The 115,343-nt window shown below is 74.4% G+C and carries 106 protein-coding genes and 3 pseudogenes (2 of these 109 running past the window's edge); 69 read left to right on the forward strand and 40 right to left on the reverse strand.

What is annotated here, in order from left to right; translation table 11 throughout:
* Nucleotides 1–123, forward strand: the 3' portion of a protein-coding gene (locus ACRYM0_RS00275; RefSeq protein ID WP_432500937.1) for a DUF1059 domain-containing protein. 48 nt of this gene lie to the left of the window's left edge; only the last 123 of its 171 coding nucleotides appear in the window; its start codon lies off the left edge, out of view; its stop codon occupies nt 121–123.
* Between the two features lie 48 nt (nt 124–171).
* Here ACRYM0_RS00275 and ACRYM0_RS00280 read toward each other — a convergent pair whose 3' ends face one another.
* Nucleotides 172–636 carry a PPOX class F420-dependent oxidoreductase gene (locus ACRYM0_RS00280; protein ID WP_432500938.1) on the reverse strand — a complete coding sequence of 155 codons (465 nt, stop codon included), beginning with the start codon at nt 634–636 and terminating at the stop codon, nt 172–174.
* A 100-nt stretch (nt 637–736) separates the two neighbouring features.
* Here ACRYM0_RS00280 and ACRYM0_RS00285 point away from each other — a divergent pair, with 100 nt between their 5' ends.
* The 5 genes from ACRYM0_RS00285 (at nt 737) to cynS (ending at nt 5,452) form a co-directional block, all read left to right on the forward strand.
* Nucleotides 737–1,585, forward strand: a complete 849-nt coding sequence (locus ACRYM0_RS00285; protein WP_432500940.1) for an aldo/keto reductase — start codon at nt 737–739, stop codon at nt 1,583–1,585.
* Between the two features lie 80 nt (nt 1,586–1,665).
* Complete coding sequence (locus ACRYM0_RS00290; RefSeq protein ID WP_432500942.1) at nt 1,666–3,525, forward strand: ABC transporter ATP-binding protein; 1,860 nt, start codon at nt 1,666–1,668, stop codon at nt 3,523–3,525.
* A 10-nt stretch (nt 3,526–3,535) separates the two neighbouring features.
* Nucleotides 3,536–3,991: a hypothetical protein gene (locus ACRYM0_RS00295; RefSeq protein WP_432500945.1), complete on the forward strand. Its 456-nt coding sequence runs from the start codon at nt 3,536–3,538 to the stop codon at nt 3,989–3,991.
* Nucleotides 3,992–4,105: 114 nt separating this feature from the next.
* The gene (locus ACRYM0_RS00300) at nt 4,106–4,960 is read left to right on the forward strand and encodes a formate/nitrite transporter family protein (protein WP_432500947.1); all 855 of its coding nucleotides are present in this window, start codon (nt 4,106–4,108) and stop codon (nt 4,958–4,960) included.
* 33 nt (nt 4,961–4,993) lie between these two features.
* A complete protein-coding gene (cynS, locus tag ACRYM0_RS00305; RefSeq protein ID WP_432500949.1) occupies nt 4,994–5,452 on the forward strand; it encodes a cyanase in 459 nt (152 codons plus the stop codon).
* A gap of 9 nt (nt 5,453–5,461) precedes the next feature.
* Here the strand turns inward: cynS and ACRYM0_RS00310 are convergent, their stop codons facing one another.
* The 3 genes from ACRYM0_RS00310 to ACRYM0_RS00320 all read right to left on the reverse strand — a co-directional run bounded on the left by ACRYM0_RS00310 (nt 5,462) and on the right by ACRYM0_RS00320 (nt 7,343).
* Entirely contained in the window at nt 5,462–5,938 is a 477-nt protein-coding gene (locus ACRYM0_RS00310) for a MarR family winged helix-turn-helix transcriptional regulator (protein WP_432500951.1), read from the reverse strand.
* Nucleotides 5,931–7,034 (reverse strand): LLM class flavin-dependent oxidoreductase, encoded by a 1,104-nt coding sequence (locus ACRYM0_RS00315; protein ID WP_432500954.1) that lies wholly within the window; start codon nt 7,032–7,034, stop codon nt 5,931–5,933. Before ACRYM0_RS00315 ends, ACRYM0_RS00310 begins: the two co-directional genes overlap by 8 nt.
* An 84-nt stretch (nt 7,035–7,118) precedes the next feature.
* Nucleotides 7,119–7,343 (reverse strand): DUF5703 family protein, encoded by a 225-nt coding sequence (locus ACRYM0_RS00320; protein ID WP_432500955.1) that lies wholly within the window; start codon nt 7,341–7,343, stop codon nt 7,119–7,121.
* 90 nt (nt 7,344–7,433) lie between these two features.
* Between ACRYM0_RS00320 and ACRYM0_RS00325 the strand changes: the two genes are divergently transcribed.
* Complete coding sequence (locus tag ACRYM0_RS00325; protein WP_432500957.1) at nt 7,434–7,772, forward strand: primosomal protein; 339 nt, start codon at nt 7,434–7,436, stop codon at nt 7,770–7,772.
* A gap of 224 nt (nt 7,773–7,996) precedes the next feature.
* Entirely contained in the window at nt 7,997–8,839 is an 843-nt protein-coding gene (locus ACRYM0_RS00330) for an undecaprenyl-diphosphate phosphatase (protein WP_432501179.1), read from the forward strand.
* 55 nt (nt 8,840–8,894) lie between these two features.
* Here ACRYM0_RS00330 and ACRYM0_RS00335 read toward each other — a convergent pair whose 3' ends face one another.
* Entirely contained in the window at nt 8,895–9,911 is a 1,017-nt protein-coding gene (locus ACRYM0_RS00335; RefSeq protein WP_432500959.1) for a magnesium and cobalt transport protein CorA, read from the reverse strand.
* A gap of 85 nt (nt 9,912–9,996) precedes the next feature.
* Here ACRYM0_RS00335 and ACRYM0_RS00340 point away from each other — a divergent pair, with 85 nt between their 5' ends.
* From ACRYM0_RS00340 to ACRYM0_RS00360, 5 genes are read left to right on the forward strand one after another with little or no spacing between them, the layout of a single operon-like run.
* Nucleotides 9,997–10,725, forward strand: coding sequence for a histidine phosphatase family protein (locus tag ACRYM0_RS00340; RefSeq protein ID WP_432500961.1), 729 nt, complete (start codon nt 9,997–9,999; stop codon nt 10,723–10,725).
* Nucleotides 10,726–10,783: 58 nt separating this feature from the next.
* The gene (locus tag ACRYM0_RS00345) at nt 10,784–11,329 is read left to right on the forward strand and encodes a DUF3090 domain-containing protein (RefSeq protein WP_432500964.1); all 546 of its coding nucleotides are present in this window, start codon (nt 10,784–10,786) and stop codon (nt 11,327–11,329) included.
* On the forward strand, nt 11,299–12,234 hold the full coding sequence (locus ACRYM0_RS00350) for an SCO1664 family protein (RefSeq protein WP_432500966.1): 936 nt from the start codon (nt 11,299–11,301) through the stop codon (nt 12,232–12,234). Before ACRYM0_RS00345 ends, ACRYM0_RS00350 begins: the two co-directional genes overlap by 31 nt.
* Before the next feature lie 59 nt (nt 12,235–12,293).
* Entirely contained in the window at nt 12,294–13,595 is a 1,302-nt protein-coding gene (gene mshC / locus ACRYM0_RS00355) for a cysteine--1-D-myo-inosityl 2-amino-2-deoxy-alpha-D-glucopyranoside ligase (RefSeq protein ID WP_432500969.1), read from the forward strand.
* A complete protein-coding gene (locus tag ACRYM0_RS00360; RefSeq protein ID WP_432500971.1) occupies nt 13,595–13,927 on the forward strand; it encodes a hypothetical protein in 333 nt (110 codons plus the stop codon). The genes mshC and ACRYM0_RS00360 overlap by 1 nt, the downstream gene beginning before the upstream one ends.
* Before the next feature lie 34 nt (nt 13,928–13,961).
* Here the strand turns inward: ACRYM0_RS00360 and ACRYM0_RS00365 are convergent, their stop codons facing one another.
* The 5 genes from ACRYM0_RS00365 to ACRYM0_RS00385 all read right to left on the reverse strand — a co-directional run bounded on the left by ACRYM0_RS00365 (nt 13,962) and on the right by ACRYM0_RS00385 (nt 17,536).
* Nucleotides 13,962–14,729 (reverse strand): AIM24 family protein, encoded by a 768-nt coding sequence (locus tag ACRYM0_RS00365; RefSeq protein ID WP_432500974.1) that lies wholly within the window; start codon nt 14,727–14,729, stop codon nt 13,962–13,964.
* Nucleotides 14,726–15,394: an AIM24 family protein gene (locus ACRYM0_RS00370; protein WP_432500977.1), complete on the reverse strand. Its 669-nt coding sequence runs from the start codon at nt 15,392–15,394 to the stop codon at nt 14,726–14,728. The genes ACRYM0_RS00365 and ACRYM0_RS00370 overlap by 4 nt, the downstream gene beginning before the upstream one ends.
* The gene (locus tag ACRYM0_RS00375; RefSeq protein WP_432500979.1) at nt 15,394–16,023 is read right to left on the reverse strand and encodes an AIM24 family protein; all 630 of its coding nucleotides are present in this window, start codon (nt 16,021–16,023) and stop codon (nt 15,394–15,396) included. The genes ACRYM0_RS00370 and ACRYM0_RS00375 overlap by 1 nt, the downstream gene beginning before the upstream one ends.
* 97 nt (nt 16,024–16,120) lie before the next feature.
* Nucleotides 16,121–16,558, reverse strand: a complete 438-nt coding sequence (locus ACRYM0_RS00380; RefSeq protein ID WP_432500981.1) for a DUF805 domain-containing protein — start codon at nt 16,556–16,558, stop codon at nt 16,121–16,123.
* 87 nt (nt 16,559–16,645) lie between these two features.
* Nucleotides 16,646–17,536, reverse strand: coding sequence for a PAC2 family protein (locus ACRYM0_RS00385; protein WP_432500983.1), 891 nt, complete (start codon nt 17,534–17,536; stop codon nt 16,646–16,648).
* Between the two features lie 25 nt (nt 17,537–17,561).
* Between ACRYM0_RS00385 and ACRYM0_RS00390 the strand changes: the two genes are divergently transcribed.
* The 3 genes and pseudogenes from ACRYM0_RS00390 to ACRYM0_RS00400 all read left to right on the forward strand — a co-directional run.
* Nucleotides 17,562–18,329 carry an HAD family hydrolase gene (locus ACRYM0_RS00390; protein WP_432500986.1) on the forward strand — a complete coding sequence of 256 codons (768 nt, stop codon included), beginning with the start codon at nt 17,562–17,564 and terminating at the stop codon, nt 18,327–18,329.
* Nucleotides 18,330–18,515: 186 nt separating this feature from the next.
* Nucleotides 18,516–19,025: a putative immunity protein gene (locus ACRYM0_RS00395; protein WP_432500989.1), complete on the forward strand. Its 510-nt coding sequence runs from the start codon at nt 18,516–18,518 to the stop codon at nt 19,023–19,025.
* Nucleotides 19,026–19,487: 462 nt separating this feature from the next.
* Nucleotides 19,488–19,988, forward strand: a pseudogene (locus tag ACRYM0_RS00400) (transposase); the annotation flags it as partial.
* Between the two features lie 94 nt (nt 19,989–20,082).
* On the opposite strand, the gene arfA reads toward ACRYM0_RS00400, so the two are convergent.
* From arfA to ACRYM0_RS00420, 4 genes are all read right to left on the reverse strand, one after another.
* Entirely contained in the window at nt 20,083–21,597 is a 1,515-nt protein-coding gene (gene arfA, locus ACRYM0_RS00405) for an arabinosylfuranosidase ArfA (protein WP_432500992.1), read from the reverse strand.
* 73 nt (nt 21,598–21,670) lie between these two features.
* Nucleotides 21,671–22,585, reverse strand: a complete 915-nt coding sequence (locus ACRYM0_RS00410; RefSeq protein ID WP_432500994.1) for a carbohydrate ABC transporter permease — start codon at nt 22,583–22,585, stop codon at nt 21,671–21,673.
* Complete coding sequence (locus ACRYM0_RS00415; protein WP_432500996.1) at nt 22,582–23,505, reverse strand: carbohydrate ABC transporter permease; 924 nt, start codon at nt 23,503–23,505, stop codon at nt 22,582–22,584. Before ACRYM0_RS00415 ends, ACRYM0_RS00410 begins: the two co-directional genes overlap by 4 nt.
* Nucleotides 23,506–23,540: 35 nt before the next feature.
* Nucleotides 23,541–24,875 (reverse strand): extracellular solute-binding protein, encoded by a 1,335-nt coding sequence (locus tag ACRYM0_RS00420; RefSeq protein WP_432500998.1) that lies wholly within the window; start codon nt 24,873–24,875, stop codon nt 23,541–23,543.
* Between the two features lie 407 nt (nt 24,876–25,282).
* Here ACRYM0_RS00420 and ACRYM0_RS00425 point away from each other — a divergent pair, with 407 nt between their 5' ends.
* From ACRYM0_RS00425 to ACRYM0_RS00505, 17 genes and pseudogenes are all read left to right on the forward strand, one after another.
* On the forward strand, nt 25,283–26,032 hold the full coding sequence (locus ACRYM0_RS00425) for a FadR/GntR family transcriptional regulator (protein WP_432501000.1): 750 nt from the start codon (nt 25,283–25,285) through the stop codon (nt 26,030–26,032).
* A gap of 620 nt (nt 26,033–26,652) precedes the next feature.
* On the forward strand, nt 26,653–28,338 hold the full coding sequence (locus ACRYM0_RS00430) for a ribonuclease J (protein WP_432501002.1): 1,686 nt from the start codon (nt 26,653–26,655) through the stop codon (nt 28,336–28,338).
* 379 nt (nt 28,339–28,717) lie between these two features.
* Nucleotides 28,718–28,939 (forward strand): annotated as a pseudogene (locus tag ACRYM0_RS00435) (IS701 family transposase); the annotation flags it as partial.
* Between the two features lie 250 nt (nt 28,940–29,189).
* Complete coding sequence (locus ACRYM0_RS00440) at nt 29,190–30,266, forward strand: LacI family DNA-binding transcriptional regulator (protein WP_432501004.1); 1,077 nt, start codon at nt 29,190–29,192, stop codon at nt 30,264–30,266.
* Nucleotides 30,267–30,400: 134 nt separating this feature from the next.
* Nucleotides 30,401–31,654: an agmatinase gene (speB, locus tag ACRYM0_RS00445; RefSeq protein WP_432501006.1), complete on the forward strand. Its 1,254-nt coding sequence runs from the start codon at nt 30,401–30,403 to the stop codon at nt 31,652–31,654.
* Between the two features lie 53 nt (nt 31,655–31,707).
* Nucleotides 31,708–32,961 carry an agmatinase gene (gene speB / locus ACRYM0_RS00450; protein WP_432501008.1) on the forward strand — a complete coding sequence of 418 codons (1,254 nt, stop codon included), beginning with the start codon at nt 31,708–31,710 and terminating at the stop codon, nt 32,959–32,961.
* Nucleotides 32,962–33,046: 85 nt separating this feature from the next.
* On the forward strand, nt 33,047–34,639 hold the full coding sequence (locus ACRYM0_RS00455) for an ABC transporter substrate-binding protein (RefSeq protein WP_432501011.1): 1,593 nt from the start codon (nt 33,047–33,049) through the stop codon (nt 34,637–34,639).
* 181 nt (nt 34,640–34,820) lie between these two features.
* Nucleotides 34,821–36,275: an MDR family MFS transporter gene (locus ACRYM0_RS00460; RefSeq protein WP_432501014.1), complete on the forward strand. Its 1,455-nt coding sequence runs from the start codon at nt 34,821–34,823 to the stop codon at nt 36,273–36,275.
* Between the two features lie 14 nt (nt 36,276–36,289).
* Nucleotides 36,290–38,320, forward strand: a complete 2,031-nt coding sequence (locus tag ACRYM0_RS00465) for a dipeptide ABC transporter ATP-binding protein (protein ID WP_432501016.1) — start codon at nt 36,290–36,292, stop codon at nt 38,318–38,320.
* Nucleotides 38,320–39,264, forward strand: coding sequence for an ABC transporter permease (locus tag ACRYM0_RS00470; protein ID WP_432501019.1), 945 nt, complete (start codon nt 38,320–38,322; stop codon nt 39,262–39,264). Before ACRYM0_RS00465 ends, ACRYM0_RS00470 begins: the two co-directional genes overlap by 1 nt.
* 6 nt (nt 39,265–39,270) lie before the next feature.
* On the forward strand, nt 39,271–40,266 hold the full coding sequence (locus tag ACRYM0_RS00475) for an ABC transporter permease (RefSeq protein WP_432501022.1): 996 nt from the start codon (nt 39,271–39,273) through the stop codon (nt 40,264–40,266).
* Nucleotides 40,267–40,277: 11 nt separating this feature from the next.
* Nucleotides 40,278–41,885 (forward strand): ABC transporter substrate-binding protein, encoded by a 1,608-nt coding sequence (locus ACRYM0_RS00480; protein WP_432501024.1) that lies wholly within the window; start codon nt 40,278–40,280, stop codon nt 41,883–41,885.
* A complete protein-coding gene (locus ACRYM0_RS00485; RefSeq protein ID WP_432501027.1) occupies nt 41,882–42,838 on the forward strand; it encodes an ABC transporter permease in 957 nt (318 codons plus the stop codon). The genes ACRYM0_RS00480 and ACRYM0_RS00485 overlap by 4 nt, the downstream gene beginning before the upstream one ends.
* Nucleotides 42,839–42,862: 24 nt before the next feature.
* The gene (locus ACRYM0_RS00490; protein ID WP_432501029.1) at nt 42,863–43,705 is read left to right on the forward strand and encodes an ABC transporter permease; all 843 of its coding nucleotides are present in this window, start codon (nt 42,863–42,865) and stop codon (nt 43,703–43,705) included.
* Nucleotides 43,698–45,236: an ABC transporter ATP-binding protein gene (locus ACRYM0_RS00495; RefSeq protein WP_432501032.1), complete on the forward strand. Its 1,539-nt coding sequence runs from the start codon at nt 43,698–43,700 to the stop codon at nt 45,234–45,236. Before ACRYM0_RS00490 ends, ACRYM0_RS00495 begins: the two co-directional genes overlap by 8 nt.
* 303 nt (nt 45,237–45,539) lie before the next feature.
* On the forward strand, nt 45,540–47,726 hold the full coding sequence (locus ACRYM0_RS00500; protein ID WP_432501034.1) for a DUF3500 domain-containing protein: 2,187 nt from the start codon (nt 45,540–45,542) through the stop codon (nt 47,724–47,726).
* A 1-nt stretch (nt 47,727) separates the two neighbouring features.
* Nucleotides 47,728–49,086: a HupE/UreJ family protein gene (locus ACRYM0_RS00505; protein ID WP_432501036.1), complete on the forward strand. Its 1,359-nt coding sequence runs from the start codon at nt 47,728–47,730 to the stop codon at nt 49,084–49,086.
* Between the two features lie 244 nt (nt 49,087–49,330).
* Here ACRYM0_RS00505 and ACRYM0_RS00510 read toward each other — a convergent pair whose 3' ends face one another.
* Nucleotides 49,331–51,823, reverse strand: coding sequence for an amidase (locus tag ACRYM0_RS00510; RefSeq protein ID WP_432501037.1), 2,493 nt, complete (start codon nt 51,821–51,823; stop codon nt 49,331–49,333).
* A 154-nt stretch (nt 51,824–51,977) separates the two neighbouring features.
* Here ACRYM0_RS00510 and ACRYM0_RS00515 point away from each other — a divergent pair, with 154 nt between their 5' ends.
* The gene (locus ACRYM0_RS00515) at nt 51,978–52,211 is read left to right on the forward strand and encodes a hypothetical protein (RefSeq protein ID WP_432501039.1); all 234 of its coding nucleotides are present in this window, start codon (nt 51,978–51,980) and stop codon (nt 52,209–52,211) included.
* Between the two features lie 61 nt (nt 52,212–52,272).
* On the opposite strand, the gene ACRYM0_RS00520 is transcribed toward ACRYM0_RS00515, so the two are convergent.
* Together ACRYM0_RS00520 and ACRYM0_RS00525 are read right to left on the reverse strand one after the other, a co-directional pair.
* Entirely contained in the window at nt 52,273–53,235 is a 963-nt protein-coding gene (locus tag ACRYM0_RS00520; RefSeq protein ID WP_432501041.1) for a carbon-nitrogen hydrolase family protein, read from the reverse strand.
* A 94-nt stretch (nt 53,236–53,329) separates the two neighbouring features.
* Nucleotides 53,330–54,145: an IclR family transcriptional regulator gene (locus ACRYM0_RS00525; RefSeq protein WP_432501042.1), complete on the reverse strand. Its 816-nt coding sequence runs from the start codon at nt 54,143–54,145 to the stop codon at nt 53,330–53,332.
* Between the two features lie 223 nt (nt 54,146–54,368).
* On the opposite strand from ACRYM0_RS00525, the gene ACRYM0_RS00530 reads away from it, so the two are divergent.
* The 10 genes from ACRYM0_RS00530 (at nt 54,369) to ACRYM0_RS00575 (ending at nt 64,471) form a co-directional block, all read left to right on the forward strand.
* A complete protein-coding gene (locus ACRYM0_RS00530; protein WP_432501044.1) occupies nt 54,369–55,634 on the forward strand; it encodes an ABC transporter substrate-binding protein in 1,266 nt (421 codons plus the stop codon).
* Nucleotides 55,631–56,665, forward strand: coding sequence for a branched-chain amino acid ABC transporter permease (locus ACRYM0_RS00535; RefSeq protein ID WP_432501046.1), 1,035 nt, complete (start codon nt 55,631–55,633; stop codon nt 56,663–56,665). Before ACRYM0_RS00530 ends, ACRYM0_RS00535 begins: the two co-directional genes overlap by 4 nt.
* Nucleotides 56,662–57,717 (forward strand): branched-chain amino acid ABC transporter permease, encoded by a 1,056-nt coding sequence (locus tag ACRYM0_RS00540; protein WP_432501048.1) that lies wholly within the window; start codon nt 56,662–56,664, stop codon nt 57,715–57,717. Before ACRYM0_RS00535 ends, ACRYM0_RS00540 begins: the two co-directional genes overlap by 4 nt.
* Complete coding sequence (locus ACRYM0_RS00545; protein WP_432501050.1) at nt 57,714–58,445, forward strand: ABC transporter ATP-binding protein; 732 nt, start codon at nt 57,714–57,716, stop codon at nt 58,443–58,445. Before ACRYM0_RS00540 ends, ACRYM0_RS00545 begins: the two co-directional genes overlap by 4 nt.
* Entirely contained in the window at nt 58,435–59,136 is a 702-nt protein-coding gene (locus ACRYM0_RS00550) for an ABC transporter ATP-binding protein (RefSeq protein WP_432501053.1), read from the forward strand. The genes ACRYM0_RS00545 and ACRYM0_RS00550 overlap by 11 nt, the downstream gene beginning before the upstream one ends.
* A gap of 83 nt (nt 59,137–59,219) precedes the next feature.
* Nucleotides 59,220–59,948, forward strand: coding sequence for a cysteine hydrolase family protein (locus tag ACRYM0_RS00555; RefSeq protein WP_432501055.1), 729 nt, complete (start codon nt 59,220–59,222; stop codon nt 59,946–59,948).
* Nucleotides 59,945–60,877: a polysaccharide deacetylase family protein gene (locus ACRYM0_RS00560; protein ID WP_432501057.1), complete on the forward strand. Its 933-nt coding sequence runs from the start codon at nt 59,945–59,947 to the stop codon at nt 60,875–60,877. The genes ACRYM0_RS00555 and ACRYM0_RS00560 overlap by 4 nt, the downstream gene beginning before the upstream one ends.
* On the forward strand, nt 60,874–61,908 hold the full coding sequence (locus ACRYM0_RS00565; RefSeq protein ID WP_432501059.1) for a polysaccharide deacetylase family protein: 1,035 nt from the start codon (nt 60,874–60,876) through the stop codon (nt 61,906–61,908). The genes ACRYM0_RS00560 and ACRYM0_RS00565 overlap by 4 nt, the downstream gene beginning before the upstream one ends.
* Nucleotides 61,905–63,401, forward strand: coding sequence for an MFS transporter (locus ACRYM0_RS00570; protein ID WP_432501061.1), 1,497 nt, complete (start codon nt 61,905–61,907; stop codon nt 63,399–63,401). The genes ACRYM0_RS00565 and ACRYM0_RS00570 overlap by 4 nt, the downstream gene beginning before the upstream one ends.
* Nucleotides 63,398–64,471: an oxidoreductase gene (locus ACRYM0_RS00575; protein ID WP_432501063.1), complete on the forward strand. Its 1,074-nt coding sequence runs from the start codon at nt 63,398–63,400 to the stop codon at nt 64,469–64,471. The genes ACRYM0_RS00570 and ACRYM0_RS00575 overlap by 4 nt, the downstream gene beginning before the upstream one ends.
* Nucleotides 64,472–64,500: 29 nt before the next feature.
* On the opposite strand, the gene ACRYM0_RS00580 is transcribed toward ACRYM0_RS00575, so the two are convergent.
* Genes ACRYM0_RS00580 through ACRYM0_RS00590 form a run of 3 tightly spaced genes read right to left on the reverse strand, consistent with a single transcriptional unit; the run spans nt 64,501 to nt 67,870 of the window.
* Nucleotides 64,501–65,280 (reverse strand): LamB/YcsF family protein, encoded by a 780-nt coding sequence (locus ACRYM0_RS00580; protein WP_432501065.1) that lies wholly within the window; start codon nt 65,278–65,280, stop codon nt 64,501–64,503.
* A gap of 2 nt (nt 65,281–65,282) precedes the next feature.
* Complete coding sequence (locus tag ACRYM0_RS00585; protein ID WP_432501066.1) at nt 65,283–66,506, reverse strand: NRAMP family divalent metal transporter; 1,224 nt, start codon at nt 66,504–66,506, stop codon at nt 65,283–65,285.
* Nucleotides 66,503–67,870 carry a hypothetical protein gene (locus ACRYM0_RS00590; protein WP_432501068.1) on the reverse strand — a complete coding sequence of 456 codons (1,368 nt, stop codon included), beginning with the start codon at nt 67,868–67,870 and terminating at the stop codon, nt 66,503–66,505. The genes ACRYM0_RS00585 and ACRYM0_RS00590 overlap by 4 nt, the downstream gene beginning before the upstream one ends.
* A 104-nt stretch (nt 67,871–67,974) precedes the next feature.
* Between ACRYM0_RS00590 and ACRYM0_RS00595 the strand changes: the two genes are divergently transcribed.
* The 6 genes from ACRYM0_RS00595 (at nt 67,975) to ACRYM0_RS00620 (ending at nt 73,596) form a co-directional block, all read left to right on the forward strand.
* Nucleotides 67,975–68,703, forward strand: a complete 729-nt coding sequence (locus ACRYM0_RS00595) for a GntR family transcriptional regulator (protein ID WP_432501070.1) — start codon at nt 67,975–67,977, stop codon at nt 68,701–68,703.
* A gap of 85 nt (nt 68,704–68,788) precedes the next feature.
* Entirely contained in the window at nt 68,789–69,445 is a 657-nt protein-coding gene (locus ACRYM0_RS00600) for a 5-oxoprolinase subunit B family protein (RefSeq protein ID WP_432501072.1), read from the forward strand.
* Nucleotides 69,445–70,332, forward strand: coding sequence for a 5-oxoprolinase subunit C family protein (locus ACRYM0_RS00605; protein ID WP_432501074.1), 888 nt, complete (start codon nt 69,445–69,447; stop codon nt 70,330–70,332). Before ACRYM0_RS00600 ends, ACRYM0_RS00605 begins: the two co-directional genes overlap by 1 nt.
* Entirely contained in the window at nt 70,329–71,657 is a 1,329-nt protein-coding gene (locus ACRYM0_RS00610; RefSeq protein ID WP_432501076.1) for a carboxyl transferase domain-containing protein, read from the forward strand. The genes ACRYM0_RS00605 and ACRYM0_RS00610 overlap by 4 nt, the downstream gene beginning before the upstream one ends.
* On the forward strand, nt 71,654–71,845 hold the full coding sequence (locus ACRYM0_RS00615) for an acyl-CoA carboxylase epsilon subunit (RefSeq protein WP_432501078.1): 192 nt from the start codon (nt 71,654–71,656) through the stop codon (nt 71,843–71,845). Before ACRYM0_RS00610 ends, ACRYM0_RS00615 begins: the two co-directional genes overlap by 4 nt.
* Nucleotides 71,842–73,596, forward strand: coding sequence for an acetyl/propionyl/methylcrotonyl-CoA carboxylase subunit alpha (locus ACRYM0_RS00620; RefSeq protein ID WP_432501080.1), 1,755 nt, complete (start codon nt 71,842–71,844; stop codon nt 73,594–73,596). Before ACRYM0_RS00615 ends, ACRYM0_RS00620 begins: the two co-directional genes overlap by 4 nt.
* A 24-nt stretch (nt 73,597–73,620) precedes the next feature.
* On the opposite strand, the gene ACRYM0_RS00625 is transcribed toward ACRYM0_RS00620, so the two are convergent.
* From ACRYM0_RS00625 to ACRYM0_RS00640, 4 genes are all read right to left on the reverse strand, one after another.
* Entirely contained in the window at nt 73,621–74,427 is an 807-nt protein-coding gene (locus tag ACRYM0_RS00625; RefSeq protein ID WP_432501082.1) for a MoaF C-terminal domain-containing protein, read from the reverse strand.
* A complete protein-coding gene (locus tag ACRYM0_RS00630; RefSeq protein ID WP_432501084.1) occupies nt 74,424–76,136 on the reverse strand; it encodes an amidohydrolase in 1,713 nt (570 codons plus the stop codon). Before ACRYM0_RS00630 ends, ACRYM0_RS00625 begins: the two co-directional genes overlap by 4 nt.
* 312 nt (nt 76,137–76,448) lie before the next feature.
* A complete protein-coding gene (locus ACRYM0_RS00635) occupies nt 76,449–77,441 on the reverse strand; it encodes a hypothetical protein (protein WP_432501086.1) in 993 nt (330 codons plus the stop codon).
* A 115-nt stretch (nt 77,442–77,556) separates the two neighbouring features.
* Nucleotides 77,557–78,237, reverse strand: coding sequence for a nucleotidyltransferase family protein (locus ACRYM0_RS00640; protein ID WP_432501088.1), 681 nt, complete (start codon nt 78,235–78,237; stop codon nt 77,557–77,559).
* Nucleotides 78,238–78,419: 182 nt separating this feature from the next.
* On the opposite strand from ACRYM0_RS00640, the gene uraD reads away from it, so the two are divergent.
* Genes uraD through ACRYM0_RS00660 form a run of 4 tightly spaced genes read left to right on the forward strand, consistent with a single transcriptional unit; the run spans nt 78,420 to nt 80,633 of the window.
* Complete coding sequence (gene uraD / locus ACRYM0_RS00645) at nt 78,420–78,944, forward strand: 2-oxo-4-hydroxy-4-carboxy-5-ureidoimidazoline decarboxylase (RefSeq protein ID WP_432501090.1); 525 nt, start codon at nt 78,420–78,422, stop codon at nt 78,942–78,944.
* Nucleotides 78,941–79,258, forward strand: a complete 318-nt coding sequence (uraH, locus tag ACRYM0_RS00650; protein WP_432501092.1) for a hydroxyisourate hydrolase — start codon at nt 78,941–78,943, stop codon at nt 79,256–79,258. Before uraD ends, uraH begins: the two co-directional genes overlap by 4 nt.
* Before the next feature lie 2 nt (nt 79,259–79,260).
* Nucleotides 79,261–80,160 (forward strand): factor-independent urate hydroxylase, encoded by a 900-nt coding sequence (gene pucL / locus ACRYM0_RS00655; protein ID WP_432501095.1) that lies wholly within the window; start codon nt 79,261–79,263, stop codon nt 80,158–80,160.
* Nucleotides 80,151–80,633: a nucleoside deaminase gene (locus ACRYM0_RS00660; protein ID WP_432501097.1), complete on the forward strand. Its 483-nt coding sequence runs from the start codon at nt 80,151–80,153 to the stop codon at nt 80,631–80,633. The genes pucL and ACRYM0_RS00660 overlap by 10 nt, the downstream gene beginning before the upstream one ends.
* Here the strand turns inward: ACRYM0_RS00660 and ACRYM0_RS00665 are convergent.
* Nucleotides 80,627–82,156, reverse strand: a complete 1,530-nt coding sequence (locus ACRYM0_RS00665; protein WP_432501099.1) for a helix-turn-helix domain-containing protein — start codon at nt 82,154–82,156, stop codon at nt 80,627–80,629. The genes ACRYM0_RS00660 and ACRYM0_RS00665 overlap by 7 nt on opposite strands.
* Nucleotides 82,157–82,203: 47 nt before the next feature.
* On the opposite strand from ACRYM0_RS00665, the gene ACRYM0_RS00670 reads away from it, so the two are divergent.
* The 4 genes from ACRYM0_RS00670 to sufU are packed head-to-tail and all read left to right on the forward strand — an operon-like array spanning nt 82,204 to nt 87,549.
* Entirely contained in the window at nt 82,204–83,037 is an 834-nt protein-coding gene (locus ACRYM0_RS00670) for an FAD binding domain-containing protein (protein WP_432501101.1), read from the forward strand.
* Between the two features lie 36 nt (nt 83,038–83,073).
* The gene (locus ACRYM0_RS00675; protein WP_432501103.1) at nt 83,074–85,854 is read left to right on the forward strand and encodes a molybdopterin-dependent oxidoreductase; all 2,781 of its coding nucleotides are present in this window, start codon (nt 83,074–83,076) and stop codon (nt 85,852–85,854) included.
* The gene (locus ACRYM0_RS00680) at nt 85,847–87,013 is read left to right on the forward strand and encodes an XdhC family protein (RefSeq protein ID WP_432501105.1); all 1,167 of its coding nucleotides are present in this window, start codon (nt 85,847–85,849) and stop codon (nt 87,011–87,013) included. The genes ACRYM0_RS00675 and ACRYM0_RS00680 overlap by 8 nt, the downstream gene beginning before the upstream one ends.
* Nucleotides 87,010–87,549 (forward strand): Fe-S cluster assembly sulfur transfer protein SufU, encoded by a 540-nt coding sequence (sufU, locus tag ACRYM0_RS00685; protein WP_432501107.1) that lies wholly within the window; start codon nt 87,010–87,012, stop codon nt 87,547–87,549. The genes ACRYM0_RS00680 and sufU overlap by 4 nt, the downstream gene beginning before the upstream one ends.
* Before the next feature lie 7 nt (nt 87,550–87,556).
* Here sufU and ACRYM0_RS00690 read toward each other — a convergent pair whose 3' ends face one another.
* The 3 genes from ACRYM0_RS00690 to ACRYM0_RS00700 are packed head-to-tail and all read right to left on the reverse strand — an operon-like array spanning nt 87,557 to nt 90,863.
* Entirely contained in the window at nt 87,557–88,426 is an 870-nt protein-coding gene (locus ACRYM0_RS00690) for a MurR/RpiR family transcriptional regulator (protein WP_432501109.1), read from the reverse strand.
* A gap of 5 nt (nt 88,427–88,431) precedes the next feature.
* Nucleotides 88,432–89,682, reverse strand: a complete 1,251-nt coding sequence (locus tag ACRYM0_RS00695; protein ID WP_432501111.1) for an allantoate amidohydrolase — start codon at nt 89,680–89,682, stop codon at nt 88,432–88,434.
* The gene (locus ACRYM0_RS00700) at nt 89,679–90,863 is read right to left on the reverse strand and encodes a pyridoxal-phosphate-dependent aminotransferase family protein (protein ID WP_432501181.1); all 1,185 of its coding nucleotides are present in this window, start codon (nt 90,861–90,863) and stop codon (nt 89,679–89,681) included. Before ACRYM0_RS00700 ends, ACRYM0_RS00695 begins: the two co-directional genes overlap by 4 nt.
* Nucleotides 90,864–90,994: 131 nt before the next feature.
* Here ACRYM0_RS00700 and ACRYM0_RS00705 point away from each other — a divergent pair, with 131 nt between their 5' ends.
* Together ACRYM0_RS00705 and ACRYM0_RS00710 are read left to right on the forward strand one after the other, a co-directional pair.
* The gene (locus ACRYM0_RS00705; RefSeq protein WP_432501113.1) at nt 90,995–92,047 is read left to right on the forward strand and encodes an acetamidase/formamidase family protein; all 1,053 of its coding nucleotides are present in this window, start codon (nt 90,995–90,997) and stop codon (nt 92,045–92,047) included.
* Nucleotides 92,044–93,627 carry an AtzH-like domain-containing protein gene (locus ACRYM0_RS00710; RefSeq protein ID WP_432501115.1) on the forward strand — a complete coding sequence of 528 codons (1,584 nt, stop codon included), beginning with the start codon at nt 92,044–92,046 and terminating at the stop codon, nt 93,625–93,627. Before ACRYM0_RS00705 ends, ACRYM0_RS00710 begins: the two co-directional genes overlap by 4 nt.
* Nucleotides 93,628–93,666: 39 nt before the next feature.
* On the opposite strand, the gene ACRYM0_RS00715 is transcribed toward ACRYM0_RS00710, so the two are convergent.
* Nucleotides 93,667–95,058, reverse strand: a complete 1,392-nt coding sequence (locus ACRYM0_RS00715) for a nucleobase:cation symporter-2 family protein (protein ID WP_432501117.1) — start codon at nt 95,056–95,058, stop codon at nt 93,667–93,669.
* A gap of 289 nt (nt 95,059–95,347) precedes the next feature.
* Between ACRYM0_RS00715 and ACRYM0_RS00720 the strand changes: the two genes are divergently transcribed.
* Complete coding sequence (locus tag ACRYM0_RS00720) at nt 95,348–96,040, forward strand: DUF1275 family protein (RefSeq protein WP_432501183.1); 693 nt, start codon at nt 95,348–95,350, stop codon at nt 96,038–96,040.
* Here ACRYM0_RS00720 and ACRYM0_RS00725 read toward each other — a convergent pair whose 3' ends face one another.
* From ACRYM0_RS00725 to ACRYM0_RS00755, 7 genes and pseudogenes are all read right to left on the reverse strand, one after another.
* A complete protein-coding gene (locus ACRYM0_RS00725) occupies nt 96,041–96,415 on the reverse strand; it encodes a universal stress protein (protein ID WP_432501119.1) in 375 nt (124 codons plus the stop codon).
* Nucleotides 96,412–96,660: pseudogene (locus tag ACRYM0_RS00730) on the reverse strand (tripartite tricarboxylate transporter permease); the annotation flags it as partial. The gene ACRYM0_RS00725 and the pseudogene ACRYM0_RS00730, both read right to left, overlap by 4 nt.
* A gap of 196 nt (nt 96,661–96,856) precedes the next feature.
* Entirely contained in the window at nt 96,857–97,630 is a 774-nt protein-coding gene (locus ACRYM0_RS00735; protein WP_432501121.1) for an SDR family NAD(P)-dependent oxidoreductase, read from the reverse strand.
* 7 nt (nt 97,631–97,637) lie between these two features.
* Nucleotides 97,638–98,993: an MFS transporter gene (locus ACRYM0_RS00740; RefSeq protein ID WP_432501123.1), complete on the reverse strand. Its 1,356-nt coding sequence runs from the start codon at nt 98,991–98,993 to the stop codon at nt 97,638–97,640.
* Between the two features lie 50 nt (nt 98,994–99,043).
* Nucleotides 99,044–100,363 carry a histidinol dehydrogenase gene (gene hisD, locus ACRYM0_RS00745; protein WP_432501126.1) on the reverse strand — a complete coding sequence of 440 codons (1,320 nt, stop codon included), beginning with the start codon at nt 100,361–100,363 and terminating at the stop codon, nt 99,044–99,046.
* A 194-nt stretch (nt 100,364–100,557) separates the two neighbouring features.
* Nucleotides 100,558–101,595: a LacI family DNA-binding transcriptional regulator gene (locus ACRYM0_RS00750; RefSeq protein ID WP_432501128.1), complete on the reverse strand. Its 1,038-nt coding sequence runs from the start codon at nt 101,593–101,595 to the stop codon at nt 100,558–100,560.
* Between the two features lie 56 nt (nt 101,596–101,651).
* Nucleotides 101,652–102,764, reverse strand: coding sequence for an alcohol dehydrogenase catalytic domain-containing protein (locus tag ACRYM0_RS00755; protein ID WP_432501185.1), 1,113 nt, complete (start codon nt 102,762–102,764; stop codon nt 101,652–101,654).
* A gap of 904 nt (nt 102,765–103,668) precedes the next feature.
* Between ACRYM0_RS00755 and ACRYM0_RS00760 the strand changes: the two genes are divergently transcribed.
* Nucleotides 103,669–103,884, forward strand: a complete 216-nt coding sequence (locus ACRYM0_RS00760; RefSeq protein ID WP_432501130.1) for a hypothetical protein — start codon at nt 103,669–103,671, stop codon at nt 103,882–103,884.
* 47 nt (nt 103,885–103,931) lie between these two features.
* Here the strand turns inward: ACRYM0_RS00760 and ACRYM0_RS00765 are convergent, their stop codons facing one another.
* The gene (locus ACRYM0_RS00765) at nt 103,932–104,600 is read right to left on the reverse strand and encodes a hypothetical protein (RefSeq protein WP_432501132.1); all 669 of its coding nucleotides are present in this window, start codon (nt 104,598–104,600) and stop codon (nt 103,932–103,934) included.
* Nucleotides 104,601–104,892: 292 nt separating this feature from the next.
* Nucleotides 104,893–105,828, reverse strand: a complete 936-nt coding sequence (locus ACRYM0_RS00770) for a RecB family exonuclease (protein ID WP_432501134.1) — start codon at nt 105,826–105,828, stop codon at nt 104,893–104,895.
* Nucleotides 105,829–105,978: 150 nt separating this feature from the next.
* On the opposite strand from ACRYM0_RS00770, the gene ACRYM0_RS00775 reads away from it, so the two are divergent.
* The 3 genes from ACRYM0_RS00775 to ACRYM0_RS00785 are packed head-to-tail and all read left to right on the forward strand — an operon-like array spanning nt 105,979 to nt 109,068.
* Complete coding sequence (locus ACRYM0_RS00775) at nt 105,979–107,121, forward strand: site-2 protease family protein (protein ID WP_432501137.1); 1,143 nt, start codon at nt 105,979–105,981, stop codon at nt 107,119–107,121.
* 42 nt (nt 107,122–107,163) lie between these two features.
* Complete coding sequence (locus tag ACRYM0_RS00780) at nt 107,164–108,336, forward strand: tRNA (adenine-N1)-methyltransferase (RefSeq protein WP_432501139.1); 1,173 nt, start codon at nt 107,164–107,166, stop codon at nt 108,334–108,336.
* A gap of 9 nt (nt 108,337–108,345) precedes the next feature.
* Nucleotides 108,346–109,068, forward strand: a complete 723-nt coding sequence (locus tag ACRYM0_RS00785) for a metal-dependent hydrolase (RefSeq protein WP_432501141.1) — start codon at nt 108,346–108,348, stop codon at nt 109,066–109,068.
* Here the strand turns inward: ACRYM0_RS00785 and ACRYM0_RS00790 are convergent.
* Nucleotides 108,967–110,169, reverse strand: coding sequence for a YhjD/YihY/BrkB family envelope integrity protein (locus ACRYM0_RS00790; RefSeq protein ID WP_432501143.1), 1,203 nt, complete (start codon nt 110,167–110,169; stop codon nt 108,967–108,969). The genes ACRYM0_RS00785 and ACRYM0_RS00790 overlap by 102 nt on opposite strands.
* Before the next feature lie 216 nt (nt 110,170–110,385).
* Between ACRYM0_RS00790 and arc the strand changes: the two genes are divergently transcribed.
* Nucleotides 110,386–112,068 (forward strand): proteasome ATPase, encoded by a 1,683-nt coding sequence (arc, locus tag ACRYM0_RS00795; RefSeq protein ID WP_432501145.1) that lies wholly within the window; start codon nt 110,386–110,388, stop codon nt 112,066–112,068.
* 73 nt (nt 112,069–112,141) lie between these two features.
* On the opposite strand, the gene ACRYM0_RS00800 is transcribed toward arc, so the two are convergent.
* Entirely contained in the window at nt 112,142–112,717 is a 576-nt protein-coding gene (locus ACRYM0_RS00800; RefSeq protein ID WP_432501148.1) for an NUDIX domain-containing protein, read from the reverse strand.
* A 175-nt stretch (nt 112,718–112,892) separates the two neighbouring features.
* Between ACRYM0_RS00800 and ACRYM0_RS00805 the strand changes: the two genes are divergently transcribed.
* The 3 genes in view from ACRYM0_RS00805 to ACRYM0_RS00815 are tightly spaced (each overlapping or abutting the next) and all read left to right on the forward strand, a layout consistent with a single transcriptional unit that may run on beyond the window.
* Nucleotides 112,893–114,287 (forward strand): efflux RND transporter periplasmic adaptor subunit, encoded by a 1,395-nt coding sequence (locus ACRYM0_RS00805; RefSeq protein ID WP_432501150.1) that lies wholly within the window; start codon nt 112,893–112,895, stop codon nt 114,285–114,287.
* Nucleotides 114,284–115,075 carry an ABC transporter ATP-binding protein gene (locus tag ACRYM0_RS00810; protein WP_432501153.1) on the forward strand — a complete coding sequence of 264 codons (792 nt, stop codon included), beginning with the start codon at nt 114,284–114,286 and terminating at the stop codon, nt 115,073–115,075. The genes ACRYM0_RS00805 and ACRYM0_RS00810 overlap by 4 nt, the downstream gene beginning before the upstream one ends.
* On the forward strand, nt 115,072–115,343 hold the 5' end (the start) of the coding sequence (locus tag ACRYM0_RS00815; RefSeq protein ID WP_432501155.1) for an ABC transporter permease. The gene runs 925 nt beyond the window's last position; the window shows 272 of its 1,197 coding nt (coding positions 1–272); its start codon is at nt 115,072–115,074; its stop codon lies beyond the right edge, outside the window. Before ACRYM0_RS00810 ends, ACRYM0_RS00815 begins: the two co-directional genes overlap by 4 nt.

The following is a 115,343-nucleotide window of genomic DNA, read 5'->3' on the forward strand; positions in this document are numbered from 1 at the left end:
TTCGTCGGCCGGGACCGCGAGGACGTCCTCGCGCAGGTCGGCGAGCACGCCCGCCGGGACCACGGCCTGCAACCCGACGAGGACCTGGTGCGGGCGGTGGAGGAGCGGCTGCGCGACGCGTGACCCCCGCGCGCGCCGCGCGCCGCGCGCCGCTGCGGGATGCCGGGGCGCTCAGCCGCTCAGGCGCGCCGGGAAGCCGCCGGTGGCGATCGGGCCCCAGCGCTGCGGCGTGATGCGCAGCAGGCACTTGCCCTGCCGCTGCATCGCCGCGCGGTACTCGTCCCAGTCGGGGTGCTCGCCGGAGATGCTGCGGAAGTACTCCACCAGCGGCTCCAGCGCCTCGGGCAGGTCCAGGACCTCCGCGCTGCCGTCCACCTGCACCCACGCCCCGCCGAAGTCGTCGGAGAGCACCAGCACCGCGGCGCGCGGGTCGCGGCGGGCGTTGACGACCTTGGCGCGCTCGGGGTAGGTGGAGACCACGATGCGCCCGGCGGCGTCCACCCCGGCGGTGACCGGGGACATCTGCGCGGAACCGTCGGCGCGGTGCGTCAGCAGGACGACGTGGTGACGGGCGCGGACGAAGTCCAGCAGGCCCTCGCGGTCGACGCGGGTGGTGGTGGCGACGGTGGGGCTCACGGGCGCCCACGCTACCGCCGCCCGCCGCGGCCCGGCCCGCCGGCGGGCCCCCCGGACCGAGCCCGGGCCGGTGCGCGGGGCACGCCCTAGGGTGGCCGGCATGGCACCTGCTGTTCCCCCGATCACCCTCAACAACGGCGTGAGCGTCCCGCAGCTCGGCTTCGGCGTCTGGCAGGTCGGTGACGACGAGGTCGTCCCGGCGGTCGAGACCGCCCTGGAAGCGGGCTACCGGCACGTCGACACCGCCGCGATCTACGGCAACGAGGCCGGTGTGGGCCGCGCGCTGGCGCAGTCCGGCATCGCCCGCGACGAGCTGTTCGTCACCACCAAGCTGTGGAACGCCGAGCAGGGCTACGACTCGACCCTGCGCGCCTTCGACGCGAGCCTGGAGCGGCTCGGCCTGGACAGGGTCGACCTCTACCTCATCCACTGGCCCGTGCCGCAGGCCGACGCCTACGTCGACACCTGGAAGGCGTTCGAGAAGATCTACGCCGACGGCCGCGCCCGCGCGATCGGTGTCTCCAACTTCGAACCGCACCACCTGCGCCGGCTGCTGGACGAGACGAGCGTGGTCCCGGCCGTCAACCAGGTCGAGCTGCACCCGTTCCTCCAGCAGGCCGAGCTGCGCGCCGCCGACGCGCAGCACGGCATCGTCACCGAGGCCTACAGCCCGCTGTCCTCCGGCAAGGGCGTCATCGACGACCCGGTCGTCACCGCGCTGGCGCGGGCGCACGGCAAGACCCCCGCCCAGGTGGTGCTGCGCTGGCACGTGCAGCTGGGCAACCTGGTGATCCCCAAGTCGGTCACGCCGCAGCGCATCCGCGAGAACATCGACGTCTTCGACTTCGAGCTCTCCGACGCCGACGTCGCGCAGATCACCGGCCTGGACCGCCCCGACGGCCGCGTCGGCTCCCACCCGGACCAGATGAACGTCGGCGCCCCCGCCTGAGGCCCCGCCCCGCCGCACCCGCCGCACCGGGGCCCCCGTTGCGGCGGGTGCGTGTCGGCGCCGTCACCTAGCCTGCCGGGGTGTCGATGGAGTCGGCCGCGTGGCACTCGCTGTGGCGGGCCACCAGCGCGGAGCAGCAGCAGCGGCCCGTCTCGCGCACCACGGTGCGCCGCGTGCTGGCCCTGGCCCGCGAGCGGCGCGCGCGCCTGGCGGTGTTCGTCGTCGGCAGCGTCCTGACGGCCGTGCTCGCGGTGGCCTCCCCGGTGCTGGCCGGGCGCGCCGTGGAGGCCGTCACCGACGGCGAGCGCCGCACCGTGGTGGTGCTGGCGCTGCTCATCGCGCTCGTCGCCCTGGCCGAGGCGGGCCTGGGGCTGTGGGTGCGCTGGCTGTCGGCCACGCTGGGCGAGGACCTCATCCTCGACCTGCGCACCCGCGTGTTCGACCACGTCCAGCGCATGCCCGTGGCGTTCTTCAACCGCACCCGCACCGGAGCCCTGGTCAGCCGCCTCAACAGCGACGTGCTCGGCGCCCAGCGGGCGTTCTCCGGCACCCTGTCCGGCGTCGTGGGCAACGCCGTGGCGGTGGTGCTCACCGCCGCGGTGATGATGACCACCTCCTGGCGCGTGACGGTGCTGGCCCTGCTGCTGCTGCCGGTGTTCCTCGTGCCCGCGCGGCGCATGGGCCGGCGCCTGGCGGCCCTCTCGCGCGACGCCGCCCAGCTGAACGCCGCCATGACGAACCAGTCCACCGAGCGCTTCTCCGCCCCCGGCGCCACCCTGGTGAAGCTGTTCGGCCGCCCGCAGGAGGAGTCCGCGGCCTTCGCCGCGGCCGCCCGCAGGGTGCGCGACATCGGCGTGCGCACCGCCGTGCTCAACGCGGTGTTCATCACCGCCCTGACGCTCGCCTCGGCGCTCGCGCTGGCCCTGGTCTACGGCGTCGGCGGCACCATCGCCATCGGCGGGGCCCTGGACGCCGGCAGCATCGTCACCCTGGCGCTGCTGCTGACCCGGCTGTACGCCCCGCTGACCGCCCTGGCCGGCGCCCGGGTGGACGTCATGAGCGCCCTGGTCAGCTTCGAGCGGGTCTTCGAGGTCCTGGACCTGGTCCCGCTGGTGCGCGACCCCGAGCACCCCCGCCCGCTGCCGGCCGGGCCGCTGACCGTGGAGTTCGACCACGTCGACTTCGCCTACCCGGCCGCCTCGGAGGTCTCCCTGGCCTCTCTGGAGGACGTGGCCGTGCTGGACGCGCGCGGCGGCGTGCCCGTGCTGCACGACGTCTCCTTCCGCATCGAGCCCGGCCAGGTCGTGGCCCTGGTCGGCTCCTCCGGGGCGGGCAAGTCCACCGTGGCGCAGCTGCTGGCGCGCCTGTACGACGTCTCCGGCGGGGCGGTGCGCCTGGCCGGCGTGGACGTGCGCGAGACGAGCGCGGCCTCGATCCGCCAGGCGGTGGGCGTGGTCACCCAGGACGGGCACCTGTTCCACGAGTCGCTGCGGGCCAACCTGCAGCTGGCCCGCCCCGGCGCCGGCGACCCCGAGCTGCTGGCCGCGCTGGAGCGCGCCCGCCTCGGCGAGCTCGTCGCCTCGCTGCCGGAGGGCCTGGACACCGTGGTCGGCGAGCGCGGCTACCGCTTCTCCGGCGGTGAGCGCCAGCGCCTGACCATCGCCCGGCTGCTGCTGGCCCAGCCGCGCGTGGTCGTCCTGGACGAGGCCACCGCCTCCCTGGACTCCGCCTCCGAGGCCGCGGTGCAGGCCGCGCTGGACGAGGCGCTCGCCGGGCGCACCGCCCTGGTCATCGCCCACCGCCTGTCCACGGTGCGCGGCGCCGACCAGATCCTCGTCCTGGAGCACGGCCGCGTCGTCGAGCGCGGCACCCACGCCGAGCTGATCGCCCTGCGCGGGCGCTACGCCCACCTGCACGACACCCAGTTCGCGGGGGCGTGAACCCCGCCCCGTGGAGCCGCTGACCGCCCTGCTGGCCGGCGCCGCGCTGCACGCCGGTTTCCAGGCGGTGGTGACCGTCGTGGTCCACCCGGCGCTCGCGGCCACCGCCGCGCACGAGTGGCCGCGCGTGCACGCCGCCCACTCGCGGCGCACCACGCCCGTCGTGGCTCTGGTGTACCTGGTCGTGCTGGGGACCTGGGCCTGGGTGCTGGCCGCGCGGCCGCTGACCGGCTGGCTCGTGCTCGCCGGTGCCGGCAGCGCCCTGGCCGGGGCGGTCACCGCGCTGGTCGCCGGCCCCACCCACGCGCGCCTGGGCCGGGAAGGCCCGCGCCCTGCGCTGCTGCGGCGGCTGCGGCGCGCCGACGCGGTGCGCCTGGCCGGTGCGGTCCTGGCCCTGGCCGGCGCCACCGGTGCGGTCTTCGACCGACCCCTCACAGCCCGCCCGGGCGCCGTGAGCGAGATGTGACGCGTCCGACACGCCGGGCTGACCGCCGGGAAACACGCACGTCCCACGCTGGGGGCCCGAGCCCACCCCCGCGGACCGCTCGTCCGCGGCCCGTCGACCCCCGGAGCGCGCGCCGTGTCCTACGTGAGCCCCCCCGACTTCGTCACGAAGATGATCGACGCCGGGCAGTCCAAGGTCTTGATGTCGACGCGCGACACCCTCGTGCGCGCCTACATGGCCGGCGCGATCCTCGCCCTGGCGGCCGCGTTCGCCGTCACCGTCACCGTGCAGACCGGCGACGCGCTCGTCGGTGCGCTGCTGTTCCCGGTCGGTTTCTGCATCCTCTACCTGCTCGGCTTCGACCTGCTGACCGGCGTGTTCACGCTCGTGCCGCTGGCCCTCATCGACCGCCGCCCGGGAGTCACGTGGCGCTCGATGCTGCGCAACTGGGGCCTGGTCTTCACCGGCAACCTCGCCGGTGCGCTGACCGTCGCGCTGATGATGTCGATCGTGGTGACGTTCGGCTTCTCCGTGGAGCCGAACGAGGTCGGCCAGCGCCTGGGCGAGATCGGCGAGGCCCGCACCCTGGGCTACGCCGAGCACGGCGCCGCCGGGATGCTCACGCTGTTCGTGCGCGGCCTGCTGTGCAACTGGATGGTCTCCACCGGTGTCGTCGGCGCGCTGATGTCCACCAGCGTGTCCGGGAAGGTCATCGCCATGTGGATGCCCATCATCGTGTTCTTCTACATGGGTTTCGAGCACTCGGTCGTCAACATGTTCCTGTTCCCCAGCGGCCTGCTGCTGGGCGGGTCCTTCTCCCTGGGCGACTACCTGGTGTGGAACGAGATCCCCACCGTCGCGGGCAACCTGGTGGGCGGGCTGACGTTCGTGGGCCTGGCCCTGTACACCACCCACGCCCGCACCGGTCGCCCGCGCACCGTGCCGGTCCAGGTCGGTGTGCGCGACGAGGTCCCCGCCACCGCGCGCTGACGCCCCCCGCCCGACCCGACGACGGAGGACCCCTTGACCGCTTCGACCCCCGTGGTGACCAAGGCCGAGGCCGCCGCTGCCGTGCGCGCGGCGCGAGTGCGCACCGGCCTGAGCTGGGCCGAGATCGCCGAGCGGCTCGGCACCCCGCCGGTGTGGACGACCGCCGCGCTGCTGGGGCAGCACCCGCTCAGCGCGGAGCAGGCGCGGCTGGCCGGTGAGCTGCTCGGCCTGGACGAGCCGGTGCTCACCGCCCTGCGGGACCAGCCGTACCGCGGTTCGGACCCCGCGCTGGCCTCCGACCCGACGATCTACCGCTTCCACGAAGCGCTGTCCGTGTACGGCCCGGCGCTGAAGGAGCTCATCCACGAGGAGTTCGGCGACGGCATCATGAGCGCCATCAACTTCAAGGTCGACGTCGCCCGCCGGCCGGACCCGGACGGGGACCGCGTCGTGGTGACGTTCGACGGGAAGTTCCTCGACTACCGCTGGTGAGCTGCGCGCTCACGCGTCCGGGGGCAGGGCCCGCGCCGCCAGGCGGGCCAGCTCGCCCAGCTCGCCGGTGTCCACGTGGCCCAGGTGGCGGGCGATGGACGCGGCGTGCCGGCCGCCGATCTCCCGCTGCCGCTGCGCCCCGTCCTCGGTCAGGGCCACGACGACGCCGCGCCGGTCGGCGGGGTCGGCCTCGCGGGCCAGCAGCCCCCGGCGCTCGAGCCGGTCCACGAGACGGCTCAGCGACGGCTGCGGCAGGTACACCTGCTCGCTGAGCTCGCCCAGGCGGGCGCGGCCGGTGGGGCAGCGCGTCAGCGTGTGCAGCACGTCGTACTCGCGCAGGCTCAGCCCGCCCCACACGTCGTCGTCGGCGAACCGGCGCACCAGGGTGGCCTGCAGCCGGAACACTGCCTCCCACGCCTCGACCGCGGCCCGGGTGCGCCCCGGGCCGCGCCCGGCGACGGGGGCGCCGTCCGGTTGCTCAGGCACCGACGGCCGCGGCCGCGGCGGCGTCGCGGGCGGCCACCCGGCTGGCGTGGGTGGGCGGGTCGCTGGGCACGTGCGCGGGCCGGCGCGCCTCGAACTCGCGGCGCAGCACCGGCACGACCTGCTCGCCGAGCATGTCGATCTGCCGCAGCACGGTCGCCAGGGGCAGGCCGGCGTGGTCGATGAGGAACAGCTGGCGCTGGTAGTCGCCGAAGAACTCCTGGAACGTCAGGGTCTTCTCCACGACCTGCTCGGGGGTGCCCACGGTCAGCGGGGTCTGGGCGGTGAAGTCCTCCAGGGAGGGCCCGTGCCCGTAGACGGGGGCGTTGTCGAAGTAGGGGCGGAACTCGCGCACCGCGTCCTGGCTGTTCCTCGCCATGTACACCTGCCCGCCCAGGCCGACGATCGCCTGCTCCGGTGCGCCGTGCCCGTAGTGGGCGTAGCGCTGCCGGTACAGCTCGATGAGCCGGGCGTAGTGCTCCTTCGGCCAGAAGATGTTGTTGGCGAAGTAGCCGTCGCCGAAGTACGCGGCGATCTCGGCGACCTCGGGGGTGCGGATGGAGCCGTGCCAGACGAACGGCGGCACCCCGTCCAGCGGTCGGGGTGTGGAGGTGAAGGACTGCAGCGGCGTGCGGAAGCGCCCCTCCCACGTCACCACGTCCTCGTCCCACAGGCGGCGCAGCAGCTGGTAGTTCTCCACGGTCAGCTCGACGCTCTTGCTGATGTCCTGCCCGAACCAGGGGTAGACCGGGGCGGTGTTGCCGCGGCCGAGCATGAGGTCGCTGCGCCCGCCGGACAGGTGCTGCAGCATCGCGTAGTCCTCGGCGATCTTCACCGGGTCGTTCGTGGTGATCAGCGTGGTGGACGTCGACAGGGTGATGCGGCTGGTGCGCCCGGCCAGGTAGCCCAGCAGCGTCGTGGGCGAGGACGGCACGAAGGGGCGGTTGTGGTGCTCGCCGGTGGCGAAGACGTCCAGGCCCGCCTGCTCGGCGTGCTCGGCGATGGTCGTCATCGCGCGGATGCGCTCGGCCTCGGTGGGGGTCCGGCCCGTGGTGGGGTCGGGGGTGACGTCGCCGACGCTGAAGATCCCGAACTGCATGGTCGCCGCTCCTCGTGTGGTTCATGCGTTTGCATGTACCTGGCGCAACGGTCGAGCGCGCGGGCTTGTTCCCCCGGGCGCGGCTCAGCCGGTGCGGGCGACGCGGATGATCCTCCGGCGCAGCCACACGCGCCGCGCGCCCCCGAGGTACAGGCGCACCCGGGCCAGCTCCCAGTGCCCGTACTCGGCCTGCTCGGTCAGCAGCTGGCGCGCCTGGGCGCTGCTGGTCTCCCGGGGCAGGGTGAGGACCCGGTACTCGTACTGCTCGCCGCCCGGGCGGCGCCCGGCGGTCCTGGTGTCAGCGGCCATCACCACCATTGTCCACCCCCGCCGCCCCGTGCGCGCGATCTTCCCGCCGCGCCCGCGTCACGGGCCGGTCCTCTCCGCTACGGTCGGCACATGACGCCCGATCCGCGCGCCGCCCTCGCGCGTCTCGTCGAAGCCCTGGAGAACCACCTCGCCGCCGCCGCCGACCGGCGCGGGGAGGCCGACCCCGCGGTGGCCCACGCCTACCAGCGCGTCGCCGACGCCTTCGAGGTGTACGAGGAGACGATCTACGACGCCTACGACGAGGTCACGCCCTTCGTCCTCTACGACGACGTCGAGGACGAGCGCGAGGACGGCGACGACTCGGACGACGAGGACGACGACGAGGACGACCTCGACGAGGACGACGACTCGGACGAGGACGACGACCCGGACGAGGACGACGGCGGGGCGCCCGGCAGCCGCCGCTGAGCGCCGCACCCGGCGGCCGGGCCCCCGTGTGAGGGTTCGGTGATCACGGCCAGCGGCTGTCGTGGCGCCGCCGTGCGCCGCGCCGGGTGCGAGCGCGCCGCTGGGTAGTGTCCGGGCGTGCTCACAGCCCGCCCCACCCCCACCGCACCCGTGCGCCCGTCCCGGCGGCCCGCGACCGGCCCGCGCACCCCCCGGACCCACCGTGCGGGAGCCGCCGCGTGAGCATGGGTCCGCTCGAGGGGGCCCTGCTCGGTCTCGTGCAGGGCCTGACGGAGTTCCTCCCGATCTCCTCCAGCGCCCACCTGGCGATCGTCGGCACCCTCATCGGCGCGGACGACCCGGGCGCGGCGTTCACCGCCATCAGCCAGCTGGGCACCGAGGCGGCCGTCGTCCTGTACTTCCGCCGCGACATCGCCCGCATCGTCAGCCGCTGGGCGCTGTCGCTGGCCGGACGGGTGCCGCGCTCGGACCCGGACGCGCGCATGGGCTGGCTGGTCATCCTCGGCTCGATCCCCATCGGCGTGCTGGGCCTGCTCTTCCAGGACCAGATCGAGACGGTGCTGCGCGGTTTCGTCCTGATCGGCACCACCCTGTGGGTGTTCGCCCTGCTGCTGCTGGCGGCCGACCGCTTCGGCCGCAAGGAGCGCACCCTGGACCGCCTCACCTGGAAGCACGGCCTGCTGTTCGGCCTGGCGCAGGCGCTGGCGCTGATCCCCGGCGTCTCGCGCTCGGGAGGCACCATCACGATGGGCCTGCTGCTGGGCTACACCCGCGAGGCCGCGGCCCGCTACTCCTTCCTGCTGGCCATCCCCGCCGTGGTGGCCTCCGGCTTCTTCCAGCTCTTCGACGAGCTCAGCGCGGGGGCGGCCCTGGCGTGGGGGCCGACGGTGCTGGCCACCGTCGTCGCGTTCGCCGTCGGCTACGCCGTCATCGCCTGGCTCATGCGCTTCATCTCCACGCACAGCTACACCGTGTTCGTCGTCTACCGCACCGCGCTGGCGGTCGTGGTGTACGCGCTGGTCGCCGCGGGCACCCTGCCGGCCTGGAACGACATCGCCGCCGGCTGAGCCGTCCCGCGCGCCCCGGCCGGCGGGGCGCGCGGGACGAGGCGCGACGCCGGTCCTACAGCCAGCCGGAGCGCTTGAACGCGCGGTACATCCCCAGGCAGATCCCCAGCATCAGCAGCAGGCAGGTCGGGTACCCCCACCGCCAGTCCAGCTCCGGCATGTGCTCGAAGTTCATGCCGTACACGCCCGCGACGAGCGTGGGCACCGCGAACATCGCCGCGACCGCCGAGATCTTGCGCATGTCGTCGTTCTGCCGCACCGACACCTGAGCCAGGTGCGCGTTGAGCACGTCCGTGAGCAGGCGGTCGTAGCCCTCCACGTGCTCCACCGTGCGCACCAGGCCGTCGAGCACGTCGCGCAGCTCCAGCAGCGCCTGCTCACCACCGTCCGTGCCGTCGACCCCGCCGAGCCCCTCGACGCCGTCGAGGCCGGTGCCGCCGCCACCGGCCAGCAGCTGCTTCATCGGCGTCACCAGCGGCGCCACCGCCCGCCGCACCTCCAGCACCTCCCGCTTGAGGTTGTAGATGCGCTCGGCGTCGGAGCTGCGCTCGGGGGAGAAGACCTGCTCCTCCATCTGCGCCACGTCGCGCTCCAGCTCCAGGTCGATGGCCTCGTACTCGTCGACGAGCCGCTCCAGCACCGCGTGCAGCACCGCGTGCGGCCCCCGCCGCAGCCGCTCCGGGTCCGCCTGCAGCGCCTCGCGCACCGCCGCCAGCGACCGCGACCGGCCGCGGCGCACGCTGACCACGAACCGGTCGTCGACGAACAGCATCACCTCGGCCGTCTCCACCGCCGACCGCTCGTCGAAGTACGACAGCGCCTTCAGCACCACGAACAGCGTGTCGCCGTAGCGCTCCACCTTGGGTCGCTGGTGGCCCTCGACGGCGTCCTCCACCGCCAGCGGGTGCAGGCCGAGCGCCTCGGCCACCCGCGCGAGCTCGTCCTCACCCGGGTTCTCCAGCCCGAGCCAGAGGAACCCCTCCACCTGCCCGCGGCAGTGCTGCAGCGCCCCGGAGAGGTCCTGCACCTCCCCGCGCCGGCCGTCCGCGTAGGTCGCCACGTCCACGATCACGGCGCCATCGTGCCGCCCGCGCCGCACCGGCGCTCGCGGGGCGGCGCTCGCGGGTCGCGGGGGAGCAGCGCCTACGCTGACGCCCGTGCCGACCCTGCTGCTCGTCCGCCACGGCCGCACCACCGCCAACACCGCCGGTGTGCTGGCCGGCTGGACGCCGGGGGTGCGGCTGGACGAGCACGGGGAGCAGCAGGCCGCCGCGCTGGCCGCGCGCCTGGCGCCGCTGCCGCTGGCCGCGGTCGTCACCTCCCCGTTGGAGCGCTGCCGGCAGACCGCCGAGGCGCTGGGCGCCGTGCCCGGGCCCGACGGGCAGCGCCCGGCCGCGGTGGTCGAGGACCGGCTGGGGGAGGTGCGCTACGGCGACTGGACCGGGCGCGAGCTGAAGTCCCTGGCCAAGGAACCCCTGTGGAAGACCGTGCAGGCCCACCCCTCGGCGGCCGTCTTCCCCGGCGCCGACGGCGAGGGCCTGGCGGCCATGCAGCACCGGGCGGTCGCCGCGGTGCGCGAGCACGACGCCCGGGTGGCCGCCGAGCACGGCGAGGACGCCGTGTGGGTCGCCGTCACCCACGGCGACGTCATCAAGGCCCTGCTGGCCGACGCCCTGGGCATGCACCTGGACCTGTTCCAGCGCCTGACCGCCGACCCCTGCTCGGTCTCGGTGGTGCGCTACGCCCCGCTGCGCCCCTTCGTGTTGCGCACCAACGACTCCGGCGGCGACCTGGCCGGCTTCGCCCCGCGCCGCCGCGGGCGCCGGCGCGCGGCGCGCACCGCGCCCTCCTCCGACGCCGTCGTCGGCGGCGGCGCCGGCGCCTGAGACGCACCCGGGCGGGTTCCCGGCGGGCACCCGCGCCGCGCGGCGCTAGGGTCGAACCATGCCGGTCTTCGACTACGACCCGCCGGAGCGGTTCGTCGCAGGAACCGTCGGCGAACCCGGTGCCCGCACCTTCTTCCTGCAGGCGCGCGCCGGCGCGCGACTGACGTCGGTGGCGCTGGAGAAGGCGCAGGTGGCCGCGCTGGCCGAGCGGGTGGGTGAGCTGCTGGACGAGATCGTGCGCCGCTCCGGCGGCCAGGCGCCCGTACCGGCCCTGCCCCCCTCCGGCAGCGAGGACACCGCCCCGCTGGACCTGCCCATCGAGGAGGAGTTCCGCGTCGGCACGATGAGCCTGGCGTGGGACTCCGAGCGGCAGGTCGTCGTCATCGAGTGCTTCGAGGTCGACGACGAGGACGTCGAGGCGCCGCTGGAGCCGGACCCCGCCCGCAACCTGCTGCGCGTCTCCCTCGACGGCGCCGGCGCGCGCGCCTTCTCCCAGCGCGCCACCGCCCTGGTGGCCGCCGGCCGCCCGCCGTGCCCGTTCTGCGCCGGCCCCCTGGACCCCGGGGGCCACGTGTGCCCGCGCGCGAACGGCTACCGGCGCTGAGCGCCTCCGCGCACGGCCCCGGACCCGGCGCGTTCGCCGGCGTCGCCGAGGGCGAGGCGCTGGCGCGGCTGGCCACCGGCGAGCTGCACGTGCGCGGGCGCATGGCCGACGCCTCCAACGCCACCCTGTACTCGGTGGTCGCCGACGGCGCGGGTGAGCTGGCGTGCGTGTACAAGCCGGTGGCCGGCGAGCGCCCCCTGTGGGACTTCCCCGACGACACCCTCGCCCGCCGCGAGGTCGCCTCCTACGCGGTCTCCGCCGTCACCGGCTGGGACGTCGTGCCGCCCACGGTCTTCCGCGACGGCCCGCTGGGTCCGGGCAGCGTGCAGCTGTGGCTGCAGGCCCCGCCCGGGGCGGACGGGACCGACGACGAGCCCGGCGACGCCGAAGCCCGCGACGACGCCGACGTGGTCGTGCTGCCCGAGCCGGGCGCCGGCCTGATCGACATCACCGCCCCCCGCGAGCTCGCACCGGGCTGGCTGCCGGTGCTGCACGCCGAGGACCACACCGGGCGCCCGGTGGTCCTCGCGCACGCCGACGACCCGCGCCTGCGGCGCATCACCGTGCTGGACGCCGTCCTGAACAACGCCGACCGCAAGGGCGGGCACGTGCTGCCCGGCTGGCACGGCGCCGTCCACGGGGTGGACCACGGCCTGACCTTCCACACCGAGCCGAAGCTGCGCACCGTGCTGTGGGGCTGGAGCGGCGAGCACCTGCTGGCCGCCGAGCGCGAGGTGCTCGGACGGCTGCGGGCCGACCTGCACGCCCGGCTGGGCGAGGTCCTGTCCGACCTGCTCAGCGTGGAGGAGGTCGTGGCGACCCTCGAACGCGTCGAGCGCCTGCTGTCCACCGACCGGCTGCCCCGCCCGCGCGGGCAGCGCACCATCCCCTGGCCGCCGTTCTGACCCCCGCCCGCACCGCCCCCTGCCGTCCGGCCCCGCGGCGGCGCAGGTAGGTTCGGCGGGTGCGCTCCTGGCCGGCCCCCGACCCCTCCACCCTGCCCGGCACCGCCCCCGGTGCCGCCGCGCTGCCGGGCCGCGGCCCACGGGTGCACCTGCACGACTCCAGCACCGGCCGCCTCCAGCCCGCCGGCCCGGCGCAGGGCACCGCGACGCTGTACGTGTGCGGCATCACCCCGTACGACGCCACCCACCTCGGCCACGCCAACACCTACGTCGCCTTCGACCTGCTGCAGCGCGCCTGGCGCGACGCCGGCCTGGACGTCACCTACGTGCAGAACGTCACCGACGTCGACGACCCGCTGCTGGAGCGCGCGGCGGCCACCGGCGTGGACTGGGCCGAGCTGGCCGCCTCCCAGGTGGAGCTGTTCCGCCAGGACATGAGCGCCCTGTCGGTGATCCCGCCGCAGCAGTACCTCGGCGTGGTCGAGGCCGTGGACCTCGTCTCGGCGGCCGTGCGCGACCTGCTCGCCGCCGGAGCCGCCTACCGCGTGCCTGGCACCGGCGGCGCACCCGACGGCGACGTCTACTTCCCCGTCGCGGCCGACCCCGCCTTCGGGGAGGTCTCCCACCTGGACCGGGCCACCATGCTGGCGCTGTCCGCCGAGCGCGGGGGAGACCCCGACCGCCCCGGCAAGCGCGACCCCCTGGACCCGCTGCTGTGGCGGGTGCAGCGCTCCGGCGAACCGGGCTGGGACGCCGGCGAGCTCGGCCGCGGCCGCCCCGGCTGGCACGTGGAGTGCACCGCCATCGCCCTGGCCCACCTGGGCACCCCCGTGGACGTGCAGGCCGGCGGCAGCGACCTGCTCTTCCCCCACCACGAGATGGGCGCCTCCCACGCCCACGTGCTGCGCCCGCACGCGACGCCCTTCGCCCACCTGTACGCGCACTCCGGCATGGTCGCCCTCGACGGCGAGAAGATGAGCAAGTCCAAGGGCAACCTCGAGCTCGTCTCCCGCCTGCGCGCCGCGGGGGAGGACCCGGCCGCGGTGCGCCTGGCGATCGTTGCCCACCACTGGCGCAGCGACTGGGAGTGGACCGGCGCCGTCCTGCAGCAGGCCCGCGAGCGCCTGGCCCGGTGGTCCAGCGCCGTGGCCCTGCCCGCCGGACCCGACGCCGCACCCGTGCTGGCGCAGGTGCGCGAGCGCCTCGCCGACGACCTGGACGCCCCCGGCGCCGTGGCCGCCGTGGACGCCTGGGCCGACGCGGCGCTCGCGGGCACCGGGGCGCACGCCGGGGCCGACGCGGGCGCACCGGGACTGGTGCGCCGCGCGGTCACCGCGCTGCTGGGTGTGCGGCTGCCCTGATGCCGCGCCACGACCGCGAGGAGGTGGCGCGCCGCGCCGGGCACGCCACCTGGCGCGAAGCCGTCGAGGCCACCGCGCACCTGAGCCAGCAGGAGGCCGGCCGGGTGCTCGGCGTCAGCCACCCGACGGTGCGCGCCTGGCGCGCGGAGCTGGGCCTGGGCGTGGCCGTCGCCCGCCCCTCCGCCGAGCAGCTGAAGGCGGCGTTCCGGGCCGACGCGGGCGACGCGCGGCACGGCTCGGCCAACGGCTACCGCAACCTCGGCTGCCGCTGCCCGGCGTGCACGTCGGCGTGGACGGAGTACCAGCGCGCCCGCCGCACCGGCCCGGCCTGATCGACTCCTCGATCCGCCGGGCGGCGCGCGAGCGTCAGCCCTGCTGGCGCTGGGCGATCTCCTGCTGCACCACCGAGCCGAGCCGCTGCAGCTGCCCGGTGCCCAGCTGGCGCACCTCGCCCTCCAGCCGCTGGAGCACGTGCGGGTCCTCCAGGACGCGCTCGGAGCTCTGCAGCAGCACCGTGCCGGCGCCGGTGAAGTCGTACTGGCGCTCCTCGCCGGAACGGGTGCCGAACAGCGCCCCGCGCGCGGCGCCCAGGAAGTGCCCCATCCACCCGGCGTCGAAGTGCTGCGCGGGCGCGGGGCAGTCGGCCCACCCCACCAGCGCCTCGGGGTCCACCCGCACCGGCGGCTCGACGAAGATCACCGGCCCGGAGGAGCTGGCGAGGAACTTCCCCGTGCCCAGCAGGGTGAGGAACCCCGGGATGATCGACTCCTTCAGCTCCAGCCCGGCGTCGAAGGCCAGCAGGTTCGCCGCCCGCACGGTGAGGTTGCCCTCGTCGAGGTCGTAGGAGTTGATGTCGTAGCCGCGGTCTCCGAGGATCACGTGCCCCTGCCCGTTGGCGACGACCCAGTCGCGGCTGTACAGCGGCGAGGAGAACCGCTCGGCCACCATCGAGCCCAGCGACGTCGCCGTCAGCGGCTCGAAGCGGATCGTGCCGCCCCCGGCGGGGTAGTAGGCGATCATGCGGCCGGTCTGCACGAACAGCGGCCCCGTCAGGCGCACGCAGTACGCGTACGCGTTGCCCGGCAGGTTGTCGTGCTCCGGCAGGGTGGTCGGGTCCAGCGGTTCGACGCTCACAGCTTCTCCTCCGACGCCTGCACGTGCACGGTGCCCTCGCCGGACACCTTCAGCTGCACCGCTTCCCCCGAACCGCGGCCCACCGCGTCGCGCCAGGACACCGCGGCGGCCACCTCCACCCGCAGGTCGCCCACGTGCGCGACGTACGCCTGCGGGTCCACCACGACCTGCCGGCCACCGGTGACCGGCAGCGCGAACGTGCCGCCGTGCGAGAGCACCGCGACCGACCCGCGCCCGGACAGCTGCGTGGTGAACATCCCCTGCCCGGTGACGGCGCCGCGCACCGCTCCGCGCAACCCGCCCTGCTGCCCCAGGAACACCACCGAGCTGGACAGCGACGCGTCGTGCGCCAGCAGCCGGTCGGCCTCCACCGACAGCGGCTGGGAACCGTCCAGGTCGAGGACGGTGACGTGGTGGCCGCGGAAGCCGTAGTGCACCGTGCCCGAGCCCTCGGCGACCATCAGCGCCACCGCCTCGCCCTGCATCCCGCGGGCCAGCGCCGAGGCGACCCCGCCGCCGTAGGCTCCGCCGCCCGGGCCGCCGGACACGGGGGAGAAGGTGACCCGCCCGGTGGTGGCGAGCATCGCCCCGCGCCGGGCCAGGACCTCCCGGCCGGGCGCGACCTGCGCCAGCACCACCTTGGAGGTGACCGTGGTGAACGTCATCAGCGCTCCTCCGGCTGGATGAACACGGTGCCCCGCCCCTCGAAGCGCAGCGAGAACGCCTCCCCGGAGGACTCCCCGACCAGGTCGCGCCACGACACGTCCGTGACGAACGACTGCGAGACGTCCCCCAGGCAGCCGATGTACGCGTCCGGGTCCACCACCAGCGGTGCGCCCGGGCCGACCCGCAGCGCGATCGGCGGCCCGCCCAGCGAGATCAGCGCCACCCGTCCGTGCCCGGTGACGCTGGTGGTGAACAGCCCCTGCCCGCTGGAGGCGCCCTGCAGGCCGGTGAACACCACGTCGGTGCGCAGCCCCTCCGACAGGCACAGCAGGCTCTCGGACTCGGCCTTGAGCACCTCGCCGGCCAGGTCCAGCAGCAGCACGTGGCCGGCGTCGACGGCGAAGTGCACCCTGCCGCGGCCGCTGACGTCCATCAGCGGCAGGGACTCACCGGTCACCCGCTGCTTGAACGCCGCCCGCAGGCCGCCGCCACCGCCGGAGCCGGCGTGCTTGAAGGTCACCTCGCCCTCGTAGGCCACCATCGAGCCGGTCCGCGCGCGCACCGCGCTGCCCTTGTCGCCGTCCAGGTCCACCTCCAGGACCCGCGGCGTCCGCAGCCGCCAGCTCACCCGCTCGCCCCCTCCGGCCCGGTGCCCGGGGCCGCGTGCCCCGGGCTGCGGGTCCCATCATGGCCCGCAGGTGATCAGCGTGTCAGGGGGATCGGGTTCAGGCCGCCCACCCGGGCTGCGGCGACCACGTGCGCGTCGCCTTCGGGCTGGGTCCGTGCGCGTTGGGGCCCGGGGCGGAGTCCAGCAGCGTGAACACGAACAGCACGACGTTCAGGACCGGCAGCGCCCCCGCCAGCACCCACCAGCCGGAGCGGCCGGTGTCGTGCACGCGCCGCACCGTCACCGCCAGCGAGGGCAGCAGCACCGCCAGGTAGAGGACCAGCACCAGCAGGCTCAACACCGTGCCGGCGATCGACTGCGCCACTTCGCCGCCCACCGCGCCGGCCACGCCCGCCAGCACGGTGCCCACCACGACCACGGCCAGGTACGCCAGCGCGAACGCCAGCTGGAACCACCAGTACTCCGAGCGGCGGGCCCGCCCGCTGAAGGTGGCGTACTGGCGCAGCGCGGAGGACACGGCCGAGGAGAAGCTCACCGCACCACGGTGGCGGCCCGCCGGACCCCGGCGTCGGCGCCCGGCGGCACCACCACTCGTCCGGGGCAGCGGCACCACCTGCGCGGGTCAGCCCCGGCGCGGGCCCTCGTCGCGCCTGGGCGGGTCGTCGCGCCGGCGCAGGTAGCGCTCGAACTCCCGGGCGATGGCCTCACCGCTGGCCTCGGGCAGCTCCGCGGTGTCCTTGGCCTCCTCCAGCTGCTGCACGTACTCGGCGATCTCGCTGTCCTCCCCGGCCAGCTCGTCCACGCCGCGCTCCCACGCCCGGGCGTCCTCGGGCAGGTCCCCCAGGGGGACGGAGACGTTCAGCAGCTCCTCCACGCGGTGCAGCAGCGCCAGGGTCCCCTTCGGCGAGGGCGGCTGGCCCACGTAGTGCGGCACCGCCACCCACAGCGACACCGAGGGGACGCCCGCGTTCGCCACCGCGTCCTGGACCACGCCGACGATGCCGGTGGGCCCCTCGTAGCGGGACGGCTCGATGTCCAGCTTCTGCACCAGGTCCGGGTCCTCGCTGCTGCTGGTCACCGGCAGCGGGCGGGTGTGCGGCACGTCGGCCAGCAGCGCACCCAGCGTCAGCACCAGCCCGGCGCCCACCGCGCGGGCGTGCTCGACGACCTCGGCGGCGTAGGTGCGCCAGCGCATCGACGGCTCGATGCCCCGCACCAGCAGCACGTCGCGCGAGGCGTCGGGCAGGCGCGCGTACGAGACCCGGGTGGTCGGCCACGTCAGGCGGCGCCGGCCCTCCTCGTCGTAGTGCACGGTCGGCCGGTTCACCTGGAAGTCGTGGTACTCCTCGGGGTCGAACTCGGCGAGGTCGGTGGCCCCCCACACCTCGTGCAGGTGCGCGACCGCCTGGCTGGCCGCCTCCCCGGCGTCGTTCCAGCCCTCGAAGGCCGCGATCACCACGGGGTCGCGCAGCACCGGCGCCGCCGGCCTCGCGTCGTCAGGCTGCTCAAGCACCCCCCAACCCTAGACTCACGACCCGATGCCCACCGACACGCCGATCCCCGACCCGCCGAACCCCGCCCCGCGGCGCCCCCACCCGCAGCGCCCCGACCGGCGGGACCCGGCGCTGCCCGCCGCCGTCCTGTGGGACATGGACGGCACGCTGGTCGACACCGAACCGCACTGGATCGCCGCCGAGCACGCCCTCATGGCCCGGCACGGGGCGAGCTGGTCGCACGAGCAGGCGCTGCAGCTCGTCGGCAGCGCGCTGCCGGACTCCGGGCGGCTGCTGGCCGCGCACCTGGCCGCCGAGGCCGGCGTGCACCTGGACCCGGACGCCATCGTCGCCGAGCTGATCGGCGAGGTCGTCCACCAGGTCAGCGCGAGCGTGGTCTGGCGACCCGGGGCGCTGCAGCTGCTGCGCGAGCTGGGCGAGCTGGGGGTGCCGTGCGCGCTGGTGACGATGTCGTACCGCTCCCTGGCCGGCACCGTGGCCGCCCTGGTGCCCGGCGCCTTCGCGGTCGTCGTGGCCGGCGACGAGGTCGAGCGCGGCAAGCCCGCCCCCGACCCGTACCTGCGCGCCGCGCACCTGCTGGGCGTGGACCCGCGCCGCTGCGTGGTCCTGGAGGACTCCGCACCGGGCGTCGCCTCGGGCGAGGCCGCCGGCGCCCGGGTGGTGGCCTGCCCGCACATGGTGCCCATCCCGCCCGCGCCGGGCCGCAGCCGCGTGGCCTCCCTGGCCGAGCTGGACGCCGCCGCCCTGGGACGGGTGGCCGCCGGGCAGGTCGTGGACTCGATCGTGCCCTGAGGGGCGCCGCGCGGGCGGGGCCGGGCGTGGCGGGCCGCGTCCACCCGCCCACAGCGGTGAGGTGCCCACCCGCTGCCTGCCGGCGGGGGCTCGACGGCGCCGTCCGGGTCTGCGAGCCTCGCGGTGCGGCCGACACCGTCGACCTCGTGCACCGGGGGCTCGTCTCCGCCGGGGGAGGGGGCAGCGGTGATCCTGCCCGAGGTCCGCGACCCCCGCATGGTGACCACCCGTCGAGGCGGCACGCTGAGCGACGACCACCACCGGCTGCTCGCCCTGTGGGCCGCCGACTGCGCCGAGCACGTCCTGGACCGCTTCGAGCGCGAGCAGCCGCACGACCCGCGACCGCGAGAGGCGATCGCCGCCGCGCGCGCGTGGGTGCGGGGCGAGGTGCCGATGATGCGGGCACGCGCGGCAGGGGGGCACGCGATGGGCGCGGCCAGGTCCTTGTCCGGCGCGGCCCGCTTCGCCGCGTACTCGGCCGGGCAAGCCGCCTGCGTCGGGCACGTCGCCGAGCACGACCTCGGTGCCGCGGCCTACGCGATCAAGGCCGCCCGCAGCGCAGGAGGCGACGACCCCGACGCGGGGCGGGCCGAACGGGACTGGCAGCGCGCTCGGCTCCCCGAGCCCGTCCGTCAGCTCGTGCTGGAGGACCAGGTCCGGCGCAACCGCATCTGCTGGTCGGTCTTCTCGGACTGAGACGGCCGTCCAGGGCTCGAGGACCCGGGCGCTGCCCCGCTCCACCGAGGTGGGCGGAGCGGGCCTGCCCGCCGCCGAACCCGTACAGGTCTCGATCGCGGCCGGCCAGGCCGTGGGCACCCTGTTGCTGCGCCACGTCGTGCGGGCCGAACGCCCTGCCCGGGCCTGAGTCGAGGAGCTGGTCGGCGTGCTGGCCCCGGTGCTCCAGGCGCCCCTGGTCGACGCCGGTCGCAGCGGAACCTGAGGGTCGCCACGCGGAGCCGGACACGGAGGAACTCCAGTCGTCCTCGAGCGCCCCGCCCCACGGTGCCGGGCGCCTGTCCACCGAACCCGCACAGATCGTGGGATCGAGAGCCGCGTCGTCGCCGCGCGACCGGTCGCGGCCGTATCGAGCCGGGTGTGGTTCTGGGGCGACTCCACCCGCTCCGTCGTCGCACCTCGACCCACCAGGACCTGCGCCACTCCTTCAAGCTGTCCACCGATCCGGCGTTCGTGGACGAGCTGCACGACCAGCAGTGATGGCGCCGGGCTCTACCTCAACCCGCCGGAGGCCGCCGTGGTCTTCTGCGTGGATGAGAAGACGCAGGTGCAGGCGCTGAATCGCCCCCAGCCGGTCTTCCCGATGCTGCCGGGCACGCCCGAACGCGCCAGCCACGACCACGTCCGCCACGGCACCTCCAGCCTCCACGCGGCACTGATCACCGCTACCGGGCAGGTGATCGGATCGCTCCACGTCCGGCACCGCGCCGTGGAGTTCTTGAAGCTCCTGCGCACCATCGACGCGCAGGTCCCCCAGCGCCTGGCGGTGCACCTCGCTCGGTGCGGGCGTTGAACGCGGACCTCCGCGAGTGGATCGGTAAGTGGAACGAGGACCCGCGCCCGTACGTGTGGGCCAAGACTGCTGACCAGATCTCGGAGGTACTTGGCGACTACTGCCGAAGGATCAGCGACTCACGACGCTAGGAACCGCCACCCAGCATCGCGCTACACCATCGGAGAGAGCACCCGCCGCAACGCGAAGATCACTCATCGTGAGATCGTACGTCAAGAATCAAGCTCAGACCTCAAGGTGGAACACGTTCCAGGACACCGCGGGCAAGACCGCGCGCAGCGTGGTGTCCTCCAGCTGCACCTGCGGGTTGGGCCGTGGGGAGACACGGTCGGGGTCCTGCTGGGTGTTGGTGGCGCGCCAGTCGTCGTCGGCGAGAACGGAAGCCTCCGTCAGCCGGGCTGCGGGGAAGGCGCGCAGGTCGATCTCGAGGGTGAGTTCCTCACCGGGGTGGCGGTTCACCGCGAGCACCGCCAGTTGGCCGGTTTCGGCGTCGTGGGTCACCACGGCGTCGATGGAGGGGACCTGCCCGTAGCGGGCGGTGTCGTGGGCGGGCGCGCTGAGCGCGGTGTGCAGCACTTGTCCCTGCGCCAGGCGGGCGGCCTGGGCGAAGGGGTGGAAGATGCTCTGGCGCCACGCCGGTCCGCCAGGTTCGCAGCGGATGGAGCCGATGGTGTTGACCAGCTGTGCCTGGCAGGCCACTGTGACGCGATCGCTGTGGCGCAGCAGGGACAGCAACAGGGAGCCGACGACGACCGCGTCGGCGACGGTGTAGGGCTCCTCGCTCAGGCGGGGGGCGACCTCCCAGTCTTCGGCGCTCCAGCTGGCACGCAGCTGCCGAGACTCCTCGCGGTACCAGACGTTCCACTCATCGAAGGAGATGTTGATCCGCTTGCTGCGGCGCAGCTTGGCGCGGATGTGGTCGGCGGTGGCGACGACCTCGTTGACGAAGTCGTCCATGTCGCGCGAGGAGGCCAGGAAGCTGGCGAGGTCGTCGTTCTCCAGCTGGTAATAGGCATGGGCGGAGATGAAGTCCACCTGGTCGTAGGTGTGCTCCAGGACGGTGGCCTCCCACGCGGCGAACGTGGGCATTTGCCGGTGGGAACTGCCGCAGGCGATCAGCTGCAGGGAGGGGTCGCGCTGGCGCAAGGCGCTGGCGGTCTCGGCGGCCAGGCGCCCGTACTCCTGCGCCGTCTTGTGGCCCAGCTGCCACGGCCCGTCGAGCTCGTTTCCCAGGCACCACAGCTGGATGTCGTGAGGGTCCTTCACACCGTGGGAGATGCGCAGGTCCGACAAGGCGGTGCCACTGGGGTGGTTGCAGTACTCGAATAGATCCAACGCTTCCTGTACGCCGCGCGTGCCGAGGTTCATGGCCATCATGGTCTCCACACCAGCCTTGTGCGCCCAGCGGGTGAACTCGTTCAGACCGAAGGCGTTCGTCTCGATGGTGTGCCAGGCCGAGTCCAGGCGCGTGGGTCGGTCTTCGACGGGGCCGACCCCGTCCTCCCAGCGGTAGCCGGAGACGAAGTTGCCGCCGGGGTAGCGCACCACGGTGACACCGAGCTCGCGCACGAGGTCCAGGACGTCGGTGCGCAGGCCGTCCTCGTCGGCGCTGGGGTGGTCCGGCTCGTAGATGCCGGTGTAGACGCAGCGGCCCATGTGCTCGACGAAAGAGCCGAAGGTGCGACGGTTGACGGGGGCGACCACGAAGGTCGGGTCGATCGACAAGGATGCGGTGCGCACGGGGGCTCTCCAGGGATGACTCGGGCTGATCGGTGCGGTTGGGGGATCGGGGTAGGCGGTGTCAGCGCAGCGATTAGCCCTTGAGGCCGGCGTCGCCGACCCCGCGGACCACCTGGCGCTGGAACAGGGCGTAGATGATGACCAGCGGAAGGCCGGCTGCGACGGCGGCGGCCATGATCTGCGCGTAGCGCAGGCCGTAGGAGCCCTGCACGGCGGCCAGGCCGACGGGCACCGTCATCATGTCCGGCTCGGTGGTCACGATGAACGGCCACAGGAAGTTGTTCCAGGCGTGGATGAAGGTGAAGATCGCCACCGCGGTCAAGATGGGCTTGGACATGGGCAGCACTACGTTCCAGAAGGTCCGCAACGGCCCGGCACCGTCCATCTCCGCAGCCTCCTCGTACTCCTTGGGGATGCCGTCGAAGAACTTCTTCAGGATGAAGACCATGGCAGGTGCGACGACCTGCGGAAGCACGATGCCCGGGTAGGTGTCGACCAGGCGCAGCGCCTTCATCTGCTCGAACAGCGGGACGATGAGGACCTGCGGGGGGACCATGATCCCAGCCAGGACCAGCGCCAGGACGGCCTTCTTGAAGGGGAAGTCCATCCGGGAGAAGCCGTAGGCCGCCATGCTGCACAGTGCGAGCGTGAGCACGGTGACGGCGACCGCCACGATGGTGCTGTTGAGCAGCCAGCGCAGCAGGTCGCCTTGGGCGAAGACGCTGACGAAGGCGTCCAAGGTGAACTCTGAGGGGATCCAGGTGACGGGAATGCTCGTGGTCTCCGCCTCGGGCTTGAACGCGGTGTCGACCGCCCAGGCCAGCGGCACCAGCCACAGCACGGCCAGAACCAAGGCGATGGCGCTCAGTGAGGTGCCACCGAGCGTGGAACGCCGACTGGGGGCCCGCCGGTCTGCTCGCTTCACCTTCACAGCGCTGCTGATGGTGCTGGTCGTGGTGGTGCCCCCACCCAGCGTGGTGTCGCTCATGCTGTCTGCTCCTTCGACCGACCGAACTTGAACTGCGCGATCGAGATGATCACGATGAGCGCGAAGAACATGTAGGAGACGGCGGAGGCGTAACCGATGCGGAACGTCGTGAACCCGGTCTCGTAGATGTACTGGATGATCGGACGGGTGGAGAAGTTCGGACCGCCGGCTGTCATGAGGTAGATCTGGTCGAAGACCTTCAACGACGACACCAACTGCAGCACGAGCACCAGTCCGGTGGTCCGGCTCAGCAGCGGCAGGGTGATGCTGACGAGCTGTCGCCAAGGCCGGGCTCCGTCGATGGAGGCCGCCTCGTACAGTTCCGCGGGGATGCTCTGCAACGCGGCCAGGTAGAGCAGAAAGTTGAAGCCCACCGTCCACCACACGGTCGTGAGCACGACGGCGATCATCGCGACCCGCTCGTCGCCCAGCCAGTTGATCTCGGCCAGCCCCAGACGGGTGAGGGCGTCGTTGATCAGGCCGAAGCCCGGCTGGTACAGCCACACCCACACCAGGCTGACGACCGTCGCCGGCAGGACGTAGGGGACGAAGTAGGCGAAGCGCAGGAACCAGCCCGCACGACGTGCGCGGTGGGTGAGCAGCGCCATCACCAGCCCGAGCAGAACCAGCGGTGGCGAGCTGAGGAGCGTGAACAAGACGGTGTGCCAGAGCGAGCGCCACACCGCCTCATCGCCGATCATCTCGGTGTAGTTCGCCAGGCCGAGGAAGGCGGATTCCCCACCGGCGAGGCTGACGTTGAAGAAGCTGTCCCACAGCCCCGCCAGTACCGGCCACACCAGGAAGGCGACGTAGACGGCGAGGAAGGGCAGAACGAAGAGGAATCCCGCCAGCTTGCGCGAGCGCGCTCGGCGGGCGGGCTCGATGCTCACCGGGGGCGCCGGTGCGGTCTGCACGACCATGGTGATCCTTCCTGGGGGTACTTCGGCGAACGCCCTCAGACGGGGGCGGGGGTGTCCAGCAGGGTCTGCACGGCGTCCTTGAACTGCTCAAGCGCCTGCTCAGGGGTCAAGGTGCCGGCGTGCACGGCACCGAAAGCGGCGCCGGCCTGGTTCTGCAGCTCGGAGGCGGAACCGCTGAACCACGCCGCAGGATCGAGCTGGACGTCCTCGGCGACGGAGCGGTACTGAGCCTGTGGTTGCAGGTTCTCGTAGTCCGGGTTGCGCACGACCGGCTGGTAGGCGGGGATGTGCCCTCCGCCGGCCCAGTAGAGGCTGTTCTCCAGCATCCAGGCGATGTAGGTGACGGCGGCCCGGGTGACCTCAGGGTCGCGCTCGATCTGGTGGGGCAGGACGAAGGAGTGCGAATCACCTTGGGTGCGGGTGTTGCCGAAGACGTTCGGAAAGGGCGCCATACCGAACGGCAGCGCGTTCTCCTCGAAGGTGGTCACCTCCCATTCGCCGTAGAAGAGGAACCCTGCGCGCCCGCTGCCGAAGGAGGCGATGACAGCTTCGCGGTCGGCGGTACGGGGGGCCAGGCCCTCCTGCGACAAGCGCTGCATGAAGCGCAGTGCTTCGAGAGCCTTGGCATCGTCGATGGCCAGCTCGGTGCCGCTGGGGTCGAGGATCTGCCCGTCCAGCTGGCGATACAGCGTCCAGAAGAGTCGCCAGGGGTTGACCGTAAGCGTGCCGATCGACAACCCCAGGTCGCCGGTGACCTCGCGGGCGGCAGCAAAGGCGGCGAGGAGCTCCTCGGGACCCTGCAGGGGCTTGAGCAGTCCGTCGTCGTCGAGCAGGCCGGCGGCGGCGCAGATGTCGGTGTTGTAGTACATGACAAACGGGTGGGTGTCGAAGGGGATGGCGTACACCTGCCCATCGACGGTGCCGGCCTTCCACAGCTCCGGCAGGAACTTGTCGGAGGTGATCCCGAACTCCTCGAGCAGGTCGCGGGGGAAGGGATCGAGCAGGCGGCCGGGGGCGTACCCGGGAAGCCTGGCCAGGTGCAGGATGCTGACGTCGGGAGCGCGGCCGCCGGCGCAGGCCATGGCCAGCTTGGTGTAGTACGGCTGCCCCCACGCCAGCGTGGTCGGTTCCAAGGAGATGTCCGGGTGCGCGGCGGAGAAGCGCTCTCCCAGTTCGATCATCCGCACGCCGTCACCTCCGGCGAACAGGTTCCAGTAGCGCAGTGGCGTGCTGCCCTCGCTGGTGCCGACCGCATCTGCGCAACCGCTCAGACCGACGCCGGCGCCCGCCGCCGCCAGCGCCGCCAGGAGCGAGCGGCGGGTGGGGCGCGGTCGATCGAGCGATCCTGCGCTGTGCCCTGTCCGGTGCATGGGTCCTCCTCGCCTCCCGCGCGAGCCGGTGGCCGCGCGTCGTCGCGTGCAGCTGCAGCGAGAAACCCTCGCGACAGCGAGCGTGAAGTGGGTGCTGCCCGCTCGTTGGTGCGGTATTGGGCTGTCGACGACGGGCGTCGACGGCACGGGTGTGACGTCGCCTGGACCGTCCAGCGACGCCGTGGTGCTGCTCGAGCTCACCGGTGAGCCCGAGTTGTCCTCCCAACTGTTGACGACGCTAACGCTCTCCGGTCAACCGGTCAACCGGCCGTCGCGGAGGCGTGCATCCGATACCGTGGCGCTGGCGAGAGGAGACGATGCCGTCCATGTCAGCGCAGCACCACGATGAGCCGCCCGGCCCGCAGAGGCCGCCCCTGGCCCCCCTCGTACGCGCCACCCAGGAGCCGGTGGCCACCGAGGTCACCCGACGCCTGCTCGACCACCTCGTCGTCGGCGGAGTTCACCCGGGTCAGCGGTTGCCCGGAGAGCGCCAACTGGCCGAGGACCTCGGCGTCAACCGCGCGACCGTGCGCGAGGCCCTCAAGACGCTCAGCTTCCTCGGAGTGCTCGACGTCCACCAGAGTCGCGGCAGCTACCTGCGAGGCCCGGACTCCGACGTCCTGGCGGCTGTCTTCCACGCAACCTCTGCGGTCACCGGCCACCGCCTGGTGGACATCGTCGAGACGCGTTGGCACTTGGAGGTCCTCATCGCGCAGCTGGCCGCACAGCGGCGTAGCGATGAGGACCTGCTGCACCTGCGCGCGGCCCTGCAACGCATGGAGGCCACCCGCCACGACACTGCAGCCTTCGAAGAGGCCGACGTCGCTTTCCATTCCGCCTTAGCGCGCAGCACCGGCAACCCCATTCTGAACTCCATCCTCGTCGGCGTGCGCAGCGTGATGTTCGCTTGGATCGCGCGGTACATCCCCGCCTCGACCAGTCCAACGCGCGCCTACGCCGACCACCTCCCCGTGCTCGCCGCGGTCGAGGCCGGCGACTCCCCAGCGGCCGCACAGGCCATGGGCACGCACATGGTGCGCGCTGCGAAGAAGATCGCAACCAACGCCATCGGCGACGACGCCATGGCTGTGCGCGAACTCATAGAGCGCATGAACAACGCGGCCGCCACCTCTGCTGTGGCCGACGACGTCGGCTGAGGTCCGAGCTGCCCCAGCGCCCACCTGGCACCAGACCTGGCAGGTACGCCCCTGGATCGCTCGCAACACCTTCGCCGACGAGGGTGACGGCTTCCCGGTCGCCACCACCCACCGCGCCGCCACCCGGACCTGCAACGACCCCGACGACACCGCTCAGTGCCGTGGAGCTTGATCCGCTTTTCCGGACACCGTGATCAAGGTGTCCGGCATACCGGGGCAAGCCCAGACACGACCTCACCGGAGGTCGGGCCCGACACGAGGTCGCCCTTGCGGGCCGGTGCCCCCGACTTGGACGTCACCGTGGCCTGGTACGCCTACCAGGATCTACGCTCGATGCTCCACGCCCCGACCCCCGCTGCGGGGCGAGCGGTCGATGAAGGGGCTACTGCATGATCAGGCGGCATTGGTCCGGATCATGCAGCAGACCCCTGCCGCTGCTCCGCGGTCGAGGTGCGCTCGAGCCATCCGGTCCCCACTGAGCTGCACGGGCGTGAGCCACCGCGTCGCGCAGTGCCTGCTCGTGCACCTGGACAGCGGCTCCAGGAGACAGGTACGGCGTGAGGGACCTCCTCGCGACGGCCGACGCGTCCGGTCGACTCCGCCTTGTTAGGGTCGAAGCCATGAGTCGATCTCGGTCAACCCTGGGTTCCGTGCCGGCTCTCGCGAAGGACGCGCTCAGGGTCGTCGCACTGGGTGGCCTGGGCGAGATCGGCCGCAACATGACGGTCTTCGAGCACGCGGGCAAGCTGCTGGTCGTGGACTGCGGCGTCCTCTTCCCCGAGGAGCACCAGCCGGGCATCGACGTCATCCTCCCGGACTTCACCTCCATCCGGGACCGGCTCGACGACATCGTGGCGATCGTGCTCACGCACGGGCACGAGGACCACATCGGTGGCGTGCCGTACCTGCTGCGCGAGCGCGCCGACATCCCCGTGGTCGGCTCCCGTCTGACGCTGGCCCTCATCACCGCCAAGCTCACCGAGCACCGCATCCGCCCGGTGACGGTGGAGGTCGGCGAGGGCGACCACAAGAGCTTCGGCCCCTTCGACTGCGAGTTCGTCGCGGTCAACCACTCCATCCCCGACGGGCTGGCCGTGGCCATCCGCACCGCCGCCGGACTGGTCCTGCACACCGGCGACTTCAAGATGGACCAGTTCCCGCTGGACGGCCGCATCACCGACCTGCGCGGGTTCGCCCGCCTGGGCGAGGAGGGCGTCGACCTCTTCCTGACCGACTCCACCAACGCCGAGGTGCCGGGGTTCACGGCCTCGGAGGGAGAGCTGATCCCGGCCATCGAGACGGTCTTCCGGACGTCGCCGCGACGGGTGATCGTCTCCAGCTTCGCCAGCCACGTCCACCGGATCCAGCAGGTCCTGGACGCGGCCGCCGCGCACGGGCGCAAGGTGGCCTTCGTGGGGCGCTCGATGGTGCGCAACATGGGGATCGCCGCGGAACTCGGTTACCTCAAGGTCCCCGACGGTCTCGTCGTGGACCTGAAGGTCCTGGAGAAGATGCCGCCCTCGAAGGTGGCGCTGGTCTGCACCGGTTCGCAGGGTGAGCCGCTGGCGGCGCTGTCCCGGATGGCGAGCGGCGACCACGTCATCCGCGTCAGGGACGGCGACACCGTGCTGCTGGCGAGCTCGCTCATCCCGGGCAACGAGAACGCCGTCTACCGCGTCATCAACGGGCTCACGGCCCTGGGTGCCAACGTCGTGCACAAGGGCAACGCGAAGGTGCACGTCTCCGGCCACGCCAGCGCCGGCGAGCTGGTGTACTGCTACAACATCGTCAGGCCGTCCAACGTGATGCCGGTGCACGGGGAGGCGCGGCACCTGCGCGCCAACGCGGACCTGGCCGTCAAGACCGGGGTGGACCGGCGCAACGTGGTGATCGCCGAGGACGGCGACGTCGTCGACCTCGTCGACGGGCGGGTCTCCGTGGTGGGCAAGGTCGCAGCCGGCAACGTCTACGTCGACGCCTCGACCGTGGGTGGGGCCACCGAAGCGTCGCTGAAGGACCGGCGCACCTTGGCGGAGGAGGGTGTCCTCACGGTCGTCGCCATCATCGACGCCGACACGGGCCAGTTGACCGATCCGCCGGACTTCCTCGCTCGCGGCTTCGTCCACGACGAGCGGACCTTCGACGCCGTGGTCCCGCTCATCGAGAAGGCCCTGGCCCGCGCCGCCTCCGACGCGCACCCCGACGCCCACCAGTTGGAGGACGTCATCGCGCGCACCGTGGCTTCGTGGGCGCGACGGGTCCACCGGCGTGCGCCGTTGATCATCCCGGTCGTCATCGACGCCTGAGCGGCGAGCGGGGGCCGTGCCGCGAGCCCTCGCACGCACGACGGCCGCCGGGTCGAAGGACCCGGCGGCCGTGGACGTGCTGGTCGATCCGGCATTCCCCCGCACGGCCCCTGGCCGCCGGCGTCGACCTCGCGCCCCCACCCGGGATGGGGCCTGCCCCGCGCTGACGCGGACGTTCGGGGCTGGGCGCTGCAGTGTGCACGCCATCCGGCCCACCACCTGCCGGCTCTGGGGCGTCACCGCCTCGATGCCCTGCCCACACGGCTGCCGACTCGACGGCGCGAGCGCGGTGCTGTGGATGATCACCGGCTTGCAGATCGGCGGCCGCAGCGATCGGCTGGACGAGGCGGCAGTGCGGATGCGCAGCGCCAGTACCCCGCTGGACCAGCTGATCCGTCTGAGTGAGATCCGCTGGCGCATCGAGCACGACTACCGGGAACTCGAGGTCGCCCTCGGTCTGGACCACTTCGAGGACCGCGCCCTCACCGGCTGGCACCACCACGTCACCCTCGTCACCGCGGCGCACCTCTTCTGCGCCACGCTGCGCGCCGACCCCGAAGCCCGTGGCGCAGCCCGAGCCGCAACGCCGCGCTGCGCCTGCTCCAGCGGTCGCCGGCTACCTGGACCGGTACCTGCAGCGTCTGCGGACAGCCCGTCCGGGACCGGCCTCTCGTGCCGACCTGACGAAGCACCACCGGGCTTCGCGTCACGGGTTCTCCACCGGACCCGCCGTTCGCGATGCGCACGTCCGGCCCGCGCGGTCGCTCGAGACCGCCGGCGGCGCGCAGCGTCGTCGGGAGGCGCTCAGCGGTGCGGTTCCCCACGGGGTGGGCCCCCAGTAGGGTTCGCGCATGACTCCGAGGGGGCGTGGCGCGGGCGCCGTCACGCTCAAGGACGTGGCGGCGGCCGCTGGGGTGTCGGTCGCGACGGCGTCACAGGCCCTGGCCGGCGTGGGGCGGATGACGGAGGCGACCCGGCAGCGCGTGCAGCAGGCTGCCGAGGACCTCGGCTACCTGGCCAACGCGCTGGCCCGGGGGTTGCGCACCGGCCGCACCCAGGCGCTGGGCGTGCACCACCAGAGCGCCGCGCAGAGCCTGGCGACGTCCTACTTCCGGGACTTCCTCGCCGGGGCCATCGAGGCGGCTCACCGGCACGACCACGACATCGTCGTGCTCTCCTCGGACACGAGCCGCCCGCGCACCACGGCCCCGCACGTCGACGGCGTCGTCGTCGTCGACCCGATCGCGGACGACCTGCGGGCCCGCGAGCTCATGGAACTGCCGGTTCCGGTGGTGGCCGGTGAGCACGTGCCGCCGGAGATGCCTGCGTGCACGGTCGTGGCCGCCGACCACGCGACGGCGGTGCGTTCCCTGCTCGACGTCGCCGCGGCGCACGGTGCCCGCCGCCCGTTCCTGGCGGCGCCGGACCGGCACTCCGGCTGGGGGAACCTGCTGCGCGACCTCGTGCGGGCCTGGGCCACCGAGCGCGGCACGACGCCGGTGCTGGTCGACACGCGCTTCGGCGAGCGCGACGTCGCGCGGCACCGCGCGCTGCTGGAGCCGGTGCTGCGGGAGCACCCCGAGGTCGACCTGGTGCTGTGCGCGTCCAGCTTCGCCACGCAGGCGGCCCTGGAGGTGCTGCGCGCGACGGGCCGGCGGCCGGGCGTGGACGTCCTGGTGGCCGCGGGGGCCGACGACTCGGGGCTGCTCGAGGAGGATCCGCCGGTCACGGCGATCGAACTGCCGGCGCACGACCTGGGCGTCGCGTGCGTGGAGCGGCTGATCGAGGTCCTCGACGATCCGCGGGGGCCGGGGCCGGCTCTGGGGACCGTGCGGACCGTCCCGGCCCCGCTGCACCTGCGCGCCTCGACGGCGCGGCCGCTGCCCGGCCCGGCGGGCGCCCCGGTAGCGGTGGCGGGACGTGCCTAATCGTTTCACCTGTGTTGCGGGCAGCGCACGTCCAGGTGACGCGCGGGGGAGTGCGCGCCCCTCGCGTAAAAGCCTCGTTTCGGTGCGCCCGGAGTCCCTGGCTAAACGATTAGGCAGCTCCCTACGGTCGCGGCATGCACAGCGACCACGCCGATCGCGAGGCCGGCCACGACCACGACGAGGCCGGCCACGACCACGGGCACAGCCACGACAAGTGGCCGGAGGGCTTCTGGCAGCAGCCGCGCCGACTGGGGGAGGGGCTCGAGGGTCACGGCGCCGTCGACGACTTCAACGAGGGGCGCGAGCCCGGCCTCTTCCACGTGAACCGGCGCTTCGGCGGGCACTCGTCGGGCATCCAGACCTTCGCGAAGCTGCCGATGGCGCTGACGCCGCAGGACCTGCAGGCCGCGAACGTGGACGTCGCGGTGCTGGGCGTGCCGTGGGACTCCACGGCCGGCGGCCGCTCGGGCACCAACCACGGGCCGCTGGCCATGCGGAAGATCCCGGCCTTCAGCCGCTACGGCTTCCCCGGCCGGCACCTGGACACGCGGGTGAACCCGTTCGAGGTCCTCACGATGTGCGACTACGGGGACGCGCCGATCCACGTGGGCAACACGGCGGGCACGTTCGAGTCGATCCGCAAGTTCGTCGGCACCGTGGTCACCTCGGGAGCGATCCCGATGATCATGGGCGGGGACCACGCCATCACGTGGCCCTGCGCGACCGCGGTCGCGGACCACTACGGGCACGGCAAGGTCGGCATCGTCCACTTCGACGCGCACGCGGACGTCGGCACGGACATGCACGGCGCGCTGGCCTCGCACGGCACGCCGATGCGCAAGCTCATCGACTCCGGGGCGGTCCCGGGCAGGAACTTCGTGCAGGTGGGGCTGCGGGGTTACTGGCCCGACCGGGAGACGCTCGACTGGATGGACGAGCACCGGATGCGGACCCACTTCATGGCGGAGATCGACCGCGACGGGTTCGAGAAGGTGCTCGAGCGGGCCGTCGACGAGGCGCTCGACCAGGCCGACCACCTCTACATCTCCCTCGACATCGACGTGTGCGACCCGGCGTTCGCCCCGGGCACGGGCACGCCCGTCTCCGGGGGCATCACCTCGATCGACATCCTGCGGGCGGTGCGCCGGCTCTCGGCCGAGGTCGGGATCGTCGGCATGGACGTCGTCGAGGTGTCCCCGCCGTACGACAACGACGGCGAGATCACGGTGCTGCTGGGCAACCGTGCCATCGGTGAGGCCTTGACGGGCATCGCGATGCGGCGCCTGGGCCTGACGGAACCGGACTACGCCCACCCGCACGCGCTGAACCTCGACGCCGACGGCAACCGGCGGAGCCAGGTGTTCCGCGGTGCCGACGTCGAGGTCTGACGCCACCCCCGCCACCGCCCTCTTCCCGAACCACGACGAACGCGAGGACACGCATGTCGCACGAGCACGGCCACCAGGACGCCCACCAGGACGGCCACGCCCACGGTGGTCACGACCACGACGGCCACGATCACCACCACGACCTGTGGCCGGAGGGTTTCTGGGAGCAGCCGCGCCGGCTGGGGCAGGGCCTGGAGGGGCACGCGGCCGTCGACGACTACAACGAGGGCCGTGCGCCCGGTCTGCTGTTCCCCAACCGCAAGCGGGAGGGCGGGTTCGCCGGCATCCAGACGTTCGCGAAGCTGCCGGTCGCGCTGACGCCGCAGGACCTCCAGGCCGCGAACGTGGACGTCGCCGTGCTCGGCGTGCCGTGGGACTCGACCGCGACGGGTCGCACCGGCACCAACCACGGTCCGCTCGCCATCCGCTCCTGCGACTACAAGGGCGGGTACGGCCGCCCGCACTTCTCCCTCGACACGCACGTGGACGCCTTCGAGGAACTCGTCATGGCCGACTACGGTGACGCGCCGATCTCCGTGGGCAACACGGCGCGGACCTTCGAGGAGGTCCGCAAGTTCGTGGGCACGGTCGTCGACGCCGGCGCCATCCCGATCGTCCTCGGCGGGGACCACGCCATCACGTGGCCCTGCGCGACGGCGGTCGCGGACCACTACGGGCACGGCAAGGTCGGCATCGTCCACTTCGACGCCCACGCCGACACCGGTGACGACATGCCCGGCTCGCTGGCCTCGCACGGCACGCCGATGCGCCACCTCATCGACTCGGGCGCGATCCCGGGCAGGAACTTCGTGCAGGTGGGCCTGCGGGGCTACTGGCCGGAGCAGAAGACGCTCGACTGGATGGACGACCAGAGGATGCGCACGCACTTCATGGCCGAGATCGTCCGCGACGGGTTCGACAAGGTGCTCGAGCGGGCCGTCGACGAGGCGCTCGACCAGGCCGACCACCTCTACATCTCCCTCGACATCGACGTCTGCGACCCGGCCTACGCACCGGGCACCGGAACCCCGGAGCCGGGCGGCATCACGTCCAACGACATCCTGCGGGCCGTGCGCCGGTTGGCCGCCGAGGTCGGCATCGTCGGCATGGACGTCGTCGAGGTCTCCCCGCCCTACGACGACCGCGGCGAGATCACCGCCCTGCTGGCGAACCGCTCCGTCCGCGAGGCCATGACGGGCATCGCGATGCGCCGCCGGGGCATCACCGAGCCGGACTTCCTACACCCCTACGCGATCGGTCTCGACGCCGAGGGCAACCGCCGCAACAAGCTCTTCCGCCCCGCCTGACCCCTTCCCGACCGCCACCCCGACCGATCCGCCCCGCACCCAGAGAGGGATCCCCATGACCCGACGTACGTCCCGCACGCCTGCGGTGGCGAAGCGATCCCTGGCGCTCCTCGCCGTCGGCGCGCTCTCGCTGACCGCCTGTTCCGGCGGCGCCGACGCCGGCGGCGCGAGCAGCGCGGCCGCCCCCACCGACGGCGTCCTGCGCCTGGGCGTGCTGAACGACATCGGCCAGCCGCCGGACCCCGACGTGTACTACTCCGGCAACGGCCTGGCGATCACCACCAACACTTACGAGGGCCTGGTCCGCTACGAGGCCGGCAACCACGACGAGGCGAAGGTCGTCCCCTCGCTCGCCGAGTCCTGGGAGGTGAACGCGGACTTCACCGAGTACACGTTCGTGCTGCGCCAGGGCGTGAAGTTCCACGACGGCACAGACTTCGACTCCTCGGCCGTGCAGGCCTCGTTCCAGCGCCGGCTGGACGTGGACGCCGGCCCGGCGTACATGGTCGAGGGCGTCGCGGACGTCGAGGAGCTCGACGCCCACACCGTCAAGGTCAGGCTCGAAGAGCCGAACTCGGCGTTCCTCGACTACCTCGCCTCCCCGTACGGGCCGCGCATGATCAGCCCGACGGTGCTCCGCGAGCAGGCGGGCGACGACTTCGCCCAGACCTACCTCTCGACGGCGGACGCCGGCACGGGCCCGTACGAGCTCACCGAGGCCGTGGTGGGCGAGGGGTACGAGCTCACCTACTTCGAGGACTACTGGGGCGACCTCGACCCCGAGTTCACGACGATCGAACTGCCCGTCTACACCGAGATCTCGGCGATGCAGCTCGAGCTCGAGAACGGTGACCTGCACGCCCTGCTGTCCGCGGTGCCCACGGCCTCGCGCCAGAAGTACCTCGACTCCGAGGACCTCGAGGCGTACCCGCTGGCGTCGTTCCAGGTGGGCGTCATGTACATGAACCCCAACCGTGAGCTCCTCCAGGACGCCGCGGACCGCAGGACGCTGTTCGAGGGCATCGACTGGGCCACGCTCGTCGAGCAGGTGACCGGCACCAGTTCCGTCCCGGCGGAGGGCTACTACCCCAAGGGAGCGCTGCCCGCCGACGTCGACTCCCACGAGCTCGTCCACGACCCCGCAGCACTGGAGGCGTGGGTGTCGTCCCTGCCCACCGGCACGGAGATCCAGCTCGGCTACAGCGCCGGCAGCGCCGACGCCGAGCAGATGTCGAACATCGTCGCCGCGCAGCTGCAGGCGCTGGGCATGAAGGCGACCGTGACGAGCCACCAGTCGTCCGAGGTGTTCGGCGACTTCCCCGAGAACCCGCAGGCGGCGCCGGACGTGATGATCGCGCCCGGCACGTGGCCGGACTCCAACAACGCCTACATGCACGGGCACGTGTTCTGGGACCCCGACGGCGGTCTGAACCACCTGCAGTGCTCGGACGAGACCACGACGGCCCTGCTCCAGGAAGCCGTGACCACGGGCTCCGACGAGAAGTACGTCGAGGCCGGCGAGTCGGCGTACGAGGCCGGCTGCGCGCCGACGTTCGCCTGGACCACCGACTTCGTGGTGACCCAGAACTGGCTCCAGGGCATCGAGGAGTCCCACTCCATCGCCGCTCCGGCCACGCTGGACTTCGCGACCCTGAGCACCGCCGAGCCCACCGAGTGACGTCACCTCGGTGACACCGTCGCCCCACCGCCCCGGCTCACCCGAGCGGTGGGGCGACGGCCCCGGTCCAGCTGCGTTCGACCACCACACCACACCACACCGCACCCGCTCGACGCGCGGCGGTCTCCGCGCGCCCGCGGCACCCCCGGGACCGATCGGAGCCCCGGACGAAGGAGACACGATGACCGAGGCCGCAGCTCCCGGGCACACCCGGCTGCGTGACCTGCCCGCGGCGTTCTGGTGGCTGTGGACGGCGCAACTGGTGGTGTGGATCGGCCGGTTCGTCGTCCCCTACATGACGATCTTCCTCACCTCGTCCGTCGGCATGTCCGCCGGCCAGGCGGGTCTGGTCGTCGCCGCGTACGGCGTCGGGGTGGTGGTCTCCTCCCTCACCGGCGGGGTGCTCGCCGACCGCATCGGCCGGCGCAAGGTCCTCCTCGGCAGCGAACTGCTCAGCGTCCTCGTCCTCGTCCTCGTCCCGCTCGTCGAGGGACCGCTCCTCACCGCCGCCCTGCTGTGCGTGTACGGCCTCTTCAACGGGGCCGCGGGACCGGTCATCCACACCATGGTCGGCGACCTGGTCGAGCCGCGGCACCGCCGAACCGCGTTCAACTACAACTACTGGGCGGTCAACCTCGGCTACGCGATCGGCCCGCTCGCAGCCGGCTTCATGGCCGAGCACTCGTTCTCACTGCTGTTCTGGTGCCAGGCGGCTCTCGTGCTCGTCTCCGCCTCCGTGCTCGCAGCCAAGGTCCCCGAGACCCGCACCCACGTGCCGGGGCCCGACCCGGTCGCCGCCGCCCCGACCGGTGCCGACGGCGCCGCGCCGCACGCCGCGGCCGTCGCGGCGGGCCGGGGCCGTCGCGAGGACGGGTTGCTGTCGGTGCTGTCGGACCGGGTGTTCATCACCTTCGCCGCGGTGATGTTCGTGTACTCCTGCGTCTACGTGCAGTCCACGACCACGTTGCCGCTCGTCATGACGGAGCAGGGGCACCCGTCCAGCCACTTCGGCATGCTCCTCACCCTCAACGGCGTGCTGCTGTGCGTGCTGCAGCTGCCGACCGCGCGCCTGTTCAACCGCTGGTCGCGCGACCTGGTCATCGTGCTCGCCATCGCCGTCACGGCGGTCGGCGTGGGCCTGCAGGCGGCTGCCTCCACGCTCGCCCTGTACGCGGTGGCCGTCGCCGTCTGGACCCTCGGCGAGATGGGCTCGCACCCGCAGGCGACGTCCCTGACCGCCGACCTCGCCGACCCGCGTCGCCGCGGCCGCTACCAGGGCGTCTACGGCCTCACCCACTCCCTGGCGATGGCGGTCGGCCCCGTCGCCGGCGGGTTCGTGCTCGACGCGTTCGGCTCACGGGTCCTCTGGCTCGGCGCGTCGGCGCTCGCCCTCGTCGTCGCCGCGCTCCTGGCCGTGACCGCCCGCGCCCGCCAGCGCCGGGTCGCCGAGGTCACCTCCGCCGACGCCGCGCGTCGCACCGCCCGCAGCGCCGCGAGCGCCTCCCCGGGCCCGCGTGCCGACCCGCGGGAAACCGCTGCGAAACACCACCGAGACGGCGGCGAGACCCGACCGGTCCACGCTGCAGCCGCGACCCCCGCCGTCGCCCAGCGCCAGAACGTCCCGCCCCAGCCCTGAAGGAGCCGGTCACCATGGACACAGCTGCACCGTCCCTCGCCGGGACGCCGCCCCAGCCGGCCGCGGCCCCCACCACCGACGCCGTCGCCCGCCTGCGCGGGCTCGACGTCAGCCTCGAGCGCAACGGCGTGCGTTCCCGGATCCTGCACGGGATCGACCTCGAGGTCGGCCGCGGGGAGATCCTCGGCGTCGTCGGGGAGTCGGGTTCGGGGAAGAGCGTCATGAGCATGGCGATGCTCGGGCTGCTGCCGGAATCCTCCCGTCCGCAGATCGACGGCACCCTCGAGGTGGTCGGCACGGACCTGCGCACCGCCACCGCCGCCGAGGTCCGCCGGGTGCGCCGCACCCGCACGGGCGTGGTCTTCCAGGACCCGATGACCTCCCTGAACCCCACCATGCCCGTGGGCCGGCAGGTGGCGGAGAAGGCGGGTTCGCAGGACGAGGCGATCCGCCTCATGCGGGCGGTCGGCATCCCGCAGCCCGAGCGCCGGTACCGCTCCTACCCGCACGAGCTGTCCGGTGGTCTGCGCCAGCGCGTCATGATCGCCATGGCCGTGGCGGGTGACCCCGACCTGCTCGTCGCGGACGAGCCGACGACGGCGCTGGACGTGACCGTGCAGGCGCAGGTCCTGCGGCTGCTGGCCGACATGCGCGACGACCTCGGCTGCTCGGTCGTGATGATCACCCACGACCTCGGGGTGGCGGCGCAGATCGCCGACCGGATCGCCGTGATGTACCAGGGCCGCATCGTCGAGACCGGCACCACGCGCCAGGTGCTCGAGTCGCCGCGCCACCCGTACACCCTCGGGCTGCTCGGCTCGCGGCTGTCCCTCGACTCCGACCGGACGAGGCCGTTGTGGGCACTGCCCACGGACGTCACCGCGCGCTCCGGGGACGGCTGCTCGTTCGCCCCCCGCTGCCGGTTCGCCACCGGGTCCTGCACCGCCGCGGTCCCGCGACTGGTGGCCGCACCCGACCCGGGCGACCCCGCCCCGGGCGACGTCGTCGGAGCGCACCTGGCGGCGTGCTTCGAGGCGGCGCGGCTCACGGACGAGGCGGCGACCCGCGACGAGCTCGACCCGCTGCCGCCGCTGCCCGAGCCCGGGCGCGGCGCCCCCCTCGTGCAGGCCGCCGACGTCGAGTGCAGCTTCGAGGTGCGCGACGAGCGGGGCCGCAAGGCGCGGCTCCGCGCCCTGCGCGGCGTGACCTTCGACCTCCAGCCCGGCGAGTCCGTCGCCGTCGTGGGGGAGTCCGGCTCCGGCAAGTCGACCCTGCTGCGCGTCGCCGGCCACCTGGAGAAGCGGTACACCGGCACCCTCCGCGGTCCGCGCGGCACCGACGTCCAGATGGTCTTCCAGGACGCGGGCTCCTCGCTCACGCCGTGGATGACGATCCGCGAGGTGCTGCACGAGCGGCTGCCCCGCCGCCTGCCCCGGGCGGAGAAGGACCGGCAGGCGCGCACCGTCCTCGACCGCGTCGGGCTGCCCGCGGCGGTGCTCGACGCCCTGCCGGGGGAGCTGTCGGGCGGGCAGCGGCAGCGCGTGGCCCTGGCCCGCGCCACGATCGTGCCCCCCGAAGTGCTGCTGTGCGACGAGCCGACCAGCGCGCTCGACGTGTCCGTGGCCGCGAACGTGCTCAACCTCATCAACGAGCTGCGCCGCGACCTGGGGATCGCCGTCGTGTTCGTGACCCACGACCTGGCGGTGGCGCGCATCATCGGCGACCGGATCGCCGTGATGTACCTCGGCCGGATCGTCGAGGTCGGCCGCGCCGAGGACGTCATCGCGACGCCGAAGCACCCCTACACCCGGAACCTGGTGGCTGCGGTGCCCCAGCCGGGCAAGACGGTCGAGCCGCTGGCCGGTGAGCCCGCCAGCGCGCTCGAGCCGCCCACCGGGTGCGCCTTCCACCCCCGCTGCCCCGTCGCGCTGCCGGAGTGCTCCACCACCGTCGTCGGCACCCAGCTCGCCGCCGTCCACGGTCGCCCGTCCACCGACCTCGCCCACCGCCACCAGGTGGCCTGCATCCGCAGGGGAGAGCTCTGATGCCCCACCTCCTGACCCGCCTGACCCACCCGACCGGGCAGCCGGCCGTGGCCACCACGGCGGGCGCCGTCCCGACCGCGTCCGCCCCGGCCCCGCGCTGGCGCCTCACGACCCGGCGACGCGCCACCGGCACCGACTCGCCGGCCCGGCGCGCGCTCGACTGGACGCTCATCGGCGCGCTCGTCGGCGTCACCGTCCTGGCGGCCGCCGCGCCGCTGCTCGCGCCGTACGACCCCGTGCAGCCGGTCGGCGTCCCGAAGCTGGCGCCGCTCGCCGACGGCCACCTGCTGGGCACCGACCAGATCGGGCGCGACACGCTGTCCCGCACCCTCATCGGGCTGCGGACCTCGTGGCTGCTGTCCCTCCTGGTCTGCGCCGTGGGGCTGTGCGTCGGCACGCTCGTCGGTCTGGTGGCCGGCACGCTCGGCGGCTGGGTGGACGCGGTGCTCATGCGCACCACGGAGGTCTTCCTCGCGCTGCCCTCGATGCTCGTCGCCGTGGCCGTCGTCGCCGCCCTCGGCCCCGGCCTGTTCAACACGCTCTTCGCGGTGAGCATCGTGTGGTGGCCGTACTACGCGCGCATCGTCCGCGGCGAGGTCCGCGCGATCGTCGCCCGCCCGCACGTGGAGGCCGCCCGCATGGCCGGCGTCGGCCCGCTGCGCCTCACGGCGCGGCACGTCCTCCCGGGCGTCGTCCCGACGGCGATCGTCACGGCCAGCCTCGACATCGGCAACGTCGTCACGGTGCTGGCCTCGCTGTCCTTCCTCGGCCTGGGCCAGCCCGCCCCCGCCCCCGAGCTCGGCGCGGACACCTCGCGCGCGCTCGTGGACATCCTCGACGCCTGGTGGATCCCCCTGGTGCCCGGCCTCGTCGTCATGCTCCTCAGCCTGCTGTCCAACCTCGCCGGGGACGCGCTGCGCAACCGGCTCGCCCACCGGAGGTGACCCGAGATGCCCCGTCTGCGCTTCGTGGGGACACGCCTGGCCTCGCTCGTCGGCCTGCTGTGGTTCCTGTCCCTCGTCCTGTTCCTCCTGCAGGAGGTCTCGGGCGCCGACCCCGTCGCCGCCACCATCGGCGGCAACGCCCCACCCGAGGCCGTCGCTGCGGCCCGCGAGCGGCTGGGGCTGAACGACCCGGCCGTGCACCGCTACCTCGCGTTCCTCGGCGGCCTGGTCACCGGGGACCTCGGCACGTCGTTCCGCACCCGCCGGCCCGTGACCGAGGACGTCCTGACCCACCTGCCGGCGACCGTGGAACTCGTGCTCGTCGCGTTCGCCGCCGCGCTGCTCCTCGGCGTCCTGTTCGCGGTCTCCAGCATGCTGCGCTGGCCGCTGTCCGGCGTGTTCCGCGGCGTCCTGTTCGTCGGCTCGACCGCCCCCACGTTCATGCTCGGCATCGTCGGCATCGTCGTCTTCTACAAGCTGCTCGGCTGGCTGCCGGCCTCGGGCAGGGGTGGCGTCGAGGGCGGACCCACGGGCCTGAGGGTCCTCGACAGCCTGCTCGCCGGTGACCTGCCGGCCGCGGGTGACGCGCTGCAGCACGTCGCCCTGCCCGCGCTGGCCCTCGCCGTCGGCCCGGCGCTGTCGATCGGGCGCGTCCTGCGCTCCAGCCTCACCGACACGCTGCGCTCGGACCACGTGCGCACCGCCACGTCGAAGGGCCTCACCGAGGCCCAGGTGCTCGGCCGGCACGTGCTGCGCAACTCCCTCAACGCGGCCCTGTCGATGAGCGCCCTGCAGCTCGGCTTCATGTTCGGCGGGGTGCTGCTCGTCGAGGGCGTGTTCACCTGGGGCGGCGTCGGCTCCTACCTGGGGGCGAGCCTGCCCGTCTCCGACTTCCCGGCCATCGCAGGCGTCACCTTCGTCCTCGGCGGCCTGTACGTCGTCGTCAACACCGTCGCGGACGTCCTGCAGTCCGTCGCCGACCCCCGCATCTCCGTCTCGTGAGGTCCCACCCCGTGCGCCACCGCCCCACCCCCGCCGTCGCCGTCCTCGCCCTCGTGGCGCTCACCGCCTCGGGCTGCTCGCCGGTCGCCGACGCCGCCTCGTCCGGCGCCGGCTCCGCGACCTCGACGCTCCGCCTCGCGGAGACGGCCGAGTACGACACCCTCAACCCGCTGGAGCGCCCGCTGGGGATCACCTCCAAGCTCTACGACGGGCTCGTCGCCGTCGGGGAGGACGGCGTCCTCGAGCCCGGCCTGGCCACGGCGATGCCCGAGCCCGACGCCTCGCTGACCTCCTGGACGGTCACGCTGCGCGACGGCGTCACGTTCAGCGACGGTTCGGCGTTCGACGCGCAGGACGTGGTCGCCGCGTACGACGCGGTGCGCGACCCGCGGGTCGGCTCCTGGACGGCGGCGGACTACGAGGTGATCGAGCAGGTCACCGCGCTCGACGCCACGACCGTCCGCTTCGACCTCGCCCACCCGTACGCCGGCCTGCCAGCCCGTCTCACCCTGGGCATCCCGGCGTCCGAGGCGCTCGGCGGCAGCGTCGTCGACTCCCCGCTGGCCTCCGAGCCGGTCGGCACCGGTCCGTACGTGCTGGCCGAGTGGCGCAAGGGGGAGTCGCTGACGCTGCAGGCCCGCGAGGACTGGTGGGGCGGGGCGCCGCAGGTCCGCACGATCCACGTGGCCTTCGTGCCCGACGAGAACGCGCGCGCCCAGCGCGTCCGCGCCGGTGAGGTCGACGGCGCCCAGCTCTCCCCGCGCACCGCCGGCGAGCTCGACGGGGTCGACGGGCTCGAACTCGTCACGAACCCGTCGGCGGACTTCCGGGCGATCTCGCTGCCCGAGACCCTGCCGTTCTTCGCCGACCCCGCCGTGCGCGTCGCCCTCAACCTCGCCGTCGACCGGCAGGCGATGGTCGACGGCGTCCTGGCGGGTCACGGCCAGGCCGTCGCCACCCCCTTCACCCCCGCCCAGGGCGACGCCTACGAGCCCTCGGCCGCGTTCGAGCACGACCCCGGGGCGGCCGCCGCGCTCCTCGACGAGGCGGGCTGGCAGGTCGGTGCCGACGGCGTCCGCCGGAAGGACGGGGTGCCCTTCGCCTTCACGGTCATGTACTTCGCCGAGGACACCCTGCGCCGCGACGTCGCGCAGGCCTTCGCCTCCGACCTCGGCGAGCTCGGCATCGACGTCTCCCTCGAGGGCGTCGACCGCCCGCAGGCGGTGACCCGGATGGACGAGGCGGCGTTCGTGCTCGGCGGCGGCGACCTGCCGTACGACCCCGACACGCAGGTCTACCGCCAGCTGCACTCCGACTTCGCGGTCTTCGACGAGGAGGACGCCTACTCCAACCCCTCCGGGTACGCCGACGCCGAGGTCGACCGCCTGCTCGAGGAGGCCCGCCAGGAGGTCGACGCCGACGCGCGCTCCGCGCTGTACCGCGAGCTGCAGCAGCACCTGGTGCAGAACCCGCCCCTGGTGGCGCTGTTCGCGCTCGAGCACACCTACGTCGCGCGCGGCCTGGACGCGTGGTCCGGCGTCGAGCACGTCGTCGAGCCGCACGAGCACGGCGTCGCCTGGGGCCCGTGGTTCAACGTCCAGGAGTGGACGCGGCGGTGAGCGCAGCACCGATCCGCGCCGTCGCCGCGCTCCGGCTCGCCGGGCGCCGGCTCGCCTGGGCGGTGCCGCTGGTCGCCGTGCTCAGCCTCGCCGTGTTCGCCCTGGCCGCGGTCTCACCGACCGACGCGGCCTCCGCGTTCCTCGGCGCCAACGAGGAGTTCACCGGCGGGACCTCCCGGGCCGACGTGGAGCGCCTCGTGACCGGGGCACCCTGGCCGCGGGCCTGGGCGCAGTGGGCCGCGGGGCTGCTCACCGGCGACCTCGGCACCTCCACGACGCTGCGGCAGCCCGTCGCCGACGTCGTGACCGGGCGCCTGCCGTGGACCCTGCTGCTCATGGTCGTCGGGCTGGCGGTGGGGGCGGCGGTCTCCGTGCCGCTGGCCCTCCTGGCCGCCCTGCGCCCGCATGGGCCGGTGGCGCGGGTCCTCACCGGCGGCGTGTGGGCGCTGTCCGCCGTGCCCGCCTTCCTCTCGGCGGTGGTGCTCACGGGACTGCTGTCCCTGACCCTCGGCTGGTTCCCGGCCGGCGGCCTCACCGACCCCGGCGCCCCCGTGACCCCGGACCAGGTCGTCCGGCACCTCGCCCTGCCGGCGCTCGCCGTGGCCCTCGCCCAGCTGCCGTGGATCACCCTGCACCTGCACCGGGCCGTGACCGTGCAGCTGCGCACCACCGCCACGGACGCCGCCCGCCTGCGCGGCGTGCCCGAGCGGCGGGTGCTGGTGCGGCACGTGCTGCCCACCGCCGCCGTGCCCACGCTCGCCGTCGCGGGCGCGCGACTGCCCGAGGTCGTCGCCGGGTCGGTGCTGGTGGAGGAGGTCTTCTCCTGGCCGGGCCTGGGCCGGGCGCTCGTCCAGGCCGCGCTGGCGCAGGACTTCGCGCTGCTGGCCACGACCACCGTGCTGCTCACCGTCGTGGCGGTCCTCGGCGGCCTGCTCGCCGACCTCTGCCTCTGAGGATCGACCCGAGGACGGACCCCGATGCGCTCTGACACCCTCGCCCCCGTCGCGGCACGCCGCCGGCCGGCGTGGCGGGACGGGCGCGCGCTCGCCCTCGCCGGCCTCGCGCTGCTGGTCGCCCACGCGCTGCTCGTGCCGGTGCTCGTGCCGGTGGACCTCGACCACGTCGAGTACGCCACCGGGGCGACGGCCCCCTCCTTCGCGCACCCGTTCGGCACCGACCTGGCCGGCCGCGACCTGTTCGTCCGCTCGGCCCACGGCCTGCGGATCTCCCTCCTCGCCGCGCTCGCGGGCGCGCTCGGTGCCGTCGTGCTCGGCACGCTCGCCGGAGCGGCCTGCGGGCTCCTCGGCGGCCGCGTGGACCACTGGGGCACGCGGGTGCTCGACGGCGTGAACGCCGTCCCGCACCTCCTGCTCGGCATCGTGGTCGCCTCGGTGCTGCGCGGTTCGCTCGTCACGATCGTGCTGGTGGTGGCCGCGACGCACTGGACCCAGACCGCGCGCCTGGTCCGGGCGGAACTCCTGGCCCTCGGCACGCAGGACTCCCACCGGGCCGCGATCTCGCTGGGCCTGACCCGCCGCCAGCTGCTGCGCCACCACGCCGGGCCGCGGCTGACGGCGCAGCTCGCGGTCTCCCTCGGGCTCCTGCTGCCGCACGCCGTCTGGCACGAGTCCACGCTCACGTTCCTCGGCCTCGGCCTGCCCCCGCACGAACCCTCGCTCGGCGTCCTCCTGGACCTGGGGCAGCAGGCGCTGCTCTCCGGGGCCTGGTGGACGCTCGCCGCACCCGCGGGCCTGCTCGTCGCCGTCACCGTCTGCCTGGCCGGCTGCCTCGCCGGGCGCGAGGAGGACCACCGTGCCTGAGCCGTCGCACGCCCACGACCTCGCGTCCGTCGCGGTGCGCGGCCTGACCGTCGCGCACGGGGGCACCGTGGTGCTGCGCGGGGTGGACCTCGACCTGGTGCCCGGACAGGTGCACGTGCTGCTGGGCGCGTCCGGGGCCGGCAAGTCCACCGTCGTGGCGGCGCTCACCGGCACGCTCCCGCCCGAGGCGCGCGTCACGGGCACCGCGACCCTGCGCGTCGGCGAGCGCTCGACCGAGCTCCTCACCGCGCCCCGGCGCGTCCTGCGCCGGCTGCGGGGCCGCGTCGTGGGGACCGCCCCGCAGGGGGCGGGCGGGACGTTCACCCCGACGTCGACGATCGCCGCGCAGCTGCGCGAGGCGCAGCGCGCGGGCGGGCCCGGCCGCCCGCTGTTCGGCCCGGCCCACCCGCACCTGGCGCCCGACGTCGCCCGGCAGCCGGCCGAGCTCGCCCTCGCCGCCGGCGCCGACCCCGCCTGGCTCGCGCGCCACCCGCACCAGCTGTCCGGCGGGCAGCTCACGCGCCTGGGCCTGGTGGCCGCGATGGTCAACCACCCGCCGGTGCTGCTCGCCGACGAACCCACCGCGGGGCTCGACGCCGACTCCTCGCAGACGGTCGGGCTGCTGCTGGCCGCCTACGCCCGGGCGGGGCACACCGTGCTGGTCGTCACGCACGACCTGGCGCTCGCCCGGCAGGTGGCGCACACCGTCACGCGCGTCGCCGCCGGCCGGGTGGTCGCGCAGGGTCCCCCCGACGACGTGCTCGTGGCGGCCGCGCCGGTGGCCCGCCGCGCTCGCGCGGTCCCGCCCGACGCGCCCGCACTGGCAGCGCACCGGATCGTCGTCGTCCGCGGCGCGCACCCGGTCCTGGCGCCGACGGACCTGGCCGTCCGCGCCGGTGAGGTCGTGGGGCTCACCGGGCCGTCCGGTGCCGGCAAGTCGACGATCGCCGCGCTGCTCGCCCAGCTCGAGGCCCCGCACGCCGGCCACCTCGAGCTCGCCGGGGAACGGGTGCGGGGCGCCGGCCTCGACCTGCCACCGGCGCAGCGCCGCCGCGTGGCGTGGGTCTCGCAGCACCCCCGCACCGCCCTCGACGCCCGGCTGACGCTGCGCCGCTCCATCGAGCTGCCGGCACGGCTGGCCGGCGTGGGCGACCCCGCCGAGGACCTCGCGGCCCGGGTCGGCCTCGACCGCGCGCTGCTGGACCGGCGACCGCACCAGGTCTCGGGCGGCGAGCTCCAGCGCGCGGCGCTCGCCCGCGCCCTGGCGGTGCGCCCCGAGCACCTCGTGCTGGACGAGGTGACCTCGATGCTCGACGAGGCCACGGCGGCCGACGTGCTCGACGTCGTCTCCCGCGCCGCCGCCGACGGCACCGGCGTGCTGCTGGTCAGCCACGACCTGGGCGCGCTGCACGCCGTCTGCGACCGCGTGCTTGAGCTGCGGGCCGCCGACGGCGGCGCGGTGCTCGTGCCGCGCCCGGCGCCGAAGTCACAGCTTGCTCACGGTCACGAGACAGCAACTCGACGTCGCTGACGTCTAGCCTCTCGATCACGGAGAAACTCACCTCGACCACCCCGGCAGCACCTGCGTGACCGGGGTCCGCGAGCGCGTCCGCACCGGCACCCCGCCGGTCGGGATCGAGGTCTCCGCGCAGGACGCCACCCTCGCGCGCCGTCCGCACGGGGGTGACCTCGCCGCGCCGCGGCCCCGGTGCCCCTGACGGTCCTCCCGCCGCGAGGAGTTCTGCAGCAGTCTCCAACCTTCCGCGCGACCGGCCCCGGTGGGGCTCCGGTCCGCCCGGGCCGGTCACGCCGGCCCCGTTCGAGAGGTGTCGCCGTGAACAGTTCGTCGTCCCGCAAGAAGAGCCCGGTCAGGATCGGCGCGGGCCTGGCCGTGATCGTCGGCCTGACCGCGATGGGTGCGACCAGCGCCTCCGCCGGTGAGAGCTTCGACCCCAGCGCGGCCAGCGCGCGCATCGCGGGGGCCGACCGCTACGCCACCGCCGCCCAGGCCGCGCAGACGGCCTGGTCCACGGCGCAGACGGTGATCGTGGCCAACGGTGAGAGCAACGGCATCGACGCGGTCTCCGCCTCCTACCTGGCCGGGGTGGAGGACGCCCCGGTCCTGCTGACCCGTGCGGGGTCCGTGCCCGCCGAGACGGCTGCCGCCATCGCGGCGCTGAACCCCGGCGAGGTGATCGTCCTGGGCGGTGAGTCCGCGGTCTCGGCCGGCACCTACGAGGCCCTGACCGCCGGGCGCACCGGTCGGCGGCTGGCCGGCGCCGACCGCTTCGAGACCGCGGCCGAGATCGTGCGGGCTGCCGTGGCGGCGATCGCCGAGGGCGCCGGCGACGCCCAGGCGCCGACGTCGGTGTTCATCGCCCGCGGTGACGTCCAGGGCGACCAGGTGGCCGCTGACGCCCTGGCCGCCTCCCCGGTGGCCTACCGCGCCGGCGTCCCCGTCCTGCTGACCGACGCGAACGGGCTGCCGGAGGCGACCGCCGCGGCGCTGGCCTCGGTCCAGCCCGCCTCCGTCGTGGCCCTGGGTGGTGAGAGCGCCGTCAGCTCCCGGGTCGCCGAGGACGCGCGAGCCGCCGCGGGAGCCGACTCCGTGACACGGCTGCAGGGCGGCGACCGCACCGGGACGGCAGCGGCGATCGCCGCCTCCGAGGTCGCCGGCGAGGCCGGTCTCAGCACCACGGGAGCGGCCCTCGCCAACGGCTACCGCCTCGATGCGCTGGTGGCCGGGCCGGCCGCCGGCAAGGCCGGCTACCCGCTGCTGCTGACCGAGTCCGCCACGTCCCTGGGGGCCGGTACCCGGACCTACCTGGATGCGCACGCGGCCACGCTGACGGAGGCGCAGGTCTACGGCGGCCAGAGCGCCGTCTCGACCACCGCGGCGCGCGAGGCGGCCATCACCGGGGGCAACCCGAACCCCAGCGCCGCCGCCGGCGACGACGTGATCGCGCTGGCCGAGGCCTTCGCCGCGACCCTGGACGACGAGCAGAAGGAAGCGCTGTACCAGGAGTACACGTTCGCCAACGCGACCAACTGGTCGAACTTCCCCGACGCCCTGCTCGCGGGCGACTTCGGCGGCGGTGGCGGTTTCCCGACCGGTACCGCCCCGACCGGTGCCCCGACCGGCACCGCCCCGACCGGTGCCCCGACCGGTACCGCTCCGACCGGTGCCCCCGGCGGCGGTTCCAACAGCACCGGGCGCGTGGGCGTGCAGACCGACACCCTCTCCGAGGAGCAGTGGAGCGCGCTGGAGGCGCTGCTGGCCGCAGCCACCGGATCGGGCGAGGACGAGGGCTTCGACGAGATCGTGCAGCACCTGGAGGCCGACGACTACCTCGGCGAGAACGGCGGCGGCGACTCCTACGGGCGCGGCAACTTCTTCATCGCCTTCCTGGGCACGCCCGGTGAGACCGGGACCTGGGAGCTGCAGTTCGGCGGGCACCACCTCGCCGTGGCCAACACCTACGTCGACGGTCAGCTCGCCGGCGCCACCCCGTCCTTCCGCGGCATCGAGCCGTTCAGCACCGTCGAGGTCGACGGCGACACCGTGCAGCCCGAGCAGCAGGAGCAGCAGGCGTTCTCCGCGCTGCTGACCTCCCTGGACGACACCCAGGACTCCGCCGCGAAGCTGTCCACCTCCTTCAACGACATCCTGCTCGGGCCCGGCGAGGACTGGGCCTTCCCCACCACGTCCGAGGGCGTGAAGGGTTCGGACCTGACCGCCGAGCAGAAGCAGCTGCTCCTGGACGCGATCGAGAAGTACGTCGGCGACGTCGACGACGAGAACGCCGCGACGATCCTGGCGAAGTACGAGAGCGAGCTGGACGAGACCTACGTGGCCTACTCCGGCACCACCGACGTGACCGAGACCGGGGACTACGTCCGCATCGACGGCCCGTCGGTGTGGATCGAGTTCTCCATGCAGAACGGCATCGTCCTCGACGGCGCGCACCCGCACGCGGTGTGGCGCGACAAGAACACCGACTACGCCGGGCTGACCTCCTGACGTGCGCCTCCACCTGCGCCTGATCCTCACGGTGCTGCTCGCCGGCTTCGCCGCCCTCGTGGCGGCGGGGCCGGCGGCCGCGCACGTCGTGCCCTCCACCGTCCTCCAGCTCGACGTCCACGAGGACGACATCACCGTCGAGATGACCCTGCCGACGACCGACCTGGTCACCGCTTCCGGCATCGACGTCCCCGTCGACGGCACGGTCCCGGCAGCCGCTGCGGAGCAGCTCGCCGCCTACGTCGAGGAGCACTTCGACGTCACCATCGCTGCGGCGTCCGACGCCACGTCCGCCACCGGGACGTGGAACGTCGACGTCGGCGACGTCGCCACCGCCGAGGTCGAGCAGTGGGGCACCGGCGCGTTCGACGCCGTCACCGCCACGGCCACGCTCACCCCGCCCGCCGGCGCGGACCTTCGCAGCTTCACCCTCGACTACGACGCGATCCTGCACCAGGTGGTCACCGCGGACGTCTTCGTGCTGCTGCGCAGCGACTCGTCCACCGGTGAGGTCGAGCAGACCCGCAGCCTGGGGGCGATCACCCTGGACACCGTCACCGGCACCGTGTCCCCCCTGACGGTCGACCTCGCGGGCGGCAGCGCCCGGCAGGGGTTCACCGGGATGCTCCTGCTGGGCATCTCCCACATCGCCGAGGGGACCGACCACCAGTTGTTCCTGCTGACCCTGCTGCTGCCCGCCCCGCTGCTCGCCGCCTCGCTCGCGGGGGACCGGGCAGGTCGCAGCAGGCACTGGCGCGAGGTGGCTCCGACCCGGCGGGCCGTGCGGCGGATCACCACCACCACGATCGCCTTCACCATCGGGCACTCCCTCACGCTCGCGCTCGGCGCGCTGGGGCTCCCCGTGCCGCAGCAACCGGTCGAAGCGGCCATCGCCGTCAGCATCCTCATCGCCGCGGCCCACGCGGTCCGCCCCCTCTTCCCCGGTCGCGAACCCCTGATCGCCGCCCTGTTCGGCCTGGTGCACGGCATGGCGTTCTCCACCACCCTCTCGGAGATGGAGCTCTCCGGGACCCAGCTGGTCCTGAGCCTGCTCGGGTTCAACCTCGGCATCGAGCTCATGCAGCTGGTCGTGGTGCTGCTGGTGCTGCCGCCGCTGATCGTGCTGGCCCGCACCCCGGCCTACCGCCCGCTGCGGACCACTGCTGCGGTCGTCACCGCCGTCGCCGCCGTCGGGTGGCTGCTGGACCGTGTCGGGGTCCCCACCCCGCTGAGCACCGCCGCGGACTCCCTGGGGTCGGTCTCCCCGTGGATCGCCGCCACGCTGTGGATCGCCGCCGCCCTCGTGCTGCTCGGCACGCGCGGCCGGCGAAGTGGAATCCGCAGGGTCGTCAGCGCCTGAACCCGGCCGGAACCTCGCCGTCCCGAGCCGGTGCAGTCCGGTCCCTCGGGAGCTTCGTGGACGCGGTGCACCCCTCGTCCTCGGGCGAGCAGGTGAGGCACGACCGGTCCAGGTGCGGCGGCGCGACGCGAACCGGCCCGGGAACCGCGTGGGTCCCCGGGCCGGTCGTTGTGGTGACGGCCGTGCTGTTGCGGCTGCGCTCCTGCCGGGGTGCTCGTCGGGCAATCGGCCGGCGGTGGCGCGGCTAGGGGTGCGTGGTGCCGGCCGGGGCCAGTGCCGGGGCGGTGTCGGGGGCGACGTGGCCGTCGGCGACCTGCTCGAAGGCGTACGCCATGGCGACCAGTTCGGCGTCGTCCCAGGCGCGGCCCATCAGCTGCAGGCTGATCGGGGCACCGTTGGCGTCGGTGCCGGCGGGGAAGGCGACCGTGGGAACACCGGAGCCGCCCGAGGGGGTGTCGCGGCGCCCGAAGCTGGAGCGGTTGCCGCCGCCGTCGTTGAGGCTGATCTCCGAGAGCAGGCCCGGGTAGACCACCGCGTCGAGGTCGTGCTGGTCCATCCAGGCGTCGATGTTCGCCTGGTACTGCGCCCGGTACCCGCGCCAGGCGGCGACCTCGGCCTCGGTCATCCGCTGCGCGTCCTCGCAGTACTGCGGCGAGTAGCGGGTGTAGGGCAGCTTGTCCTGGGAGCAGACGACCTCCGCGGGGGAGGACATGCCCAGTTCGGGGTGGGACTCGATGTAGCGGGCCCAGCCCTCCCAGTTCGCGTCCACCGCGGGACGGTCCGGCGCCACGGGGCCCTCGGGCAGTTCGACGACCTCGGCGCCGGCGACGCGCAGGTCCTCCAGCGCTGCCCGGGAGGCCTCGATCGTCGTGGTGGTGCCGTAGGGGTCCTGCCACACCTCCGGCAGGATGCCGATGCGCTTGCCCCGCAGCGCGGCGTCGTCCAGGACGCTGCGCCAGTCGGCAGGGCGGTGCTCGTCCGCCTCAGCGGTCTCCGGGTTCTCCGGGTCGGTGCCGGAGGTGACGTTGAGGATGTCTGCCAGGTCCGAGACCGATCGGGTCATCGTGCCGGCGTAGTCCTGCAACCACACCAGGGGCATCACGCCGCGGTCGGACTGCATGCCGTCGGTGCCGCGCAGGGTCACGAGGCTGGCCGCGGTGGCGGGGGCGTACAGCGAGTCCCCGGTCTGCGAGCCGAGCCCGGCCGCGGCCATGCTGGTGGCCGTGGCCACCGCCGAACCGCCGGAGGAGGCCAGCGCCGAGCGCGAGGGGTCGAAGGCGTTCCACACGCTGCCGTAGGCGCTGTCGGAGTACGAGCCGGACGTGGCGTACTCCTCCATGCTGGCCTTGCCGATGATGATCGCCCCGGCCTCGCGCAGCTGGGCCACCTGGTAGGCGTCCTCGGCCGGCTGGAAGCCCTCGAACGTCAAGGAGCCGTTGGTCGTGGGCATGTCCCTGGTGTCGTACAGGTCCTTGACCGCGATCGGGATGCCCAGCAGGGCGCCACGCTCACCGTTCGCGCGTCGCAGGTCGGCGGCCGCGGCCTGCCACAGGGCGTCGTCGGCGACGGTGGTGAAGGCGTTGAAGGCGAACTGGCCCTCGTCGTAGGCGGCGATGCGGTCCAGGTACGCCTGGGTGATCTCCACCGAGGTGGTGCGGCCGGCCTCCATGTCGGTCTGCAGCTCGGCGATGGTCTTGTCGACCACGTCGTAGGCGGACGTGGTCACCGCCGCCGGCTCCTGCGGCGCTTCGGGCTGCCGCACCTTCGTGGCGCCCTTGCCGCGGCAGTGGCCGGGTTCGACGCCGGCGTCGGCGGGGGAGAGGCGATGGAAGTTGACGATCGAGCAGATCTCCTGCCGCGTCAGCCCCTCGAGGTCCGGGGCGCCGGCCAGGTCGGCCGCCACCTCGCTCACCTCGGCCAGTTCGGTGTCCGCGCTCTGCGCGGTGACGGGCTCGCCGACGACGACGAAGTGCAGCAGCGAAGCGCTCTGGCCCGGGGCCAGGGTGAGGGTGTTGACGTAGGCCGGGAAGTTCGCGGCGTGCCCCTCGGTGCCCATCGGCTGGGTGAAGGTCTCCCGCAGCCAGTTCCCGGTGCGGTCGAAGTCGCCGACCACGGTGGCGCTGGGCCCGCCCGTGGTGGTCGTGGCGTCCTCGGCGGTGCCGCTGGCGGTGGCCGTCCAGGTGTCGTCCGCCGTGGTCGTCGTGTCGCCGCTGGAGGTGGCCGCGATGCGACTGGCGGTGGTGCCGGTGGCGCCGTAGCCCGTCTGCCCGCCGAAGGCGACCTCGACGGTGAGTTCTTCGCGGGTGGTGTTGGTGAAGGTGTCCAGCCAGCGGCCCGAACCCCGCTGCGCGTCGACGTCGACGGTGCGCGAGATGCGCACTCCGGTCAGGTCGATCGACCGGGTGCTCTCGAAGTGCCCTTCCCCGTGCTCGGTCAGGCCGAAGCCGCGCATCAGTTCACCGTCGAAGCGGTGCTGCTCCTGCGCGAGCACGCTGACGCGGATGCCGCCGTAGCCGTTGAGCATCGTGGAGTAGGGCGCCTGCACGCCGGTGCCGGTCTGGGTGGCGCGGATGCTGCCGGTGTCGACGCCCGGCGCCGAGGCGTCCTGGATGCCCCAGGCGGTGCCGTGGGCATCGGTGACGTAGGTGAAGGCGCTGGCGGTGCCGGCCGGTACGACCAGCACGGCTGCGGCCAGTGGAGCCGCGATCAACGCCGTCAGGCGTGATCTGCTTGTCACGGGGGTCTCCTCGCTCGGTGGTGCTGGAAGCTCACGGTGTGGGCCGTGCTCCCGGAGCATCACCTCTCTGTGTTTCTGCTGTGTTTCCATCCGGTGACTGAGCCTTTTCCGGGTCCTGGGGCTCGGGCGGTCGTGGGCTCAGCGCGGTGTCGCGGTGGCGAGCACCTCGAGCGCGAACACCGCCAGGACGCCGCCTGCTGCCACGCGCTGCAACTGCACCGCCCACGCTCGCGCCTACCAGCGCACCTGCGAGGCGCTGGCCGCGGCCGGGTTCGACGAGACCTCCGTGCACTGGCCACGACGGGACGGCCGGGGCTTCCCGGCCCGACGCGTGGACGACGCGCCGGCTGCGCACCCTCGGCCGGCCGTCGCGATGGTGCGGGCATGACCCTCGCAGCGCAGGCGACGGTCGCCGGCGCCGTCGAGGGGTGGGCGCGGCAGCCGGTCCATCACCAGATCGGGCCGGTTCGACGCTTCAGCTCGGCGATCTGCTCGAACACCGCGGGAACCTTGTCCCGCTGGTAGGGGACCCTGCGACGCGAGTCGTGCACGTGGTCCAGGTCCAGCTCGGCGTGCAGTTCGTGCGGTTGCTCGTGCGCCGGCGCGGAGGCGAGCACTTCGCCGTTCGGGTCGACGACGCAGGACCGGCCGAACGTGCTCACGGTGCGTCCGGCGAGCGTTTCCTCGCCAGCGCGGTTGACCGCGACGATCCAGCACTGCGCGTCCTTCGCGCGCACCCGGAGCTCCGTCTCGAACAGGTCCTCGCGGGAGCCGAAGGAGCTGACGAGCAGCAGGACCACCTCAGCGCCCATGCTGCGCGCGGCCTCCCAGTGCTCGGGGAAGCTGCGGTCGTAGCAGATGAGGCAGGCGAACGTCGTGCCGAAGGCTTCGAACACCGTCGGTCCCGGTCCGGGCTCGAAGAACCGTTTCTCGTCCACCCAGTACCCCGTGCTGGCACCCTGCGGGATGCAGGACTTGCGGTAGCAGGGCACCTGCTGGCCCCCGAGGGTGCGACCGTGCACGAGCCGGCCCGTGGCATCGATGACGACTGCTGCGTTGTACGGGGTGCCGTCAGCGGCGCGCTCGTACTCGCCGTACACCACTCCGACTCCGAGTTCGGCGGCGACGGCGGCGAAGGCGTCGCTGGTGGCGCCGGGCACCGGCTCCGCCCACGACTTGTAGGCGTCGTCGCCGGTGAGGCCGAAGTACGGCGTCGTCGCAAGCTCGGGGAAGACCACCAGGTCGGTGCCGGGCTCGGCTGCGGAGCGGAAGCGCTGCAGCAGCACGCGCAGTGCGCTGGCCCGGTCAGCCGGTACCTGACCGGTCTGGGCCAGCGCCACGCGCAAGGTGCGCGGGACCGCCGGGCTCGGGGCCGGCGCAGTGCGGGAGGTGGGGGCCTCGGGGAGGGTCACGGTGCTCCTGTCGGGACGGGGGTGGGCTGCGGGGGAGCGTCGGCGTCGGCGGTGAGCTGGTCGGAGGTGGCCAGCCGGTCCGCCGCCGCGCCGATCACTCGCCCGCCTGCTGGAAGCGCTGCGAAGCCTCTTCGCCGGCGTCGCGCACGAGGGAGGCCATCTCGTCGAAGCTCTGGTCGGAGAAGCGGCTGGTGAGGAAGCCGACGCTGAGGGAGCCCACGGGTGAGCCGTGGGCGTCCAGCACCGCGGCGGCGATGCTGGTGGACATCGGTACCCGCTCGCCGGAGGAGCTGGCCCAACCCTGCCGACGGATGGCGATCAACCGCTCGCGGATCGCCGCGGGGTCGGTGACGGTGCGTTCGGTGTACTTCTCCAACGGCACCCGCAGCGCCTGCTCGACGTCGTCGTCGGGGAGGCGGGCGAGCACCGCCAGGCCGTTGGCGCCCACGGTGAGCGGGTAGGAGCGCCCCAGGGAGATGGTGATGCGCACCGGCTGGTCGCTCTCGACCTGGTGCACGTAGATGCGCTGGTAGCCGTTGCGCGCGGAAAGGATCGTCGTCTCACCGGTCACCAGCGCCAGCCGGTTGATCACGGGCACGGCGGCCGCGCGCAGTCCGCTGTGGTGATCGGCGTGACGGGCCAGCGCGTGCGCGGCCGGGCCGAGGCGGTAGGTGTGGTCGCCGGCTGCGAAGCTGACCAGTCCGGTGCCGACGAGGGTCTGCAGGATGCGGTGCACCACGGCCTTGCTCAGCTGCAGGCGGCGCGCGATCTCCGAGACCCCCAGGCACCGGTCGCCGTCGGCGAACGCGAGCAGCACCCGCGCCACGCGCTCGCTCGTCGAGGCCCGCTCCTGCCCGCCGCCGACGTCGACGAGCCCGGCGTTCGCCACGTCTGGGACCACACCTGTCACCGGAACTCCTCCTCATCGCCCGTGCGGTGAGCGTAGGGCATTCCGGTCGCCGGAACGCAAGCATCTGTGTTCCCTCGACGAGGAAACATGGAGTTCACGCGAGAGAAACGTTTCGGCGATCTGAGCAGGTAATTTCCTCCCCAGGCGCCGATCGGACGCCACCTCAGCCGTTCCACTCTCCGGAACGAGACCGCTGAGCGGAACACTCGCCTAAGGGGTTGGCTTGACCAGAGCGCTTCGGACCAGTGCGATCACGGCCCTCGCGGCCACCTCCCTCGCCCTCACCTCCTGCTCCGGCTCGGCGCTGCAGCAGGCTTCCGGCTCGTCCGACACCTCCGGCGAGGCCGTGGAGGAGGTCGTCATCGGCGCGCTGCACCCGCTCAGCGGCGCCAGCGCCGCCGACGGGCAGGCCATGGAGGCCGCCGCGCAGATGGCCGTCGAGGCGGTCAACGACGCCGGCGGCATCGCCTCGCTCGGCGGGGCCGAGCTCGTCCTCGCCTCCGCCGACACCCAGGGCAAGGCGGAGGTCGGCCAGAGCGAGGCGACCCGGCTGGTCCAGGAGGGCGCCGCCGCACTGATCGGCACCTACCAGAGCGCCGTCAGCTCCAACGTCGCCTCCGTCGCCGAGCGCAACCAGGTGCCCTTCGTCATCGACGTGTCCAACCTCGACGCGATCCTGGACCAGGGTTACACCTACACCTTCCGCATCCAGCCCAACGCCAGCGCCATGGGTGCTCAGGGCGCCGATTCCCTGATCGCGATGAGCGCCGCCGCCGGCACACCGGTGCGCAAGGTCGCCTTCCTGCACGAGCAGGGCAACTTCGGGCAGGCCACCCTGGCGGCGTTCGAGGCCGAGGCCGAGGCGCAGGGCGTGCAGGTCGACCCGGTCATCAGCTACGACGCCACCAGCGTCAGCGACATGACCACTCAACTGCAGCAGGTCGCGGCCTCGGGCGCCGACGTGCTCGCCGTGGCCGGCTACTACCGCGACAGCCTGCTCGTCTCCCAGGCGGTGCAGACCATCCAGCCCGCCGGCCTCAACGCCGTGTACGGCGTCGCCAACGGCGCCTACGACCAGCCGCAGTTCCTCACCGACGCACCTGCCGGCGGCGCCGGCTACTTCGACGCCAACTACCACTGGGACGTCTCCGACCCCCGGGCCCAGGAACTCGCCGCCCGTTTCGAGCAGGAGCAGGGCGAGCCGATCCGCACCAGCGCCGTCGAGGCCTACGACGCGGTGATGCTCATCGCCGACGCCCTGCAGGAGGCCGGCAGCACCGACGGTGCTGCCGTGCGCGATGCCCTGCGTGCCAGCGACTACGACCCCCTCGTCGTCAACGACGGGCCGGTCTCCTTCGGCGAGGACGGTGAGAACAAGAACGCCGCGATCGTCGTCATGCAGGTGCAGGACGGGGCGGTCAAGCAGGTCTTCCCCGAGGCGCTGGCCGAGTCCGCGCCGGTGTACCCGGCCTCCCCGGTGACGCCGTGAGCATCCCGAGCGCCCGCAGCACGCCCAGCGCCCCGGGCGCCACCGCCGGTGCGAGCGCGTCGGGCACCGTCCGGGCGCGACCGCTCGCCCCCGGGGTCGGGCGCACCCTGCTGGTGACCGTGGCGCTCCTGGCGCTGGCCGCGGTCGTGGCTCGCGTGGTCTCCGGCAGCGGCACCGTCCTGGTGCAGGCGCTGGTGACCGGCCTGCTCACCGGGGGCATCTACAGCCTGATCGCCATGGGGCTGACCCTGGTGTACGGCGTGCTGCACGTCATCAACTTCGCCAACGGCGCCATGGTCGCCCTCTCGCTCTTCCTCACCTACTGGGTCGTCACCACCTTCGGGGTGCACCCCTACCTGGCGCTGGTGGTGACCGTCCCGGTGATGGGCCTGCTCGGAGCCCTGGTCCAGGGGGCGTTGCTGAACCCGGTGATGAGGGCGCCGCTGGCCATCCAGCTGCTGATCACCATCGGCATCGCCCTGGCGATCGAGAACGTCCTGCTGCTGGTCTTCGGGCCCAACCCGTTGTCGGTGCAGCTGCCCGGAAACCGTGCGGTGCCCGTCCTGGGGGCGACCGTCGAGCTGAGCCGCGTCGTCGCCTTCGCCGGCGCCCTGGTCCTGGTGGCGGCGCTGTGGGTCCTGCTGCGCCGCACCGCGGTGGGCACCGCCATCCGCGCCGTGGCGGCCCAGCCCGAGGGTGCACGGCTGGTCGGCATCGACACCAAGCGCATCTACGTGCTCACCTTCGCCCTCGGTGCCGCCGCCGCCGGTGCCGCAGGCACCCTCGTGGCCCCCTTCTCCACCATCCAGCCCACCGCAGGAGCGGTCTTCAACCTCACCGCCTTCGTCGTGGTGGTCCTCGGCGGCATGGGCAACGTGCCCGGGGCGCTCGTGGGGGGGCTCGTGGTTGGACTGACCGAGCAGCTGGGCGGGCTGATCCTGCCCGGGCAGAGCCCGCTGCTGGCGGTCTTCCTCGTCTTCCTGATCGTCCTGTTCGCCAAGCCGACCGGAGTCTTCGGGAGGGCGTCGTGACCACCACCTCCGTGCACGCACCCGCCGCGGCACCGCTGAGGACCGCGCGGAGCCGCGCCATCGCCTGGGACTGGGCCGTCCTGGTCGCCGTCCTGCTGGTGGGCGCCAGCCTCCCGCTGTTCCTGCCCCCGGCCGAGCTGAACATCGCCGTGCGCGTGCTGGTCTTCGCGCTCATGGGCATCGGGTGGAACATCATGAGCGGCTTCGGCGGGCTGTTCAGCTTCGGGCACGCGGCCTACTTCGGCATCGGCTCCTACACCGCCGCCTACCTGCTGGTCGAGCACGGCATCAGCCCCTGGCTGGGGCTGCTGGCGGGCATGGTGCTCTCCGCCGCGGCGGCGGTGGGCATCAGCTACCTGGCCTTCCGCTACCGCCTCCAAGGCGCCTACTACGCCATGTCGACGTTCGCCTTCGCAGAGATGCTGCGCCTGTTCGTCACCGGCAACGACGCGCTGCAGCGCACCGTCGGCTTCACCGTGCCGGTGCTGCAGGGCAGCTCCCCGGGCATGTTCCAGTTCCCCGCCGGCTCGCCGTTCTACTACTGGCTCGGCCTGCTGATGGTGGTGCTGGCGCTGGCGGTCAGCATCGCCTTCGTGCGCAGCCGCGCCGGCCGTTTCACCCTGGCCACCCGTGACGACGAACTGGCCGCCTCCGCGGTCGGCATCGACACCCTGCGGCACAAGCTGACCGCTGTGGCGATCTCCGCGGCGATCACCGCCGCGGCCGGGGTGCTGTACTTCCAGTACTACATGTTCATCGACCCCGACCTGGCGTTCGGGGCGCACGTGTCCAACAACGCCATCATCACCGCCGTCGTCGGCGGCAGCGGCACCGTGTGGGGCCCGCTGGTCGGTGCCCTCGTCATGGCGCCCCTGTCGGACCTGACCGCGGCGTTCCTGCGCGAGCCCCCTGCGGCCTTGTCCTTCCTGGCCGGTCACGGTGGCCTGGACATCGTCCTGTACGCGGTGATCCTCATCGCGTTCGTCATCCTGCTGCCCAAGGGCCTGTACGGCACGGCACGCACCAAGCTGGACGAGAGGAGGCGTCGGTGAGCTTGCTGAGCATCCGCGGCCTGAGCAAGTCCTTCCGCGGTCTGCGCGCCCTGCGCGAGGTCGACCTGGAGGTCGAGGAGGGACAGATCCTGGGTGTCATCGGCGCCAACGGCGCCGGCAAGACCACCTTGTTCAACTGCATCACCGGTGCGTTCGCTCCCGACACCGGCCAGGTGCTGCTCGACGGGCGCGACGTGACCGGCATGGCCACCCACCGCCTGGTGCGCCACGGCATGGTCCGCACCTTCCAGCTCATGCGCCCCTTCGCCTCGATGTCGGTGCTGGAGAACGTCACCGTCGCCGCCTGGAGCGCCCGGGGCGGGAGGGAGCGGGCAGCGCGCGAGCACGCCGCGCAGGTGCTCGAGCGCACCGGCCTGACCGGATGGGCGCAGCGCCCGTCAGGGGCGCTGCCCGCCGCGGTGCAGAAGCGCCTGGAACTGGCGCGCGCCCTGGCCACGCGCCCGCGGGTCCTGCTGCTGGACGAGGTCCTGGCCGGGCTGGTGCCCGCCGAACGCGCACCGGTGCTGCAGCTGCTGGAGGAGTTGCGCGACGAGGGCACCACGATGGTGTTCATCGAGCACATCATGGCCGCGGTGCGGCAACTGTCCGACAGCGTCGTGATGATGGACTCCGGAGCGGTGCTCGCCCGGGGCCAGGTCGACGACGTCCTCGCCGACCCCCGGGTCGTCGAGGCGTACCTCGGGAAGGAGTTCCGCCGTGCTTCTTGAGCTCGACGGCGTCAAGAGCGGTTACCAGGGCCTGGAGATCCTGCACGGCATCGACCTCACCGTCGCCGAGGGCGAGATCGTGGCCGTCGTCGGCGCCAACGGCGCCGGCAAGTCCACCACCCTGAAGACGATCGTCGGTGAGGTGCGCTGCTCAGCGGGCAGCGTGCGCTTCGACGACCGCGAGGTGCGCGGTGGGCGCAGCCACGAAGAGGCCCGCCGCGGGCTGGTGCTCGTTCCCGAGCACCGCGCACTGTTCGGCTCCTTGAGCGTGGAGGAGAACCTGCGCATGGGCCGCTGGGCCCGGCGCGGGCGCAGCGGCCTGAGCGAGGAGGAGGTCTACGACCTCTTCCCCGTCCTGGTGCAGCGCCGCCACCAGCTGGCGGAGACGATGTCCGGTGGCCAGCAGCAGATGCTCGCCATCGCCCGCGCCCTGATGGGTGCACCGCGCCTGCTGCTGCTGGACGAGCCCTCCACGGGCCTGTCGCCGAAGCTGACCTGGGACGTCTTCCACGCCGTGCGCGCCGTGCGCGATCGCGGGGTCAGCATCCTCATCGTCGAGCAGAACGCCGGGCAGGTCCTCGAACTGGCCGACCGCGCCTACGTCCTGGAGTCCGGGTCCGTCGTCCTGGACGGCACCGGGGCGCAGCTCGCCGCGGACGACCGCGTGCAGTCCGCCTACCTGGGCATGTGAGCCGCGCCGTGAACCGTGCCGAGAGTCGTGCCGCCGACCGGGGCTGCGACCGGTCCCACCGAACCGCTGGAGTGGAGGACACCGTGACCGACTGGAACGCCGAGGTGGCGAGGATCCGCGAGCTGCGCGCTCAGCGCACCAGGATCGGCCCGGGCGAGCGACCCGCCGTCGTCGTCGTGGACTACCAGCGCGCCTTCACCGAGCACGAGCACATCGGGCCCGGCACCGCCGTGGCGCTGCAGCACACCGGTGAACTCCTGCGCGCCGCCCGCGCCGCCGCGGTGCCGGTCGTCTACCTGGTGATGGTGCTGGATTCCCTGGACGACCGCATGCTCGCGCAGCGGGTGCGCTCGTCCCTGACCGAACGCTGCGAGCGGGGCAACCCGTGGACGCAGATCAACCCCGTGGTGGCCGCGCAGCCCGGGGACCACGTCGTGGAGAAGACCGTCGCCTCCGGCTTCCACCGCACCGAGCTGGACGCGCTGCTGACCGAGCTGCGGATCGACGAGCTGGTGGTGGCCGGCACCTCCACCAGCGGGTGCGTGCGCGCGACCGTCGTCGACGCCGCGTACCGCGACCTGCGGGTGTCCGTGGTGGAGGAGTGCTGCGACGACTTCCGCCCGTTGTCCGGGGAAGTCGCCCTGTGGGACATGCAGGACCGCTTCGCCGACGTCGTCACGCTCGACGAGCAGCTGCAGCGCTTCGCCGCGCTGCGCGCCGAGCGTGCCGCCGCACCAGGGGGCGTGCCGGCGGGCGAGCCCGCTGGAGAACCCGTCGACCGGTCCCACGAGCGCGATGCGGTGCGCGCGTGAGCATCCTGAACAACGACCGGCTCGTCTACGCCCCCCTGCCCGGTCGCCCGCGCGTGAGCTGGCCGCACGGCAAGACCGTGGCGGTCTGGCACGCACCGAACGTCGAGCACTACGACTACGTGCCCCCCGGCCAGGGCAGTCCCCAAGGGCGCGTGCCGGCACCCGACGTGCAGCACTACATGCACCGCGACGCCGGGAACCGCACCGGGTTCTGGAGGATGCTGCGAGTGGTGGACCGTTGGCAGGTCCCCTCCACGGTCTCGCTGAGCCTGGCGGTGCTGGAGCAGTACCCCGAGGTGCGTGACGCGATGCTGCAGCGCGGGTGGGAGGTCATGAGCCACGGCATCTCCAACCTGCGACCGCTGTACGGCTACGACGAGGACGCCGAGGACGACTTCCTGGCGCGCTCGCAGCAGCTGGCCGAGACCTACTACGGAGGCTCTCGGATCAAGGGGATGCTCGGACCGAAGATCTCCGGCACCGACAACACGTGCGACCTGATGGTCAAGCACGGCATGACCTACCACGCCGACTGGATCCACGACGAGCAGCCGCGGCCGCTGCGCACCCGCACCGGCGAGCGCCTGGTGTCCATCCCGTACAGCTACATGCTCAACGACGTCCCGCTCCTGCACGCCAAGCACTTCTCGGGCGAGTACTTCGTCGACATGGTCCGCGCCCAGGTCGGCCGCCTGCTGCGCGATGCCGAGCGCGACGGGCAGGGCCGCGTCGCCTGCGTGGCCACCCACCCCTTCGTCGCCGGCCAGCCGTGGTTCGCGCGGTACCTGGAGCAGGTCTTCGAGTACCTGCGCTCCGACGAGCGGATCTGGCTGACGACCGCCGGTGACATCACCGACCACTACCTCGAGGACCACTACGACGCGCAGGTGGCGCACGCCGAGAACCTGCGCGCGGGAGCCACCGCGTGAACACCGCTGCCACCACCTCCACCAGCACCGTCGGCGCAGGGTCCCTCACCGGGTCCAGCAGCGGCCCGAGCAGTGCCTCGGGCGCCCTGCGCGGTGCCGGCGGCGGGCTCGTCCTCGACCCGCCGGACGCCACCGTCTTCGCCCCCGACCTGCCGCACGCCTTCGACACGCACCGCCGGCCCTGGACCCTGCCGGGAGGGAAGAAGCTGGCCGTCAGCCTGCTGCTGCACGCTCCCGCCTACCTCGACGACGTGCCCGACGGTGCGCTCAAGCCCCAGGCGATGCAGGGCGGCGTCGGCCGTGAGACGGGTGAGCCCCGGCACGGGCAGGTCGCGCGCCTGTCGCAGTGGGACTTCGGTCTCACCGTCGGCATCTGGCGCCTGCTCGACATCGCCGGCGAGTGCGGGGTGCCGGTCGCGGTGGCGCTGGACGCCGAGGGTGTGCAGCGCATGCCCGGCCTGGCCGGAGGTGTGGCCGCGCGCGCCGACGAGGTGGTCGTGCGCGGCCGGGCCGCGAACGTCATCGTCGCCACCGGCATGGACGAGGACGTCGAACGCGCCTACGTGGCGGAGGCCCGCCGTGCGGTCGAGCAGGCCACCGGTCGCACCGCGCGCGGCTGGTTCGGTCCCGAGCGCGGCCAGAGCGCACGCACCACCGCCCTGCTCGCCGAGCAGGGGTTCACCTGGTTCGGCGACTGGCCGGTGGATGAACGCCCCGTCGTGCTCGAGGGCGCCTCGTGCGGCCTGGTGGCCGTTCCGCACCCGCTGGAGTGCGAGGACCTGTTCTCGCTGTACGCGCGCGGGCTCGGCTTTCGCGACTTCGAGCGGGTGCTGGACGCCACCGTGGACCAGCTCGTCGCCGATGCCGACGTCGTCGGCGCCCGCCACCTGGGGCTGAGCTGGTTCGGCTGGGTGCTGGGCCAGGCGTGCTTCGCGGACGTGGCCGAGAGGTTCCTGCGGCGCGTCGCCGCCCACCCGGACGTGCTCCTGGCCACCCCCGGCGACGTGGCGGCCCTCGCGGCCGCCTCGTGAGCCCCCGCTCCGTGGCCGGTGCACCGGTGGTGGCCCCGCGCCAGGCGTTGCCCCGTTCCCTGGCGTGGGCGCTGGGCAGCGGCACGATCCTGCAGGGCCTGAACTCCGCGGTCATCGCCGTCGCCCTGGTACCGATCGCCCAGCACTACGGCGACGCCTCGGCGATCCCGTGGCTGGTCAGCGGCCTGTACATCGCCGCCGCCGTCGGCTCTCCCACGGGCGGCCGCCTGGCGGACCTGTTCGGCCCGCGCCGCGTCTACCTCGTCGGGCTCGCGGTGGTCCTGCTGGCTTCCCTGGCCGGTCCCTTCACGCCCAGCGTGGGCTGGCTGGTCGTCGACCGCGTCGTGCTGGGCCTGGGCACCTCGCTGCAGTTCCCCGCCGCCATGGCCGTCATCCGCCGCGAGGCCGCGCGACGCGACGCCTCGTCCGTGGGGGCGATCGGCACCGTGGCGCTGTGCGGGCAGACGACCGCCGCCCTGGCACCGACCGTCGGGGGCCTGGTCGTCGTCCTGACCGGCTGGCAGGGCATCTTCTGGGTCAACGTCCCCGTGGTCGTCAACTGCGCGCTGTGGGTCCTGCTGCGCGTGCCGGCGGACGACCCCGCACCCCGGCGCGGGGCGCGCGCTGCGCTGCGCTCTCTCGACCCGCCGGGGGCGCTGCTGTTCGTGGCGGCGCTGGTGTCCTCGATGCTGGCGCTGCTGTCGCTGGAGCACGCCCGCTCCGCCGTCGACCTCCCGTGGTGGCTGCTGGCCGTGGCGGTGCTCGCGGGCACCGCCTTCACCTGGCGCGAGCTGCGCGCCCCGGAGCCGTTCGTGGACCTGCGCCTGCTGGCGCGTCACCGCGCCGTCGCCGCGACCTGCCTGCGGGGGTTCTTGACGTTCACCTCCTTCTACTGCGTCTTCTACGGCATCCCGCAGTGGCTGCAGACCACGCGGGGGCTGGACGCCGCGGACGCGGGTCTGCTGATGTTCCCCGTCTTCGCCGTCGGGGTGCTCTCCACCGTGCTGGCCACCCGGCTCGGGCGGCGGGTGACACCACGCACCCTGCTCCTGGTCGGCAACACGGCCATGGTCGCCGCCGGGACGGTGCTGCTGCTGGGCGTGGGACCGCACACGCCCCTGGCGCTCATCGCCGTGGCCGGCGCACTGCTCGGCGTGCCCAACGGCTTCAACAACCTCGGCAACCAGCTGACCCTGCACGCAGGTGCCCCGGCATCCTCGGCGGGCGGCGCCAGCGGGCTGTACCGCACCGCGCAGTACCTCGGCGCCTCCGCCTCCAGCGTCGTGGTCGCCCACACCCTGCCCACCACGGCCGGGGCGGCCACCGGTGACGGCGGCATCGGGCACCTGGGTTCCTGGATCGCCGGGCTCGGCGCCCTGCTCCTGCTCGGCCACGCGCTCACCCGCGTCCTCGCCCTGCTGCGCCGCCGGCGCCTCCCCCCACCCCCCGTGCCGGCGCAACCGGTGCACCGCACCCCCCAGGAGACCGTGTGAGCAAGCCCTTCGACCCCCTCACCCTGCGCGGCACCACCGTGGGCAACCGCATGTGGGTCTCCCCGATGTGCATGTACGCCTGTGAGGGCGCCCCCGGCGTGGTCGGTGACTTCCACGTCGCGCACTACGGGCAGTTCGCCCTCGGCGGAGCCGGCCTGGTGCTCACCGAAGCCACCGCCGTGCTGCCCGAGGGGCGGGTGACCCCGCAGGACGCCGGGTTGTGGGACGACGCGCACATCGCCCCCTGGCAGCGGGTCACCTCCCTGGTGCACGCGGCCGGCTCGCGCATCGGTGTCCAGCTCGCGCACGCCGGGCGCAAGGGTGGCAAGTACCGCGGCCTCCCCGGCGACGAGCACCGCAACCGCTCGGTACCGCGCGACGCCGGCGGGTGGCAGACCCTGGGTGCCACGGGGGAGGCGTTCGGCCGCTACGCAGCCCCGCGCGCCGCGGACGAGGAGGACCTGACGGCAGTGGTCGCGGCGTTCGGGGCGGCCGCCCGACGGGCTGTCGCCGCCGGGTTCGACGTGATCGAGCTGCACGGTGCCCACGGCTACCTGCTGCACGAGTTCCTCTCGCCGGCGACGAACACCCGTACCGACGCCTGGGGTGCCGACCGCGCCGGGCGAGAACGCCTCCTGCTGGAGTGCGTCGCGGCGGTACGCGCCGCCGTGCCCGAGGAGGTGCCCGTCTTCGTGCGCCTGTCCGTCGACGACGTCGTACCCGGTGGCAGCACCGCGCAGGACTCCGCCGACCTGAGCGTGCGGCTGGCTGCGGCCGGTGCCGACCTGGTGGACTGCTCCTCGGGCGGGCTCGTCGCCGGCGTCGAGTACGCCCCGGCACCCGGTTACCAGGTGCCGCTGGCAGAGCAGGTGCGCGCGCGAGGAGCGCTGCCGACCGCGGCGGTGGGCCTGCTGACGACGGCCCGCGAGGTCTGTGACGTGCTCGAGCGCGGAAGCGCCGACGCCGTGCTGCTCGGCCGGCAGATGCTGCGCGATCCCCACTTCGCCGCGCGCGCCGGCGCAGAGCTGGGCGTGCCGCTGCGCAACCCGCGCTACCACCGCGCCCCGTGACCGTGCGCGCGCCGGGCGCGGGGCGGTTGTCAGCTCCGGGCGAAGGGGGCGATGTGCACACCGGCCCCGGTGAGCTCCGCGCGGACCCGTCGGGCGATCGCGACCGCGCCAGGGGTGTCGCCGTGCACGCAGATCGAGGCGGCGTCGATGGCGGTGGTGGAGCCGTCGACGGCCTCGACCCGACCGGCGGTGACCATCCGCAGGCAGCGGCGGGCGATCTCGTCGGCGTCGTGCAGCACGGAGCGGGGTTCGCTGCGCGGCACCAGGGTGCCTTCCGGGGTGTAGGCGCGGTCGGCGAACGCCTCGGTGCGCACGGTCAGACCGGCCTCGGCGGCCAGCGCGAGGAACCGCGAGCCGGGCAGGCCGAGGACCGGCAGCGCCGGGTCGTAGCGGCGCACGGCGTCCACGACGGCGGCGGCCTGCGCCTCGTGGTGGACGATCGCGTTGTAGAGGGCGCCGTGGGGTTTCACGTAGGCGACGCGGGTGCCGGCGACCCGGGCCAGCGCCTCGAGCGCTCCGATCTGGTAGAGGACGTCGTTGGTCAGCTCGGCGGGGGCGACGTCGATGAACCGGCGCCCGAAACCCGGCAGGTCGCGGTAGCCGACCTGCGCGCCGACGACCACGCCGTGCTCGGCGGCCAGCTCGCAGGTGCGGCGCAGCACGGTGGGGTCGCCGGCGTGGAAACCGCACGCGACGTTCGCGCTCGTGACGACGCCGAGCAGCGCCTCGTCGTCTCCGAGGGTCCAGCGGCTGAAGCTCTCCCCCAGGTCGGAGTTCAGGTCGACGGTGGGTGCGCCCGTGACGGTCACGGTCAGCTCCAGAGGGTCGGGAGGGTCGACAGCGAGCGGTAGGCGAGGAACAGCGCGACCAGCCAGGCGAGCAGCCCTGCGGCGACGAGCCAGCGCGGGTAGCGGTACCCGCCGAGCAGGTCGCGGCGGCGCAGCGCCACCCACAGCACGACGACGAGACCGAGCGGCAGGACGACGCCGTTGAAGGCCCCCGCGAACACGAGGAGCTGGGCGGGTGCGGCACCCGCGACGACGAAGAACCCGGTGCAGACGACGATGAACACCACGGTCAGCAGGTTGCGCGTGCGCACCCGGGTTCGGGAGCTGGTGAGGAAGCTGACCGACGTGTACGACGCACCGATCACGGACGTGAGAGCGGCGGCCCACAGCACGACCCCGAAGACGCGCAACCCGACCTCGCCGGCCGCGGCCTCGAACGCCGTCGCCGCCGGGTTCTCGGTGGCCAGCGAGACACCGCCGGCGACGACGCCGAGGATCGCGAGGAACAGCACCGTGCGCATGACCGCGGTGATGACGATGCCGGTCACCGAGCTGCGGGTGATGGCACCGACGTTCTCCGGCCCGGTGGTGCCGGAGTCCAGCAGCCGGTGCGCACCGGCGTAGGTGATGTACCCGCCGACGGTGCCGCCGATGAGGGTCGTGATGGCGAGGGCGTCGATCGTCTCCGGCAGGACGACGTTGCGCAGGGCCTGGCCGACCGGCGGGCGGGACACGACGGCCACGTACGTCGTCATGACGATCATCACCAGGCCGAGGGCGACGACGATGCGGTCCAGGGCCGCACCCGCTGCGCGGCTGAGGAAGATCGCGATGGCGAGCACCGCGGAGATCGCCGCCCCCCACCGCGGGTCGAGACCCACCACCGCGTTGAGCCCCAGACCGGCCCCTGCGACGTTGCCGACGTTGAACACCAGGCCGCCGAGGACGACCAGTGCGGTCAGCGCCCACCCCGCCCCCGGCAGGACGCGGTTGCCGAGCTCCTGGGCGCGCAACCCGGAGATCCCGATGACCCGCCACACGTTCAGCTGCAGGGCGATGTCGACGAGGATGCTCACCACGACGGCGAAGGCGAACGCCGCACCGAGCTGGGCGGTGAACGTCGTGGTCTGGGTGATGAAACCCGGTCCGATGGCACTGGTCGCCATGAGGAAGATGGCGCCGAGCAGGGTGCGGCGCGAGGACCGGCGGCGCTCGGCCGTCGCAGCAGCGCCGGTGGAGCTGCTCACGGCGCCGTCTCCGGGCGATCCGCACGGACCGCGGCGCCGGCGGCGGTGACGAGGGCGATGGTCTGGTCGACGACGGCCCGCCGGTCGGCCTCGAACGCCGAGTCGGTGATCAGCGCCTCGTCGGCCGGGTACTCCAGTGCGGAGACGTGCAGGTGACCACCGGGGACGTCCCAGGCCTGCATGCCGATCCGGAGCCGGTTGGAGCGGTACATGCTCTCGTTCGACAGGTAGCTGCCGCCCGGGCCGGACGCGGCCGTGCTGCCCGGTGTCGGGTCGTCTGCGCACTGCAGGGCCGTCGGGTCCGGCCAGGTCCCGGCGGGCCACTCGCAGATCCCGTCGTTGAGCTGCACGGGCCACGGGCCCGTCCCGGCGGCGATCATCGCCTCGTACGGCAGCGTCGTCTCGATCCACTCCGGCGAGTCGAACGGCTGCGGCCAGTGCGAGGAACGCGACACGGGACCGAACTGCTGGTTGCGGTTGTTGTCGGGGGACCCGCCGCGCGCGTTCGCCGCCCACTGCTCGATGTCCATCCGGCCTCGACCGGTCTGGCTGATCGTCATGATCATGTCGGTGCGGTCCTCGCCGGTGCTCAGCACCGGCCCGAAGGCGTCCTCGACGACGCCCTGGTCGAAGTCGGTGTAGTTCACGGGCAGGACGACGGCCTCGACGGTGACCGGCCCCTGCGGGGTCTGCACCGTGCGCCCGTCGAGCTGCAGCGCGGTGGCGCCCGACGGGTTGGAGTTGCGCAGGCTGGAATCGAGGCTGTACGTGTCGAACCCGCTGATGAGGACGCGGGTCGCGTCGGGCTCCTCCTGCGACCACCCCACCGAGGAGATGCCGCGACTCGTGCGGTCCAGCAGGTGCAGCAGCCCTTGCCGCTGCAAGGGGCTCTGGAGGTAGTCAGCGTCCAGCGAGCGCAGCGCCGCGCTCATCGACGTGCGGGCCCAGTACAGCGGGCGGTCGTCGTACCGGTCGATCGTGCCGGACGCGACGCGGCCCTGTGCGCGAGCGACCGCGGTGTCCCACAGTCCCTGCCCGCTGCTGCGGACGAGCTCGTGAGCCTCCTCCAACGTGGTGGCCGCGCACAACCGGGTGGAGAACTCCTCGACGAGGGTGTCGAACCCTGCCGCGTGCAGGAACTGCTCGGAGGCGGGCTCGCCGCCGGGGACGAGCGGCAGGCCCAGGCGCGACTCCTCGACGGTGAGCACCGTCGACTCCGCCGAGCACGCTGCCGGCTGCGCTGCGCTGCCCGCGGCGGAGGGCGCGGTGACGCCACCGGCGACGAGCGCGGTGGCGCAGCCGCCGAGGACGGCGGCGCGCCAGCCGGGGGAGGAACGGTGGCTGAGGGAGGGGGGGAGAACCACGACGACCTCACCAGGTGGGTGCGGGAAGCATCGGACGGACACCGACGCTAACGAGTTGTTCAACGACCTGGCAACGGTTCCGACGTTGCAGCTATGTTTCGCCGGTGGATCACCGCACGCGCGCCGACGACGAGCGACTGCCGGAACGGCTGAGCACGGCCGGGCGCGCCCTGGCCGGCTGCGGGAGTGTCGACCGGGTCGCGGAGGCGCTGCGCGACCTCGTCGCCGACGGCGCCCTCGTGCCCGGGACCCGCCTGCCGGAGGAGCCGACGAGCTCCGCCCTGGGCGTCTCGCGCAACACGCTGCGCGAGGCGTTCCGGCTCCTGACCCGCGAGGGGCTGCTGCGCCACGAACTGCACCGCGGCGTCTTCGTCCGGTCGCTGACCGCCGCCGACGTGCGCGACGTGTACCGGTTTCGGCGCGTCCTGGAGTTCGCCGCCGTCGACGGCCCGCACGAACCCGCTGGGCTGCAACGGGTGCAGGAGGCCGTCGACGAGGGCCGCGCGGCGCGTCGCCGCGGTGACTGGGAGGCGGTCGCCACCGCGAACATGCACTTCCACTCCGCGCTCGTCGCCCTCGCGGGCAGTGCGCGGATGGACGAGAGCATGCGCCACCTGCTCGCCGAGCTGCGGCTGGCGTTCGTCGTCGTGCCCGACCTGCGCCCCTTCCACGAGCCCTACCTGCAGGACAACGGCCGCATCGCCGAGCACCTGGAGGCCGGGGAGCGGGGCCGTGCCGGGCGGTTGCTGGCCAGCTACCTCGACCGTGCCGAGGCGCAGCTCCTCGCCGCCCACGGGACCACGGGCGAGCGGCGGGGGCAGACAGATCGTTGAACGATCCCTAGAGTGCTCGCACCAACCCGACCGGACCGACGGGAGGCCCCGTGACCGGCACCACCCAGCACCTCGGGTCCTCGGCGTGACCCGGCTGCTGCCGGCCGGCGACCGCGCCTGGCTGCTGGACCCGGGCGAACCCGGACCGCCCGGCGGTCCCGGTCACGCGCTGCGCGTGCCGCGGTTCGCCCGGGCCCTGCAGGAGGACGCGCCCGCAGGGGTGCAGGACGTCCTGCCCGCCGCCCGCACCGTCCTCATCACCCTGCTCCCGGAAGCCGACGCCGACGCCGTCGGACGCGAGGTGCTCAAGCGCTGGGCGCAGGTGCCGGCCGAGGGCACCGCCTCCTCCACGACGCAGGACGTCGTGGAGATCCCCGTCCGCTACGACGGCCAGGACCTCGGCGACGTCGCCGACCTCCTCGGCGTGAGCGTCGACGACGTCGTCGCGCAGCACACCGGCACCACCTGGCAGTGCGCGTTCGTCGGGTTCGCCCCCGGCTTCGGGTACCTGCGCAGCCACGACGACCGCCTCGGCGTCCCCCGGCGCGCGCAGTCGCGCAGCGCCGTCCCCGCCGGCGCCGTCGCCCTCGCCGACGGCTTCAGCGCCGTCTACCCCCGCCGCTCGCCCGGCGGGTGGCAGCTGATCGGCACCACCACCGCCACGCTGTGGGACGTCACCGCCGACCCGCCCGCCCTGCTCCAGCCCGGGACAGCGGTCCGCTTCGTGCAGGAGCACGGCTGATGGGCGCGCTGGAGGTCCTCGCGACCGGGCCGCTGACGACCGTGCAGGACCACGGCCGTCCCGGCCGCTTCCGCTACGGCGTCGGGGTCGCCGGTGCCGCCGACCGCTCGGCGCTCGCGCTCGCGAACCGCCTCGTCGGCAACCCGCCCGGGCACGCCGCCCTCGAGGTGCTCCTCGGCGGGCTGGAGGTCCGGGCCACCGCACCGCTCGTCGTCGCCATCACCGGTGCACCCGCTGCGGGCACCGTGGACGGAGCACCGGTCCCGCACAGCAGCGTCCTGCTCCTCGACCCCGGTCAGGTGCTCCGCCTCGCACCCGCCAGGACCGGCCTGCGCAGCTACCTCGCCGTGCGCGGCGGCTTCGCCGTCGCCCCCGTCCTCGGCTCCTGCAGCCGCGACACGCTCGCCGGACTCGGCCCCGAGCCCCTGCGCCCGGGCGACCGGCTCCCCGTCGGCCCACCCCCGCCGCGCCGGCCCGTGCTGCGCACCGCCCCCGTCGCCGCACCGGCCACCGGGACCGTCACGGTCGGCGTCCTGCTCGGTCCTCGCGCCGACTGGTTCACCGACCCGACCGTCCTCTTCACCGGCACCTGGACGGTGACGCCGGACTCCGACCGCGTCGGGCTGCGCCTGCACCGCCCCGACGGCCAGCCCGGCCTCGAACGCTCCCGCCACGACGAACTGCCCTCGGAAGGCGTGGCCCGGGGGTCCCTGCAGGTGCCGCCCAGCGCACAGCCCGTCCTGTTCGGCCCCGACCACCCCGTCACCGGCGGCTACCCCGTCATCGGGGTCGTCCGCGACGCCGACCTCGACCGCCTCGCCCAGGTCCGCCCCGGGCAGTCACTGCGCCTGCGCCCCGTCCCCGCCCGGGAGGTCTCCGACCCGTGAACCCCGACGACCTCCACGAGTTCGCGCAGGTGCTCTTCGACGACGCACCCACCCCCCTCGCAGGGCAGGGCCCCGCCGGGTGGGGCCCCGTCGACGGACGCGACGTCTGCCTCGCCGTGGCCGGCGCCGCCTCGGAGGTGCGCGTGCGAGCGCTCGCCGCCCGCACCGGCCGGCCCCTGGTCACCGTGTTCGCCGGGGACGACGCCGACCACGACGGCGGAGCCGCCGACCTGCGGGTGCTCGGCGCCCTGGCGCGCGACAGCGCCGCCCTGTCCGGGGTGGTGCCGCAGATCGCCGTCGTGCTCACCACCGCCGACCGCGAAGCCGCCCTCCTGCTGCCGCTCGCCGACCTCGCCGTGGCCGTCCGCGGCGCGCGATCGGCGCTCGCGGACCCCGCCGCGGCCGAGACCGTGACCGGAACGGCGCGCAGCGCCGGGGACCTGGGCGGCGCCGACCTGCACGCGGAGGTGACGGGACGGTTCGCGCACGTCGCCGAGGACGCCGCCGAGGCCGCGAGGTTCGTGCGCGACGTGCTGGCCCACCTGCCGAGCAACAACCGCGCCACCGCCCCCCGGCTGCCGGACGCGGGCCCCGACCCCGCCGAGGACGACCCCGAGCTGGCAGGTCTGCTGCCGACGGAACCGGGCGCGCCCTACGACGTGCGCGAGGTCGTCGCCCGGCTCGCCGACGACGACCTCGTGGAGCTGCACACCGCGCACGCCCCGCACGTCGTGACGGCGTTCGCCCGGATCGACGGGTGGAGCACCGGGGTCGTCGCCACCCAGCCCGCCGTCCGCGGCGGGGCGCTCGACGCCGCGGCCGCCGGCAAGGCCGCCCGGTTCGTCCGGTGGTGCGACGCGTTCGGCGTTCCCGTGCTGACCCTCGTGGACACCGCCGGTGCCGTGCCGGCCGGGGAGGACGACGAGGGCGCCCCCACCGCCGCCCTCGCCCGGTTGCTGTACGCGTACGCGGAGGCGACCGTCGGACTGGTCACGGTGCTGACGGGCCGGGCGCACGGCCCCGCCCGGCTGGCTCTCGGCTCCGGGCACGTCGGAGCCGACCTCGTCCTGGCCTGGCCGCGCGCCCGGACCGGCGAGCGCGACGAGTTCGCGGCGGCGGCACGAGCGTCTGCCGCCGACGACTGGCGCGCGCTCGTGCGCGAGGCCGCGGCCGCCGCCGAGCCCGTCGAGGCGGTGCGCCGCGGGGACGTCGACGCCGTCGTCGACCCCGGCACCACCCGCACGCACCTGGCCGCCGCACTGCGCCTGTTGCACCGCAAGACCGGGCAGCAGCCCGCCCGCCGTCACGGGAACGTGCCGCTGTGAACGGCTGGGAGGTCACCGGGCACCCCACGGACACCGAGCTCGCCGCCGTCCTCGCCGCCGTCGCAGCCCTGCGCACCCCCACCCGCGCCCCCCGACCGCTGTACCGCGACGACTGGGGCTCACCCGCGTCGCTGCTGCGCACACCGTTCCCGCCACCACCCGCCGACCCCGAGGAGGACCCGCGGTGAGCACGACCCGCATCCGCAAGGTGCTCGTCGCCAACCGCGGCGAGATCGCACTGCGCGTCCTGCGCGGCGCCCGCGACACCGGCGTCGCCGGGGTCGCCGTCTACGCCGATCCCGACGCCGACTCCCCGCACGTGAGCGCCGCCGACGAGGCGTTCGCCCTCGGCGGCAGCACCGCCGCCGAGACGTACCTCGACGCGGACAAGCTGATCGACGCGGCCCGCCGGTGCGGAGCCGACGCGGTGCACCCCGGGTACGGGTTCCTGTCGGAGAACGCCGACTTCGCCCGGAAGGTCCTCGACGCCGGGCTGACGTGGATCGGGCCGCCACCGCGGGCCATCGAGCTGCTCGGCGACAAGGTGTCCGCGCGCCGGATCGCCCAGGAGACCGGCGCCCCCCTCGTCCCCGGCACCGCGCAGCCGGTCGCCGGCGTCGACGAGGTGCTCGCGTTCGCCCGGGAGCACGGCCTGCCCATCGCCGTGAAGGCCGCCCACGGCGGTGGCGGGCGCGGGCTGAAGGTGGCGCGCAGCCTGCAGGAGGTCCCGGAGCTGTTCGCGTCCGCGACCCGCGAGGCCCTCACCGCGTTCGGGCGCGGGGAGTGCTTCGTGGAACGCTGGCTGGATCGGCCCCGGCACGTGGAGGCGCAAGTCCTCGCCGACGACCACGGGAACGTCACCGTCGTCGGCACCCGCGACTGCTCGTTGCAGCGGCGGTTCCAGAAGCTCGTCGAGGAAGCCCCCGCTCCGTTCCTCACCGACTCCCAGCGGGAGCGCATCACGGAGTCGGCACGCGCCGTGTGCCGGGCAGTGGGCTACCGCGGCGCCGGGACGGTCGAGTTCTTGATCGGGGAAGACGGCACGATCACTTTCCTGGAGGTCAACACCCGCCTCCAGGTCGAGCACCCCGTCACCGAGGAGGCGTACGGCGTCGACCTCGTCGCCGAGCAGCTCCGCATCGCCGAAGGTCACCGGCTGCCGTTCGCGCACGACCCCGAACCCCGTGCGCACGCGATCGAGTTCCGGCTCAACGCCGAGGACCCCGCCCGCGGCTTCCTCCCCGCCCCCGGGACCGTGACCCGGTGGGAACCGCCCGGAGGTCCCGGCGTCCGTGTCGACGCCGGCGTGCGCCTCGGGAACCCCGTCGGCGGGACGTTCGACTCCCTGCTCGCCAAGCTCGTGGTCACCGGCGGCACCCGCGAACAGGCGCTCGCCAGGGCCCGGCGGGCGCTCGCGGAGTTCACCGTCGAAGGTGTGCCGACCGTCCTGCCGTTCCACCGTTCCGTCGTCGATGACCCGGCCTTCACGGCGACCGGCGGGTTCACCGTCCACACCCGCTGGATCGAGACGCAGTGGAGCGGGCGCGGTGCGGGGCAGCCGCAGGGGTCGGTGGCCCCGGAGCCGGCGGCGGAGCGCCGCACCCTCGTGCTGGAGGTCGACGGCCGCCGCGTCACCGTCACCCTGCCCGCCGACGAGCTCGCCGCGCCCACCGACCGTCCCCGGTCCCGGCGTGGCGAGCGGCGCAGGGGTACCGCCCCTGCCGAGCCGGGTGCCGTTCCCGCCCCGATGGACGGGACCGTCGTCCGGTTGGCCGTCGAGCAGGGTGCGCAGGTGCAGCAGGGCGACCTGCTCGTCGTCCTGGAGGCGATGAAGATGGAGACGCCGGTGACGGCGCCACGCGCCGGCACCGTGCGGCGGGTCCGGGTCGAGGCCGGTGGCAGCGTGGCGCAGGGCGCCCCGCTCCTCACCCTGGAGTGACAGCTCCGTCCCCCGGCAGGGCGGTCAGGCCCACGCTGCCGGGTCGTGCACCGTGCGGTTCAGTTCCGACTCCCGGGCACCCATCGCGATGGAGTTCGTGGTGCCCTCGCCGGTGTCCAGGCCCCAGATGCGGCCCGTGGAGCGGCCGCGGGCGAAGTTCACCACGACGATGCCGTCGCAGGGGACGACCTTTTCCTGCCACGCGAAGAGGTAGACGTCCTCACGCACCTTCCAGACCCGCCCGCGGTCGGTGTCGGCCAGCCCCTCCTCCGCACCGGCCAGGCAGTGCCAGGTGTAGGCGCTGCCGGTGAGGTACAGGTGCTCGTAGGCGTTGCCGGGGCCGTAGACGTAGAGGACGCGACGGCCCACCAGGTCGCTGCTGCGGTGGTGGCGGGCCGCCCCGCCGGTCGTGGAACCGGACCTGACCTCCTCCTCGACGCGGACGGTGCCGACCGGGCCCGGCGGGGCGACGTGGCTGCGCACGACGGTCGTGGCCCCGTCCAGCGTGTCGAGGACGACGACGTGCGCCACCCCCTCCGGCCCGGGGGAGGCGGTGTGGATCAGGAACAGCCCCTCGTCGACCCGTTTCACCGACACCGGGCCGGTGGACTCCCCGGCTCCGGGGCGGTCGTCGACGACGGTCGCCGAGCCGTCCGTCGAGATCCGGACGGTCAGCGTCCCGCCGTCGTCGAGGCGGATCGCGACGTCGGTCCCGGACAGCTCGTCGGTGTCGGGCAGGTTGTGGTCGCTGAACCCGTCACCGTCGAGGGCGTTGAGCGTGGGCCACTCGGAGGCGACGGGGTAGTCGACGGTCTGCTGCTGCTCGGTCATGCTTCCGCACCGGCCTCGGGGCCCTCCTGCGGGACCGCTTCGTGGACGAGGGTGCCGCGGAACCACGTCTGCAGGACGGTCGTCGCGTGGACCTGCTCCACGGGCACCTCGAACAGGTCCCGGTCGAGGACCACGAGGTCGGCGGACAGCCCCGGGGTGATCCGGCCGACCTCCTCCTCCAGGCCCAGCGCGCGGGCCGGGCCGGTCGTGAACGCGCTGAGCGCCGTGGGCAGGTCGAGGGCCTGCGCCGGGTTCAGGCCACCGGTCATCGACGGGTCGGGGTTGCGCCGCGTCACGAGCGTCTGCAGGCCCGTCCACGGGTCCGGGGTGGGCAGCGCGCACGGCCAGTCCGACCCGGCGGCCACGACCGCGCCGGACTCGACGAGGTCGCGCAGCGGCCACAGGGTGTCGACGAGCTCGTCGGGCACCTCGGCGGCGATGGCCTCGACGATGACGCCGGGGTACCAGATGTAGGGCGAGGCGTCGGCGACGACGTCCAGGGCCGCGAAGCGGGGCAGGTCGTCGGGGTGGACCCACTCGGCGTGGGCGATGTGGAACAGCGGCCCCGGTCCGCGCTCGGCGCGGACGGCTTCGACGGCGTCGAGGACGGCGCGCGCCGAGGCGTCACCGGTGGCGTGGAACTTCGCGCCGACGCCCAGGTCGTAGCAGTGCTCGACCTGGGCCCGCAGGTCCTCCGGCGTCCAGTACAGCTCGCCCCGCTCGGGGGTGTCGTGCTGGTGGTGGCAGCGGTAGGGCGTCAGCAGCGCGGTGGTCCGGGTCGTGGGCACCCCGTCGAGGACGACCTTGACGAAGTCCGGCCGCACGAGGTCGCTGCGGTGCCGGCGCAGTTCGGCGACCAGTTCGTCGCCGACGATGCTGGCCTCCAGGAAGGGCCGCACGGGGGCGGAGGTGACGACCCGCACGGTCAGGCGGCCCTCGTCCTCCAGCGTGCGCAGCGCCTGCACCGGCGCGGGGGTGGTGGCGGCGTCCTGCACGGAGGTGATGCCGTAGGAGTTGACGATGCGCACCGCCTCCTCCATCGCCCCCAGGGTGCGGGCGGCGGGGTCGGGCACCGAGGCCGCGAACGCCGATTCCGCGACGGCGGAGGCCATCTCGTGCAGCACGCCGGTCAGCTGCCCCTCGGGGGTGCGGACGTAGTGCCCGCCGTCGGGGTCCGGGGTGCCGGCGTCGACGCCCATGGCCCGCAGGGCCGCGCTGCTGACCCACCGGTTGTGCATGGAGTCGTCGCGCAGCAGCACCGGCCGGCCCCCGGCGGCCTCGTCGAGGCGCGCCAGCGCGTCGCGGTCCTGGCTGACCGCGGCGATGGTGGTGCTGCCGAGGATGCCGCCGACGACCCACTCGTCCGGGGCCAGGTCCGCCGCCCACGCCCGGACCGCGGCCAGCACCTCGTCCAGTCCGAGGGTGGGGGCCAGGGGCAGTTCCCAGCGGGCCTGCCCGCCGCCGAGGTTGAGGTGGATGTGCGCGTCGACCAGAGCGGGCATGGCGAAGCGGCCGGCGAGGTCGACGCGGCGGGTGGACGGCCCGGCCAGCGCGGCCAGCTCCCCGTCGCCGCCGACGGCGGTGATGACGCCGCCGGTGACGGCCACCGCCTGCGCCCACGGGCGGGCCGGGTCCTGCGTCCAGATCCGGCCGCCCGTGAACAGGGTGTCCGGGGCGGGGGTGGTCGTCTCACGGGGGGTGGTGCTCACGCTGGTCCTCCGGGTGGCGCTGGGTGGTGTTCGGTGTTTCGCGGATCGGTCACTGCGCGGTCGCGGCCCGCTGCCCTGCGGGTGCGACCGCACGACGTCGCGTCGACGGGCCAGGACGGGTGTACCAGCCGGAGAGGAGCGGGAGGTCCCGGCTCTTGGTTCTCCTAGTGGAGAACAACGTGGCACGGCGGAAGGTCCTTGGGAAGGACCTGGAGCGTTGGAAACAGGAACGTCACCGGCCGGAAACACCGCGCGGCCGGGCGAGCAGCGTGCGGGCGTCACCCCGGCGGGGCGGCGGTGGTGCGGGAGGGCTCAGCCGATCCTCTCCACGGTGGTGGAGATCGAGGTGGCGTCCTTGCCGGGCAGCCACGGCATGACCCGGTTCCACCCGGCGCGCTCCAGCGCCCGGTCGAGCACGTCGGTGCTCATCGCCTCCGCGCCGGGTTCGGTGGCCCACGGCAGCAGGCGGTACCACCCCGGCTCGGCGCCCCGGCTCCTGGACCGGCCCCTGTACCGCTCCGTGACCGGATCGCCGTCCTCGGCGCCCTGGTGCACGGGGACGCGCGAGTGCCGCTGGCCCGTCTCGGGCAGCGTCAGCACCAGGGCCTCGACGCCGTACCGGGCGGCGCGCTGGGCGGTGAAGGTCGCCGTCAGGCGCCGTCCGCGCGGGGCGGGCCCGTCCCACTCCGGCGGATCGCCCAGGTCACGGGCTCGCGCGATCCCGCAGCCGAGGTCGTCGAGGTGCTCGGCGAGCTCGGTCAGTTCCGCGTGCAGGTGCTGCAGCTCGTCGAGGACGTCCTGCTCGTGCCGCGGCGAGGTGCCTCTCGCGTCGCCCGAGCGGCCGGTGGAGCGGGCTGCGGCAGGGGCGGGGCGCCAGCGGCTGAGGTCGTCGGGGGCCTGCTGCCACGTGCCCGGGCGTGCGGGTGCCCGAGCGGGTCCATGCCGGGGCGGGAACTGCTGAGCGTGCAGCGGGGCACCGGGCTGCGGGCCCGGCTCCCGGTCCTGCGCCGTGGGCGGGCCGCTGATCAGCGACCAGTCCTGGTGCAGAGCGAGGTGCTGGTGCCGGGCGAGGACCTCGGCGGTGTCGATGCTCTGCAGGAGCTGGTCGAGCAGGTGGCCCGTCACCCGCTCGCACGCGAGTTTGCGGATCCGGGCGCGAGTGCCCTTGCCGCCGCGGACCTTGGTGCCCTTGGCGGTGCGGTCCAGGACGCTGCCCAGCCGGGACAGGGCGTGGTCCACCTCCGCGCCGGCGACGGCGACGCGACCGATCTCGCGCAGGACGTCATCGGTGGGGCAGGCAACCACCGGGTCATCTTGGCGCAGAACAGGCCGAGGTGCACGCACTTCGAGCTCGCGCCCGGGCGGAACCCGAGCACGCGGCGACCAGGGCGAGCCGGGCGTGCCCCGGCCACCGGACCGGTCAGCCCCCGCCGTCCCTCCCACCTCCCGCCACCTGCCCCCGCAGCGGGAGGCGGGTGCCGGGCGGCAGCGCGTGCGGGAGGTCGACGTCGCGCACCGCCCCGGCCACCTCGACCTCTCGACAGGCCGGGTCGCGCAGCAGTTCCCGCAGCCCCGCCCCGGAGGCGGCGACGTCCGCCGCCCGTGCCCAGTGCCGGCACCCCACGAGCACGGGGTGCCCTCCGCGCCCGTGCCACCCGGCGCGCACCAGCGCCGCGTCGGGCCGATCCTCGCCGGCCGCCAGCACCGCCCGCACGTCGTCCGCCCCCACGTCCGGCAGGTCCACCAGCATCAGCAGCAACGCCTGCGCCCCGAGCGAGCGCGCGTACCGCAACGCGGCGAGCACGCCCGCGCCCGGACCGCTGCGCCAGTCGGGCACTTCCAGGACGGCCACGTGGGCCGGCAGCCCGGCCCACACGTCCCCGGCGGCGGCGCCGACGGTGACCGCGACCGGTGCGCACCCGCCCGCGCGCAGCACCTGCGCCGCGCGCGCCGCCCAGCCGGTGCCCTCCGCTGTGCGCAGCAACGCCTTGGGAACTCCCATGCGGGTTCCCGCACCGGCGGCGAGCACCACTCCCACGGCCTGCACGTGCCGATCCCACCACACCCACGCGCCCGTCGCGGCGGCCGTCCCGCTGATCACCGCGGGAGCGCGACCCGCTGTGTTTCCGGGGTGTTTCGGCCGTGTTCCAGCTCCGGTGCCCTTTGGAGGTTCCCACCAGGGACGAGCGCCGACGGGCCCAGAATGCTGGAGCACCGGCGGCTGCGCACCGGCGCCGCGCGCGGGAACACTGGGCCGCCCAGCACCGAGGAGGAGGAGCGCCGGTGGACAGCACCGAGGAAGGCGCAGTCGGGATCGCTGCGCTGGACGCCCTGGACGACGAGGGGTTCCACGCCCTGCTGCTGTCCTGCTGCCACGCCCCCGGGTGGGCGTCGGCGGTGTCGGCGCGTCGACCGTTCGGCACGCCGGCCGCGCTGCTGGAGGCGGCCGACGCCGAACTGGCCGCCACCTCCGAAGCGGACGTGGACGCCGCTCTGTCCGCCCACCCCCGCATCGGGGAGCGGCCGGCGAACCCCGCCTCCCGCCGCGAGCAGGCCGCTGCCCTGGCGGCCGACCCCGCCGTGCTCGACGCCCTCGCGCAGGGCAACCGCGAGTACGAGGCCCGTTTCGGCCACGTGTACCTGGTGTGCGCGTCCGGGCGCAGCGCCGAGGAGCTGCTGACCGTGCTGCGCTCGCGCCTGGGCAACGACCCGGCCACCGAACGCGCCGTGCTGCGCCGGGAACTGGCCGCGATCACACGCCTGCGCCTGCAGCGCGCCGTGGCCGACGCCACCGGGAACCCGTCGTGACGAGCCTTTCCACCCACGTCCTCGACGCCGTCACCGGAACCCCTGCGACGGGGGTGGGCCTGACCCTCACCGGCCCCGCCGGCGAGGTGCTGGCGAGCGGCAGGACCGACGGCGACGGGCGCGCCCGCCTGGCGGACGACCTCACCCCCGGCGTGCACCGCCTGACGTTCGCCACGGGGGAGTGGTCCGCCTCCGCGGGCCGCGAGACGTTCCACCCGGAGGTCGTCGTCACCTTCACCGTGGCCGCGCAGGCGCACCTGCACGTGCCGCTGCTGCTGTCCCCCTTCGCCTACTCCACCTACCGCGGGAGCTGACCGTGTCGATCGTCCTGGCGAGCCACCAGTACGGCAAGGCGGAGAACCGGGTCGTCCGCGTCCAGCGGGACTCCGCACGCCACGAGATCGTGGACCTGAACGTCACCACGACCCTGCGCGGCGACTTCGCCGACGCCTACCTCACCGGCGACCAGTCCAAGGTGCTGCCGACGGACACGCAGAAGAACACCGTGTACGCGTACGCCAAGCAGAAGGGCGTCGCCAGCATCGAGGGGTACGCGCTCGACCTGGCGCGCCACTTCGTCGACGACGTCGCCCCCGTCACCGGCGCCCGCGTCGACGTCGACGCGTACCCGTGGACGCGGGCGCAGGTCGGCGGGACCGACCACGACCACACGTGGGTTCGTTCCGGCAGCGAGGTCCGCACCGCCGCCGTGACCGTCAGCGGTCAGGGCGAGCAGCAGGTCACGCACGTGCTCGCGGGTCTGAAGGAGCTGACGCTGCTGAAGTCCACCGGCTCGCAGTTCAAGGGGTTCCTCGAGGACGAGTACACGACGCTGCGCGAGACCGACGACCGCGTCATGGCGACGTCCCTGGTGGCGACGTGGCGCTACGGCGCAGCAGCCCTCGCGGACGGTTTCGACTTCGACGCCGCGTACGCGCGGATCCGGCAGAGCATGCTGGAGCAGTTCGCGACGCTGCACTCCCTGGCGCTGCAGCAGACCCTCTGGAACATGGGCAAGGCGGCGCTCGAGCGGGTTCCCGAGGCGGTGGAGATCCGCCTGCTGGCGCCGAACAAGCACCACTTCGACTACGACCTGGAGCGCTTCGGCGTGCAGAACCACGGTGAGGTCTTCCACGCCGACGACCGCCCCTACGGGCTGATCCAGGCCGTCGTCGCGAACGACGCCCACCCCGCGGCGCCGGAGGCGTGGACGTGAACGCCGAGGTGGAGGAGTACTTCCTGGACCGTGCCGTGGAGCTGGCGACGAAGAACGTCGCGGAGGGCGGCGGACCGTTCGGTGCTGTCCTCGTGCGCGGCGGGGAGCTGCTGGCGACGGGCCAGAACCGGGTCACCCGCGACAACGACCCGACCGCGCACGCGGAGGTGCAGGCCATCCGTGCCGCGTGCCGGCGTGCGGGCACGTTCTCCCTGGCCGGCAGCACGCTGTACTCCAGCTGCGAGCCGTGCCCGATGTGCCTGGCGTCGTCGCTGTGGGCGCGGGTGGAGCGCGTGGTGTACGCCGCCGACCGCGACGACGCCGCCCGCGGGGGCTTCGACGACCGCGCGTTCTACGAGCTGTTCTCCACCGACCGGGCGCTGTGGTCCACACCGGTGCTCCAGCAGCGGGTGCGCACCGCCGCCGAGCCGTTCGACGCGTGGCTGACCAGCGCCGCGCGCGTCGACTACTGAGCGACCCCGCCGTGCCCACCGGGATCGCCGGGGTCGCCGTGCAGGTCGCCGCGCAGGTCGTCGTGCAGCCGCAGCGCGACGTGCACGTCGGCGAGGTCGGCGACATCGCGCAGGTTCCGGCCGAGCAGCTCCTCCAGGCGCCCCACCCGGTAGCGCACGGTGTTCTGGTGCACGTGCAGCGCGTGCGCGGTGCGGGTCGGCGAGCACCCGTGGCGCAGGTGGGTGCGCAGCGTGCCGAGCAGTTCGGCGTCGGCGAGCACCGGCCCGAGCACGGTGCGCGCGAACGCCGTGCGCTCGCGCGCCGGGACGGTGCGCAGCAGGTCCAGCACGGTGCCGGTGTCTGTGTCCTCCACGACGACGACGCCGCCCGTGCCGGCGCGCGCGGCGGCCAGGGCGCGCCGCGCGCCGGCCACCGCCTCCTCGCCACCCTCCCCGGCCCGGCTCGCGCCGGCGAGCAGGCGGCGCGAGGCGAGGGACGGCTGCAGGCGCAGCAGGCGCCGGCGCAGCAGCGCCACCAGATCGGGGCGGGCCTCGACCACCGCGGTGGCCCCGCCGGAGGTGACCTGCAGCCGGTGCGGCACGTCGGCCAGGGCGTCGGCCAGGGCCCGGGCCGAGCACGCCCCCTCGGCCAGGACCACCACGACGCCCCCGCGCGGGGCCGGTGGTGCCGCGGCGGTGCGGCGGTGCACGGCGACCGCGCCGGCGAGCGCGTCGAAGAGCGCCACCGCTCCCGCCGGCGCACCGGCGTCGACGAGCACCCACCAGCGCTCGGCGGGGTCCTCGGCGGCCACGGCGCGCACCTGCAGCGCCCCGACGGCCGGATGCACCAGTGCCGGGCCGCTGCCGCCGTGCGCACCGGCGCGCGCCGCGCGCAGCACCACGTCGTCGACCTCGTCCTCGCTCAGCGGCGCCGGGCCGGGCACCACCTGCCGGCCGGTCGCCGACAGCACCCGCACGGGCGAGCCGAGGTGCGCGGCGACGTCGCCGGCCTGCTCGGCCAGGGAGCGGCCCTCGGCGAGGCCGCGCAGCAGCCGCTGCACCGCACCGTCGTGGCCGGCGGAACCCGTGCCGGCGCCGGGTGCGGTGGCCGCGGCGACGTGCGCGCTGACCTCGTGGAACGGCAGGTCGGCGGGCACCGCGAACAGCGGCAGCCCGTGCCGGTGCGCGGCCTGCACGACGTCCGCGGGCACCTCCCCGAGCAGGCCCTCGCCCACGGCCAGGGCGCTGGCGCCGGCCTCGGCGACGGCGGCGACGAACCGCTCGCTGTCGGCGGCCTCGCGGCGCCACACCAGACCGGTGAGGACCAGGTGCGCCACGCCCACGTACCGGCCGGGGTCGAGCAGGTCCACGGTGCTGGTGCCGGTCACGGGGCGCTGCAGCGCAGCGGGTTCACCGCCCAGGAGCCGCAGCCCGGCGATCGCGCCGGGCACCGCGCCGGTCCCTCCACCGCCGGCCCCGTCGCCGCCGGCCGCCGGGCTGCCGTGGGCACCGCCGCGCCCGGGCAGCAGGTCGTGCACCCGCACCCGCACCCCCACCCCCACCCCCACCGTCTCGAGAAGGGCTCGCGCCCGTGGACCTGAACACGATCGAGGCCATCATCCCCGTCCGGGACCGGGCCGCGCTGGCCGCCGCGCACACCGGCGCGGCGGGCAGCGCCGTCCTGGCCGGCGGCACGTGGCTGTTCTCCTGCGAACAGCCGCACCTGCGCACCCTGGTGGACCTGACGAGCCTGGGCTGGGAGCCGTGGACGGCCTCCGCCGAGGGTCTGCGGATCGCCGCGACGTGCCCGGTGGGGGAGCTGACCGCCGTGCCCGCCCGGCCGGGGTGGGCCGCGCACCCGTTGCTGCGCCAGTGCGTGCGCGCCCTGCTGGCCTCGTTCAAGGTGCGCGCGGTGGCCACCGTCGGCGGCAACGTGTGCCTGGCGCTGCCGGCGGGGGCGATGACCTCGCTGGCGGTGGCGCTGGACGGCACCGCGGAGCTGTGGGGCGCGGACGGCTCCACGCGGCACCTGCCGGTGGCCGAGCTCGTGGTCGGCGACGGGCGCACCGCGCTGCGCCCGGGGGAGGTCCTGCGCGCGGTGGACCTGCCGGAACGGGCCCTGCGCGCGCGCACCGCCTTCCGCCGCACCTCGCTGCACCGGCTGGGCCGCTCCGCCTCGCTGGTGACCGCCCGCCTGGACGAGGACGGCGCGCTCACCCTGGCGGTGACGGCCGCGGTGGCGCGCCCGGTGGTGCTGCACCGGCCGCTGCCACCGGCGCCGGCGCAGGCCGCGGCGCAGGTGGACGCCGCGGTGCAGGACGGGCCGGGCTGGTTCGACGACGTGCACGGCGACCCGGACTGGCGGCGCGCGGTGACGCTGCGCGCGGTCGCGGAGGTCGTCGAGGAACTGGGAGGGGCGTCGTGAAGCTCGGAGGAACGTCGTGAAGCTCGGAGGGGCGTCGTGAAGGTCACCGTGGACGGGGTGGCCGCCGAGGTGCACCCGCGGCCGGGGCAGTGCCTGCGCACCCTGCTGCGGGAGAACGCGTGCACGGCCGTGAAGAAGGGCTGCGACACCGGCGACTGCGGTGCCTGCACGGTCCTCGTGGACGGCGCACCGGTGCACTCGTGCCTGTACCCGGCGCTGCGCGCGGCGAACCGGGAGGTCACCACCGCCGCCGGCCTGGCACCCGGGAGCGGCCTGCACCCGGTGCAGCAGCGGTTCGTCGACGCGGCCGGGTTCCAGTGCGGGTTCTGCACCCCCGGGATGGTGGTCACCGCCGCCGCGCTGGACGAGGAGCAGCGCGCCGACCTCGACGAGCACCTCAAGGGCAACCTGTGCCGCTGCACCGGTTACCGGGCGATCCGCGAGGCGGTGGCCGGGCCGGCCGCCGCCCCCCTGGCGCGCAGCGGCGCCGTGGGGGAGGCGGTGGCCGCCCCGGCAGCGCACCGCGTCGTCACCGGCACCGAGCCGTACACCCTGGACCTCGCCGACGGCGACGTGCCACCCGGGCTGCTGCACGCGGCGGTGCTGCGCAGCCCGCACGCGCACGCGCGCATCACCGCCATCGACACCCGTGCCGCCGAAGCCCTCGACGGCGTGCACCTGGTGCTGACGCACCGCGACGTCCCGCACGTGCTGTTCTCCACCGGCCGGCACGAGAACCGCCTCGACGACCCCGACGACACCCTCGTGCTCGACCCCGTCGTGCGCCACCACGGCCAGCGCGTCGCGATCGCCGTGGCGGATTCCGTCGCGCTCGCCCAGCAGGCGCTGCAGCTCGTCGCCGTGCAGTACGAGGTGCTGCCCGCCGTCCTCGACCCCGAACGGGCGACCGAACCCGGCGCGCCGCTGCTGCACGCCGACAAGGACGCCGCGGCGTCGCGCATCGCCGACCCGGCGCGCAACGTCGTCGCCGAGCTGCACAGCGAGGTCGGTGACGTGGAGGACGCACTGGCCGGTGCGCACGCCGTCGTGGAGGGCACCTGGCGCACCCAGCGCGTCTCGCACGTCACGCTGGAGACGCACGCCTCGATCGGCTGGCTGGACGAGGACGGCCGGCTGGTGGTGCGCAGCAGCACCCAGGTGCCGTTCCTCGTGCGCGACGAGCTGGCCCGCGTCCTCGGCCTCCCGCCCGAGCGGGTGCGGGTGCTCGCCGCTCGCGTCGGCGGGGGTTTCGGCGGCAAGCAGGAGATGCTCACCGAGGACCTCGTCGCCCTGGCGGTGCTGCGCACCGGCCGGCCCGTGCAGTACGAGACGACCCGCCGGGAAGCGCTGACGGCCCTGCCGACCCGGCACCCGATGAGCGTGCGGGTGCGCCTGGGCGCCGACGCGCACGGCACCCTGACGGCGCTCGCGGTCGACCTGCTGTCCGACGCCGGCGCGTACGGCAACCACTCCCCGGGGGTGATGTTCCACTCGGTGCACGAGTCGGTGGCCACGTACCGGTGCGCGAACAAGCGCGTCGACGCCCGCGCCGTCTACACGAACTCCGTGCCCTCGGGGGCGTTCCGCGGGTACGGGCTCGGGCAGGTCGTCTTCGCCCTCGAGTCGGCGCTGGACGAGCTGGCGCGCGAGCTGCGCGTCGACCCGTTCACGCTGCGCCGCCGCAACGTCGTCGTGCCCGGCGACCGGTTCGTCGCCACCTCCGACCCGGCCGTCACCGGCGAGGACGACGGGCTGCGCTTCGGCAGCTACGGCCTGGACCAGTGCCTGGACCTGGTGGAACGGGAACTGCCGCGCGGCGGCGAACCCGTGCCCGAGGGGCCCCGCTGGCGCACCGGGTCCGGCATCGCCCTGTCGATGATCGCCACCGTGCCGCCGCGCGGGCACTTCGCCGAGGCCTCGGCGCGCCTGCTCGCCGACGGCACGTGGGAGCTGAACGTCGGCACCGCCGAGTTCGGCAACGGCACCACGACCGTGCACACCCAGATCGCCGTGCAGACGCTGGGCACCACCGCCGACCGGTTGCGGCTGCGGCAGGCCGACACCGACGTCACCGGCTACGACACCGGCGCGTTCGGCTCGGCCGGCTCCGTCGTCGCCGGCAAGGCGCTGCTGACCGCCTGCGAGCGCCTGGCCGGGCGGGTGCGGGCCCTGGCGGCCGGGCTGCTCGGTGCGCCGGTGGCCACGGCCGTGCTGGAACCGGGCGGGGTGCGCTGCGGGGACCACCTCGTGCCGCTGGCGGACGTGCACGAGCACGCGGTGCGCACCACCGGTGCCGGACCGCGGGCGGAGGGGTCCGACGACGCGGTGCTGCGCTCGGTCGCGTTCAACGTGCAGGGTTTCCGCGTCGCGGTGGACACCGGCACCGGCGAGGTGCGGTTGCTGCGGTCGGTGCACGCCGTGGACGCCGGGGTCGTGCTGAACCCGGTGCAGCTGCGCGGACAGGTCGAGGGGGGAGTGGTGCAGGCGATCGGCTCCGCGCTGTTCGAGGAGGTGCGCCGCGACGCGGACGGCAGCCCGGTCACCGTGTCGCTGCGCGAGTACCACGCGCCCAGGGCCGCGGACGTGTGCGAGACGCAGGTGCTGTTCGCCGACACCTTCGACGCGGTGGGCCCGCTGGGGGCGAAGTCGATGAGCGAGGCCCCGTACAACCCGGTGGCCCCCGCCCTGGCGAACGCGGTGTTCGACGCGACCGGGGTGCGGGTGCGTGAACTCCCGATGCGCCCGGACGTCCTGTGGCGCTCGCTGCGCCAGGCGCAGGACCGGCCGGCGCGCGCGCAGGAGGCCCGCCGTGCGTGAGCTCTTCCCCCAGCTGCGCCCGGTGCTCGCCTCCGGCGAGCCCTTCGCCGTGGCGACGGTGTTCCGCACCGACGGCTCGGCGCCGCGCGCGGCGGGCGCCTCGCTGGTCGTCACCGCCGGCGGCGAGGTCGTCGGCAGCGTCTCGGGCGGCTGCGTCGAGGCCGCGGTCCACGAGCTGTGCCGGCACGCCCTCGAGGACGGGCGCGCCCGCACCGAGAGCTTCGGGGTGAGCGACGACGACGACCCCTTCGCCGTCGGGCTGACGTGCGGCGGTACCCTGGAGGTCCTGGTCCGGCCGTTCGCGCCCGCGGACGGCGAGCTGCTGCGCCGGGCGCTCGACGCCGAGGCGAACGGGCGGGCGGTGGCCCTGGCGACCGTGGTCGCTGCGCCGGGCACGACGGGGACGGGCACGGCGCTGCTGGGCCGGTGGCTGCTCGTCGGCGAGGAGGGCGCCGAGGGGTCCCTCGGTGCGGCGGGTCTGGACGAGGCGGTCGCACGGGGAGCTGCGCAGGCGCTGCGCGCAGGTCGCGACGAGCTGCTGGTGCTCGGCGGGTGCGCGGACCTGCGGCGCGGCGAGGTGGAGGTCTTCGTCGAGGTGGTCGCGCCGCCGCCCCGGATGCTGGTGTTCGGTGCCGTGGAACCCGCGGCCGCGCTGACCCGGGTGGGCAAGTTCCTCGGCTACCACGTCACCGTGTGCGATGCCCGGGGGCTCTTCGCGACGAGGGCGCGTTTCCCGGAGGCGGACGAGGTCGTCGTGCAGTGGCCCGACGAGTACCTGCGCGGCACGGCGGTGGACGAGCGCACGGTGGTGTGCGTGCTCACGCACGACGCGAAGTTCGACGTGCCGCTGTTGAAGCAGGCCCTGCGCGGGCCCGCCGGTTACGTCGGTGCGATGGGTTCGCGCCGCACCCACCACGACCGGGTGGCCCGGCTGCTGGACGAGGGGCTCAGTCCCCAGGAGCTGGCGCGCCTGGCGTCCCCGATCGGCCTGGACCTCGGTGCGCGCACCCCGCAGGAGACCGCCGTGTCGATCGCCGCCGAGATCGTCGCCCACCAGCGCGGTGGCAGCGGGGCGCGCCTGAGCCGAACCGACGGGCCCATCCACCGGGCCGGCGAGCGCTCACCGGTCGGGTTCGCGCAGGCGGGGTCCCGTCCGTGAGCGCCCTGCGAGAGCAGCAGCACCGGCGTCGTGAAGGGGCCAGCGTGGGCGCAGGACGGCCGGAGCAGCCCGAGGCGCAGCCCGCGGCGGTCCGGGAACTGCACCGGCAACTGCTGGCCGAGCACGCTCGGTCCCCCCGCGGCGCCGGGTTGCGTGCGCCCTTCAGCGCGCAGGTGCACCACGTGAACCCCGTGTGCGGTGACGAGGTGCTCCTGCGGGTCGACCTGGTCCAGCACCCGCAGGGAGGACTCCTCGTGCGGGACGTCTCGTACGAGGCGCGGGGGTGCGCGATCAGCACCGCCTCGGTCTCGGTGCTGCACGACCTCACCGCCGGCAGAGCGCTGCAGGAGTCGCAGGCGCCCCGGCGGGCGCTGCGCGAACTGCTCACGGGCGCGACCGGAGCGCGCGCCGACGAGGAGGTCCTCGGGGACGGCGTGGCGCTGGCCGGGGTCCTGCGCCACCCGGCGCGCACCCGTTGCGTCCTGCTGGCGTGGACGGCGTTCGACGACGCGGTGGCGTGCGCCGGGCTCGGCTGAGGACGCGCTACTCCAGCTCGCCCAGCCGGGCGTGCACGCCTCCGACCTGCTCGATCCGCTCGCGCCCGGCCCGCCCGCGCCGTGCCAGGACGGCCTCGGCGAGCATCGTCACCAGCGACATCGCCGCCGCGTAGCCGTCGAAGGCCCCGGGCCCGTCGACGGGCACGGTGAAGCGGTGCTCCACCTGCGCGCCCAGCGCGCGACCGGTCGGGTCGGTGAGCAGCACGGTCGGCACCCCGGCCTCGCGCGCCGCCGCCAGCACCCGCCCGACCGCGGGGGGCCGCCGCCGGAACGCGACGACGACCAGCGCGTCCCGGCGTCCGAGCGCGCTGAGCTCCTCGGCGACCGTCTGCCCGGGGTGCGGACCGACGTCCACCGCGGCCCGGGCCTGCAGCAGCTGCTCGCGCAGGTGCAGCGCCACCGGGTAGCTGTTGCGCCAGCCCAGCAGCAGGACGCGCCGGGCACCGGCCAGCAGCTGCGCGCCCTGCTCCAGCCGCACGTGCTCGACGTCGCGGGCCAGCGCCGCCAGGTTGCGCTGGTCCTGCGCCAGGTGGGCGGCCACGGCGTCGCCGGCCTGCGGCGGCAACCCGCCCAGGGGGACGCCGCGAGCCCGCAGCGCCGAGGCCTGGGCGCGCGCCTGGGCCCGGGCCTGCGCGAAGGACGGGAAGCCGAGCCGGCGGAAGAACCGGCTGACGGTGGCCTTGGAGGCTCCCGCCTCCTGCGCCAGCTCGGCACCGGAGTAGGTCGCCAACTCGCTCAGGTGCTCGAGCACGAAGTCGGCCACGGTGCGCTCGAGGGGGCTGAGCTCGCCGTAGACGGTCTCGATCCGTTCGCGGACCCCTCCGAGGCCGTCGGGCGCACCGGGGTCGTGTTCCACGGCGCTCACCGTCGACGGCGCGCGACGTCGTGCACGGCGGCTTCGAACGCGTCGACGCCGTGCGCGACGTCCTCGACGGTGACGTTCTCACCCGGTGCGTGGCTGATGCCGTCCTCGCAGCGCACGAACAGCATGGCCACCGGGGTGATCGCGGCCATCGCCATCGCGTCGTGGCCGGCCCGGCTCCACAGCCGGACGGGGTCGGCGTCACCGGTGGCGGCGATGCCCTCGGCGATCGACGCCGACAGGGCGCCGTCGCACGCCACCCCGGGGGCGCTGTGGGTCTCGATGAGCTCGAACGTGGTGCCCCGCGCGCGCGAGACCGCCTCGCCGTGGGCGCGGATGCGCTCGACCAGGTCGTCGCGGTCCGCGTCGCGCTCGGCGCGCACGTCGAGGCTGAACTCCACCAGGCCGGGCACGACGTTCACCCCTCCGGGGAACGCCTGCAGCCGCCCGACGGTGGCGATGCCGTCGAGCTCGACGGCCAGCCGCTCCACGGCGAGCACCACGTCGGCGGCCGCGACCAGCGCGTCGCGGCGGCGCGGGTAGGGGGTCCCGCCGGCGTGCCGGGCCTGCCCGGTGACGTGACCGGTGAACCGGCGCGCGCCGGCGATGGAGGTGACGAGGCCGAGAGCGCGGCCGGCGGACTCCAGCTGCGGGCCCTGCTCGATGTGCAGCTCCAGGTACCCCGCGAGGTCCGCCGGGCGCCGGGCGGCCTCGCCGACGCGGGCGGGGTCCAGGCCGAAGGCGAGCGCGGCCTCGCGCACGGTGACGCCGTCGGCGTCGGCTCGCTCCCACCAGTCCTGGTCCCACTGCCCGGCCACGGCCTTGCTGCCCATCAGGGCGGTGGCGAAGCGGGTTCCCTCCTCGTCGGAGAAGGCGACCACCTCCAGCGCGAACGGCAGCTCGTCAGCGCGCTCGCGCAGGCGGTGCGCGACCTCGATCGCCGAGACCACCCCGAGCACCCCGTCGTAGCGACCGGCGTCGCTGACGGTGTCCAGGTGCGAGCCGAGCACGAGCGCGGCCAGGCCGGGCTCGCGCCCCTCCAGGCGGCCCCACTGGTTGCCCGCCTGGTCCTGCCACGTCGCCAGGCCCGCCTCGGCCATCCAGCCCGCCGCCACCGCGTTGGCGCGGGCGTGCTCGGGGGACAGGTGCACCCGCTCCACGCCGCCGGGCATCGAGCTGATCGCGGCGAGCTCGGCGCAGCGCTGCAGCGCCCGCCGGGCGGCGGCGCTGGCGGGCGCGGGGCCGCTCACGCGTACACCTGCTGCGCCGCCGCGGACCCGGCGCCGGCCTCGACGGGCGCGCCGTGCCGGCGCAGCACCTGCTCCAGCGAGGCCAGCGTCACCAGCACCGCGTCCTTGCGGGCGTTGTAGCCCATCGTCCCGATGCGCCACACCCGCCCGGCGAGGGGTCCGAACGAGGTGCCGATCTCGATGCCGTAGTCGTGCAGCAGTTCCGCCCGCACGGCCTCGCCGTCCACGCCGTCGGGGATCTCGACGGCGACGACGTTGTGCATCTTGTGCGCCACGTCGCCGAACACCCGCAGCCCGAGCCCGCGCACCCCCGCGAGCATCGCGTCGCCGTGCAGCCGGTGCCGGGCGACGGCGGCCTGCAGGCCCTCCTCCAGCAGCAGGCGCGCGCACTCGCGCGCGCCGTAGAGCATGGTGGTGGCCTCGGTGTGGTGGTTCAGGCGCTGCGGGCCCCAGTAGTCCAGGACCATCCCGAGGTCGAAGTAGTTCGAGCGGATGCGCTCGGCCGGTGGGGCGCCGCCGGCGTCCGGGTCGGCGCGCAGGCCCGCCTCGACGCTGCTGCGCGAGCGGACCACCTCCACGGCGCGGGGGGACAGGCTCAGCGGCGCGCTGCCCGACGGCCCTCCCAGGCACTTCTGCAGACCCGCCGTGGCCGCGTCGACCTCCCAGGCGTCCATCTCGAACGGGTTCCCGCCCAGCGAGGCCGTGCAGTCGACGTAGAGCAGCGCCCCGTGCCGGTGGCACACCGCGCCGACGCCCTCCAGGGGCTGGTTCATGGTCGTCGAGGTGTCCCCCTGCACGAGCGCGACGAGCCGGGGGCGCACCTCGCGCACGGCCTGCTCGATCGCCTCGAGGCTGAACACCTGCCCCCAGGGGACCTCGATCGCGTGGACCTCGGCCCCGCAGCGCTCGGCGATCTCGCGCAGCAGGTGCCCGAAGCGGCCGAAGACGGGGACCAGCACCCGGTCGCCCGGCGAGAGCAGGGAGACGAGCGCGGCCTCGATGCCGGCGCGCGAGGTGCCGTCGATCAGCACGGTCGCCTCGTTGCGGGTGCGGAACACCTCGCGGTACAGCTCCTGCGTCTCGCTCATGTAGCCCGTCATCGCCGGGTCGTACTGCCCGACGAGCTGGGCGGACATCGCGCGCAGGACGCGCGGGTCGACCGTGATCGGCCCCGGGCCCATCAGCAGCCGCGGCGGCGGGGCGACGGGAGCACCGACCCCGGTGCGCAGCAGGCCGGTGTTCCGGATCGTCTGTTCCACGGGCACCACCTTATGCAACGATCGTTCCACCGAACACCCCTGCGGAGGTCTCCTTGGCGGTCCACTCCCTGTCCTCCACCCCGTCGACGGTGCGGTGGGGCGACCTGCCGTGCGCCGGTGACGCACCGGTGCTGGAGGTCGAGCCGGGCGACGTCGTCGTCGTCGACACCGTCAGCCACGAGGGGATCCTCGAGGACCAGGGGCGCGACCCGCTGGCCTTCTTCACCGCGCGCGGCGTCGAGGCCGCCGCGGTGCTGCCGGACGCCGTCGAGATCGCGCGCTCGGTGGAGCACGACCCCCGCACCCGCGGGCCGCACGTGGTCACCGGTCCCGTGGCCGTGCGCGGCGCCCGCCCCGGCGACGTGGTGTCCGTGACCGTGGAGGAGCTGCAGCTGCGCGCCGACTACGGCGTGGTGTCCAACCGCCACGGACGCGGCGCCCTGCCCGCGCAGTTCCCCCGCGACGGCGCCGACGTGTTCTCCGTCCTGGCCCGGGTCGAGACGGACCCGCTGACGGGAGGACGTCGCGGCTCGATGCCGGCCGGTCCGCGCACCGACGCCCGGGTGCGCTTCCCGCTGAAGCCGTTCCTCGGGCTCGTCGGGGTGGCCACCCCCGGGCCGGGGCGCCTGCACTCCGTCCCCCCGGGCGCGCACGGCGGCAACCTGGACGTCTCGGCCCTCGGCGCCGGTTCGACGCTGCACCTGCCGGTCCAGGTGGAGGGGGCGCTGTGCTACGTCGGCGACCCGCACTACGCGCAGGGTGACGGCGAGGTCGCGCTCACCGCGTTCGAGGCGCCGCTGCGCGCCCGCCTGCGCCTCGACCTCGTGCCCGCCGAAGCGGTCCGGGTGCGCGACGCGCTGTGGGGGGAGACCCCCGAGCTCCTGATCCCCATCGGGCTCGACGCCGACCTGGACGAGGCGGTGCGCCGGGCCGTGCGCACCGCGATCGCACTGCTCACCGACCGGGGGATGGACCCCGCCCACGCCTACGCCTACCTGTCCGCCGCCGGCGACTTCGCCGTCTCCCAGGTGGTCGACCAGGTCGCCGGCGTCCACGGTCTGCTGCGCAAGGCGGACCTGGCCGACCTGCCCGGGAGCCCGCTGTGAGCCACGCGGACGATTCCGGGATCCCCGAGCAGGGCCTGCTGACGGCGGCGGCGCGCTACGAGCGCGCACTGCGCGAGAACGACCTCCCCGTGCTCGACGAGCTGTTCGCCGACGGTCCACCCACGCTGCGCGCCGAGGGCGGCGCGGCGCTGGTCGGCCACGCGGACATCTCCGCCTACCGCGCCCGGCGCGGCGGTGCGCCCGCGCGCTGGCAGCGGCGCGTGCACGTGCGCGCCCTCGGCGACGCGGACGCGCTGACCGTCTCCGAGGCCGAGCGCTCCGACGGCAGCGGCGGGTTGCAGACCCAGCTCTGGCACCGCTGCGCCGACGGGTGGAGGATCACGGCCGCCCACGTCTCCTCCGGGCCCGCGCCAGCCCGCAGCACGGACGGGGACGACCCGGCGACCTGGCGGGTCGCGCCCGGCGCGAGCGGCCCGGTGCTGCCGGGGTCGGGCACCGGTCCCCTGCGCGGCACCCGCATCGCCGTCAAGGACCTCTTCGCGGTCGCCGGCCAGCGCACCGGCGGCGGTGTTCCGGCGTGGCTGGCCCAGGCGCCGGTCGAGACCTCGAGCGCCCCCGCCCTGCAGGCGCTGGTGGACGCCGGTTCGGAAGTGACCGGCATCGCCCAGACCGACGAGCTCGCCTTCTCCCTGATGGGCGTCAACGTCCACTGGGGAACTCCCCGGAACCCCGCGGCCCCCGCGCACCTGCCCGGCGGATCGACCTCCGGACCGGCCGCCGCGGTCGCCGCCGGTGAGGCCGACCTCGGGCTGGGCACGGACACGGCCGGCTCGCTGCGCGTGCCGGGCTCGTTCTGCGGCCTGTACGCCTGGCGCCCCAGCCACGGCGCCGTCGACACCAGCGGCGTCCTGCCCCTGGCCCCCTCCTTCGACACCGTCGGCCTGCTCGCCGCGGACCCCGCCCTGCTGGCCGCGGCGGCGGACGTCCTGCTGGTGCCCGCGCCGACGGCGCGCCCCAGCGCCCTGCTGCGCAGCAGCGCGCTGTTCTCGCTGGCGAGCCCGCGGACCGCGCTGGCCGTCGACGCGGCGCTGGCCGCGCTCGCCGTCCAGACCGGCTTGCCGGTGCGTCAGGTCGAACCCGACTTCACCGCCGAGCAGGCGCGGGAGTGGGCCGAGTCCTTCCGCACCCTGCAGGCCGCCGAAGCGTGGGCCAGCCACGGCGGGTTCATCGACGCCCACCCCGGAGCGCTCTCCCCAGCCGTGGAGCGGCGGTTCCGCCACGGGCAGGAGCTGACACCCGCAGCCGTGGAAGCCGCTCGCGCGGTCGTGGAGCGCACTCGCGGCCGGCTGGAGGCGGTGCTCGCCGGCGGCTGGTTGTGCCTGCCGAGCACGGCCGCGCCCGCGCCCCGCCTTGACGCGCCCGCCGAGGAGTTCGAGGCCGCTCGCGCCGGGACGCTGCGGTTGACGACCCTGGCGTCGCAGACGGGTGTCCCCGCGCTGAACCTGCCCTGGGGGCGGGTCGGAGAGCTCCCGGTCGGGCTGTGCGTGCTGGCACCGCGCGGCAGCGACCGCTCGCTGCTGGCCCTGCTCGCCGAGGTGGCGCCGCCTCGCCGCGCGTGAACCCCACCGCCTCGACCGCACCCCGAGGGAGCCGTTCCCTCAGGAACGTGCGGCGGTGCCCGCGGTGCTGCTCGCGGTCTCCGCGGTCGCCCGGGTCTGCTCCTCGGGTGCGCGCGGGCCCGCGCACAGCACCTGGTGCAGCACGATGGCGACGAGCGCGCCGGAGGAGATGCCGGAGTCGAAGACGGTCTGGAACCAGTCCGGCATCCGACCGTAGAGGTCCGGGCTCACCGTGGGCAGCAGCCCGACGCCGAGCGAGATCGCGATCATGAGCAGTGCCCGGTCGTCCAGGCGGCACGAGGCCAGCGTCCGGATCCCGCTGGCGGCGACCATCCCGAACAGGGCGATGCCGGCGCCGCCGAGCACGGCGACCGGGACCGCGCCCACGACGGCACCGAGCTTGGGCACCAGGCCCAGCACCACCAGCAGGCCACCGGCGAAGGTCGCGACCCAGCGCGAGCGCACCCCGGAGATGCTCACCAGGCCGACGTTCTGCGCGAAGGCGGTGTAGGGGAAGGTGTTGAACACCCCGCCGAGGACGGTCGAGAGGCCGTCGGCCCGCATGCCGTCGGCGATGTCGCGCGGGCTCAGCCGCTCGTCGACGATCTCCCCGACGGCGAGGATGTCGCCGGTCGTCTCGGTCATGATGACCAGTCCGACGACGCACATGGCGATCACCGGGCCGAGGTGGAACTCGGGCCACCCGAAGGCGAAGGGCGTCGGTGCGCCGAACCAGGCCTGCTCCTGCACGCCGCTGAAGTCGACCCTGCCCGCCACGGCTGCGACGAGCGTGCCCCCGAGGACGCCGAGCAGGATCGCCACCCGCCGGACGGCCGGCGGCGCCAGTCGGTCCAGCAGCAGGACGACGACGAGCGTGAACAGCGCCAGCAGCAGGTTCGCGGGGTCGCCGAAGCCGTCGGTGCCGGTCCCCCCGCCGACCCAGCCCGCCGCGACGTCCATGAGCGACAGGCCGATCAGCAGGATCACGGTTCCGGTCACCAGCGGGGGGAAGAACCGCAACAGCCGGGAGAACACCGGAGCGAGCAGCATGATGAAGATCCCGCTGGCGATGACCGACCCGTAGATCGCCGCCACGCCGTGCTGGTCGCCGATGGTGATCATCGGCCCGACGGCGGCGAAGGTGCAGCCCTGCATCAGCGGCAGGCGGACCCCGAAGCGCCAGAACCCCACGGACTGGACGATCGTGGCGATGCCGGAGACGAACAGGTCCGCGACGACCAGGTGCGCCAGGTCGTCGGGTGACATCCGCCCGGCGGAGATCATCGCCCCGCCGACGATGAGCGGTACCGCGACCGCTCCCGCGTACATCGCCAGGACGTGCTGCAGACCCAGAGGTGCCAGCCGGCGCAGCGGCGGGACCTCGTCGACGGGTCGGACGGCGGCACGGACCTCGAACCCTTCGGTTTCCACAGGAGAACGCTGACACGTCCGAGGACCGGCGAACCCGGAAAACCCCGGCCCACGTGTGAAATCCTTGTTACATCACGCCGGGTGCGCTGGAACGGAGGCGCCAGGAGCCGACGGCCGGTGGCGGTGTGGTTGCGGGGTTCGCGCTCGCGGGGCCGGCGTGCCGACCCGCAGGGTGCGGAGGGACGCTCCGGTATGGTCCCGCCAGCCGCCCGTGATCCGCCGGGCGACGTCGATCGGAGGAACCTTGGCCCGGAACTCCGCTGCACCCGCTTCCTGGCACCTGGGGCTGATGCTGGCGCTGACGTTCTCCACCGGGGTCGTGGACGCCGTCGGCTACCTGGGTCTGGACCGCGTGTTCACCGCGAACATGACCGGGAACGTGGTGATCCTGGGCATGGCCCTGACCGGTGCCGAGGACCTGCCCGTGCTCGGTCCCAGCCTGGCCCTGGTGGCGTTCGTGCTCGGTGCCGCGCTGGTGGGGCGGGCGCTGCGCCGGGCGGCCAAGGGCTGGACGACGGCCTGCACGCTCGTGATCGCGCTCGTCGGCGCGGGGTTGGCCGTGCTCGCCGGTGTCACCGCCGCCCTCGGCGACGCGATCCCCGTGCAGGAGGGCGAGACGCCGCCGCCGGCCGCGCTGGTGGTCACCTCCACCCTCGGTCTGCTCATGGGGGCCCAGGCGGCCGCCGCTCGCCGCCTGGCCGTCAAGGACGTCACCACGGTGGTGGTCACCTCGACCCTGACCGGCCTGGCCGCGGACTCCCGCCTGGCCGGCGGGACGGGGGAGGGGTGGCGTCGGCGGCTGGGCGCTGTGGTGCTCATCCTCGCCGGTGCCGCCGCGGGTGCGGCGCTGCTGCGCTGGCACGTCGGTGCCGGGCTGGCGGTCGCCGCCCTGATCACCCTCGTCAGCGCCCTGCTGGGGCACGTGCGCGCCCGCGTCCGCCCGGCGGCGACCGAGCCTCGGCGTGTGGACACCCGCACCTGATCAGGGACGCTGCCGGCCGGGCTTGACGGCCAGCACGGGCCGTTCCGCCTCCAGCAGGATTCGCTGCGCGTTGCTGCCCATCAGGAGCTTGCCCACGGGGGTGCGTCGGCGCAGGCCGATGACGACGACGGAGGCGTCCACCTCGTCCGCCACCCGCAGCACCTCCTCGGCGGTGTCGCCCTCGTGCCCGGCGCGAAGCACCTCCAGCGCGATCCCGCGCTCGACCGCGCGCCGGTGCAGCGAGGTCACGACGTCGTCGGCGGCGTCGGCGCTGACACGGGCGCCCGAACGCGGGGAGTTCAGCAGCAGCAGGTCCTCACCGCGCCGCTGCGCCTCGCCCTCGGGGGTGGGAAGGTAGCCGACCAGGACGGTCACACGAGCTCCTCGGTGTTCTCGGTGTCGCGGCTCCCACGCGCGGCGGCGCGACGGGCGAGTCGGTTCTGGACCAGGGGCAGCAGCAGGACGAGCACGAACGCGACCAGCAGCGCCCCGGAGATCGGGCGGGTGACGAACCCGGTGACGTCGCCGTCGAAGACGAGCAGGGAGCGGCGCAGGTCGTCCTCCAGCAGGGCGCCGAGCACGAAGGCCACCACGAGCGGGCCGGGGTCGAACCCGAACTTCACCGAGCGTGCCGGCACCCGCCCGGCGGTCGGCCGTGCGCAGGCGCTCGCGAGCGCGCACGTGCTGTCGCGGTCCGGCGACCACCACGCGGGGATCAGCTCGACACGCCGACAGCCTCGGACCAGCTCCTGCAGGTGGCCCGGTGGTGGGGAGCGCATCGCTGCCCGAGGTTGGGCTGTGGCGCGAGTCCTGCGCTCAGCGGGCGACCATGCCCGCCGACAGGTCGATGTCCGCACCGCACAGGCCGGGCATGCACAGCGCGGCGACGGTGGCCGTGGCCACCTCCTCCTCCGTGACCATGCGCCGCAGAGCGGCGCGGGAGACGAACGCCGCCTCGGCCTGTGCCGGCGTCGTCCCCGTGCGCTCCGCCTCGCGGGCGAAGTTGCGGGCCATGCGCGGTCCTGCGACGGGGCCCGGGGAGACGGAGTTCACCATGACGCCCAGCGGGCCCACCTCGGTCGCCAGCGTGCTCGTCAAACCGAGCACCGCCATCTTCGACGCGGTGTACGGCGTGCGCCCGGGCAGCGGGCGCTTGCCGCTGACGGAGGCGATGTTCACCACGTCCCCCGCCCTGCGCTGGAGCATCGGCGGCAGGGACGCCCGGCACACCAGGTAGGTGCCGCGAACGTTGACGGCGAACACCTCGTCCCACTCGTGCGGCTGGACAGCGGTCAGGTCGGCGACCGGGCCGGGGACACCGGCGTTGTTGACCAGGATGGAGATCTGCTCGTCGGCGAGCTCGCCCGCGAGGGCGTCCACCGAGGCGGGGTCGGAGACGTCGCAGGTCGCCACCCGGGCCATCGGCCCGATCGTCGCGGCGGTCTCCCGCAGCGGTCCCTCGCGGCGGCCGACGAGGACGACGCGGGCGCCGTGCCCGGCCAGGGCGAGCGCGATGGCCCGCCCCAGCCCGTTGCCGGCTCCGGTCACCAGGGCGGTGCGCCCGCCGACGACCTCGTTCGCGGCCCTCACACCGCGCTCACGAGGCCGCGGGCGAGGACGCAGCGCGGTCGAGGGAGCGCACGTCGATCTCGTCCAGCTCCAGGTGGCGCCGGTCCGGGGCGAAGGAGACCGCGACGATCGCCACCAGGGTGCAGGCGATGGCGAAGACGGTGACCGGCCACAGGCTGCCGTCGGCCCACAACACCAGCGCCGCGGCCAGCGCGGGGGCGAAGCTGGCCAGCAGGATCGAGGCCATCTGGTAGCCGATGGAGATGCCGGAGTAGCGCACGGCCGTGGGGAACATCTCGCAGTACAGGGCGGGCAGGGGTGCGTAGACCATCGCGTGCCCGAGCGCCATGAAGATGACGACGCCGAGAGTGATCGCCCACATCTGCCCCGTCTGCACCAGCGTGAACACCGGCCAGGTGGTGACCACGATGATTCCCGCACCGATGAGGAACGTCCTGGGCCGCCCGATGCGGTCCGAGAGCCTGCCGAAGACGGGGATGAGCGCGATGTTCGCAGCCGCGCCGACCATCGAGGCGACGAGGCCGTAGCTGCGCGGCGCGCCGAGGTTCGTGGTGACGTAGGACAGGATGAAGGTCGTGAACAGGTAGTAGTTCCCGGCCTCGGCGAACCGCCCGAAGATCGCGATGAGCAGCGGCCGCTTGTGCTCGCGGACCAGCACGACGGCCGGCGCCTTGCGCTGCTCCATCTCCGCGTCCATCTTCGCCTTCTCCGCCAGGAACGCCGGGCTCTCGCTGGCGCGCAGTCGGATGTACAGGCCGACGACGGCCAGGACGATCGCCAGCAGGAACGGCAGCCGCCAGCCCCACGTCTCGAAGGCGTCCCCGGAGATCCACGCCGACAGCGACACCGCGGCGGTACCCAGCAGCAACCCGGCGGAGACGCCGATCTGCGGCCAGGAGCCGAAGTAGCCGCGGCGGCGACGGGGCGCGTTCTCGACCGCGATGATCGCGGCGCCGCCCCACTCACCGCCGACGGCGAAGCCCTGCGCCAGGCGCAGCGCGCACAGCAGCAGCGGCGCCGCCACCCCGATCTGCGCGTAGGTCGGCATCAGACCGATGGCGGCGGTCGCGACGGTCATCACCGAGAAGGTGAGGATCAGCGTCGACTTGCGCCCGATGCGGTCGCCGAGGTGGCCGGCGATGACGGCCCCCAGCGGGCGGGCCAGGAACCCGACGCCGAAGGAGGCCAGGGAGACGACCTGCCCGACTCCGTCGGAGAGGTTGGGGAAGAACAGGCTGCCGAACACCAGCGCGGCCGCTGCTCCGTAGATCGTGTACTCGTACCACTCGACGATCGCACCGATGGTCCCGGACTGCAGGGACCGGCGGCGCAACTGCTCGGGGGTGGGGGCGGTCTTCTCCATCGCGGGATCGCCGTCGATCGGTGGCGGGAGGGGAGGGCGGCAGGGCTTGCTCAGGCGGAGGCGCCCTGGAAGTGCTCGCTCCAGGGCAGCGGGGCACCGGCGTACTTGGCGGCGCGCACGTCACCGGAGCGCGCGTGGCCCTCGAACAGCTCCACGCGCGCGGCCCGCCCGCACAGGGTTCCCAGCCGGGCCGAGGCACCCTGGTCGCGCACCTCCTGGTAGGTGACGGTGCGCAGGTACTTGCCGACCCACAAGCCGCCGGTGTATCGGGCGGCGCCGCGGGTGGGCAGGACGTGGTTGGTGCCGATCACCTTGTCCCCGTAGGAGACGCAGGTGCCCTCACCGAGGAACAGGGCGCCGTAGGCGTGCATCTTCTCCAGCGCCAGGCGCGGCTGCGCGGTGAGGACCTGCACGTGCTCGAACGCGAAGGAGTCGGCGATGCGCCAGGCCTCGTCGAGGTCGTCGGCCACGATCACCTGACCGTGGTCGCGCCAGGCCGGCCCGGCGATGTCGCCGGTGGGCATGCCGGGCAGGATCTGCTGGACGTGCTCCAGGACCCGGCGGCCGACGTCCTCGCTGGTGGTGACGAGCACGGCCGGGGACTCCGGGCCGTGCTCGGCCTGGGAGAGCAGGTCGACGGCCACGACGAACGGGTCGGCGCTCTCGTCGGCCACGACCAGGATCTCGGTGGGGCCGGCGAACAGGTCGATGCCGACCTCGCCGAACAGCTGCCGCTTGGCCTCGGCGACGTAGGCGTTGCCCGGCCCGGCCAGCATGTCCACCCGCGCCACGCTCTCGGTGCCGACGGCCATGGCGGCCACGGCCTGCACACCGCCCAGGACGTGGATCTCGTCGGCGCCGGCCAGGTGCATCGCGGCGATCGTCGCGGCGGGGATCTCGCCGCGGATCGGCGGCGTGCAGGCCACCACGCGCGGGACCCCGGCCACCTTGGCGGTGATGATGGTCATGTGCGCCGAGGCGGTGAGCGGGTAGCGGCCGCCCGGGACGTAGGCGCCGACGGCTGCGACGGGCAGGTGCTTGTGGCCCAGGAAGACCCCGGGTTCGGTCTCGACCTCGATCTCGCTCATGGACGCCAGCTGCGCCTCGGCGAAGCGGCGCACGTTGGCCTGCACGGTGGTGATGTCCTCGACGACCTGCTGCGGCAGGGTCGCCACGATCTCGCGCACCTGCTCGTCGTCCAGGCGGAAGGAGACCGGCTCCCAGCGGTCGAAGCGGGCGGACAGCTCGCGCACCGCCGCATCGCCGCGGGTGCGCACGTCGTCGACGATCCCGCGCACGGTCTGCGCGATCGTGTCGTCGCCGGCGAACGAGGTGGAGGTGGAGGTGGCGGTCTTCAGGGTGTGGGACATCTCAGCTCCGTGTGCGCGACGTCGGTGTCTCGGTCGTGGTGCTCGTGGCTCGCTGCAGATCGCCGCGGTCGTCGGGGACCGCGGGGGCCACCGCGGAGGACGACTGCGGTGGACATGGTGTTGGATACGTATCCAACACGGGTGCGACCGTAAGTGCCGGACATCGGGTTCGTCAACCCTTCATCGAGCCGCGGTCAGTCCGCGCTCGCTGCCGCGGACCGGCCGCTCGGGTCGCCGCAGGACGCGGTCGTGCTGCGCAGCACCAGGTCCACCGGCAGCACCTCGTGCCGCAGCGGTGCGTCGGGGTCCGCCAGCCGCTCCAGCAGCAGCCGGGCGGCCACCTCGGCGATGCGCGCCAGCGGCTGGCGGACCGTCGTCAGCGCGATGCGCTCCCAGGAGGAGGTGGGCACGTCGTCGCAGCCGACGACGCTGAGGCCACCGGGCACGTCGACACCCTCGGCCGCCGCGGCGTTCAACGCCGCGTGCGCCATCACGTCGTTGTGGCAGAACAGCGCGCTCGGGCGGTCGGAGCCGGCGAGCAGCTCGCGCACCGCCGCGTAGCTGGTGGCGTAGTCGTACCCGCCCTGCACGGTGACCAGGCTCGCGCCCGGTGCGCGCTCGGCCAGCCGCGCGCGGAAACCCGCCGCGCGCTGCTCGGCGGTACTGGCCTGCGCGGTGCCGCAGAGCATGCCCAGGCGGCGGTGCCCCAGCTCCAGCAGGTGGTCGGCGACCAGCCTGGCCGCACCGGCGTTGTCCGCCTCGACCTGGTCGCCGGGGAACCCCTCGATCGTCCGGTGGCACAGCACCACCGGGATGCCGTGCTCGCTGACCGGCCAGGCCAGCGGGTCCTCGCGCACGGCGGAGGTGAACACCACGCCGTCGACGCGCTCCCGGCGCAGCATCGCCAGGCTCTCCTGCGGTGTCGCCACGTCGCTGAGCAGCAGCAGGCGCAAGCCCTGCTCGTGCAGCACCCGCTCCACCGCCCGCACCATGATCGGGTAGAACGGGTTGGTCAGGTCCCGGATGACGACGCCGACCAGGCCGGTGCGGGCGGCGACCAGCGAACGGGCCGCCAGGTTCGGCTGGAAGTCGTGCCTGGCCAGCACCTCCAGCACCCGGCGCCGGGTGTCCGGGGCGACGCTGCCGCCGTTGAGCACGCGCGAGACCGTCGATTGCGCGACTCCCGCCTCCCGGGCGATCTGGACGCTGGAGACGGACGTTCGCCGGGCCATCGGTTGCACTCCCTGGGGACGTGGAACCGCCCACGATAGGCGCTGGCCGTCCCCGTTCAGTCCTGCTCGAACACGATGAGCTGGCGCACGGCCCGTCCGTCCGCGAGCGTGTCCATCGCCTCGTTGAGGTCCTCCAGCGCGATCGTGGAGGAGATCAGCCGCTCCACCGGCAGTCGGCCCTGCCGCCACAGCCGCACGTAGGCGGGGATGTCCCGCGAGGGCACCGCCGAGCCCAGGTAACTGCCCACGACGGTGCGTGCCTCCGCCGTCAGCCCCAGCGGCGCGATCTCCGCACGGGCGTCCGGGGAAGGCAGCCCGACCGTGACGGTGGTGCCGCCGGGCGCCGTCAGCTGGACCGCCGTCTCGAACGCGCGCACGTTCCCGGCCGCCTCGACGACCACCGGGGCCTTCACCCGCTCCTCCAGCGCTTCCTGCGGGGTCAACGCGCGGGACGCGCCGACGGCGCGAGCCGCGGAGAGCTTGTCCGCCACCGTGTCGACGCCGATGACCCGCCCCCTGCCCAGGGAGGCCGCCGTCATGACGGCGGCCATGCCGACACCGCCCAAGCCGACCACGACCACGTCGTCGCCCTCCCGAGGCCGGCCGGCGTTGAGCACCGCCCCACCCCCGGTGAGCACCGCGCACCCGAGCAGCGCCGCGACCGCCGGGGGGACGTCCGCGTCGACCGGCACGATCGAGCGCCGGTCCACCACCGCGTGCGTGGCGAAGCCGGAGACGCCCAGGTGGTGCTTCACGGGCCGATCGCTGCGCCGCAGCCGCAGGCCCCCGCCGAGCAGTTCACCGGCGGCGTTGGACGCGGTCCCCGGCCCGCAGGGCAGCTTGCCGTCGGTGCGGCAGCCCGGGCACTGCCCGCAGCGGGGCAGGAAGGTCATGACGACCCGCTGGCCGACGGACACGTCGTCGACTCCGGCGCCGACCTCCTGCACGATCCCTGCCGCCTCGTGCCCGAGCAGCATCGGCACCGGGCGCACCCGGTTGCCGTCCACGACGGACAGATCCGAGTGGCACAACCCGGCTGCCTCGATGCGCACCAGGACCTCTCCGGCACCGGGCGGGTCCAGCTCGAGCTCGCTGATCGTGATCGGTCGAGAGCAGGCGAAGGGGCGTGTTCGCCCGACCGCTTCCAGGACGGCTCCGCGGATCCTCAGCGCTCGCCTCACTGCTCCTCCTCCTGGCGCGCGCTCGGCCGGTGCCGAGCCACGGGCCGTGCCAGCGTAGGTCGCGGCGCGAGGGGCACGCGCGGGGGCGGCCGACGAAAGACGTGCCATGCCCGAACGTGGTCAGGGGTCTGCTGCAGGCGGTCCGTCAGGGCCTGTTCGAGCGCATCCTCGCCCACCCCAGCGCCCGAGGACGGGTGGTCGAAGACGTACGGGTCGCGCGTCAACCGCTGGGCGGACTCGGAATCCGGTGCGGGCAGCTGGCCGGGTGGCGAAGTCGGAGGGCGCGGCACCGATCCGCTCGTGCAGGCGGGACGTGATCTGCTGGCAGAGGACGTCGTGGGACCACTCCTGCTGCAGGGGCTGGGCGGCGTACCAGTCACGAGTGTCCCGCTCGTTCAGGTCGCGTGCGGGCACGGGCGGCACCCAGCCACCCGTGCCCGGCAGCCTCGGTCTGCCGGTTCACACGTCCCTGGCGGGGGTGAGCTCACGCCCGCGCTCGCGGTGTTGACGCTCGCAGTGCCGGTCCTCGCGCGCTGGACACCCGCGGGTCTCGCCGCCCCCCGCAGGGGCGTCTTCGGCAGGCCTTCGGGGCTGGTGACACCCGCCCCGAGTGGCACCCGGGGCGGTGACGACCCGGTGAGCGACCCGCTGCGACCGGTACCGCACCGCGCGGGCGAGCAGGTCGCCCAGCGAAGCGACCTGTCACCCGGTCGTGCAGCAGAGCGGACCCCGACGATGCCGCTCGGCTGAGTCGTGCTTCGGTTGGTCGCGCTGTCGACGCTCCTCTACCGTTGAAACCCGGCCCGCGCTGTGACGTCGTCTTCGTGCACCGGCGCTCCGGGTGAGCGGGACCGGCGGCAGTGGTGGTCGGTGCAGGGGGGAAGGTGCCAGGGTGACCCAGGTCCACGTCGAGTCGCAGACCGGTTCCGAGCCGCCGGCCAGCGCGTTGCAGGGCGCGATCACCTTCATGGTCTTCCTGGTGGCGATGGCTGTCCTGGGTGTGGGCCTGGGGCACCTGCTGCACAGCTACCTCCTCGGTGCAGGTGCTGGAGCGTTGCTCGCCTCGGCCATCACGGCGGCCAGCGCGTGGGCGCGTCGGCGCCAGTGAGTTCGGCCAGTGAGTTCTCGGCACTTCCTCGCACCCTGCCGGTGCGCTCACCGACGGCGAGGACAGGCAGCGGTTCCGACGTCCCTCTTCGCGCCGACGCGGCTGGACACCCAGGCACAGGCGCTGGAGCGCATCGGCATCGGACCGACGGGGGAGTCCTTCGAGAGGATCAAGCGCGAGGCCGGCACCGGGGGGCCGCCGAAGCCCGTGGTGAACGCCGATGCGCGGCTGACGGCCTCGCTCGTCAGGTAGGTGGTTCCACCACCCGTCAGGAACGCATCGTGCGGGGACTGTCGGCGTTCACCGCCCACGACCTCGACGTCGATGAGGACATCGCCGGCAGCGAGCACCTGCTGGGCGATCGCGACCACGCCCTGGTGCACCTGATGCGTGCCGAACGCACTTCGCGCGTCGGTGCCGACGACGGCGTCGCGGTCCACGCCCGTGCCGAAGACGGGGAAGAGGAAGGCCACCCCGGTGGGGGCGATGGTGGCGGCGAAGAGCACGCCGGCGCTGAGCACCCGCACCCGGTTGTCCAGCCGGCCGCAGCCGATCCAGCGGTGCACCGGGTCGCAGCGCAGCAGCAGGGCCGCCGGCCAACCGACCACCTGCGTCCACAGCGGCGCGTGCACCGCCTCACCGGGCAGCGCCTGCTGCACCACGAGGGCCAGCACGGCGATGCCCACCGCCGCCCAGGCCAGGCGCGCAGCCGTCACCCGACTGCTGCTGCCGGCACGCGCACCGCCTGGCGCACTGCCCGACACGCCGCTTCCACGAGCTGATCCGCACCCGCACGCCGGCGGCGTGCGGACCTTGCGCGCCGGTGCACCGGGTGCTCCGTGCGCCGGTCGGCTCCCTGAACCCGGCGAACGAGTGATCGCCCGCCCGCACCTGCGGGCGCCGTGCTTCGTGAGCGCCAGCAGCGCGCGAGGGCCGCTCGTCGCGCGAGCGGTGGCGGTGCCGGGCTGCTGCTCGCGGCCTCGCGGACGACCTGCCGCAGCCGCTCGCTCACCGCTGCCGGGCAGCGTCAGCGGCTCCCGGCGCCATCGGCTCGGCGGCCTCCCGGCCCGGCAGCGGCGGCGGGGTCCCGCCGAAGGCCGGGCACAGCGCCTTGTGGTCGCACCAGGAGCACAGCCGCCCCGGGGTGGCGGGCCACTCGCCGCTGGCCCGGTTCGCCTCGATCGCCGCCCACAGCGCCCGCACCTTGCGCTCGGTGGCGCGCAGGTCGTCCTCGTCGGGGCTGTGGCCGACCACCTCACCGGAACCCAGGTACACCAGCTGCAGCGAGCGCGGCACCACTCCGCGCAGGCGCCACAGCACCAGCGCGTAGAAGCGCACCTGGAACAGGGCCGCGGCCTCGAACCGCTGCGAGGGCGCCCTCCCCGTCTTGTAGTCGACCACCCGCAGCTCCCCGGAGGGCGCCACGTCCACGCGGTCCACGACCCCGCGCAGCAGCGGCCCGTCCTGCAGCGCCACCTGCACCCGCACTTCCCGCTCGGCCGGTTCGAGCCGGGTGGGGTCCTCCAGCTCGAAGTAGCGCCGCAGCAGCGCCCGGGCGCCCTGCAGCCACCTCGCCAGCTCCGCGCGCCCGGCCTCGTCGTCGGCGAACAGCGAGCGCACCCGCGGCTCGCGCTCACCCAGCTCCCGCCAGCTGCCCTCCACCATCGCGCACGCGGCCGGCGCGGTGCGCTCGGCCGCCGGCAGGTCGAACAGCCGGTCCAGCACGGCGTGCACGAGGGTGCCGCGCACCGCCGCCGGCGAGGGCGCCTCCTCCAGCCGGTCGATGGTGCGCAGGCGGTACAGCAGCGGGCAGCGCAGGAAGTCCGCCGCCCGCGAGGGCGACAACCCCCGCGCGCTCGGCGCGGCGGGGTCGGCGCCGGGCGCGGCGCTGTCGGCGGCGCTGTCGGCGGGGACATCGGCGGGGACACCGGTGGTGCTGGACACGGCGCCGAGGGTAGGTGCCGCCTGCGACACGCGGGTGCGCCCGCCGCGGGGCGCACGGCGCGGGTGCGCGGCGGGGGCACCGCCACCGGCCGCCTAGGATCGGCGGGTGCGCTGCCCCCGAGTCCCCGACCGCCCCGCCGGCGAGGCCCGGTGAGCGGCGCCGGCCTCCGCCTGGGCCGCCCCTTCGGCGTCCCGCTGCTGCTCGCACCCTCGTGGTTCCTCTTCGCCGCCGTCATCGTGTGGGTCTTCGCGCCCGTCGTGGCCGTGCGGGTGCCCGGCCCGACCTCGTACCTCGTGGCGTTCTCCTACGCCGTGCTGCTGCTGGTCTCCGTGCTCGTGCACGAGGTCGCCCACGCCCTGGCCGCCCGCTGGTCCGGCCTGCGGGTGACCGGCATCGTCCTGAACGTCTGGGGCGGGCACACCAGCTTCCAGGACGGCGACGTCGGTCCCGGCCGCAGCCTGCTCATCGCCGTGGTCGGCCCGGTGTCCAACGGGGTGCTGGCCCTGGCCGCCCACCAGGCCGGCGAGGCGGTGCGCGCCCAGCCCGGCCCGGTCGGCGTGGGCGAGCTGCTGCTGGGGGCGCTGACCGTCTCCAACCTGCTCCTGGCGGTCTTCAACCTCCTGCCCGGCCTGCCGCTGGACGGCGGGCACGCCCTGGAGGCGGTGGTCTGGAAGCTGCGCGGCGACCGCCTGGACGGCACCGTCGCGGCCGCCTGGGCCGGGCGGGCCCTGGCCGTGCTGACGCTGCTGGCCGCGGTGGCCGTGCCGCGCCTGCTGGGCTGGCGCGCCGACCTCACGCAGGTCGTGTGGGCCGGTCTGGTCAGCGCCCTGCTGTGGCAGGGCGCCTCCCAGGCGCTCGCCTACGCCGCGCAGCGCCGCCGCGTGCCGCTGCTGTCCGCGCGCGCCCTGCAGCGCCCGGCCATCGCCGTCAGCGCCCGCGCCACCGTCGAGGAGGTCGTGCGCGCGGCGCGCGCCGCCATCGACGCCGGCGCCACCCGGGGGGCCACCCGCGAGCTGGAGGTCGTGCTCGTCACCGACGACGGCGTGCCCGTCGCCGTGGTGGACACCGCCGCGCTGCGGCAGGTGCCCGAGGAGCGGCGCACGGCGCTGGGCGCCGGTGCCACCGCCCGGGCGCTGCCGCCGCGCTCGTGGCTGCCCGGCGAGCTGACCGGCGAAGCGCTGCTGGACGCCGTCACCGCCCGCCCCGGCGAGCACGTCGTGATGGGCCCCGGCGGGCGCGTGGAGGGGCTGCTGCACACCGGCGACGTCGTCGCCGCCGTCACCGCGCGCTGAACGGCCCACCCCACCCCTCGGACGAGCACGGAAGGACCCGCGTTGAACGACGCCCCCACCCCCACCCCGACCGGTGCACCCACCGGTGCGGCCACCCGACGCGGACCGCTGCGCGAGGGTGAGCGCGTGCAGTTGACCGACCCGCGCGGGCGCATGCACACCATCACCCTGACCGCCGGCAAGGAGTTCCACACCCACCGCGGCCGCTTCGCGCACGAGGACCTCATCGGCCGCCCCGACGCCACGACCATCACCAACTCCGCCGGCGTGGAGTACCTCGTGCTGCGCCCCCTGCTGCCCGACTTCGTGCTGTCCATGCCGCGCGGCGCGGCCGTGGTCTACCCCAAGGACGCCGGTCAGGTCGTGCAGATGGCCGACGTCTTCCCCGGAGCGGTCGTCATCGAGGCCGGGGTGGGTTCCGGCGCGCTGACGATGTCGCTGCTGCGCGCCGTCGGCGACGGCGGTCGGGTGCACTCCTTCGAGCGCCGCGCCGACTTCGCCGACATCGCCCGCGGCAACGTGGAGACGTTCTTCGGCGGTGAGCACCCGGCGTGGCGGCTGACGGTGGGCGACCTGGTCGAGTCGCTGCCGGCCAGCGGGCTGTCGGCCGCGGCCGGCACCGGCGCCGACCGCGCCGTGCTGGACATGCTCGCCCCCTGGGAGTGCCTGGACGCCGTGGCCGACGCGGTGGCCCCCGGCGGCGTGCTCATCTGCTACGTGGCCACCGCCACCCAGCTGTCCCGCGTCGCCGAGGCCGCCCGCGCCTCGGGCCGCTGGACCGAGCCGGAGGCGTGGGAGTCGATGGTGCGCGGCTGGCACCTGGAGGGCCTGGCGGTGCGCCCGCAGCACCGCATGGTCGGTCACACCGGGTTCCTGGTCACCACCCGCCGCCTGGCCGACGGCGTCACCCCGCCGCTGCGCAAGCGCCGCCCCGCGCCCGGCGCGCACAGCGAGGACACCGGCACGCAGGCCCCGGGGCAGGACGCCGGGCCCGGCGCGGGCAGCGGGGACGACGGCACCGGCTACGACGGCACCGAGTACGGCGACCGGCCGGTCTCGGACCGCAAGGCCCGCAAGGCCGCCCGCGAGGCCGCCGCCGGAGCGGCCGCCTCGCACAGCGCCACCTTGGCGGGCAGCACCCCGGCCACCCCCTCCGCCGTGGACCCCGCCACCCCCGCCACCGCCTCCGCCGACGCGACCGAGCACGAGGGCTGAGGGAGCGACGTGATGGCGCACAGCCACGCCTGCACCGGCCTGGCCGCCGGGGCGGCCACCCTGCCCCTGGCCCCCCTGCACGGCCCGGTCGGTGCCGTGGCGTGGGTGGCCGTCTGGGGCGGGGCGGCCCTGCTGCCCGACTTCGACCAGGGCGGCATCTCCTGGAAGCGGGCCCTGCCGCGCCCCACCGGCTCCACCGTGGCGCAGATGTGGGGACCGGTCAGCACCCTGGCCGCCGCCGGGGTGGGGCGCTTGGCCGGTGGGCACCGCTGGGGCACCCACGACCCGCTGCTGGCGCCGCTGCTGTTCGGCGCCCTGGCCTGGGCCGCGGCGCTGCACCCGTGGACCTCCCTGGCCGTGCTGGCCCTGGTCACCGGCGCGGCCCTGCGCGGCTGCCACTTCGTCATCCCCGGCCGCGCCGAGACCACCGTCGTCGGCAACCTGCTGCTGTCCTTCGGCACCGCCTGGTGGGTGCTGCACCGCAGCCCCAGCGGCGTGCCCTGGCTGCCGTGGGCGGTCGCCGGCGGCGTCCTGGTGCACGTGCTGGGCGACTGGCTGACCGTCGGGGGAGTGCCCCGCCCGCTGGCCGTGCCCGCCGCCGTGCTCACCGGGCGGCGCCGGCGCACCGCGCTAGGGCTGTTCCGCACCGGGGCGCGCGTCGAGCGCACCATCGCCGCCCTGGCGTTCACGACCGCCGCCGGCCTGCTGGCCCGCCACCTGCTGCTGCGCTGAGGCCCCACCCGCAGCCCCACCCGCAGCCCCACCCGCGGCCCCGTCCGCAGCACCGCGCACCGGCACCCGTCCCGCCGGGGCCGCGCTCGCGGCCCGCCCGCCCCCGCCCGGTCCCGTCTGCGCCGGCGAGCGCCCGAAGCGCACCAGCACCTGCTCGAACCCCTTGTGCCGCTGGGCCTGCGCCAGGCGGGTGTAGGCGCGCCGGTCCGCCTCGGTCAGCACCACCGCGTCCGTCACCGGCGTCAGCAGCGCCCGCGGGTACAACCGCCGCACCCGCACCACGTCCGCCTCCACGCACAGCACCACGCAGCACGAGGCCACGAACAGGAACGCGATGGCGCCCAGCACCACCGTGAAGACCTGGTTGGACACGCTCGAGCGGGCCGCGACCTCCGAGACCAGGCCGCGGCCGAAGTACTGCAGCACCTGCCACAGCACCCCCATCGCCACCGCCCCGGGCAGCACCGTGCGCACCCCGGGCCGGTGCGCCGACGCCAGCCGGAACGCCACCGCGAACCCCACCGCCGCCAGCGCCGCCGCCCCGGCGTGCGAGGCCCACTCGGCCAGCCCCGCCGGCACGTACGCGCTGATCAAGGCGCTGAGCACCGCGGTGCCCACCACGAACATCCCGGCCGTGACCAGCAGCAGCAGCGCCCGCGCCCGCGCCACGAACGGGTTGGGCCGCTCGTTGCGCGGCACCGCCCACGCCACGTTCACCGCGTTCTGCAGCGCCAGGCCCACCCCGGTCGCCCCGTACAGGGCCCCGGCCACACCCACGACCAGACCCACCGCCCCACCGCCCAGGCGCTCGGGGCTGCCGAGCTCGTCGCCGATGACGGGCACCTGCGCCAGCGCGGAGCTCAGCACCGCCTGCTGCGCGTCCGGGTCCCCGGACAGCACGTAGCCCAGGACCGTGGACAGCAGCAGCAGCAGCGGCACCAGCGCCAGCAGCGCGTAGTACGCGATGAGCGCGGCCAGGTAGGCGCCCTGGTCCTCGACGAACTTGTAGAGCACCGCCAGCGGGTAGCCCACGGCGCGGTGCCGGCGCTGGAAGGCGTCCAGGCGCGGCACGGCGCTCTCGCGCGGGCGGGACTGGCTCACGCGCACATCCTGGGCGCAGCGGCGCCCGCGCGCAGGTCCGGCGCACCGGCACGCGGCACCACCACCCGCCACGAGCCTGCCGTAACGAGAACGTTACCTTCCGTGGCGGCCGCGCCGGGGCGCGACCCCCGGCGCGCGGCGCCGCCTCGGGTTAGGGTCGAGCGCATCCACCGCCCGACCGGGTCCCCGGGAGGGCCACGAGGGGGAGGACGCGCCATGACGGAACCCCAGCGCCGCTTCGGCGGCTCAGGAGAGCGGGACGCCCGCCACGCCGCCCTGCTGGAGGAGCAGCTCGGAGCAGCCCGCTCGCGGCTGGCCCAGGTCAACGCCCAGAACGACCGGCTCGCGGCGACCCTGCGCGACGCGCGCGACCAGATCGTCTCGCTCAAGGCCGAGGTGGACCGCCTCGGCCAGCCCCCCGCGCAGTTCGCCACCTTCCTGGCCGCGGTGCACGACGGCACCGCCGACGTCGTCAGCGCCGGCCGGCGCATGCGCGTGGCGGTCAGCCCCGCCGTGGACCTGAGCGCCCTGCGCCCGGGCCAGGACGTCATGGTCAACGAGGCCATGAACGTCGTGGCCGCCTGCGACTACGAGCGCACCGGCGAGCTGGCCACCGTCAAGGAGCTGCTGGACGACGGGCGCGCCCTGGTCCTGGCCCGCGCCGACGAGGAGCGCGTCGTGCGGCTGGCCGGCCCGCTGACCGACGGCCCGCTGCGCGTGGGCGACTCCCTGACCGTGGACACCCGCTCCGGCTTCGCCTACGAGCGCATCCCCAAGGCCGAGGTCGAGGAACTCGTCCTGGAGGAGGTCCCCGACATCGACTACACCGACATCGGCGGCCTGGGCCCGCAGATCGAGGCGATCCGCGACGCCGTCGAGCTGCCCTTCCTGCACGCGGACCTCTTCCGCGAGCACGGCCTGCGCCCGCCCAAGGGCATCCTGCTGTACGGCCCGCCCGGCTGCGGCAAGACCCTCATCGCCAAGGCGGTGGCCAACTCCCTGGCGAAGAAGGCCGCCGAGCTGCGCGGCGAGACCCAGGCCAAGAGCTACTTCCTGAACATCAAGGGCCCCGAGCTGCTCAACAAGTACGTCGGCGAGACCGAGCGGCACATCCGCCTCATCTTCGCCCGCGCCCGCGAGAAGGCCGGCCAGGGCACCCCCGTCGTCGTCTTCTTCGACGAGATGGAATCGCTCTTCCGCACCCGCGGCTCCGGCGTCTCCTCCGACGTGGAGACCACCATCGTGCCGCAGCTGCTCTCCGAGCTCGACGGCGTCGAGCGCCTGGAGAACGTCATCGTCATCGGCGCCTCCAACCGCGAGGACATGATCGACCCGGCGATCCTGCGCCCGGGCCGCCTGGACGTGAAGATCAAGATCGAGCGCCCCGACGCCGAGAGCGCCGGGGAGATCTTCGCCAAGTACCTCACCGCCGACCTGCCCCTGCACGCCGACGACCTCGCCGCCAACGGCGGCAGCGCCCGGGCCGCCGTCGACGCCATGATCCAGGCCACCGTGGAACGCATGTACACCGAGAGCCCGGAGAACGAGTTCCTCGAGGTCACCTACGCCGGCGGCGACAAGGAGGTCCTGTACTACAAGGACTTCAACTCCGGCGCCATGATCCAGAACATCGTCGACCGCGCCAAGAAGATGGCCATCAAGGACCTGCTGACCTCCGGCCAGCGGGGCCTGCGCGTGGAGCACCTCATGAGCGCCTGCGTGGACGAGTTCAAGGAGAACGAGGACCTGCCCAACACCACCAACCCCGACGACTGGGCCCGCATCTCCGGCAAGAAGGGCGAGCGGATCGTCTTCATCCGCACCCTCATGCAGGGCAAGAAGGGCACCGAGGCGGGCCGCTCCATCGACACCGTCGCCAACACCGGCCAGTACCTCTAGCCCCGTCTCCAGCCCCACCCGGCGCCGACCCGCGGCCCCGCACCCCTCCCCGGGCGTGCGGGGCCGCGGCCGCTCAGGGCCGCCCGGCGTCGTGCTCCCAGCCCACCCACGCCGCCAGCAGCGCCCGCGAGTCCGGCACGAAGGGCCACGCCGGGTCCGCCAGCCGCTCGCGCAACCGCCGCGCCGGCTCCCACCACCCCTGCGCCACCTCCGACTCCTGCAGCACCAGCGGCGCCCCGTCCCACCACGCCTCGTACACGAACGCCAGGTAGTGCGTGACCTCGTCGCGGTACCAGCGGCGCAGCACCGCTCGCAGCACCGCGCCGCGCACCCCCAGCTCCTCGGCCAGCTCGCGCTCGGCGGCGTCCCGCGGGCGCTCGCCGGCGCCGACGACGCCGCCGGCCAGGCAGTCGTGCGCGCCGGGGTTCACGTCCTTGCCGTCGGTGCGCCGGTGCACGAACACCGCGCCGTGCCCGTCGCGCAGCAGCACCCCGGTGGCCGCGTGCGGCAGGTTCAGCGCCCGCACCCGCTCACGTGGCGCCGCACCCACCACCCGCCCGGCGGGGTCGGCCGGGTCGTACAGGGCCACCGCCTCCGCTCCCGGGCCCGCCGACGGGCCGGCCGGTTCCCGCCCGGGGCGATCGCTCACGCCGGCTGACGCTACCGGCTCCCCGCGGGCGGCCGAGCGCTCACCGCGCGTGCCGGCGAAGGCGCGCGGCGTCACCCGGCGGGCCCGGGATCCGCCGATGGGGGGATGCTGACGCCCGGGAGGACTCCGCACGACCGACGCACGAGCACCGGGTGAACGGCCTAGGGTGACGCCCGTGCGAGCCCTCCGGAACCGTTCCGCCCGCCCAGCCCTGCCCGCCGCGGCCGCGGCCCTGGCGATCCTGCTGCTCGCCGGGTGCGGCTCCGAGGAGGAACCCGCCGTGCGCACCGCGCCGGTCGAGCGCGGCAGCGTGCAGGAGGTCGTGGAGGCACCGGGCACCGTGCAGCCGCGCGCCTCCTCCACCGTGCAGGCCCCCGCCACCGGCACCGTCGCCACCCTGGAGGTCACCGACGGCCAGCAGGTCCAGGCCGGACAGGTCCTGATGACCATCGACTCCCCGCAGGCGCACGACGCGCTGGAGGAGGCCGAGCGCGCCGACGCCCGGGCCGCCGACGCCGGCTCCGGCTCGTCCGCGGGCACCGACCCCGACGAGCTCGCCGCCCAGCAGCGCCGCGCCCGCGCCGACGCCCAGGCCCGCTTCCAGCAGGCCGAGGAGCAGGCCCGGGCCCTGCCCGACCCGGTCGCCCGCGAGGCCGCGCTGGCCGCGGTGCGCTCCTCGCGCACCCAGTACGAGCTGCTGGCCGCCCAGACCCAGGCGCTGGTCGAGCAGGTCGGCGCCGGCCTGGACGGCGTCGACGCGGCCGTGGCCGCGCTCGGGCAGGCCCAGCGCGTGCAGACCCGCGCCGCCGTGGCCGCCGCGCGCGCCACCGTCGAGGCCCTGACCGTGTGCGCCCCCATCGCCGGCACCGTCTCCCTGGCCGCCACCGGTGCCCCCGCCGGCGCCGCCCTGCCCGCCGGCGCGCAGAGCCTGCTGCAGGGCAGCGGGGTGTCCCTGCCCGCCGGGGCCCTGGACGGCGCCGCGGGCACCGGCACCGCCGGGGCGCCCGTCGTCGCCGCCGGAGCCGCCGTCTCGGCCGGCGCGCCCCTGCTCAGCGTCGTGGACGCCTCGGTGCTGACCCTGACCGCCGACGTCGACGAGTCCGACGTCCTGCGCGTGCGGCCCGGCCAGAGCGCCGAGGTCGGCGTGGACGCGGTGGAGGACTCCACCTACCGCGGCACGGTCACCAGCGTGGACCCCGCCGCCACCGCCACCGGAGCCGGGGCGGTCACCTACACCGTGCGCCTGAGCTTCGACGGCGGCACCACCGACGACGGCCAGGACGCCCCCACCCCCCTGCCGGGGATGTCCGCGGCGGTCTCCCTGGTCGTGCAGGAGGCCACCGACGCCGTGCGCGTGCCCGCCGGGGCGGTGCTGCGCCCCGGCTCCGACGGCGGCGACGCCGACTCCGACGCGGTCTGGGTCGTCAGCGACGGCGCCGCCGAGCTGCGCCCGGTCACCGTGGGCGTGCGCGGGCAGGGCGCCGTGGAGGTCCTCGAGGGCCTGCGCGCCGGCGAGCGCGTCGTCACCGAGGGCGCCACCGACGTCCGGGCCGGCCAGCAGCTGTCGTGACCCGCCCTGACGCCCCCACCCACCCCACCCGCGACGAGCACCCGGCCCGCGACGAGCCCGCCCACCCGGCGCCGCCGGCCGTCGAGGCCGTCGACGTCACCCGTAGCTACTCCTTCGGCGACGGCGAGGTCCAGGCCCTGCGCGGGGTCAGCTTCACCATCGCCCACGGCGAGTACGCCGCGATCGTCGGCCCCAGCGGCTCGGGCAAGTCCACCCTCATGCACCTGCTGGGCTGCCTGGACCGCCCCACCTCCGGCACCCTGCGCGTCGGCGGGCGCGACCTGCGCGAGCTGAGCGACACCGACCTCGCCGAGCTGCGCAACCGCCACATCGGCTTCGTCTTCCAGGCCTTCCAGCTGCTGCCGCGCTCCAGCGCCGTGGACAACGTGGCCCTGCCCCTGCTGTACCGCGGCGTCAAGGCCGCCGAGCGGCGCGAGCTGGCCGCCCAGGCCCTGCGCTCGGTCAACCTCGGTCACCGCCTCGGGCACCGCCCCACCCAGATGTCCGGCGGCGAGCAGCAGCGCGTGGCCATCGCCCGCGCCCTGGTCGGCGAACCGCGCATCCTGCTGGCCGACGAACCCACCGGCAACCTCGACACCCGCAACGGCGCCGAGGTCATGCGCATCCTCGAGAAGCTCAACACCGAGCGCGGCGTGGCCGTCGTCCTGGTCACCCACGACGACGAGGTCGCCTCCCGCGCCCGCCGGCAGGTGCGCGTGCGCGACGGCCTGGTCGAGTCCGACAGCGCGGCCCCCGCGACCGGCGCGCGCACCGGGGGAGCGGCGTGAAGGGCCTGGAAGCCTTCCGGGTGGCCCTGGACGCCCTGCGCGGCAACCGCCTGCGCAGCCTGCTGACCACCCTGGGCATCGTCATCGGCATCGCCGCGGTCATCGTCGTCGTCTCCATCGGCGCCGGCGCCCGCGAGCGCATCGAGTCCCAGGTCGAGGGCCTGGGCTCGAACCTGATCCTCGTGGTGCCCGGGCAGTTCGACACCGGCAACCTCTCCTCCGGTGCGCCCGCGGCCTCCACGCTGCAGCGCTCCGACGCCGAGCTGCT

Source organism: Kineococcus arenarius subsp. arenarius, assembly GCF_050871845.1.
In the GTDB taxonomy this organism is placed as follows: domain Bacteria; phylum Actinomycetota; class Actinomycetes; order Actinomycetales; family Kineococcaceae; genus Kineococcus.

Coding starts and splice junctions, on each gene's coding strand:
- ACRYM0_RS00625 (WP_432501082.1), bottom strand. CDS start 74,427: ATGACCGAGCAGCAGCAGACCGTCGACTACCCCGTCGCCTCCGAGTGG.
- hisD (WP_432501126.1), bottom strand. CDS start 100,363: ATGTCCCACACCCTGAAGACCGCCACCTCCACCTCCACCTCGTTCGCC.
- ACRYM0_RS00460 (WP_432501014.1), top strand. CDS start 34,821: ATGACCGAGGCCGCAGCTCCCGGGCACACCCGGCTGCGTGACCTGCCC.
- ACRYM0_RS00750 (WP_432501128.1), bottom strand. CDS start 101,595: ATGGCCCGGCGAACGTCCGTCTCCAGCGTCCAGATCGCCCGGGAGGCG.
- ACRYM0_RS00470 (WP_432501019.1), top strand. CDS start 38,320: ATGCCCCACCTCCTGACCCGCCTGACCCACCCGACCGGGCAGCCGGCC.
- ACRYM0_RS00465 (WP_432501016.1), top strand. CDS start 36,290: ATGGACACAGCTGCACCGTCCCTCGCCGGGACGCCGCCCCAGCCGGCC.
- ACRYM0_RS00740 (WP_432501123.1), bottom strand. CDS start 98,993: ATGGAGAAGACCGCCCCCACCCCCGAGCAGTTGCGCCGCCGGTCCCTG.
- ACRYM0_RS00330 (WP_432501179.1), top strand. CDS start 7,997: ATGGGTCCGCTCGAGGGGGCCCTGCTCGGTCTCGTGCAGGGCCTGACG.
- speB (WP_432501006.1), top strand. CDS start 30,401: ATGCACAGCGACCACGCCGATCGCGAGGCCGGCCACGACCACGACGAG.
- ACRYM0_RS00370 (WP_432500977.1), bottom strand. CDS start 15,394: ATGACGTTCACCACGGTCACCTCCAAGGTGGTGCTGGCGCAGGTCGCG.
- ACRYM0_RS00605 (WP_432501074.1), top strand. CDS start 69,445: ATGGGCGCGCTGGAGGTCCTCGCGACCGGGCCGCTGACGACCGTGCAG.
- ACRYM0_RS00475 (WP_432501022.1), top strand. CDS start 39,271: ATGCCCCGTCTGCGCTTCGTGGGGACACGCCTGGCCTCGCTCGTCGGC.
- ACRYM0_RS00410 (WP_432500994.1), bottom strand. CDS start 22,585: ATGAGCGACACCACGCTGGGTGGGGGCACCACCACGACCAGCACCATC.
- ACRYM0_RS00285 (WP_432500940.1), top strand. CDS start 737: ATGGCACCTGCTGTTCCCCCGATCACCCTCAACAACGGCGTGAGCGTC.
- ACRYM0_RS00720 (WP_432501183.1), top strand. CDS start 95,348: ATGCTGGCGCTGACGTTCTCCACCGGGGTCGTGGACGCCGTCGGCTAC.
- arc (WP_432501145.1), top strand. CDS start 110,386: ATGACGGAACCCCAGCGCCGCTTCGGCGGCTCAGGAGAGCGGGACGCC.
- ACRYM0_RS00440 (WP_432501004.1), top strand. CDS start 29,190: ATGACTCCGAGGGGGCGTGGCGCGGGCGCCGTCACGCTCAAGGACGTG.
- speB (WP_432501008.1), top strand. CDS start 31,708: ATGTCGCACGAGCACGGCCACCAGGACGCCCACCAGGACGGCCACGCC.
- ACRYM0_RS00345 (WP_432500964.1), top strand. CDS start 10,784: ATGCCGGTCTTCGACTACGACCCGCCGGAGCGGTTCGTCGCAGGAACC.
- ACRYM0_RS00315 (WP_432500954.1), bottom strand. CDS start 7,034: ATGCAGTTCGGGATCTTCAGCGTCGGCGACGTCACCCCCGACCCCACC.
- ACRYM0_RS00700 (WP_432501181.1), bottom strand. CDS start 90,863: ATGGGCCCGGGGCCGATCACGGTCGACCCGCGCGTCCTGCGCGCGATG.
- ACRYM0_RS00360 (WP_432500971.1), top strand. CDS start 13,595: ATGCCGCGCCACGACCGCGAGGAGGTGGCGCGCCGCGCCGGGCACGCC.
- ACRYM0_RS00325 (WP_432500957.1), top strand. CDS start 7,434: ATGACGCCCGATCCGCGCGCCGCCCTCGCGCGTCTCGTCGAAGCCCTG.
- ACRYM0_RS00420 (WP_432500998.1), bottom strand. CDS start 24,875: ATGCACCGGACAGGGCACAGCGCAGGATCGCTCGATCGACCGCGCCCC.
- ACRYM0_RS00415 (WP_432500996.1), bottom strand. CDS start 23,505: ATGGTCGTGCAGACCGCACCGGCGCCCCCGGTGAGCATCGAGCCCGCC.
- ACRYM0_RS00390 (WP_432500986.1), top strand. CDS start 17,562: ATGCCCACCGACACGCCGATCCCCGACCCGCCGAACCCCGCCCCGCGG.
- ACRYM0_RS00320 (WP_432500955.1), bottom strand. CDS start 7,343: ATGGCCGCTGACACCAGGACCGCCGGGCGCCGCCCGGGCGGCGAGCAG.
- ACRYM0_RS00430 (WP_432501002.1), top strand. CDS start 26,653: ATGAGTCGATCTCGGTCAACCCTGGGTTCCGTGCCGGCTCTCGCGAAG.
- ACRYM0_RS00490 (WP_432501029.1), top strand. CDS start 42,863: ATGCGCTCTGACACCCTCGCCCCCGTCGCGGCACGCCGCCGGCCGGCG.